Origin of the sequence: Vibrio sp. 03-59-1, assembly GCF_013114135.1 — a bacterium.
GTDB lineage: Bacteria > Pseudomonadota > Gammaproteobacteria > Enterobacterales > Vibrionaceae > Vibrio > Vibrio cortegadensis.
The window spans coordinates 1-115,343 of sequence record NZ_VTYA01000008.1 but is presented as its reverse complement, the minus strand read 5'-3'; the positions used below and the strand labels follow the sequence as shown (position 1 = coordinate 115,343).

At 41.7% G+C, this 115,343-nt stretch carries 103 protein-coding genes, 1 tRNA gene, 2 pseudogenes and 1 riboswitch (1 of these 107 running past the window's edge); of the genes and pseudogenes, 60 read left to right on the top strand and 46 right to left on the bottom strand.

Annotated elements, in window-relative coordinates; translation table 11 throughout:
* A protein-coding gene (lolE, locus tag F0249_RS10205) for a lipoprotein-releasing ABC transporter permease subunit LolE (RefSeq protein ID WP_136993727.1) crosses the window boundary here: on the top strand, positions 1 to 763 show its 3' portion. 482 nt of this gene lie to the left of the window's left edge; 763 of the gene's 1,245 nt are visible here — the last part of the coding sequence; its start codon lies beyond the left edge, outside the window; its stop codon occupies positions 761 to 763.
* A gap of 251 nt (positions 764 to 1,014) precedes the next feature.
* Here the strand turns inward: lolE and F0249_RS10200 are convergent, their stop codons facing one another.
* On the bottom strand, positions 1,015 to 1,524 hold the full coding sequence (locus F0249_RS10200) for a DUF2062 domain-containing protein (protein WP_017054278.1): 510 nt from the start codon (positions 1,522 to 1,524) through the stop codon (positions 1,015 to 1,017).
* Positions 1,525 to 1,543: 19 nt separating this feature from the next.
* A complete protein-coding gene (locus F0249_RS20405) occupies positions 1,544 to 1,720 on the bottom strand; it encodes a hypothetical protein (protein ID WP_367613436.1) in 177 nt (58 codons plus the stop codon).
* Here F0249_RS20405 and F0249_RS10195 point away from each other — a divergent pair.
* From F0249_RS10195 to kdsB, 5 genes are read left to right on the top strand one after another with little or no spacing between them, the layout of a single operon-like run.
* The gene (locus F0249_RS10195) at positions 1,638 to 3,779 is read left to right on the top strand and encodes a DNA internalization-related competence protein ComEC/Rec2 (RefSeq protein WP_367613434.1); all 2,142 of its coding nucleotides are present in this window, start codon (positions 1,638 to 1,640) and stop codon (positions 3,777 to 3,779) included. The two genes, F0249_RS20405 and F0249_RS10195, sit on opposite strands and share 83 nt — an antisense overlap.
* Before the next feature lie 31 nt (positions 3,780 to 3,810).
* A complete protein-coding gene (msbA, locus tag F0249_RS10190) occupies positions 3,811 to 5,559 on the top strand; it encodes a lipid A ABC transporter ATP-binding protein/permease MsbA (protein ID WP_171756592.1) in 1,749 nt (582 codons plus the stop codon).
* Positions 5,560 to 5,576: 17 nt separating this feature from the next.
* Positions 5,577 to 6,584: a tetraacyldisaccharide 4'-kinase gene (gene lpxK / locus F0249_RS10185; protein ID WP_171756644.1), complete on the top strand. Its 1,008-nt coding sequence runs from the start codon at positions 5,577 to 5,579 to the stop codon at positions 6,582 to 6,584.
* Positions 6,565 to 6,744, top strand: a complete 180-nt coding sequence (locus F0249_RS10180) for a Trm112 family protein (protein WP_017054282.1) — start codon at positions 6,565 to 6,567, stop codon at positions 6,742 to 6,744. Before lpxK ends, F0249_RS10180 begins: the two co-directional genes overlap by 20 nt.
* Positions 6,744 to 7,499, top strand: coding sequence for a 3-deoxy-manno-octulosonate cytidylyltransferase (gene kdsB, locus F0249_RS10175; RefSeq protein ID WP_171756591.1), 756 nt, complete (start codon positions 6,744 to 6,746; stop codon positions 7,497 to 7,499). The genes F0249_RS10180 and kdsB overlap by 1 nt, the downstream gene beginning before the upstream one ends.
* A gap of 190 nt (positions 7,500 to 7,689) precedes the next feature.
* Here kdsB and F0249_RS10170 read toward each other — a convergent pair whose 3' ends face one another.
* The 3 genes from F0249_RS10170 to F0249_RS10160 all read right to left on the bottom strand — a co-directional run bounded on the left by F0249_RS10170 (position 7,690) and on the right by F0249_RS10160 (position 12,598).
* A complete protein-coding gene (locus tag F0249_RS10170) occupies positions 7,690 to 9,237 on the bottom strand; it encodes a SpoVR family protein (protein WP_171756590.1) in 1,548 nt (515 codons plus the stop codon).
* 11 nt (positions 9,238 to 9,248) lie between these two features.
* Positions 9,249 to 10,520, bottom strand: coding sequence for a YeaH/YhbH family protein (locus F0249_RS10165; protein WP_017054285.1), 1,272 nt, complete (start codon positions 10,518 to 10,520; stop codon positions 9,249 to 9,251).
* Positions 10,521 to 10,663: 143 nt separating this feature from the next.
* Positions 10,664 to 12,598 (bottom strand): PrkA family serine protein kinase, encoded by a 1,935-nt coding sequence (locus tag F0249_RS10160; protein ID WP_017054286.1) that lies wholly within the window; start codon positions 12,596 to 12,598, stop codon positions 10,664 to 10,666.
* Positions 12,599 to 13,025: 427 nt separating this feature from the next.
* Between F0249_RS10160 and F0249_RS10155 the strand changes: the two genes are divergently transcribed.
* A complete protein-coding gene (locus F0249_RS10155; protein ID WP_171756643.1) occupies positions 13,026 to 13,775 on the top strand; it encodes a MipA/OmpV family protein in 750 nt (249 codons plus the stop codon).
* Positions 13,776 to 13,851: 76 nt separating this feature from the next.
* On the opposite strand, the gene F0249_RS10150 is transcribed toward F0249_RS10155, so the two are convergent.
* From F0249_RS10150 to F0249_RS10130, 5 genes are all read right to left on the bottom strand, one after another.
* A complete protein-coding gene (locus F0249_RS10150; protein WP_136993731.1) occupies positions 13,852 to 14,352 on the bottom strand; it encodes a YfbU family protein in 501 nt (166 codons plus the stop codon).
* 239 nt (positions 14,353 to 14,591) lie between these two features.
* Entirely contained in the window at positions 14,592 to 15,332 is a 741-nt protein-coding gene (pflA, locus tag F0249_RS10145) for a pyruvate formate lyase 1-activating protein (protein WP_017054289.1), read from the bottom strand.
* A 242-nt stretch (positions 15,333 to 15,574) separates the two neighbouring features.
* Positions 15,575 to 16,543, bottom strand: a complete 969-nt coding sequence (locus F0249_RS10140; RefSeq protein WP_253825304.1) for a lipid A deacylase LpxR family protein — start codon at positions 16,541 to 16,543, stop codon at positions 15,575 to 15,577.
* Positions 16,544 to 16,639: 96 nt separating this feature from the next.
* Positions 16,640 to 18,916 carry a formate C-acetyltransferase gene (pflB, locus tag F0249_RS10135; RefSeq protein ID WP_113797523.1) on the bottom strand — a complete coding sequence of 759 codons (2,277 nt, stop codon included), beginning with the start codon at positions 18,914 to 18,916 and terminating at the stop codon, positions 16,640 to 16,642.
* Between the two features lie 305 nt (positions 18,917 to 19,221).
* The gene (locus tag F0249_RS10130; RefSeq protein ID WP_171756589.1) at positions 19,222 to 20,760 is read right to left on the bottom strand and encodes a DUF3360 family protein; all 1,539 of its coding nucleotides are present in this window, start codon (positions 20,758 to 20,760) and stop codon (positions 19,222 to 19,224) included.
* A 454-nt stretch (positions 20,761 to 21,214) separates the two neighbouring features.
* Between F0249_RS10130 and F0249_RS10125 the strand changes: the two genes are divergently transcribed.
* From F0249_RS10125 to F0249_RS10105, 5 genes are all read left to right on the top strand, one after another.
* Positions 21,215 to 22,699 carry a flagellar sheath protein A gene (locus F0249_RS10125; RefSeq protein ID WP_171756588.1) on the top strand — a complete coding sequence of 495 codons (1,485 nt, stop codon included), beginning with the start codon at positions 21,215 to 21,217 and terminating at the stop codon, positions 22,697 to 22,699.
* A 245-nt stretch (positions 22,700 to 22,944) separates the two neighbouring features.
* Entirely contained in the window at positions 22,945 to 23,715 is a 771-nt protein-coding gene (locus F0249_RS10120; protein WP_113797517.1) for an ABC transporter ATP-binding protein, read from the top strand.
* A 102-nt stretch (positions 23,716 to 23,817) separates the two neighbouring features.
* Positions 23,818 to 24,594: an ABC transporter substrate-binding protein gene (locus F0249_RS10115; protein ID WP_017051925.1), complete on the top strand. Its 777-nt coding sequence runs from the start codon at positions 23,818 to 23,820 to the stop codon at positions 24,592 to 24,594.
* A gap of 180 nt (positions 24,595 to 24,774) precedes the next feature.
* Positions 24,775 to 25,515: an ABC transporter permease gene (locus tag F0249_RS10110; RefSeq protein ID WP_136993735.1), complete on the top strand. Its 741-nt coding sequence runs from the start codon at positions 24,775 to 24,777 to the stop codon at positions 25,513 to 25,515.
* Between the two features lie 2 nt (positions 25,516 to 25,517).
* Entirely contained in the window at positions 25,518 to 26,195 is a 678-nt protein-coding gene (locus tag F0249_RS10105) for an ABC transporter permease (RefSeq protein WP_113797514.1), read from the top strand.
* A gap of 103 nt (positions 26,196 to 26,298) precedes the next feature.
* Here the strand turns inward: F0249_RS10105 and xthA are convergent, their stop codons facing one another.
* A complete protein-coding gene (gene xthA / locus F0249_RS10100; protein ID WP_171756587.1) occupies positions 26,299 to 27,105 on the bottom strand; it encodes an exodeoxyribonuclease III in 807 nt (268 codons plus the stop codon).
* A 293-nt stretch (positions 27,106 to 27,398) separates the two neighbouring features.
* Here xthA and F0249_RS10095 point away from each other — a divergent pair, with 293 nt between their 5' ends.
* The gene (locus F0249_RS10095) at positions 27,399 to 29,516 is read left to right on the top strand and encodes a methyl-accepting chemotaxis protein (RefSeq protein WP_171756586.1); all 2,118 of its coding nucleotides are present in this window, start codon (positions 27,399 to 27,401) and stop codon (positions 29,514 to 29,516) included.
* 145 nt (positions 29,517 to 29,661) lie between these two features.
* On the opposite strand, the gene F0249_RS10090 is transcribed toward F0249_RS10095, so the two are convergent.
* The 5 genes from F0249_RS10090 to dinG all read right to left on the bottom strand — a co-directional run bounded on the left by F0249_RS10090 (position 29,662) and on the right by dinG (position 34,466).
* A complete protein-coding gene (locus F0249_RS10090) occupies positions 29,662 to 30,804 on the bottom strand; it encodes a cupin domain-containing protein (protein WP_171756585.1) in 1,143 nt (380 codons plus the stop codon).
* A 34-nt stretch (positions 30,805 to 30,838) separates the two neighbouring features.
* Positions 30,839 to 30,994 (bottom strand): pleiotropic regulatory protein RsmS, encoded by a 156-nt coding sequence (gene rsmS / locus F0249_RS10085; RefSeq protein ID WP_017051931.1) that lies wholly within the window; start codon positions 30,992 to 30,994, stop codon positions 30,839 to 30,841.
* 2 nt (positions 30,995 to 30,996) lie between these two features.
* Entirely contained in the window at positions 30,997 to 31,545 is a 549-nt protein-coding gene (locus F0249_RS10080) for a primosomal replication protein (RefSeq protein ID WP_017051932.1), read from the bottom strand.
* Complete coding sequence (locus F0249_RS10075) at positions 31,542 to 32,321, bottom strand: TSUP family transporter (RefSeq protein WP_017051933.1); 780 nt, start codon at positions 32,319 to 32,321, stop codon at positions 31,542 to 31,544. Before F0249_RS10075 ends, F0249_RS10080 begins: the two co-directional genes overlap by 4 nt.
* Positions 32,322 to 32,390: 69 nt before the next feature.
* A complete protein-coding gene (gene dinG / locus F0249_RS10070) occupies positions 32,391 to 34,466 on the bottom strand; it encodes an ATP-dependent DNA helicase DinG (protein WP_171756584.1) in 2,076 nt (691 codons plus the stop codon).
* Positions 34,467 to 34,975: 509 nt separating this feature from the next.
* Between dinG and F0249_RS10065 the strand changes: the two genes are divergently transcribed.
* Positions 34,976 to 35,989: a porin gene (locus F0249_RS10065; RefSeq protein WP_171756583.1), complete on the top strand. Its 1,014-nt coding sequence runs from the start codon at positions 34,976 to 34,978 to the stop codon at positions 35,987 to 35,989.
* Between the two features lie 106 nt (positions 35,990 to 36,095).
* Here F0249_RS10065 and F0249_RS10060 read toward each other — a convergent pair whose 3' ends face one another.
* Positions 36,096 to 36,788 (bottom strand): pseudouridine synthase, encoded by a 693-nt coding sequence (locus tag F0249_RS10060; RefSeq protein ID WP_216599579.1) that lies wholly within the window; start codon positions 36,786 to 36,788, stop codon positions 36,096 to 36,098.
* A gap of 368 nt (positions 36,789 to 37,156) precedes the next feature.
* On the opposite strand from F0249_RS10060, the gene F0249_RS10055 reads away from it, so the two are divergent.
* Positions 37,157 to 39,382, top strand: a complete 2,226-nt coding sequence (locus F0249_RS10055; protein ID WP_171756581.1) for an NADP-dependent isocitrate dehydrogenase — start codon at positions 37,157 to 37,159, stop codon at positions 39,380 to 39,382.
* Positions 39,383 to 39,533: 151 nt separating this feature from the next.
* On the opposite strand, the gene cspD is transcribed toward F0249_RS10055, so the two are convergent.
* Complete coding sequence (cspD, locus tag F0249_RS10050) at positions 39,534 to 39,749, bottom strand: cold shock domain-containing protein CspD (RefSeq protein ID WP_017051938.1); 216 nt, start codon at positions 39,747 to 39,749, stop codon at positions 39,534 to 39,536.
* 447 nt (positions 39,750 to 40,196) lie between these two features.
* On the opposite strand from cspD, the gene clpS reads away from it, so the two are divergent.
* Both clpS and clpA read left to right on the top strand, forming a co-directional pair.
* Entirely contained in the window at positions 40,197 to 40,517 is a 321-nt protein-coding gene (gene clpS / locus F0249_RS10045; RefSeq protein WP_113797675.1) for an ATP-dependent Clp protease adapter ClpS, read from the top strand.
* 44 nt (positions 40,518 to 40,561) lie between these two features.
* The gene (gene clpA, locus F0249_RS10040; RefSeq protein ID WP_171756580.1) at positions 40,562 to 42,829 is read left to right on the top strand and encodes an ATP-dependent Clp protease ATP-binding subunit ClpA; all 2,268 of its coding nucleotides are present in this window, start codon (positions 40,562 to 40,564) and stop codon (positions 42,827 to 42,829) included.
* A 162-nt stretch (positions 42,830 to 42,991) separates the two neighbouring features.
* On the opposite strand, the gene infA is transcribed toward clpA, so the two are convergent.
* The 3 genes from infA to aat all read right to left on the bottom strand — a co-directional run bounded on the left by infA (position 42,992) and on the right by aat (position 44,712).
* On the bottom strand, positions 42,992 to 43,210 hold the full coding sequence (infA, locus tag F0249_RS10035) for a translation initiation factor IF-1 (protein WP_001040192.1): 219 nt from the start codon (positions 43,208 to 43,210) through the stop codon (positions 42,992 to 42,994).
* 81 nt (positions 43,211 to 43,291) lie between these two features.
* Positions 43,292 to 43,990, bottom strand: a complete 699-nt coding sequence (locus tag F0249_RS10030) for an arginyltransferase (RefSeq protein ID WP_113797496.1) — start codon at positions 43,988 to 43,990, stop codon at positions 43,292 to 43,294.
* Entirely contained in the window at positions 43,990 to 44,712 is a 723-nt protein-coding gene (gene aat, locus F0249_RS10025; RefSeq protein ID WP_171756579.1) for a leucyl/phenylalanyl-tRNA--protein transferase, read from the bottom strand. Before aat ends, F0249_RS10030 begins: the two co-directional genes overlap by 1 nt.
* A 31-nt stretch (positions 44,713 to 44,743) precedes the next feature.
* Here aat and F0249_RS10020 point away from each other — a divergent pair, with 31 nt between their 5' ends.
* Together F0249_RS10020 and aroA are read left to right on the top strand one after the other, a co-directional pair.
* Positions 44,744 to 45,199: a glycine zipper 2TM domain-containing protein gene (locus F0249_RS10020; protein WP_017051943.1), complete on the top strand. Its 456-nt coding sequence runs from the start codon at positions 44,744 to 44,746 to the stop codon at positions 45,197 to 45,199.
* A gap of 151 nt (positions 45,200 to 45,350) precedes the next feature.
* The gene (gene aroA / locus F0249_RS10015) at positions 45,351 to 46,631 is read left to right on the top strand and encodes a 3-phosphoshikimate 1-carboxyvinyltransferase (RefSeq protein WP_171756641.1); all 1,281 of its coding nucleotides are present in this window, start codon (positions 45,351 to 45,353) and stop codon (positions 46,629 to 46,631) included.
* 51 nt (positions 46,632 to 46,682) lie between these two features.
* Here aroA and F0249_RS10010 read toward each other — a convergent pair whose 3' ends face one another.
* The gene (locus tag F0249_RS10010; protein WP_017051945.1) at positions 46,683 to 46,931 is read right to left on the bottom strand and encodes a YciN family protein; all 249 of its coding nucleotides are present in this window, start codon (positions 46,929 to 46,931) and stop codon (positions 46,683 to 46,685) included.
* Between the two features lie 515 nt (positions 46,932 to 47,446).
* On the opposite strand from F0249_RS10010, the gene topA reads away from it, so the two are divergent.
* From topA to F0249_RS09990, 4 genes are all read left to right on the top strand, one after another.
* Positions 47,447 to 50,083, top strand: coding sequence for a type I DNA topoisomerase (gene topA / locus F0249_RS10005; RefSeq protein WP_136993745.1), 2,637 nt, complete (start codon positions 47,447 to 47,449; stop codon positions 50,081 to 50,083).
* Between the two features lie 655 nt (positions 50,084 to 50,738).
* Positions 50,739 to 51,968 (top strand): glucose-1-phosphate adenylyltransferase, encoded by a 1,230-nt coding sequence (glgC, locus tag F0249_RS10000; RefSeq protein ID WP_084654806.1) that lies wholly within the window; start codon positions 50,739 to 50,741, stop codon positions 51,966 to 51,968.
* Entirely contained in the window at positions 51,958 to 53,415 is a 1,458-nt protein-coding gene (glgA, locus tag F0249_RS09995) for a glycogen synthase GlgA (RefSeq protein WP_171756578.1), read from the top strand. The genes glgC and glgA overlap by 11 nt, the downstream gene beginning before the upstream one ends.
* Before the next feature lie 216 nt (positions 53,416 to 53,631).
* Positions 53,632 to 54,432, top strand: a complete 801-nt coding sequence (locus F0249_RS09990; protein WP_017051950.1) for an alpha/beta fold hydrolase — start codon at positions 53,632 to 53,634, stop codon at positions 54,430 to 54,432.
* A 68-nt stretch (positions 54,433 to 54,500) separates the two neighbouring features.
* On the opposite strand, the gene F0249_RS09985 is transcribed toward F0249_RS09990, so the two are convergent.
* From F0249_RS09985 to torD, 5 genes and pseudogenes are all read right to left on the bottom strand, one after another.
* Positions 54,501 to 54,818, bottom strand: coding sequence for a DUF2007 domain-containing protein (locus tag F0249_RS09985; protein ID WP_171756577.1), 318 nt, complete (start codon positions 54,816 to 54,818; stop codon positions 54,501 to 54,503).
* Positions 54,815 to 55,560, bottom strand: a pseudogene (locus tag F0249_RS09980) (TVP38/TMEM64 family protein). Before F0249_RS09980 ends, F0249_RS09985 begins: the two are co-directional and overlap by 4 nt.
* Positions 55,561 to 55,673: 113 nt before the next feature.
* The gene (locus F0249_RS09975; protein ID WP_113797484.1) at positions 55,674 to 56,264 is read right to left on the bottom strand and encodes a TfoX/Sxy family DNA transformation protein; all 591 of its coding nucleotides are present in this window, start codon (positions 56,262 to 56,264) and stop codon (positions 55,674 to 55,676) included.
* Positions 56,265 to 56,377: 113 nt separating this feature from the next.
* Positions 56,378 to 56,459, bottom strand: a riboswitch (cyclic di-GMP riboswitch).
* A gap of 156 nt (positions 56,460 to 56,615) precedes the next feature.
* Positions 56,616 to 57,620 (bottom strand): HTH-type transcriptional repressor PurR, encoded by a 1,005-nt coding sequence (purR, locus tag F0249_RS09970; protein ID WP_017051954.1) that lies wholly within the window; start codon positions 57,618 to 57,620, stop codon positions 56,616 to 56,618.
* Between the two features lie 391 nt (positions 57,621 to 58,011).
* Positions 58,012 to 58,659, bottom strand: coding sequence for a molecular chaperone TorD (torD, locus tag F0249_RS09965; protein WP_171756575.1), 648 nt, complete (start codon positions 58,657 to 58,659; stop codon positions 58,012 to 58,014).
* Between the two features lie 236 nt (positions 58,660 to 58,895).
* Here torD and torR point away from each other — a divergent pair, with 236 nt between their 5' ends.
* Positions 58,896 to 59,609 carry a two-component system response regulator TorR gene (gene torR, locus F0249_RS09960; RefSeq protein ID WP_017051956.1) on the top strand — a complete coding sequence of 238 codons (714 nt, stop codon included), beginning with the start codon at positions 58,896 to 58,898 and terminating at the stop codon, positions 59,607 to 59,609.
* Between the two features lie 126 nt (positions 59,610 to 59,735).
* On the opposite strand, the gene elyC is transcribed toward torR, so the two are convergent.
* Positions 59,736 to 60,584, bottom strand: a complete 849-nt coding sequence (gene elyC / locus F0249_RS09955) for an envelope biogenesis factor ElyC (protein WP_017051957.1) — start codon at positions 60,582 to 60,584, stop codon at positions 59,736 to 59,738.
* 69 nt (positions 60,585 to 60,653) lie between these two features.
* On the opposite strand from elyC, the gene cmoM reads away from it, so the two are divergent.
* From cmoM to mukB, 4 genes are read left to right on the top strand one after another with little or no spacing between them, the layout of a single operon-like run.
* On the top strand, positions 60,654 to 61,436 hold the full coding sequence (gene cmoM, locus F0249_RS09950) for a tRNA uridine 5-oxyacetic acid(34) methyltransferase CmoM (RefSeq protein ID WP_171756574.1): 783 nt from the start codon (positions 60,654 to 60,656) through the stop codon (positions 61,434 to 61,436).
* Positions 61,437 to 61,462: 26 nt separating this feature from the next.
* A complete protein-coding gene (mukF, locus tag F0249_RS09945; protein ID WP_171756573.1) occupies positions 61,463 to 62,800 on the top strand; it encodes a chromosome partition protein MukF in 1,338 nt (445 codons plus the stop codon).
* On the top strand, positions 62,781 to 63,512 hold the full coding sequence (gene mukE / locus F0249_RS09940; protein WP_171756572.1) for a chromosome partition protein MukE: 732 nt from the start codon (positions 62,781 to 62,783) through the stop codon (positions 63,510 to 63,512). Before mukF ends, mukE begins: the two co-directional genes overlap by 20 nt.
* Entirely contained in the window at positions 63,509 to 67,984 is a 4,476-nt protein-coding gene (gene mukB / locus F0249_RS09935; RefSeq protein ID WP_171756571.1) for a chromosome partition protein MukB, read from the top strand. The genes mukE and mukB overlap by 4 nt, the downstream gene beginning before the upstream one ends.
* A 315-nt stretch (positions 67,985 to 68,299) precedes the next feature.
* Here mukB and F0249_RS09930 read toward each other — a convergent pair whose 3' ends face one another.
* The 6 genes from F0249_RS09930 to F0249_RS09905 all read right to left on the bottom strand — a co-directional run bounded on the left by F0249_RS09930 (position 68,300) and on the right by F0249_RS09905 (position 74,562).
* Positions 68,300 to 69,262 (bottom strand): alpha-L-glutamate ligase-like protein, encoded by a 963-nt coding sequence (locus tag F0249_RS09930; RefSeq protein WP_171756570.1) that lies wholly within the window; start codon positions 69,260 to 69,262, stop codon positions 68,300 to 68,302.
* Between the two features lie 3 nt (positions 69,263 to 69,265).
* Positions 69,266 to 70,774: an inactive transglutaminase family protein gene (locus F0249_RS09925; RefSeq protein WP_171756569.1), complete on the bottom strand. Its 1,509-nt coding sequence runs from the start codon at positions 70,772 to 70,774 to the stop codon at positions 69,266 to 69,268.
* 9 nt (positions 70,775 to 70,783) lie between these two features.
* Entirely contained in the window at positions 70,784 to 71,539 is a 756-nt protein-coding gene (locus tag F0249_RS09920; protein WP_171756568.1) for a RimK/LysX family protein, read from the bottom strand.
* A 173-nt stretch (positions 71,540 to 71,712) separates the two neighbouring features.
* A complete protein-coding gene (gene cmoB / locus F0249_RS09915; RefSeq protein WP_017051965.1) occupies positions 71,713 to 72,684 on the bottom strand; it encodes a tRNA 5-methoxyuridine(34)/uridine 5-oxyacetic acid(34) synthase CmoB in 972 nt (323 codons plus the stop codon).
* A gap of 91 nt (positions 72,685 to 72,775) precedes the next feature.
* On the bottom strand, positions 72,776 to 73,504 hold the full coding sequence (gene cmoA, locus F0249_RS09910) for a carboxy-S-adenosyl-L-methionine synthase CmoA (RefSeq protein WP_017051966.1): 729 nt from the start codon (positions 73,502 to 73,504) through the stop codon (positions 72,776 to 72,778).
* Between the two features lie 173 nt (positions 73,505 to 73,677).
* Positions 73,678 to 74,562 (bottom strand): DUF72 domain-containing protein, encoded by an 885-nt coding sequence (locus F0249_RS09905; RefSeq protein ID WP_171756567.1) that lies wholly within the window; start codon positions 74,560 to 74,562, stop codon positions 73,678 to 73,680.
* Positions 74,563 to 74,840: 278 nt separating this feature from the next.
* Here F0249_RS09905 and aspS point away from each other — a divergent pair, with 278 nt between their 5' ends.
* The 17 genes from aspS (at position 74,841) to F0249_RS09820 (ending at position 90,786) form a co-directional block, all read left to right on the top strand.
* Positions 74,841 to 76,619, top strand: a complete 1,779-nt coding sequence (gene aspS / locus F0249_RS09900) for an aspartate--tRNA ligase (protein WP_171756640.1) — start codon at positions 74,841 to 74,843, stop codon at positions 76,617 to 76,619.
* Between the two features lie 134 nt (positions 76,620 to 76,753).
* A complete protein-coding gene (gene ruvC / locus F0249_RS09895) occupies positions 76,754 to 77,275 on the top strand; it encodes a crossover junction endodeoxyribonuclease RuvC (protein WP_017051969.1) in 522 nt (173 codons plus the stop codon).
* Between the two features lie 149 nt (positions 77,276 to 77,424).
* Positions 77,425 to 78,042, top strand: coding sequence for a Holliday junction branch migration protein RuvA (gene ruvA, locus F0249_RS09890; RefSeq protein ID WP_171756566.1), 618 nt, complete (start codon positions 77,425 to 77,427; stop codon positions 78,040 to 78,042).
* A 63-nt stretch (positions 78,043 to 78,105) separates the two neighbouring features.
* A complete protein-coding gene (ruvB, locus tag F0249_RS09885; protein ID WP_017051971.1) occupies positions 78,106 to 79,113 on the top strand; it encodes a Holliday junction branch migration DNA helicase RuvB in 1,008 nt (335 codons plus the stop codon).
* Between the two features lie 574 nt (positions 79,114 to 79,687).
* Positions 79,688 to 81,274, top strand: a complete 1,587-nt coding sequence (cydA, locus tag F0249_RS09880) for a cytochrome ubiquinol oxidase subunit I (RefSeq protein WP_017051972.1) — start codon at positions 79,688 to 79,690, stop codon at positions 81,272 to 81,274.
* A 16-nt stretch (positions 81,275 to 81,290) separates the two neighbouring features.
* Positions 81,291 to 82,427 (top strand): cytochrome d ubiquinol oxidase subunit II, encoded by a 1,137-nt coding sequence (gene cydB / locus F0249_RS09875; RefSeq protein ID WP_171756565.1) that lies wholly within the window; start codon positions 81,291 to 81,293, stop codon positions 82,425 to 82,427.
* Positions 82,428 to 82,438: 11 nt separating this feature from the next.
* A complete protein-coding gene (cydX, locus tag F0249_RS09870; RefSeq protein WP_000270284.1) occupies positions 82,439 to 82,546 on the top strand; it encodes a cytochrome bd-I oxidase subunit CydX in 108 nt (35 codons plus the stop codon).
* Complete coding sequence (gene ybgE / locus F0249_RS09865; RefSeq protein ID WP_136993758.1) at positions 82,539 to 82,844, top strand: cyd operon protein YbgE; 306 nt, start codon at positions 82,539 to 82,541, stop codon at positions 82,842 to 82,844. Before cydX ends, ybgE begins: the two co-directional genes overlap by 8 nt.
* Positions 82,845 to 83,022: 178 nt before the next feature.
* Positions 83,023 to 83,433 carry a tol-pal system-associated acyl-CoA thioesterase gene (gene ybgC / locus F0249_RS09860; RefSeq protein WP_113797461.1) on the top strand — a complete coding sequence of 137 codons (411 nt, stop codon included), beginning with the start codon at positions 83,023 to 83,025 and terminating at the stop codon, positions 83,431 to 83,433.
* Positions 83,423 to 84,106, top strand: a complete 684-nt coding sequence (tolQ, locus tag F0249_RS09855; RefSeq protein WP_017051976.1) for a protein TolQ — start codon at positions 83,423 to 83,425, stop codon at positions 84,104 to 84,106. The genes ybgC and tolQ overlap by 11 nt, the downstream gene beginning before the upstream one ends.
* Before the next feature lie 3 nt (positions 84,107 to 84,109).
* The gene (locus F0249_RS09850; protein WP_171756564.1) at positions 84,110 to 84,553 is read left to right on the top strand and encodes an ExbD/TolR family protein; all 444 of its coding nucleotides are present in this window, start codon (positions 84,110 to 84,112) and stop codon (positions 84,551 to 84,553) included.
* A gap of 14 nt (positions 84,554 to 84,567) precedes the next feature.
* Positions 84,568 to 85,665: a cell envelope integrity protein TolA gene (tolA, locus tag F0249_RS09845; protein ID WP_171756563.1), complete on the top strand. Its 1,098-nt coding sequence runs from the start codon at positions 84,568 to 84,570 to the stop codon at positions 85,663 to 85,665.
* A gap of 12 nt (positions 85,666 to 85,677) precedes the next feature.
* On the top strand, positions 85,678 to 87,030 hold the full coding sequence (gene tolB, locus F0249_RS09840; protein WP_017051979.1) for a Tol-Pal system beta propeller repeat protein TolB: 1,353 nt from the start codon (positions 85,678 to 85,680) through the stop codon (positions 87,028 to 87,030).
* 32 nt (positions 87,031 to 87,062) lie between these two features.
* Complete coding sequence (gene pal, locus F0249_RS09835) at positions 87,063 to 87,602, top strand: peptidoglycan-associated lipoprotein Pal (RefSeq protein ID WP_136993761.1); 540 nt, start codon at positions 87,063 to 87,065, stop codon at positions 87,600 to 87,602.
* A gap of 15 nt (positions 87,603 to 87,617) precedes the next feature.
* Positions 87,618 to 88,406 (top strand): tol-pal system protein YbgF, encoded by a 789-nt coding sequence (gene ybgF, locus F0249_RS09830; RefSeq protein WP_171756562.1) that lies wholly within the window; start codon positions 87,618 to 87,620, stop codon positions 88,404 to 88,406.
* A gap of 123 nt (positions 88,407 to 88,529) precedes the next feature.
* Positions 88,530 to 89,591: a quinolinate synthase NadA gene (gene nadA, locus F0249_RS09825; RefSeq protein WP_017051982.1), complete on the top strand. Its 1,062-nt coding sequence runs from the start codon at positions 88,530 to 88,532 to the stop codon at positions 89,589 to 89,591.
* Positions 89,592 to 89,751: 160 nt separating this feature from the next.
* Complete coding sequence (locus F0249_RS09820; protein ID WP_171756561.1) at positions 89,752 to 90,786, top strand: potassium channel family protein; 1,035 nt, start codon at positions 89,752 to 89,754, stop codon at positions 90,784 to 90,786.
* Positions 90,787 to 90,895: 109 nt separating this feature from the next.
* Here F0249_RS09820 and F0249_RS09815 read toward each other — a convergent pair whose 3' ends face one another.
* On the bottom strand, positions 90,896 to 91,465 hold the full coding sequence (locus tag F0249_RS09815) for a UPF0149 family protein (protein ID WP_017051984.1): 570 nt from the start codon (positions 91,463 to 91,465) through the stop codon (positions 90,896 to 90,898).
* 136 nt (positions 91,466 to 91,601) lie between these two features.
* On the opposite strand from F0249_RS09815, the gene F0249_RS09810 reads away from it, so the two are divergent.
* From F0249_RS09810 to F0249_RS09795, 4 genes are all read left to right on the top strand, one after another.
* Positions 91,602 to 94,010: a hybrid sensor histidine kinase/response regulator gene (locus tag F0249_RS09810; RefSeq protein WP_171756560.1), complete on the top strand. Its 2,409-nt coding sequence runs from the start codon at positions 91,602 to 91,604 to the stop codon at positions 94,008 to 94,010.
* 245 nt (positions 94,011 to 94,255) lie between these two features.
* Positions 94,256 to 94,705, top strand: a complete 450-nt coding sequence (locus F0249_RS09805) for an L-alanine exporter AlaE (protein ID WP_171756559.1) — start codon at positions 94,256 to 94,258, stop codon at positions 94,703 to 94,705.
* 147 nt (positions 94,706 to 94,852) lie between these two features.
* Positions 94,853 to 94,940, top strand: a tRNA-Ser gene (locus F0249_RS09800).
* A gap of 329 nt (positions 94,941 to 95,269) precedes the next feature.
* The gene (locus F0249_RS09795; protein ID WP_171756558.1) at positions 95,270 to 96,508 is read left to right on the top strand and encodes a tyrosine-type recombinase/integrase; all 1,239 of its coding nucleotides are present in this window, start codon (positions 95,270 to 95,272) and stop codon (positions 96,506 to 96,508) included.
* Positions 96,509 to 96,575: 67 nt separating this feature from the next.
* Here the strand turns inward: F0249_RS09795 and F0249_RS09790 are convergent, their stop codons facing one another.
* Both F0249_RS09790 and F0249_RS09785 read right to left on the bottom strand, forming a co-directional pair.
* Positions 96,576 to 97,298: an NYN domain-containing protein gene (locus F0249_RS09790; RefSeq protein WP_253825303.1), complete on the bottom strand. Its 723-nt coding sequence runs from the start codon at positions 97,296 to 97,298 to the stop codon at positions 96,576 to 96,578.
* 69 nt (positions 97,299 to 97,367) lie between these two features.
* Positions 97,368 to 99,239 (bottom strand): hypothetical protein, encoded by a 1,872-nt coding sequence (locus F0249_RS09785; RefSeq protein WP_171756556.1) that lies wholly within the window; start codon positions 99,237 to 99,239, stop codon positions 97,368 to 97,370.
* Positions 99,240 to 99,636: 397 nt separating this feature from the next.
* Here F0249_RS09785 and F0249_RS09780 point away from each other — a divergent pair, with 397 nt between their 5' ends.
* The 5 genes from F0249_RS09780 to F0249_RS09760 all read left to right on the top strand — a co-directional run bounded on the left by F0249_RS09780 (position 99,637) and on the right by F0249_RS09760 (position 103,716).
* On the top strand, positions 99,637 to 100,716 hold the full coding sequence (locus F0249_RS09780; protein ID WP_171756555.1) for a hypothetical protein: 1,080 nt from the start codon (positions 99,637 to 99,639) through the stop codon (positions 100,714 to 100,716).
* Positions 100,717 to 100,824: 108 nt separating this feature from the next.
* Positions 100,825 to 101,082, top strand: a complete 258-nt coding sequence (locus F0249_RS09775; protein ID WP_171756554.1) for an AlpA family transcriptional regulator — start codon at positions 100,825 to 100,827, stop codon at positions 101,080 to 101,082.
* A 15-nt stretch (positions 101,083 to 101,097) separates the two neighbouring features.
* Entirely contained in the window at positions 101,098 to 102,567 is a 1,470-nt protein-coding gene (locus tag F0249_RS09770) for a YfjI family protein (RefSeq protein ID WP_253825302.1), read from the top strand.
* Positions 102,568 to 102,587: 20 nt separating this feature from the next.
* Entirely contained in the window at positions 102,588 to 102,824 is a 237-nt protein-coding gene (locus F0249_RS09765) for an AlpA family transcriptional regulator (protein WP_171756553.1), read from the top strand.
* A gap of 232 nt (positions 102,825 to 103,056) precedes the next feature.
* Positions 103,057 to 103,716, top strand: coding sequence for an inovirus Gp2 family protein (locus tag F0249_RS09760; protein WP_171756552.1), 660 nt, complete (start codon positions 103,057 to 103,059; stop codon positions 103,714 to 103,716).
* 104 nt (positions 103,717 to 103,820) lie between these two features.
* On the opposite strand, the gene F0249_RS09755 is transcribed toward F0249_RS09760, so the two are convergent.
* The 6 genes from F0249_RS09755 to radC form a co-directional block, all read right to left on the bottom strand.
* On the bottom strand, positions 103,821 to 103,985 hold the full coding sequence (locus F0249_RS09755) for a hypothetical protein (protein ID WP_171756551.1): 165 nt from the start codon (positions 103,983 to 103,985) through the stop codon (positions 103,821 to 103,823).
* A gap of 238 nt (positions 103,986 to 104,223) precedes the next feature.
* Entirely contained in the window at positions 104,224 to 104,508 is a 285-nt protein-coding gene (locus F0249_RS09750) for a hypothetical protein (protein ID WP_171756550.1), read from the bottom strand.
* 393 nt (positions 104,509 to 104,901) lie between these two features.
* Positions 104,902 to 105,666 carry a YafY family protein gene (locus tag F0249_RS09745; RefSeq protein ID WP_171756549.1) on the bottom strand — a complete coding sequence of 255 codons (765 nt, stop codon included), beginning with the start codon at positions 105,664 to 105,666 and terminating at the stop codon, positions 104,902 to 104,904.
* A gap of 571 nt (positions 105,667 to 106,237) precedes the next feature.
* Complete coding sequence (locus tag F0249_RS09740) at positions 106,238 to 106,675, bottom strand: DUF2787 family protein (protein ID WP_171756548.1); 438 nt, start codon at positions 106,673 to 106,675, stop codon at positions 106,238 to 106,240.
* A gap of 67 nt (positions 106,676 to 106,742) precedes the next feature.
* Positions 106,743 to 107,177: a DUF2787 family protein gene (locus tag F0249_RS09735; RefSeq protein WP_171756547.1), complete on the bottom strand. Its 435-nt coding sequence runs from the start codon at positions 107,175 to 107,177 to the stop codon at positions 106,743 to 106,745.
* A complete protein-coding gene (gene radC, locus F0249_RS09730) occupies positions 107,174 to 107,650 on the bottom strand; it encodes a DNA repair protein RadC (protein WP_171756546.1) in 477 nt (158 codons plus the stop codon). The genes F0249_RS09735 and radC overlap by 4 nt, the downstream gene beginning before the upstream one ends.
* Positions 107,651 to 108,049: 399 nt before the next feature.
* Here radC and F0249_RS09725 point away from each other — a divergent pair, with 399 nt between their 5' ends.
* Positions 108,050 to 108,253, top strand: coding sequence for an AlpA family transcriptional regulator (locus F0249_RS09725; RefSeq protein ID WP_171756545.1), 204 nt, complete (start codon positions 108,050 to 108,052; stop codon positions 108,251 to 108,253).
* Between the two features lie 308 nt (positions 108,254 to 108,561).
* Here the strand turns inward: F0249_RS09725 and F0249_RS09720 are convergent, their stop codons facing one another.
* Positions 108,562 to 109,425, bottom strand: coding sequence for a YafY family protein (locus F0249_RS09720; RefSeq protein WP_171756544.1), 864 nt, complete (start codon positions 109,423 to 109,425; stop codon positions 108,562 to 108,564).
* 292 nt (positions 109,426 to 109,717) lie between these two features.
* On the opposite strand from F0249_RS09720, the gene F0249_RS09715 reads away from it, so the two are divergent.
* Positions 109,718 to 110,335, top strand: coding sequence for a DUF533 domain-containing protein (locus F0249_RS09715; protein ID WP_171756543.1), 618 nt, complete (start codon positions 109,718 to 109,720; stop codon positions 110,333 to 110,335).
* Positions 110,336 to 110,343: 8 nt separating this feature from the next.
* On the top strand, positions 110,344 to 111,921 hold the full coding sequence (locus F0249_RS09710) for a hypothetical protein (protein ID WP_171756542.1): 1,578 nt from the start codon (positions 110,344 to 110,346) through the stop codon (positions 111,919 to 111,921).
* Positions 111,922 to 111,973: 52 nt separating this feature from the next.
* On the opposite strand, the gene F0249_RS09705 is transcribed toward F0249_RS09710, so the two are convergent.
* Positions 111,974 to 112,759, bottom strand: coding sequence for an ion transporter (locus F0249_RS09705; RefSeq protein WP_171756541.1), 786 nt, complete (start codon positions 112,757 to 112,759; stop codon positions 111,974 to 111,976).
* Between the two features lie 534 nt (positions 112,760 to 113,293).
* On the opposite strand from F0249_RS09705, the gene F0249_RS09700 reads away from it, so the two are divergent.
* Positions 113,294 to 113,458, top strand: coding sequence for a hypothetical protein (locus F0249_RS09700; RefSeq protein ID WP_171756540.1), 165 nt, complete (start codon positions 113,294 to 113,296; stop codon positions 113,456 to 113,458).
* An 81-nt stretch (positions 113,459 to 113,539) separates the two neighbouring features.
* Here the strand turns inward: F0249_RS09700 and F0249_RS09695 are convergent, their stop codons facing one another.
* Positions 113,540 to 114,046, bottom strand: coding sequence for a lecithin retinol acyltransferase family protein (locus F0249_RS09695; RefSeq protein ID WP_171756539.1), 507 nt, complete (start codon positions 114,044 to 114,046; stop codon positions 113,540 to 113,542).
* Positions 114,047 to 114,132: 86 nt separating this feature from the next.
* On the opposite strand from F0249_RS09695, the gene F0249_RS09690 reads away from it, so the two are divergent.
* Both F0249_RS09690 and F0249_RS09685 read left to right on the top strand, forming a co-directional pair.
* On the top strand, positions 114,133 to 114,522 hold the full coding sequence (locus F0249_RS09690) for a helix-turn-helix domain-containing protein (RefSeq protein WP_171756538.1): 390 nt from the start codon (positions 114,133 to 114,135) through the stop codon (positions 114,520 to 114,522).
* Positions 114,523 to 114,601: 79 nt separating this feature from the next.
* A pseudogene (locus tag F0249_RS09685) lies at positions 114,602 to 115,243 on the top strand (winged helix-turn-helix domain-containing protein); the annotation flags it as partial.
* Positions 115,244 to 115,343: the final 100 nt, after the last annotated feature.

Here is a 115,343-nt window from a genome sequence, read left to right as displayed (position 1 = left end):
GGTTGGAGATTACCTGACTTTGATGATCCCTACGGCTAACGGTTCGATAAAGGTGCAAGCGCCAAAACGTGTGCGAGTAAAAGTGACAGGATTACTTTCACTTAATGGTCAAATTGATCATAACTTAGCCTTAGTGCCACTTTCCGACGCACAGCAATATGCAAACCTTGGGAAGGGCGTAACGGGTGTGTCTTTAAAAGTCAGTGATGTACTTAATGCGGCTTCGATTGTGCGTCAAGTCGGCGGGTCTCTTGATGTCTACGTTTATCTACGCAGTTGGCAGCAGAAATATGGATTTCTTTATCGTGATATCCAGTTAGTGCGAACCATTATGTATTTAGTGATGGTATTAGTGATTGGTGTTGCCTGCTTTAATATTGTGTCTACATTGATGATGGCAGTTAAAGATCGAGCAGCAGAAATTGCCATTTTAAGGACAATGGGGGCAACAGATGGCTTGGTTAAACGAATTTTTGTTTGGCAGGGCGTCTTTTCCGGCGTTTTCGGTAGTCTGATAGGAAGCGTGGTTGGTGTGATTGTCGCGTTGAATTTAACGCCACTGATCAAAGGGCTAGAGTCACTTGTGGGGCATCAATTTTTGTCTGGTGATATCTACTTTGTGGATTTTTTGCCATCCCAGTTAGTTTTCCAAGACGTACTATTAGTGTCAGGTACTGCGATTGTGCTTAGTTTACTGGCAACTTGGTATCCAGCATCGCGAGCGAACAAGTTGAATCCTGCATCTGTATTAAGCGCGAAGTAAGCCTTGTATACCGAGCTCAATTATAATGCTCTTAATTGGTATGCCTTTACTTGTTATGCCTTTACTTTTTATGAACAAAGGCATTAGAAGCGAAAAGTCGTCGATCAAAAAAGGACCTAAATAGGTCCTTTTTCATTTCGGTTAGACAGTGACTTTCATGTCTATAAATAGATGTCTCGCATTTCTAACACTTAATTGGTTTTAAATACGATGTCAGCCTGAGTTGATACATGAATAGCTTTATAGTTGGCTTATCTTGCTTGGCGTTTGCGCCAACTTCTGACAACAGAATAGCGCCATAAACCGCGAATACCAAAGTAACCAGCCATAGCAGATAAGACTCCGCATACCATGCAGCCAAGTAAGAATGGGGGGCCAATAGTATGCATCTGTGCAATGATGAAGTCCCACGATAGCTCAAAATGAAACGCTTGTGGCGGGACGTGCATTAAAAATGCTCCGAGCTTGTAAGCGAAATAGAATAGAACTGGCATCGTTATTGGATTACTGATCCATACGAGAGCAACCGCGAGTGGAAGATTCACCCCACATAAAATCGCGAGCCCAGCCGACATGATCATTTGGCTTGGTAATGGTACAAACGCCATGAAAAGTCCTACAGCAAATGCACCAGCAGCAGAGCGTCGGTTCAAACACCACAAGTTTGGGTTATACAGAACGTTACCAAAAATTTTTAGCGCTTTCTGGCGTTTAATCACCTCATGATTTGGCATAAAACGCTTAATGAATTTTCTTGGCATAAGGGAAAATGACTCTCTTTCAATATAGTTGGATTCTATTTTCATTTTCGGCAACGGCAGTTTCAGCGGTTCTTTGGCCTGAGATACCCGCTTGGATCTGGCTTGTTCCGAGCATCATTGCCATCTTAAGCATACGCTTTAAGTATAGGCAGTGGTGGTTCGTTATCGGCATCTTATTAGGGGTAATATTAATCATACTCCATGGAAATGCCCTAAAGTTGCAGACAAATGTGCTTTTCCAAAGCAGCGAGAATATTACCATAAAAGGGAAAGTTGACAGCTCTTTTAAGCAAATAAGTTATGGTTATGAAGGTTCCTTTGTAGTCAGATCAATTAATGGTCAAACTTTAAACTATTTGCAGCGGCCTACTATCCGTATTCTGACACCCATTAAGCTTCAACTTGATGATGTCGCTAAGTTTCAGGTCACGATAAAGCCTATTTACGGCCAGTTGAATGAGGTTGGGTTTGATCAAGAGTCGTACTACGTGAGTCAGCGTTTAGTTGCAAAAGCCGTAGTTAAAGCAAACAGCGTTTATATGGTTCATTCACAGACATCGATGAGAAGTTGGCTGCTTCAACGGGTTGAAAGTCAAATCGAGCGTTTGCCTAACTTTTCTCTAATCATGGCTTTAGCATTTGGCGAACGAGACGATATCTCCAATGATTTATGGGAAAAATTAAAAAATAGCGGCTTAATTCATTTAGTGGCGATTTCAGGGCTTCATATCGGAATTGCTTATTCAATAGGGTACTTTGTCGGCAAAGTGTGCCGACTGTTTCAATCTCGGTGGTTGTGGCTCCCAGTATTTATGGCTATCAACTTTGCATATTGTTATGCGTGGCTCGCGGGTTTTACACTCCCGACTCAAAGAGCTTTTCTGATGTGTCTTATCCTGAGCTTATGTTTGTTGAGCCGAGTGCAGTTTTCCTCATGGCTGTTGTTACTCACAACTTTAGCGATTGTGCTTACAGTGAATCCATTTGCGGCATTGTCCAATAGTTTTTGGATGTCTTTTGGGGCAGTCATTGCTATCTATTTGGCGTTATCTAAGCGCCCTACCCAGAGCAATGTCATTATCACACTTATCTTTGCTCAGCTGTATTTATTGATATTTATGACACCCATAACCATTTTCTTCTTTGGCGGTATGAGTGTGAGCAGTGCGCTATATAACCTCTTTTTTGTACCTTGGTTTAGCTTGGTCGTTGTTCCGCTGTTGTTCGCTTGCTTGATGCTAACGGTTGTCGCGCCATCTTTCAGTGATGAAGCATGGTGGGCTGTTGATAAAGCATTAGAATTGATGATTTGGGCCATTCAATACGCAGATCTTACTTGGTTATCTGTTTCGCGAGAAGTGGCTCAATTGATACTGTATTTAACGCTAATGTTTACGTGTTCAACGCTATTTTCGGGTCGGGTTAACGTTCTATTATTGGCAGTATATCTATCATGGGTTAGCTTCAATGATGATGATTTACGCTGGCGGATGGACATTTTAGATGTGGGCCATGGGTTAGCGATTGTTATTGAAAAAGAGGGCAAAGTTATTCTTTACGATACTGGAAAGGCGTGGATAGGTGGCAGTATTGTTGAGTCTGTTGTTCACCCCGTTCTGACGTCTCGGGGCATTTCAGGTATTGATGGGTTAATACTCAGTCATTTAGATTCTGATCATGCTGGTGGTCGATATCAGGTTGACTCAAAGCTGTCTCCGTTATGGCGTCGAGCAAGCCAAAATATAGAGGGTTATCAGAGTTGTAAGAAGGGGGATCATTGGCAATGGCAGGGTTTGATGTTTGACGTTGTCTGGCCTCCAAAACAAGTGAGCCGATCATTCAACCCTCACTCCTGTGTGATTAGAATCTTAGATGAAAGAAGTGGCGTTAAAGTGTTACTCACTGGTGATGTGGATGCTGTGAGCGAATGGATATTGCGGCGTAAACCCGATCTACTTGCCAGTGATATTATGATTGTCCCACATCATGGCAGTATCACATCATCGACAATGGGCTTTTTGAATGCAATTAAACCTCAATTAGCGGTGGCATCCCTAGATAAAGGAAGTCGATGGAAAATGCCAGCCGATCAAGTACTAGCCAACTACCAAAAAATAGGGAGCGACTGGCTCGATACTGGACATTCAGGGCAAGTATCGCTGTTTTTTTATTCAAACGGATGGAAAGTCAGGAGTTTAAGAGGGGAAGGTAACCAAGCATGGTATAGGCAGATGCTGCGTAAGGGAGTAGAATAGAAGGAATATTCTCAGTAAATAAAGTATATCCATGTCTGAACTACAAGATGAAAACACTTGGCACACCTTTAAACGACTTTGGGCTTATATTCGTCAATATAAGACAGGGCTTGCTGCGGCCGTTGTCGCGCTTGTTATAAGTGCCGTTGCGGATACCTACATGATTTCACTGCTCAAACCTTTACTTGATGAAGGGTTTGGTAACGCTGAATCTGATTTCTTGAAAATATTACCTTTTATTATTTTCGCGATGATGTTTATTCGTGGCTTAAGTGGGTTTGTCTCAACATACTGTTTGAGTTGGGTTTCGGGCAATGTGGTCATGCTTATTCGCCGTAAGGTTTTTAATCATTTCATGCATATGCCAGTGAGCTTTTTTGATAAAGAATCAACAGGCGGTTTGCTTTCCAGAATTACTTACGATACTGAGCAAGTCGCTGGAGCCACGAGCCGTGCATTGGTGAGTATTGTTCGCGAAGGCGCGAGTATTATTGGTTTATTGGTTTTGATGTTTTGGAATAGCTGGCAGCTATCTTTAGTTCTGTTAGTCGTTGCTCCTATTGTTGCTTGGGGAATTGGATATGTCTCAAAACGTTTCCGCAGGATCTCAAAAAATATGCAAACAGCGATGGGTGAAGTGACATCTTCAGCAGAACAGATGCTAAAAGGCCATAAAGTTGTTTTGAGCTATGGTGGCCAAAATATAGAGAAAGAGCGTTTCGATGCGGTGAGTAATCAGATGCGCCAACAATCGATGAAGCTTGTTGCCGCCCAAGCCGTTGCCAACCCAGTTATTCAGATGATTGCTTCTATTGCTTTAGTGAGCGTACTGTTTCTTGCCAGTGTCGACTCGATTAAAGACGAACTCACGGCGGGTACCTTTACCGTTATCTTCTCGGCAATGTTTGGTTTGATGCGTCCGTTAAAAGCGTTGACCAACGTAACGTCAATGTTCCAACGCGGTATGGCTGCGTGCCAAACACTGTTTTCTTTGATGGATTTAGAAACTGAAAAAGATGACGGGAAATTGGTTGTCGATAAGCCTAAAGGGATTGTTGAAGTTAAGAATATTGACTTTACATACCAAGGAAACGAAAAACCGGCGTTATCAAATGTAAGCTTTGTTATCCCACAAGGGAAAACCGTAGCATTGGTCGGACGTTCTGGTTCTGGTAAAAGTACAATTGCGAATTTGTTTACCCGTTTTTATGATGTCGACTCTGGTTCAATCTGTTTGGACGATCACGATATTCGAGATTATAGCTTGAAGAATTTGCGTGAGCACTTTGCTTTGGTATCACAAAACGTACACCTGTTTAACGACACGATAGCTAATAATATTACCTATGCCGCTGATGTAGAGTATACACGCGAGCAGATAGAACATGCCGCTAAGCAAGCTCATGCAATGGAGTTTATTGATGGTATGGAACTTGGACTAGATACCATTATTGGTGAAAATGGTGCAAGTTTGTCTGGTGGGCAGCGACAACGTATTGCCATCGCCCGTGCATTGCTGCGTGATGCTCCGGTTCTTATTCTTGATGAAGCAACGTCGGCATTGGATACGGAATCTGAACGTGCGATTCAAGCGGCACTAGAAGAGTTACAGAAAAACAAAACCGTGTTGGTGATTGCTCACCGATTGTCGACGATTGAAAGCGCGGATGAAATTCTTGTCGTGGATGAAGGTGAAGTTATCGAACGTGGTTCGCACCATGATCTGATTAGCAAAGATGGTGCTTATGCACAATTACACCGCATCCAGTTTGGTGATTAACAGCAATGGCGCAAAATGTGATTGAAAAGGTATGGTTTGAAAATCATCCACTCAAATATCTGTTATGGCCTTTGCTATGGCCTCTGAGCCTTGTATTCAAAACGATTAGCTCAGCACGTCGGAAAGAATTTTCAGACGGTAAAAAGCAATCCTATAAAGCGCCTATCCCTGTTATTGTGGTTGGAAATATCACGGCTGGTGGGAATGGAAAAACACCAGTTGTCATTTGGTTGGTTGAGCAACTTCAACAGCTAGGTTATAAGCCTGGCGTCGTTTCTAGAGGTTATGGGGGGAAGGCTCCAAGCTACCCTTTAACTGTTGAAGGTTCAACCCCGGCAGAGCATAGTGGCGATGAGCCTCGATTGATCTACCGACGCACAGGCGCTCCTGTTGCCGTTGCGCCAATTCGGTCTGATGCTGTGAAAGCATTGTTACCGCTCGATGTGAATGTCATTGTCACCGATGATGGACTACAACACTATGCGTTGGAGCGAGATGTCGAGTTTGTGATTGTCGACGGTATGCGACGATTTGGTAATCAGCAGTTAATCCCATTAGGTCCGTTGCGTGAAGGTATTGAGCGGTTAGATGAGGTTGATTTTGTCGTTACGAATGGTGGCTCAGCTCAAGAAAGTGAAATGGCAATGACCTTAACACCTAGCTTGGCTGTTAATTTAGTTACTGGGCAAAAAATGCCAGTCAGTCAACTGAAGAAGTTAGTGGCGTTTGCCGGAATTGGTCATCCCCCTCGTTTTTTCGCCACTCTTAAAACTTTGGGTGCAGATCTATGTCACACCCAAGGTTTTGCTGATCACCAAGATTTTAAAATTTCAGAATTAGAAACCCTAGATAGAATGGGTTTGAACGTTATAATGACAGAAAAAGATGCTGTGAAATGTGATACTTTTGCGAAAGAAAACTGGTGGTACTTACCGGTTTCTGCGCAATTTAAAACTCATGATGAACAGCGTATTTTGAACAAAATAGAAGAGGTAATGGAACACTATGGATCATCGTCTGCTTGAGATCGTGGCTTGCCCTGTTTGTAAAGGTAAACTCACTTTTGATAAAGAAAACCAAGAATTGGTCTGTAAAGTTGACCGTTTGGCTTATCCGATTAAAGAAGGGATTCCGGTTCTATTAGAGCCTGAAGCTCGTACCATGTCTATGGATGAGGGGCGTTAATGTCGTTTACCGTTGTAATACCAGCTCGTTACCAATCATCTCGCTTACCGGGAAAACCGTTGGCTGATATTGGTGGGAAGCCGATGATTCAGTGGGTGTATGAGCAGTCAATCCAAGCTGGTGCAGAGCGCGTGATTATCGCGACGGATGATGCGCGAGTGGAAGCCGCGGTCAACCAGTTTGGTGGCGTGGTGTGCATGACCTCACCAGATCATGAGTCGGGCACTGAGCGTTTAGCGGAAGTTGTTCAACGAATGGCTATCCCTGATGATCACATTATTGTGAATGTGCAAGGTGATGAACCTCTGATCCCACCAAGTATTATTACTCAAGTTGCGAATAATCTGGCAAACAGCACGGCACCAATGGCAACCTTAGGTGTTGAAATCACTGAGGAAGCGGAAGTTTTTAATCCAAACGCAGTGAAAGTGGTAACGGATAAAGATGGCTACGCGCTATATTTTAGCCGAGCAACGATTCCATGGGATCGCGATAACTTTGCCGACAGCGAAAATCAGACGATCGCACAACCATTATTACGACATATTGGTATTTATGCGTACCGTGCAGGGTTTATTAAAACTTACATTAACTGGCAGCCTAGCGCACTAGAGAAAGTTGAGTGTTTAGAGCAATTACGTGTGCTTTGGTATGGAGAGAAAATCCATGTTGAAGTCGCAAAAGAAGCTCCAGCAGCGGGCGTTGATACCCCCGAAGATTTAGATGCAGTAAGAGCTATTATCGCAAACCGATAATTTTCGCTTCGTTCTTTTTGATTGAAAGATTTGAATAGCGAAAAAACCTCGGCAGTTATGATCAACTGTCGAGGTTTTTTGTTTCATTGCTTTAATAAGTTAATGGGGAAAATCCTTTACATTAAATTGCAACGAGCAGGCAAAAAAAAGAGCACAAACAGTGCTCGAAAATTGTAAGGAGAGGGTGGTTTTAGTTATTGTTATTATTGAACTCCGAACGAGGAGGGCAGGTCGCTAATATCTCTCGTCTACCCGTATCTTTCACTTCTTCTAGAATGACATCAAACCCCCATAATCGGTGAAGGTGCTTCAATACCTCTTCATACCCTTTATCAAGAGGAATACGTTGGTGAGGGACATGTTGAATCGTCATCGACCGATTACCGCGGACATCAACATTAAATACTTGCAGGTTAGGCTCTAAGTTGCTCAGGTTATATTGAGAAGCTAAGCGCTCCCTGATGGTTTTATAGCCGGACTCATCATGAATGGCGCTCACTTCAATGAAGTTTTTTCTATCGTCATCAAGTACTGCAAATAATTTAAAATCACGCATCAACTTGGGCGATAAGTACTGACTAATAAAGCTTTCATCTTTAAAGTTATGCATCGCAAAATGAACGGCATCGAGCCAATCACTTCCCGCCAAATCAGGGAACCATTCGCGATCTTCATCGGTTGGCTCTTCACATATACGGCGAATATCTCTGAACATTGCAAAACCAAGCGCATAAGGATTGATCCCACTGAAGTAGGGACTGTTGTAGGCTGGTTGTGCGACTACACTGGTGTGACTATGTAAGAATTCTAGAATGAATTTATCCGAGACTAACCCTTCATCATAGAGGTGATTCAAAATGGTGTAGTGCCAGAACGTTGCCCAACCTTCGTTCATCACTTGAGTCTGTTTTTGTGGATAAAAATATTGACTGATTTTACGTACTATTCGTACGCACTCCCTTTGCCATGGCTCTAAAAGCGGGGCATGTTTTTCGATAAAGTAGAGAATGTTCTCTTGAGGTTCAGTCGGAAAGCGTATTTTATTACTCTCTTCTTTTTCCTCGGTTTTAGGAACGGTTTTCCATAGTTCATTGACTTGAGATTGTAAGTACGCCTCACGTTCTTCTTGTCTCGCGGTCTCTTCCGCAATGGAAATTTTTTCTGGGCGTTTATATCGGTCAACGCCATAGTTCATTAATGCATGGCATGAGTCGAGCAGTGTTTCAACTTCAGAGACGCCATATTTTTGCTCACAATCCATAATGTAGTTTTTGGCAAAAAGAAGGTAATCGATGATTGAACTTGCGTCGGTCCATGTTTGAAATAGATAGTTTCCTTTGAAAAAAGAGTTATGCCCGTAGCAAGCGTGAGCCATAACCAGAGCTTGCATTGTTACCGTGTTCTCTTCCATCAAGTAAGCGATACATGGATCAGAGTTGATGACTATCTCATAGGCAAGCCCCATCTGGCCGTGCTTATAGTTTTGCTCGGTTTGGATAAACTTTTTACCAAATGACCAGTGGTTATAATTTATCGGCATCCCAATACTTGAGTATGCATCCATCATCTGCTCTGAAGTGATAACTTCGATTTGGTTTGGGTAGGTATCAAGTCGGTAGTGCTGAGCGACACGTTTAATTTCAACATGGTATTTTTCTAATAAATCGAAAGTCCAATCAGGGCCGTCAGGCAGTTGTTTGGTCTTTGTCGATGCTTGATTATCAGTTTTAGTCGTCATGGCTTACCTCCCTAAGCTGTCTCTTTGTGAAACAATTCCCTAAATACGGGGAAGATGTCATCGACGGTACGAATATTTTTCATCGCAAAGTTATCAAAACTCTGTTCCAATTTTTCATATTCATGCCATAACGTTTGATGTGAACGACGAGTGATTTCGATGTAAGAGTAATACTGACAAGTTGGAAGCAGTTTATTGACCAGTAACTCTTTACATCTAGGTGAATCATCAGCCCAGTTGTCCCCATCAGAAGCTTGAGCGGCATAAATGTTCCACTCCGCAGCAGGGTAGCGTTTTTCAACGATTTCATTCATCAGTTTTAGTGCACTAGACACTATGGTGCCGCCCGTTTCCTGAGAGTAGAAAAACTCATGCTCGTCTACCTCTTTGGCTTGAGTATGATGTCGGATAAAGACGACTTCGACATTCTCATAGGTGCGAGTCAAGAAGAGATAAAGCAGTACATAGAAGCGTTTCGCGATGTCTTTTGTAGCCTGATCCATTGAGCCCGATACATCCATTAAGCAAAACATAACCGCTTGGCTGGAGGGGATAGGACGGCGTTCATAGTTTTTAAAACGCAGATCGAAGGTGTCGATATAAGGAACACTTTCAATCCTTTTACGTAAATCGGCAATCTCCTGTTTTACTCGTAGTTCCTCAAAAGGTTGAGCGGGTTCTTGGTTATGAATGCGCTCCAACTCTTCTTCTAACTCATTGAGCATGCGACGTTTACCCGCAGTCATTGCGGTTCTACGAGCAAGGGACTGTTGTAGTGAGCGAACAATCGCAATGTTGGAAGGCACTCCGGCTGTTTTGAAACCTGAACGGTGCGTTTTCCATTCAGTGATTTTATTTACTTGGTTTTTTTCTAAATTCGGCAGTTCAAGATCTTCGAAAAGAATATCCAAGTATTCATCTTTGGATATTTGAAATACGAATTCATCTTGTCCTTCACCATCAGGGCTTGCGTCACCTTCGCCAGAGCCACCACCTTGACCGCCACCTTTAGGGCGCTCAATTTTGTCTCCCGTAATGAATTGATCATTACCAGGATGAACTCGTTCTCGGCTACCACCTTGCCCCTGATGAAAACTTGGCTCTTTAATATCTTTATGTGGAATAGAGATATCTTCACCAGTTTCAGTATTGGTAATAGAACGACGGTTAACCGCGTCAGCAACCGACTCTTTTATCTGCTCCTTATGGCGTTTTAAAAAGCGCTGTCTATTCACTGCGCTCTTGTTTTTGCCATTGAGCCTCCTATCAATAAATTGTGCCATGAGTTACCTCCTACAAACTTCACGCCACCTGACACGTTGCTACAGCTACAGTATTGCTTAACTGTAACAACGTGTGGCTTATCACTGCTATATCGTTGGTCTCTGAATAGACAGCTAATCAGGCTTGATTGGTTTCTTTTATATTAAGAGGACTTACGCACTCGTAAATACCACTCAGACAGCAATCGTACTTGTTTTTCTGTGTAGCCTTTCTCCATCATACGGGCCACAAAGTCGTCATGTTTCTTCTGATCATCAGATGAAGTTTTCGCATTAAATGAGATGACAGGTAGTAGCTCTTCTGTGTTAGAGAACATTTTCTTCTCAATGACGGTGCGGAGTTTTTCGTAACTCGTCCACACTGGATTTTTGCCGTTATTATTTGCCTTAGCACGTAAGACGAAATTAACGATTTCATTACGGAAATCTTTAGGGTTGCTGATACCCGCAGTTTTCTCGATTTTTTCGAGTTCACCATTGAGCGATGAACGATCAAATAGTTGTCCAGTTTCTGGATCTCGGTACTCTTGATCTTGGATCCAGAAATCAGCGTAGGTAACGTAACGGTCAAAAATATTCTGACCGTATTCAGAGTAAGATTCCAAATATGCGGTTTGAATTTCTTTACCAATGAACTCTACATAACGAGGTACTAGATACCCTTTTAAAAATTCAAGATAACGTTCTGCCTGCTCTTGAGGGAATTGCTCTCGCTCGATCTGTTGCTCAATGACATAGAACAAGTGCACGGGGTTAGCAGCCACTTCGGCTTGGTCAAAGTTAAATACACGAGATAGAATTTTGAATGCAAAACGAGTAGATAATCCAGACATGCCTTCGTCTACACCTGCATAGTCACGATATTCTTGATAACTTTTTGCTTTTGGATCGGTATCTTTAAGTGTCTCACCATCATAGACTCGCATTTTAGAGAATAGAGATGAGTTTTCTGGCACTTTTAAACGTGACAAAATACTGAACTGTGAAAGTAAATCTAAGGTACTTGGGGAACATGGTGCTTTGGATAGTTCACTGTGATCAAGCAGCTTTTGGTAAATCTTAACCTCTTCGGATACTCGTAAGCAGTATGGTACTTTTACGATATAAACCCGATCGAGGAAAGCTTCATTGTTTTTGTTGTTACGGAAAGTTTGCCACTCTGACTCATTGGAGTGCGCGAGGATCATGCCGTCAAATGGCAATGCTGATAATCCTTCAGTACCGTTGAAGTTACCTTCTTGAGTCGCCGTTAGAAGAGGGTGAAGCACTTTAATTGGAGCTTTGAACATCTCCACAAATTCCATCAAGCCTTGGTTGGCTTTACATAATGCGCCCGAGTAGCTATAAGCATCGGGGTCATCTTGAGAGAAGTGCTCAAGTTGACGAATATCAACCTTACCGACCAGTGAGGAAATGTCTTGGTTGTTTTCATCACCTGGCTCAGTTTTAGCGATGGCAACTTGATCTAGTATTGAAGGACGAACTTTCACAACGCTGAATTTAGTAATATCGCCACCAAATTCATGCAATCGTTTTGCGGCCCAAGGGGACATAACAGAACGAACATAGCGTTTCTCAATACCATATTCTTTTTTCAGTAAGTCACCATCTTCAGTGACGTCAAAAAGGCAGAAAGGGTGATCGTTTACAGGGCTGCGTTCACCATTTGCTGACAGCACATAAATAGGCATCTGTTGCATTAGCGCTTTAAGCTTTTCAGCTAGAGAGGATTTACCACCCCCAACAGGCCCTAAAAGGTACAGTATCTGTTTGCGTTCTTCTAAGCCTTGAGCAGCATGTTTAAGGTATGAAACGATCTGTTCAATGGCTTCCTCCATACCATAGAAGTCTTCAAAAGTTTTGTATCGTGAAATCACTCGGTTTGAAAAAATTCGGCTTAGTCTTGGATCTTGTGCGGTGTCAATGATCTCTGGTTCACCAATCGCGAGTAAAAGTCGCTCTGCCGCATTTGCGTAGGCGCTCTTATTGTCTTTACATAGACCGAGAAAATCTTGGATGGATAACTCTTCATCTTTCGCGGCTTCGTAGCGCGCCTGATAATGATCAAAAATACTCATAGTAAATTCCCCTCTCAATCTGTCACCCATGAATGACAGAAAAATGTACAGCTTCCTTACAACATAAAGCCTAGACCTAAACTTGGTATTTTGCTTAACAATTATGTATTTATTTGTAAAAAATGAGCAAAATACGCTTTGAATTCGTGGATTAAATAGGTTTAGATTTAGCTATATCTAATATGAATCATAATTTATATAATTAACGAGCTTTGCCAATCAACGAAAGCCGTGGTGGGGGGGGGGTTATGAAAAAAGCAATGCTAGGGTATTGGTGAAATTAATAAAATGACCACCAAAATAACAGGAGATTATAGATTTAACATAAAGCAGCTTGAATGATAGTACACCGTGCTATATCATGGCGACAAATATTAAATAGATAATGAACTAGTAAGGTTTTAACGTGAAAAAGTTGTCTACATTGATGCTAGCTAGTGCGCTTATTGCTGCGCCATCGTTAGCGTTTGCAAAAGCTGGATCGTGGTCACTTGGTGCGGCCGTCTCTTATTCTCCTGCGGTATATAAAGATACTCCTTCGAATGTAGTGGCGATTCCAATGATTGGCTATGAAGGTGAGCATCTTTTCCTACGTGGTTTTACGGGTGGTTACCGTCTGTTTCCTGCTGGCTCAACACAGAATGTTATTTTCCGTTTTGCATACGATGCTCGTTCATTAGATCCTTCAGATTCTGATGATGAAAATATTAAAAAATACATTGATGAACGTAAAGCCGCAGTGTTAGGTGGCGTGAGTTACCAACTAGTGACTTTAGCCGGCGTTTTTGAAGCGACTGCGGGTAGCGATATTGGCTCTACGCATAATGGTTTGTACGCTGAAGCGGCTTGGCGTTTACCGATTAACCGTGGCGTGTGGGGTATTACACCTTCAATTGGTTACGCTTATAACAGCGATAAGTTGAATAACCACTTATACGGTGTATCGTCTAGCGAAGTCGCGAAAGCAACGGCTGGTGGTGGTACGTTGACTGAATTTGATGCCGATTGGGATGGACAATACTTCGTGGGTCTTTCTGGTTACATGCACCTAACTCGAAGCATTCGTGTAACTGGTGGTATTCGTTACACTAACTTGGAAGGTGATATTGAAGGTAGCCCAATACTTGAAAGTGGGGTGAATACAACAGCTAATGTGGGCATAGCATACGTGTTCTAACTATCTGAACTGATTCAGAAAAGGGGTTGATGCATTACATCAACCCCTTTTTTATTTTAGCTGAGATAGCATGGGGTTAAGCATTAAAAATTTGGGTGAACTCAGCGGCAGATAAATGGTATTGACGAGGGCATTTACCCCAAGTTACTAGCATTCTGCGGTACTTCTCTAACATTGGCATTTGGCTGTTAAAGTGATGGTCGTTCTTTTCGAATTGAGGATAAAGTCCTTCAGATTCAGTAAGGAAGCGAACATAATGTACAACTTGCGCTTCGGTCGCAATATCAAAGCCTAAGAACTGTAGGCGGCGTTGATCGACATCTTTACGCTCAGCTTCAGAAAGCATTTTGTTTGACTCTTGCATCGCATGATACATTTCCATAATGGCAATCACTTCACGGCACTCTTCTTCCGTTAAGCAGCCAAACTCTTTATTCAGTTCGTTCATTTGCAAAGCGTATCCGCGCTCTACAATGGTCTGCAAACGTTGGTACTTTGCAGCGTTGTCTGGGTTCATTTGCGACATTAGGTAGTATTGATTTGAAAGGATCAAACGTTGAGCGTTTGTCATATCCATTGGAGCCTCACTAGATTTAATTTGATTTTATTGTTGAAACTAGATTAACAGTGTTTATTCATATTGAAACATGATCTCAACACCGATTTAATATCATTCGTCGATTTTTTCATCATAGTCGTTCTCTCTATTTTTAAGAATAAACGAAATTTTAAGAATAACCGAACGGGAAAAGGATGAAAAAAATACCAGCGTTTAAGCTGGTATTATCGTCAAATGTACAAGAGATACTATTGAGTTTAGTATTTTACATTATCATTATACTGGCTAAGGATGCTGACCATTTTATCCATCGTCTCTTTCGATGGTGGATTTGTCCCTTCCAGCGGATAATCGTAACCCAGCGCTTCCCATTTATGAGCGCCTAGCTTGTGATAAGGCAGTAACTCAACCTTTTCGATATTGTCCATATCTTTGATAAATTCGCCAAGCATGTGAGCTGACTCTTCGTCATCCGTATACCCTGGAACAATCACATAACGGATCCACGTTTTTTGACCAAGTTTGTGTAAGTAACGAGCAAAGTCGAGCGTTCGCTTATTTGATACACCAATAAAATCATGATGGATTTCATCTTTCATGTGTTTTAGATCTAGCATTACCAGATCGGTAGCGTCTAAAACTTCATCAACGACATCAGTGTGCTTACGAATATAGCCATTGGTATCAAGGCAGGTGTGGATACCTTCAGCTTGTGCCGCTCGGAAGAAATCACGAACGAATTCTGGCTGCAACATGGCTTCACCACCAGAACAAGTAATACCTCCACCAGAAGCTTTCATAAAGTGGCGGTAAGATTTCGCTTCTTTGATAATTTCTTCAACAGTGACTTCTCGGCCATCATTAACATCCCAAGTATCACGGTTATGACAATACATACAACGCATTAAACAGCCTTGTAAGAACACAATAAAACGGATTCCAGGGCCATCGACGGTGCCACATGACTCGAATGAGTGAATACGACCAGATGTTGACATAAGCTCATCTCAAATAGGTAATTTAATGACTATTTTATTACAAATAGTAAGGGATATATAGCCCTACTTCAGTGCTAGAGCTGTGTATTTGTAAGGAAATAGGTAAGAAATCATAGATACGAATTTGAGGTAAAATTTTGTTTGAGTGATAAGGAAAAAGAGTATAAAAAATCCACTGTGGAATACCATCAGTGGATTTTTAAAATAAGGCATATTAACTCTCTAGAGTACATTGCATAAGTTTAGAAGAAGCCAAAGAGCGTCAGTGCGCCTACCCCATAGGCTGACGTCTCATCTTCCTTGAAATCAGACGTTTTAGCTGAGAATGTGAAAGATGCGCCTAGCGTTTGATTATACCAAACAGCGCCTAAGCTTGCGGTGGCTTGAGTATTTTGTAAAGTCACTGGATAAACTTCATCAGGAACTGGCCCATCGATAGTGATGTCATTAAAACGGTAGCGGCCTTCTACGCCAGCGAACAGATAAGCACTACTTGAACCTTGCATGATCATACCGGGCAGAAACGAGTTTTCCATTGAAACCCTTGCGGAACCAATACTGCTATCTAAACCTGAGCCCCAACGCCACATCATCCCAGTTGCGATTTCACTACGGTAATTACCCGCCATCACTCTAGAGATGTTTTTTATCTCGTGTTGAGTACCGCCACTTGATCGGCTACGAAACAGGGCATTATGAGTTTCAAACTCAAAGTTGCCTAGCATTTGATCTTCGACTTGATAATCCCAGCCTTCAGGTTGAGTTGATCCTGTAATGCTGTGAATGAAATCTTGAGCGACATCGGCTAAAGAGTTTGGACCTGTGGAGCCAACCAAGAAGCCGTACCGATCAGCTCTATAGGCTGAAATATTAGCAATATCCGTTTGGAAAAAAAGTACACCAGCATAAGGGCGCTGATCGACTTGAGGCGTGGACTCTTCAATTTTCTTTGGAGTATAAATGGTTTGCCCAAGCGTAAAACCTACTTTATGGGCCGCACCACCAAAGGTTCCAAATGAGCTAGTGATAGGAGTCAGAACAGGCGAAAGGCTAACCTCATCGGAAAAATAAGAAAGGAATAGACCATTGGTATAGTCTTTATCAACACCAAAAATACCATCATTATCTAAGCTAAATGTAAACGTACCAGCATGAGAAAGTGTTGATGATAGTGAGAGCAGGGCGAGTAATAGAGGCTTCTTCAAGTTCATGTTAATTACGACTTAATATTAGTTGCTTGTATCGTACCTGAGAATAAAAAAAAACCCACTCCTAAGAGTGGGTTTTGATACCAAATCTATAATAAATTATAGAGATTCAGTGAAAGTACGTGCGATTACGTCTTGTTGTTGCTCAGTAGTCAGAGAGTTGAAACGTACAGCGTAACCCGATACACGGATAGTAAGCTGAGGGTAGTTCTCTGGGTGCTTAACTGCGTCTTCTAGAGTTTCGCGGTTAAGAACGTTCACGTTAAGGTGTTGACCACCTTCAATACCAGTTTCGTGGTGGAAGTAACCATCCATAAGACCAGCAAGGTTAGAACGTTGGCTATCTTCTTCTTTACCTAGTGCATTTGGCACGATAGAGAAAGTGTAAGAGATACCATCTTGAGCATCAGCAAACGGTAGTTTACCTACAGAAGTAAGTGAAGCTACAGCGCCTTTTTCGTCACGACCGTGCATTGGGTTTGCACCAGGAGCGAAAGGAGCACCAGCGCGACGACCATCTGGAGTGTTACCCGTTTTCTTACCGTACACAACGTTAGAAGTGATAGTAAGGATAGACTGAGTAGGGATCGCATTGCGGTACATAGTCAGTTTACGGATTTTGCCCATGAATGTAGAAACAAGTTCACATGCGATGTCATCTACGCGTGAATCGTTGTTACCAAATTTAGGGTAGTCACCTTCGATAGCGAAGTCAGTAGCAATACCATCTTCATCACGGATAGGAGAAACTTTAGCGAATTTGATTGCAGACAGTGAGTCAGCAGCAACTGACAGACCAGCAATACCACAAGCCATAGTACGACGAACGTCACGGTCATGAAGAGCCATTAGAGACGCTTCGTAGCTGTATTTGTCGTGCATGTAGTGAATGCTGTTTAGCGCAGTCACGTATTGCTTAGCTAGCCAATCCATGAAGTGATCTAGACGATCCATTACTTTATCGTAATCAAGAACTGCATCAGTCATTGGCGCTTCTTTAGGGCCGACTTGCATTTTCAGCTTCTCGTCCATGCCGCCATTGATTGAGTAAAGCATTGTCTTAGCAAGGTTTGCACGAGCACCGAAGAACTGCATTTGTTTACCAACAATCATTGGAGAAACACAACATGCAATTGCGTAGTCGTCAGAACCAAGGTCAGGACGCATTAGATCATCGTTTTCGTACTGGATAGAAGAAGTATCGATAGATACTTTTGCACAGAAACGTTTGAAGCCGTCAGGTAGTTGCTCAGACCAAAGAACAGTGATGTTTGGCTCTGGAGAAGGACCCATAGTGTATAGGCTGTTTAGGAAACGGAAGTTTGAACGCGTAACTAGAGTACGACCATCAACACCCATACCACCCATAGATTCTGTAGCCCAGATAGGGTCGCCAGAGAACAGCTCATCGTATTCAGGAGTACGTAGGAAACGAACCATACGTAGCTTCATTACGAAGTGGTCAATCATTTCTTGAGCTTGAACTTCAGTGATGATGCCAGCAGCGATATCACGTTCGATGTAGATGTCTAGGAAAGTCGAAGTACGACCTAGAGACATTGCAGCACCGTTTTGAGATTTAACAGCAGCTAGGTAGCCGAAGTAAGTCCATTGGATAGCTTCTTGAGCAGTTTGAGCTGGCTCAGAAATATCACAGCCGTATTTCGCAGCCATAACTTTAATTTGGCCTAGAGCGCGGTGTTGCTCAGCAATTTCTTCACGAAGTTGCATTGTAGCTGCTAGGTCTTCGCCATTTTCAAAACGCTCTTGTAGAGAAGCGAATTGAGCTAGCTTGTCTTTCATTAGGTAATCAATACCGTAAAGTGCAACACGACGGTAGTCACCGATGATACGACCACGGCCGTAAGCATCAGGAAGACCAGTCAAAACACCAGACTTACGACATTTTAGGATATCAGGAGTGTAAATATCGAAAACGCCAGCGTTGTGTGTTTTGCGGTATTCTGAGTAGATTTTTGAAACCATAGGGTCAAGAGTTTCGCCGTATGCTTTACAAGAACCTTCAACCATACGCACACCACCGTTAGGGATGATTGCACGTTTTAGCGGTTTTTCAGTTTGAAGACCAACAATAGTTTCTAGGTCTTTTTCAATGTAGCCTGCATCGTGAGCAGTGATGGTAGAGATAACAGAAGTATCAAAATCAACAGGAGCTTTTGTTGCGTTTTCCTGTTTGATACCTTCCATTACCGAAGCCCAAAGCTTGTTAGTTGCTTCAGTACCTTCAGAAACTAGGAAAGATTCGTCACCTTCATACGGTGCGTAGTTCTTCTGGATAAAATCGCGAACGTTAACTTCGTTTTGCCATTCACCTTCAACAAAACTTTCCCAAGCTTTAGCAAATTGCTCTGCCATGACATACCTACCTTTTTAGTAGTAAAAACACGTACCGATTCACTGTAGAGACAGTTATCCCAGAAACGGGAAAGGTACACTCTTATTAAATAACAATATCTATATTTACGTGAACTAGTCACATAACGATATATATTGTCACTATTCAACATATGGTGACTTACTAAGTTGAAATCAATAGTACACTAAAATTTTTTTGCAAACCTTAAACTAAATCAATAAATGCTAAAAAAATTTGAAACAGCTAAATAAAATTTGAGTGACGGGTTGCGTCACTCAAATTTACTTTACTGGTTCTTACTCAATTATAAGAAACCAGGGATGCCGTATTGACCTTCAAGCATACCAACTGCAAGCATGGCAATTAGACAGATAACAAGAACGCCACCAGGGATCACGATACGGTCAACAAAAGAAAGTTTTGCTGCACGAGTCTTATCACCAATTAGGCCATTGTTATCTAACAGCATTGTTAGAGCCCAAGCTAGAACAGGGTTCACTACTGCAGAAGCAAAGATACAAATACCAGCAGATTGTGAATCCTTAGTGTCCTTAACCATTTGCATGCCCGCTTCAAGTAGAGGTAAGAAAACACCTACTAGAAGAGCGATACGCATTACAGGTGGCCATACTGCTACATCCATTGGGAAACCAAGAATAGCAATAGTCATAACTAATAGACCAAGAATGATGGCACCGCCAGGAATTGGACGTTTTGCAATCGCAGCTGGGATCATGTAAGTACCCCAAGATGAAGTGATGTTACCACCACCAACCGCTGTACCAACGATTTGACGGATAGAACACATAGTCATCGTGTCATCAACGTCCATTAGAACTTTTTCAGTTTTACGTGGGTAGTTTAGCTCTTGGAAGATACGGTGACCTAGGAAGTCAGGAGACCACATCGCAACCGCTAGAATAGCAAACGGTAGAGAAGCAATGAAGTGCTCAAGGTTAGGAAGACCTAGCATCCAACCTTCACTTGTAGAGCCCCACCAGTAAACAGGGTTTAGATTTGGAAGACCCATTTGAGTTTCAAATTGAAGGTCGAAACCAGTACCGAAAATTAGTGCAACAATAAGACCTGTTACCGCACAAGCTGGAATCGCTAACCAACGTTTGTTGATACGAGCAAGGAAAGCATAAAGAACAATGTTAACCGCTAAAACAACAAGACCGACGTAGCCCATGCTGCCTTTTACGACTTCAGCTGACTCTAGGCCAGTTGCCCAATTTTGGATTTGTCCAATTTGGCTCATTGCACCGGTAAAACCGAGGAAAACTAAGAGACCACCAGCCACCCCTTCACCAGTCAAATTAACCAGTTTGGAGCCACCTTTAAAGTAACTAAGCAGAAGACCAAAGACACCCAGAAGGATTGCAAGAGCAAGAGGGTGAGCACCGGCAAGCGCGATTGTGCCGATTAATGGGATCATTGGACCGTGGTTACCCGCAAGGTTTGCTCGAGGGTTAATAAAGCCAGAAGCTAACACACAGAATAGAAGTGCAGGAATAAGCATTTCAACACGTGCCACTTCGATTGCAAACTCTTTACCAAGATTTACGTGGTCCCAAGCCGCAGTTAGGCCATCTGCCCAAGACATCATTACCGCAGAGTACATCGCGATGATACCGATAGTACCAGCAAGAGCAGGAACTAAATCTTCAAGTTCAAAGCGGAAGTCACGACCGGGTAAGTTTAAACCAAAACGACGTGGCTTCATGATTTGAAGTTCGTGGTCAAGATATTCAGAACGGCCTGCAAACTCAGACGCCGGACGGTGTAGCTCTTGATAGCTCTTCTCGTCCACTTCTGAGTGCTCTTTGTTTACGTCTGACATAGATTCCTCATATTTTTAAAAGTTAGTAATTCTATTTTGAATTCTATAAACCCGCGTCCTGCGGTAATTCCTTGTGCTAAGGCATATAATGTAACACGTCTATTATGTGCCTGTGCATAGCCAATGAAAATTTGTAAAGCCTTAAACCGCGCTTTATCTTTGTCGCGAGTCTACCAATCTTACCCTTTTGGGTGATTGATCTTGATCACTTTAAATTATGGATGTGAAAGAAAACAACAAAAAGTATCATCTATGGTTATTGCCGCGGATATTGCGTGTAATTTGATTACATAAAGTGAACAAAGCTAGATGTGCTGTTTGGTCTCACACTTGTGTGATGAACCGTTTACAAGCTCATGTTTTTACCATGCAAAATTGATTTCTGGCGCTAAACTTGCTTAAGATTCAGCAATGACTTTTAAATGGCGATCACTTGCCGCTTCAGGATAATAAAATGAAAAATAACAAAGTATTGCCGTTAGTGGCGTTAATATCTGGCTTATTAGTTGGTTGCGGCGGTGGAGGCGGCGGCGGTGGCGGTGCTCCCGCAGCCCCAACATATACTTGGCAGTTTGTTCATTTATACAGCGATGTAAAATCTTCTATTGGTGCAGGCTGCAGTATTTATTCTGATGATCAAACAACTGCAGGTAACGTGATTGCAGCGAGAATAGCGGATGAAGGCTTTAATGTGTTGTACCACAATGCTGATGGGTCTGTGATTACAGAAGAAACAATCACAGATATTCCTGCCACTGGGAAGGTTGTCATTGATAGTGGCCTCATACCGGATAATGGTTATGTTTCCCTTGAAGAAGTTGTAGGAGGGCTGGGCAATCGTAACGATGTGTATATGTTCACCGTCCAGAAAGATCTAATGACGAATTTAGTTCTTAATGTTAGGCAGCAAGCCAACCGCTCAAATAATTGTTATCAAGGTGAACAATTTAATTTAACACTGTCTGATAACGCTGCTGTTGCTGTGGCGCAAAGTAGTGTAGATACCAGCTACTACCAATCAAGCTATGTTAATTCTCTGGTAAGTGGCCGTGAGCTTTCAGCTAATATACCTGTTAAAGCACCTTTAGTTGGAACTAAGAGCGTGCTGGTTACTGCGTTTGACACATTGGCAAGTAACCCTCAAGAGTATGAAGAGTTAAAGCATTTTACTTTCGTTCCTTCTACATCTATTTATGATTCTACTAATCCACCGACAAATCTCCCGTCTGTCTCAATGCGAGATGTGGATGTTGATGGTCTGAATATTATCCCGAACGGTTTCTCAATTGATAACACTAGTAATGTAGAATTAGCATACGGAAATGATGTGTATCAATGGCAGCCTTTGTATAACAATGCCACAACGTTATCGTATTCAAGTAGCAACTTATCAGCGACTAGCTGGGGAGTGAAAGCAAATGGTATATCTACAAATGGATCGTGGAGCGTGAATACATTGAAACCATTCTCCGGGGTAGATTTGAATGTATCAATTCCGTCAGTAAGCGATTTTTCCTCAACTGCAGTAGATACCAGTTGTACAGCAGATTTCTGCGTCAGCTCTGCTGGTTTCACACCTAGTGATTTCGATTTACAAAGAACTCACGTAAGAGGTGTGACAAGTCTAAATTATGACTTTTACCAAACGATTTTTGCACCAGCAAACGCTAATCAAGCTTTGATGAAAAGCTCTGTTGTTACTTTTCAACAAGTTGCTTCTGATAGAATCGAGATTGGTGTAGCTAAGCTTGATTTAGAAAACGCAGACTCAGTTGCATGGTTCATGGAGAAGAGTATGAACTTACAAAGCATTGTTGATATTGACTTAGCTAACTATACGGATGTAAATGGCTCAGTTTCTTTACCTACGCCCGTAAAAAATCGGAATGTCTCAATGTTAAGCTTATCAGTTGTAGCGCTGGAAAATAGCGTCAATTAAATTGTAATGATGTAACATAATTGAAACTAATCAAAGCCCCTTGATAGGGGCTTTTTTACAGCTTCTATTCACCATAAAAAGATGAAAATACCATTTTGTGCATATTAATTTGGATAAAATGACTAGTTATTTGTTGTTTTATAAGTTAATAATTTGTTGCATGTTTTTTCGTTGAGTGCTAATTTGTATTGCAATTAAAGGTCGGAGTACCTTAGCAGTAATAATAAATTAGGGAGCAACAGCGCATGAATGAAGTACCAGCGCTTGATATAAAAGAACTGCACAAGACATTTGGTCAAAACGAAGTCTTAAAAGGCATCTCATTATCTGCACACAAAGGAGATGTGGTGTCTATCATCGGCTCTTCCGGTTCAGGCAAGAGTACCTTTCTACGCTGTGTCAATTTACTCGAAACCCCAACCGCGGGTGAAATTTGGGTGAACGGCGAACTTATTCAAATGAAAAACAACCGTGCAGGAGAGGCTGTTCCAGCCAATGAGAAACAGGTTCAACGTATCCGCTCTCGTTTGGCAATGGTATTTCAAGGTTTCAATTTATGGTCTCACATGACGGTATTGGAAAATATCATTGAAGCACCTGTTCATGTCCTCGGCGTTCCAAAAGCTCAAGCATTAGAAAATGCAGAACTTCTGCTGCAAAAAGTAGGGTTATACGAGCGAAAAGATTACTACCCTGGTCACTTATCTGGTGGGCAGCAACAGCGAGCAGCAATAGCAAGAGCCTTAGCGGTTGATCCTGAAGTGATGTTATTTGACGAACCTACCTCAGCACTTGACCCTGAATTGGTTGGTGAAGTATTAGGCGTTATGCGTGATTTGGCAGAGGAAGGCCGAACTATGCTAGTGGTGACTCACGAAATGGCTTTTGCTCGCGATGTATCTAATCACGTGATGTTTCTACACCAAGGCTTAGTTGAAGAGCAAGGTAACCCTGCGCAACTCTTTACTAATCCAGAATCTGAACGCTTACAACAGTTTATTTCGTCAATTTACTAACCTTTATTAACGTTCAATAAAGGTTAATTCGTGGCGATGAAAAGTAAAACACAACACAACGAAAGCAACATAAAATAAGTAACAATCCACAGGAGTATGGAAATGAAAAAGTGGTTATTAGTGGCAGCGATTGCTGCAACAGCAGCAACTGGAATGGCACAGGCTAAGGAATGGAAAACAGTACGTTTTGGTATTGAAGGTGCTTATCCTCCATTTAGTTGGACAGAAGCGGACGGCTCGCTTAAAGGCTTTGATGTTGACATGGCAAATGCGCTTTGTACTGAGATGAAAGTGAAATGTAAGATCGTCCCTCAAGATTGGGATGGTATTATTCCGTCACTTCTTGCTCGTAAGTACGATGCAATCATTGCGGCAATGTCGATTACTGAAGAGCGTAAGAAAAAAATTGATTTCACAGGCAAGTACGCACTAATCCCAAATAAATTCATTTCGAAAAAAGGTGCAAACTTAGACTTCTCTAAAGAAGGGCTAAAAGGTGTGAAAATTGGTGTTCAACGTGCAACAACTCATGATAAATACCTAACAGATAACTATGGCGATGCCGTTGAGATCGTTCGTTACGGTTCATTTGATGAAGCATATTTAGATCTCGCTAATGGTCGTATTGTGTCAGTACTTGGTGATGCATCAGCGCTAGAAGAGGGCGTATTGAACAAAGCTGGTGGTGAAGCTTATGAGTTTGTAGGTCCATCATTGACAGATCCTAAGTGGTTTGGTGAAGGTTTTGGTATCGCTCTACGCAAACAAGATAAAGCACTAACTAAAAAGCTAGATGCGGCTATTTTATCTTTGCGCGACAAAGGTATCTATCAAGATATCGCGGCTAAATACTTCAACTACGACGTATACGGTCAATAGTCTTCATGCGAGAGGCTGTTATCTAACATAACAGTCTCTTACCTACCGTTAGACACTTTCATTCCACAAGCGACTTACTCAATTATTACAGGTGGATACCTGTTGTGGTGATAACCATATTAACCTAGCCGTTTGTTGAATGATGGTATTCCTGACTAGTCGTTTTTGCTGGGAATTATTATGCTGGATTTACAAGGATACGAAGCCTCAATATTTAATGGGGCCATACTGACGATACAAGTGGCAATACTGTCACTGATTCTTGCCATGATACTAGGGATGTTAGGTGCACTTGCAAAACTGGCTCCTTATCGCTGGGCTAGAGCTATCGCGACTCTTTATACAACTGTTATTCGCGGGATCCCTGATTTAGTTTTAATGATGCTGATCTTCTTCGGTGGTCAGATCTTATTGAATAACAGTTTATATGCCATCAATGAGTGGCTGAATGAGTGGTTTACTTCAAGTGATCCAAGCCATGAGTGGGTAGATTATCTGCCAGATTATATCGATGTGAGTCCATTCATCGCGGGTGTTTTAACCATTGGCTTTATATTTGGCGCTTACATGGCAGAAACGTTCCGCGGAGCGATAATGGCAGTCGATCACGGCGAAATGGAAGCGGCAAAAGCGTATGGAATGAGCACCGCTTTGGCATTTAGACGTATCTTGCTTCCTCAAATGATCCGTCATGCGTTGCCTGGTTTTGGTAACAACTGGCTAGTTCTACTGAAAACAACGGCGCTGGTATCGATCATTGGCTTAGATGATATGGTTCGAGTTAGTTCATTGGCTGCCGGTTCAACCAAGATGCCATTTACCTTCTACATGTCTGTAGCATTGATCTTCTTATTCTTTACCAGCGTTTCGACAGGCTTGCTTAAAGTGGTCGAACGTAAATTTAGTATTCACGCGAGGTAATTATGGATTTTTCATTAGTGATTGAAAGCTTGCCCATATACCTTGATGGATTATGGACGACCGTTTGGATGGTGCTATGTGCCCTAATCATTGGATTGACGGTTGCGATTCCGCTGGCTGTTGCACGAAATAGTCATAATTATGCGTTCAGTGGACCCGCTTGGACATTTATTTATTTTTTCCGTGGTACGCCATTACTGGTTCAGTTGTATTTGATTTATTACGGAATGGATCAATTCTTTCCTGTAAAAGGGACACTTTGGGAGCATGCTTGGTTCTGTGCATTGATTGCATTTGTACTAAACACTTCCGCATATACAGCAGAAATCATCCGTGGTGCGATTAACGGCTTACCGAAAGGGGAAGTGGAAGCGGCAAAAGCTTATGGCATGAGCACGTGGAAAACTTACCGCAGAATCATATTGCCGAGTGCTCTAAGACGCGCATTGCCAGCATACAGTAATGAGGTGATCTTCATGCTTCATGGTTCAGCTGTAGCGGGTATTGTGACCATCATGGATCTCACTGGCGCAGCACGATTAGTCAACTCACGTTACTACGCACCATTTGAGTCATTTTTAACTGCTGGGCTATTTTATATGTGCTTAACGTTTATCATCATTGCTTGCTTTAAGTTTGCAGAGAAACGCTTCTTAGCTTATATGAGACCGTTAAGCTAGAGTTAAAAACTTGGTTATTCGAACAAACGAAAGAGGGAGGCCAAATTGCCTCCCTCTTTTTTATTGATCGTGTCTTTATTTGTATCAACTTGAGTTGTTTTGACTACTTAAAAGTAGACCAAATTGGTGCATGATCTGATGGCTTTTCAATTCCACGTAATTCATAGTCAATACCGGCATCGGTACATTGGCTTGCTAAACTTGGGGTTGCGAGAACCACATCAATACGTAGGCCACGGTTATCAACGAAACCTTTCGAACGATAGTCAAACCATGAGTACTGATCAGTGACTTCTGGGTGCAGTTTCCGGAACGTATCTTCAAAGCCCCAATCCATCAAGGTTTTCAGCCATTCACGTTCAATCGGCTGAAATGAGCATTTTCCTGTTTTTAGCCAGCGTTTTGCATTAGGAGCGCCAATCCCGATATCGGCATCAATTGGGCTGATGTTAATGTCACCCATAACGATGATTTGCTCATCATTACTGTGGTGGTCATTTAAGTAAGACATCAAATCTTTGTAAAACTGTTCTTTATACGGGAACTTTGTTTCGTGACTAACATTATCGCCTTGAGGGAAATAACCATTAAGTACCGTGACTTTCTCTCCATTCTCATCTTTAAAAGTGCCGATAATCATTCGTTTTTGATGTTCATCGTTATCGGTTGGGAAACCTTTCTGGATTGACAGCGGCTCTTGCTTACATAGCATTGCGACGCCGTAATGGGCTTTCTGGCCATGAAAGTAAACTTTGTAGCCCATCGCTTCAACATCCTCTATCGGAAAAGCTTCATCATGAACTTTAATTTCTTGTAGGCCGATGACATCAGGTTGATGCTTGTCAATGATAGCTTGAAGCTGATGTAGGCGAGCTCTTAGGCCATTGATATTAAAGCTGATTACTTTCATTGGGTATCCTTTAAATGAGATGGATTATCTTTCAAGAATGTTACCACTATCATAATAGAGAACAAGTAAAATAGGGAATAAGTAAAATAGAGAGTAAGCGCCAAGTTGACCCGTATACTTGGTGGAATGCGCCATGACAGAAGGTAACTAAGAGGTGTAAAAATCTTATGACAACACATTGTTAACATTTACTCTAACTTTCGATTGATATCTAAGATAATTATGGTGTAATTGATAACTAAGCTATTCACATGGTAGTGAAAAAGTTTTTGGCTTAAATATAAGGAAGTATCATGCGAACCCTATCTGTTCAGTGGAAGATAACCTTATTAGCAGGATGCTGCTTGTTGGTTACTTCTCTATCCCTTATCGGCTTTTCGGTCTATAACGCTGTCAACAATCAGAAAATCATTAAATCTCAAAGTTCAGAGTCTGTGATCAATAAATCTCAGCAACTTCTGGAGAACCGTGCTCAATTAAATGCGACAGAAGTACAGGCCTATTTAGTTGAAGCGGTGCATCGTGCTGAAATGCTCGCGTCTACTGCCTTGTTTCTAAAGCGTAATGCAGAAGATAACTTTACAGCGAGTGAGGAGCTTCGAACGGCACTCGACGAGATGGTTCGTCAATCGGTCTCGGAGTTTGACGCCATTCAGGGAGCTTATTTGGTCTTTAACCCCGACTCATTAGATGGTGAGGACTCTAACTACACCGATGCTGATTACGTTGGATCAAATGATATTGGCCGCTTTGCTCCATATTGGATCGTTTCAGAAAATGGGGAGAATATTTTAGCTAATGTCCTTAGTGAACAGACATTAAAAGAGCCAAGCAATAGTGAACGCTTTTTTTGCCCGATAGCAAGTGGTGAAACGTGCGTAACCACGCCACGGTTTGTTAAGAAAGATAACGGCCAATTTCTGACATCTTCTATTTCTGTTCCGATTAAAGTTGATGGTGAATCGATAGGTTTCATGGGGATTGATTTAAAGCTCGATGGTCTTGCCAATGTTGCAACCGCTTCAGATTCAAGCCTATTTAATGGAAGCGGGAAAGTCTCAATTATTAGCCTTGATGGAAGTGTCATCGCTTCAGATGATCGAACGATAAGTGTTGGATCTTTTTTTGAAAATGAAAACCTATCACGTGATGACGTAACCGATCTCCTGTTTAGTGAGGAAGTGCAAACGAAATGGAGCACTTCAGGTGAGCAACTGATCGTCTTCTCCCCAGTTAAAGTTGCCAACCAAACGTGGGGTGTGGTTTTTGAAATGCCACGGGATAGCGTATTAGCCGATGCGGATCTGCTTGACCAAGTGATCACAGAACAAGTGGAACAAGGTGTAAAAACGGAATTGTTTGCTGGCGCTCTTTTTGTGATTTTTGGATTGGTGGTGATTGCGCTGGCGTCGTTAAGCATTGTTAAGCCAATTAGGCTGATGGTGGCGAGGTTGCAAGATATCGCGTCGGGAGAAGGGGATCTGACTCAGAGGATCCCTGTATCAACAAAGGATGAAATAGGGCAATTAGCCGAAGGTTTCAATCTATTTTTAGATAAGCTTCAGAATACGATAAAGCAAGTGGTGCAGACAACCAGCCAAATTGTGGGTACGACCGATCAGGCGAAACTGGCCGCGACAGAAACTCGCGGAAGCAGTGACGCTCAATTTAGAGAGGTTGATCTTGTTGCAACTGCATCTGAAGAGATGACGCAAACCGCAAGTTTAGTGGTTCAAAATGCAGAAACAGCCCTGAAAGCCGCGCATCTGGCCAATGAGTCTGCAAGTAAAGGGCAGCAAGTGATCGAACTCTCCTCTTCTGAGATGGTTAAGTTGGTTGATCGAATGACAAGCGCTGTGCCTGTGGTAGAAGAGCTGGCTAAAAATAATAGTAACATTACAGAAATTCTCGCTGTGATCGAGGGAATATCAGAGCAGACTAACTTGCTTGCGCTTAATGCCGCTATTGAAGCCGCTAGAGCAGGTGAACAGGGAAGAGGCTTTGCTGTCGTTGCTGATGAAGTGCGTAATCTGGCGAGTAGAACACAAGCATCGGTAGGCGAAATTCGTGGTGTGATTCAAAAAGTCCAGCAGGGAACTGAAGATGTGGTTGAAGCGATTCAAGAAGGTAACTACTTAGCGAATGGTACTGCGCTTCATGTACAAGAAGCAGTGGCTGAGTTAAGTGCTATATTTGAATCTATCGCAGCAATTAGTGATATGAATAGCCAAATAGTTCGAGCAGCAGAAGAGCAGCAGTCTGTGTCTGGCGAAGTTAACCAAAATGTGTCTAATATTCGTGATTTAAGTGCGAGAATTTTAGAGCAAGCGGAAGCCTCGGAAAGAGTGGCAAATCAAATCAGTGACTTTTCTTCAACCCAGCAAACGCTGGTGGACCAGTTTAAAGTGTGAGCTTATTTTGATTCTTAAGAGCAATGATTGAACAAAAGGAGCTGAATTCAGCTCCTTTTTTAATGGTTTAAATATTGAGTATTCTCGTTAATACCAACGCGAGAATTACCTATAGCTGGTTAAGGTTACTCATAACTGCTGAGAATTACTCTTCGATGAACCAGTAACCTTTATTGATCAGTTCACAGATGAGCGCCACGTTCGCAGAGCTGATTTCTTGGCCGAGATTCTCTATTGCTAACCAATCTTGATCGCAAAGCAGCGTTATGATCGCTCTATCTTGCTCGGCAACTTTGATCACTTCGCCATTGATGTAAGCAATACCGCTGTCTTGCTCATGATATAACGCGCGTAAGCCTGCTACTCGGTTAATGACACCACCATTCATGATGTGCAGTTGTACTTCTTCTGCTGTCCATAATTGCTCTGGAGCGACAATATCAAGTTGATGGCGAGATTGGCTTAACATACAGCCCATAAAATCTTGAATGATCTCTGGGTTTTGCAAGCTAGAGTTCAACATAGTCGTTAAATGCTGCAAATCAGACGTTTGGATCTTTCCGTTTCCATCTTGCGTCGTCAGAGCGGGGTTATGCATATGCACATCGCCCATATCATGTGCTAATACGTAATCGGCAAAATTACTGATCAGCTCTTGTTCCTTTGGTGAACGGAAGCCGACAGAGTAGCTCATTGATGGCTCTAGTGCATAACCATCATGTGGGAAGCCTGGTGGAATATAGAGAATGTCGCCAGGTTCTAGAATGTCATCAATGATAGGCTCAAAGCCTTCAATTTGTCTCAGTGCAACGTGGCGGCTGGTCTCTTTGTATTGACCTTCGTCAAGTGCTCCAACACGCCAGTGACGCTGACCGCTCCCCTGAATGATAAAGACATCGTATTGGTCGATATGTGGGCCGACACCGCCATCTTTTACCGAGTAGCTGATCATTAAATCATCGAACAACCAATTAGGCATGCCTAGGAAAGGTTCGACTAACTGAGCCGCGCCAGAGTGCCAATGATTGGCTGCTTGTATAATGAAAGACCAATTGGTTTCGCCTAACGATTCGAATTTATCAGCGGAAAACGGGCCATGTTCGGCTACCCACTGGTCGTTTAAGTTGGAAACAAAGCGCGAATCAACCTCCTCTTCCATGGCTAACCCTGCAATCTCATCGGGGCTAATTGGGTCTTCAAAGTTTTTGAATCCCCCCTTGATGATGATTGGTTTTTTCTGCCAATATTCGGCAAGAAACTCATCGAGAGACACAGTCAGTTGGTACATTTTACAGCCTTGATTTAATGATATAGGGGGAGGGTTAAGCTTTCTTTAATTTGGCTTCACAGTCAGATTTGACAATTTTAAGCGCTTCAATAGCAACCTGAGGGTCGATGTCATTCTGTTCGAGTAAACAGATGAGGTCGACGGCCAATTTAACTTCTTCAGGTGCTTGTTCAAGTGTTTGTTGAGTCATAATTATTGATTCTTTTCACGAAACGTAATTTGTTTTTCAATTTTTAACATTGCTTCTTCACAGCGCTTTAAACGTTGCTCAGTCGCCAATAAGGTTTTTTGGGTTTGCTGTTGATAAAAAGAGGGGGCATTTTTCAATTCTTGCTCTTTTTCTATCACCATTTCTTTGAGGCGGCGAGTCCACTCTTGATGTTGTGCCAGCTCTTGATACAGCTCATTAATGGGCTTTCGATAATAGCTGCTGTGTTTGATCTCGCCTTTCCGAATTTTTTGAGTGGAAAGCTCACGCTGAATCGCGCCAATTTGAGCTAATAATAGCTCGGTAAGATATTCTGCGCGTGCTGGTGTTAATCGGTTGTGTTTCTTTTCTCTAACGATGCTCTCATAAGTACTTTTTGCTTCTTGTACACAGGGTACGATCAAGCGAGCTTTGCCATGAAATAGATGCTCATCAAATAGAGGGAGATGATGCTCACCTCTGCGACGATCAAGCTGCGCAGCCTGTTTGGATAAATCATCAAGAATAGTGGCTAATTGAGAGAAATTGTTCATAGATTCACGAACCACGCATTGTAAGCCAGCTTAACCGCTAATACGCTCACGACTGTGATGAACACAGGACGAATGAATTTAGCGCCGAATCGAATGGCAGAGTGAGCCCCCACGAATGCTCCGGCCATCAGACAAACACCCATGGTTAAGCCAAGTACCCAATCGATATGTCCAAGTATAGCGAAAGTGACCAGAGAGGTAATATTGCTGGTAAAGTTCATCGCTTTTGCAAGACCAGAAGCCAGCAAAATATTCAGTTTGTATAGCGCCATTGAACTCACCGTCCAAAAAGCACCTGTACCAGGCCCAGCGACTCCATCATAAAACCCCAGTGTTAAGCCTTGAAATACCTGTTTCTTTTTTAGTTTAGGGCATGGTGTCGGAGTGACATTCTGGCTGGCAGTCGGTGTTTTTTGGAAAATAGTATAGATAGCCGTAGCTAAAATAATCAGTGGCAGCACTTTCTCCAACCATTCTGTGCTGATCGCATCAACGACTAACGTACCAATAATGGCTCCAATAAGAGTTGAGATGAACGCATTCCGCCAGCATTCTGGTTTAAATAGTCGTTTTTTGTAATACGTTACCGCAGCCGTAAAAGAAGCAAACGTTGCGGCTAATTTATTTGTGCCTAATACAATATGAGGTGGTAAGCCAATGGATAGCAAAGCCGGAACGGTTAACATCCCGCCGCCACCAGCAACCGCATCGATAAATCCCGCAACGAAAGCCACAAGTGCTAAAACAACCAACATCGTCGGTTCAACAAATTCCATATAATTCCTAATGAGGCACTTTAATACTCACTAAACCTAATGGCTCATGTGCGTATATTGCTTGCCGTTCTAATATTTAATCGTTCTTTTAAAAGGTGGAAGCGAATCCAAAAGTGATTTGCCGTAGCGTTTGGTCACGATACGACGATCAAGGATGACGACTTTACCAGAATCTCTCTCTTTACGCAGCAAACGTCCTACAGATTGGATGAGCTTTTTACTCGCCTCAGGAACGGTAATTTGCATGAATGGGTTACCGCCTCGGGACTGAATATATTCAGAATGAGCTTGCTCAACAGGTGAGGTTGGTACACCAAATGGTATTTTAGTGATGATTAAGTTCTCAAGTAAATCTCCCGGCAGGTCTAATCCTTCAGAAAAGCTACCAGTGCCAAATAGAATGCTTGTTTTCTGACATTGAACGAGTGTTTTATGTTTTTTTAGAATTTCTCCACGTGAGCTATCACCTTGAATTTGCAGTGCCCAACCTCTTTTAACGAAATCTGTGGATAGAGCTTCTGCCACTTGATTCATCTGCCAGTAGGACGAAAACAAAATTAAGTTCGCTTTTTTATCCTCAATCAAATCAGGCAAAATTTCGATTAAGTGTTCGGTAAACTGAGGCGCTTGAGGTTCATATTTGACCGCTGGCACAATGAGTTCCGCCTGATTTTCATAATCAAAAGGCGAAGCTAATGCGAGGAACTGTGTTCCATTCTCTGCTTTTTCGCTGATCCCGGCTTGATGGCAGAAAAAGGTAAAAGAGTTGAGTGCTCTCATGGTCGCAGAGACTAAAACGGCACCAATACAACGACTCCAAATCTGTTGGTCGAGTTGCCAGCCGACTTCTAAAGGGGAAACATTGACGATAAAGTCGCCCTCTCTATCTGGGCTAAGTTCTAACCAGCGGGCGAGAGGAGCTCCTTTCTCTCGTTTTGGTTCAGCCATCAGATTCCACACTTGAGCTAAGTTTTCCATTCTTTGAACGTAGAAACCTAATTCAGCAAGAGCAGGTTCCGCAAGGCGAGAGGATATTTCACCATCTTTAACGCGCTCTGCGATAAGATCGGCAATCTTAGCAACCGCTACGCTTCCCTTCTTGCTGATCGTTTTTAGCTCTTTAGATTGATTTTCTAACCATTCAGGCAGTTCACCATGTTCAAATCGGTAGCGCTTATCTTCAAAATGCGATGCATCAAATTGCTGGCATAGTTGACTCAAGCTTGGAACCAGTTGCTGTACTGAGTCTTGCAGTTCATTTCTAAAGCGGCTGACTCGTTTCTCTTCTGCAAGAGCAGAGAACTTAGAGATAGATTGATTTAACTTCTCTAGCCAGCTTGCAGCACCTTTAAGGCTAGTGGCAGCGGATGAGTGGTCTCGTGCAACATGTGGAAGGTGATGAGCCTCATCGAAAATATAAATGGTATCTTCAGGTTCTGGGAGTATGACACCGCCACCTAAATCTGCATCAGCCATAACCAGACTGTGATTAGCGATGATGACGTCAGCTTTATCTAACTCAGAACGTGCTTTTTGAAAAGGACAGTCACGGTGTGAAGGCATGCTGTTATTGCAACTGTGCTTATCACTAACAATAAGTTGCCAGATGTCGTCTTTGAAAGATTTAGGCCATGAGTCTCGATCCCCATCCCATTTCCCTTGAGTCAGGCTTTTATGCATGGTTTGTAAAAGTTCGATATCTTTTTTTTGTGGTTTAGTCTCAAACATCGCCACCTGACCTTCATCTGCCCCACAAGCCGCAGCAAGCTTCTCTGCACAGCAGTAGCGTTGACGACCTTTCGCCAATATAAAAGAGAACTCGCGATCGGTGATCCTTCTATATAGAGGTAGGTCTTTATTCACGAGCTGTTCTTGCAGTGCAACCGTCGCTGTTGATATCACTATTTTCCGATTATTGACTACGGCAACAGGAATGGCCGCCATTAGATAGGCGAGCGATTTACCAATACCAGTCCCTGCTTCGGCAACAATAAGACGGTTTTTTTTATGGTATTGGCCACAAAGCGTTTTGGTTATTTCCGCAACGAGATAATTTTGAGCGCGGCGAGGGACAAAGTTTTCCAGTTGAAATTGGAGGTTTTGATAACTCTTGCGAATGGATTGTTGGATTTTACTAGTAGACATATTGTGACCTGCTTAACGGGAAATGGATGGTAGCACATCTTGCTAAGCTTTTCTTTTTTACCAAAATGGTCTGCTTTTTAGGCAAAGATGGATCTTGTTCACAAAAAAAAACTGAACCTTTAGGAAACTGACATTAATTCATATGGTGAAATATATAAAACCTTAAATTAGTGCTTTATGTGGTTTGATATTCTGTTTGGTTGTGTTTTTTAGTTGGTTTGTGGTCTTTAATTTCAAATTGTTGTTATTTTATTTATTTTGATTTTTTATGTTTTTGGTGAGATATTAGTCGAAAATGTGAATATAAATATGTAAGCTGTTGATTTTTAAAGGTTTGAGCGAGGTGTTAATATTTTTTTATGTTATTTGACACGCAGAATAATCTTTTGCAATCTAGACCTCGAAATTTAGAGGTGCTGATAAGTTTTCAACATAGAAAACGTCAGCGCTATCAAACTAAGGGAACCGGGCAAGGATTTCCCAAATTATAGAAAAGGCAGTGGATTATTATGAAAAAGACTCTAGTAGCTATAGCTATCGCAGCTGTATCAACTTCTGCATTCGCAGACGTAAGCAACCGTTCTGAAAACGCTAAACCAATGTTTGAATTCGATTCAATGCACAAAGAACAGTTTTCTGTTTCTGGTGCTGCTGGTATTGGTGGTTACTACGACACTAAAACTGATGCTATGTACGATGATTGGGCTACAGCACTAACAGTTTCAGTTTCTTACGAAAACAACCGTCTACGTGGCTATCTAGAAGTTGATCTAGAAATGAACTACACAACAGACAACAACGAAACTGATGCTGCTGGTTACGACATTGAATCTGGTCCAACTAGTGATGTAGATAAAGCTTGGGTTGGTTTCGAAACTGGTGCTGGTATTGTATCTTACGGTTGGGAAAACGACACAGCTCTTGATAAAGTAGATGGCGCTGGCGACTTCACTTACGAGTTTGGTTCTTCTGCTGCTGATGCATCTGATGCTCACAACGTATTCAAATTCCAAGGTTCAACAAGTGGCTTTGCTTACGGTATCTCTAGTTTTGACACTGATGATAGCCACAAAAAAGCTGATACTGGCGCGAATGGTTACTTAGGTTTTGAACACGAAATGTTCAATGTTTATGCTGGCTACGAAACTCGTAATAAGAAAAATGGCTACGATTACGATGTAGTTTCAGTTTCTGGTAACGTAACTCTAGGTCAATTCTCTATCGGTCTAAATACTTGGGTTAATGACAATGAAGAGAAAGCAAATGAAGATAAAGGTTTCTACACTTCAGCAGCTTACGCTCTTGATGATCAATTAACTTTAGCTGCAGGTTACAAATCTAACACAACAGAATCAGACAATGCTGGTACTGCAGATGTAGACACTGCTTACTTCAACGTTGCTGCTATGTACACAATGAATGATCGTGTAGACATGGGTATTGATATCCGTCGTGATACAGATGTTAAAGCTGGCAATGACGAAGAAACTTACGTATTTGCTGCTGCATTCTACAGCTTCTAATTATTACTTAATAAGTAATTGTTAATTGTTTTAAAAGCCAGTCTATGACTGGCTTTTTTCATTTTAGGAAAATTTTGTAGTAAGGAGCAGCGATTAAGTCAATACTTTACAGCTCTTTCCATTCCCCTGGCTTCAAATCACCCACATTCATATCACCCATCGAATAGCGTATCAGGCGCAGTGTCGGGAATCCGATATTGGCTGTCATGCGGCGCACCTGTCGGTTTCGGCCTTCAATGATAGTAATAGCTAGCCAAGTCGTTGGTATTGCCGCTCTAAAGCGCACTGGCGGTGTTCTGTCCCACACTGAAGGCTCTTGCATCACTTCAACTTGAGCGGGCAGTGTCATACCATCTTTTAGCTCTACACCTCTTCTCAATTTTTCTAAATCTTCCTCAAGCGGCGCACCTTCAACCTGGATCCAATAGGTTTTTGGCGATTTAGAGGATGGCTGAGTGAGTTGCGCTTGATAAATACCGTCGTTGGTCAATACCAGTAATCCTTCACTGTCACGGTCTAATCGACCAGCAGCATAGACATCTTTAACAGGGATGAAATCCGCAAGTGTCTTGCGTCCATCACCATCAGTAAACTGACTTAACGTATCAAATGGCTTATTAAATAAGATGACTTTTCTATCTTCAATTGCGATTCTAGGTTTCTTGTCTGCTCTATGAGATTTTGATGGTCGCTTTTTGAATGGCTTAGATGTTGCGCCATTTACTGCTTTATGTTTGAAATGAGAAGGTTTATCTGAAGTGCGATTATTATTATTTGCGCTTCTAGAACGAGAAGACATGTTAAGTACCTTGCAAAAATGTAAATGGACTGTATTCAAAAGTTTTCCCGAGAAGGGATTTGAGATATCATTTGCGCGCCTAAATGACACAACAACGAACAAGATAATAGACTATTCGTCATGTTTTGTTTAATTATAAGTGGTATACCAATCTACATATACGTTTATTGACTTGAATATCGAGTTATTAAGACTGGTACTGCCAATGCACTCACGGATTTGAACAAGCATTGCTCAGGCGGAGAATGCTTCGTTTAAAAAATATAAAGAGTGCAATTATGCGAGTAGGTTAGTGTTTCGCTAGCTTAGGAGCGCAATTCACATTGCTCTAATGTTACTAGAGCTTGTTAGAACTATAGGGAAATTTCATGCCTACAGAAAAACCAACCATTATCTATACCATCACAGATGAAGCACCGGCTTTGGCGACGTACTCTTTACTGCCAATCATTCAATCTTTTACGGCTTCATCAGGAATCAATGTAGATACCCGCGATATTTCATTGGCTGGGCGTATTATTGCTAACTTCCCAGAGCATTTAAAAGAAGACCAACGTATCTCTGATGCCCTTGCTGAGTTAGGTGAATTAGCGAAAACGCCAGAAGCGAATATCATTAAGCTTCCCAACGTATCCGCATCGGTACCACAGTTAAAAGCGGCGATTGCTGAACTTCAAGCGAAAGGTTACGCACTACCTAACTACCCTGAAGAGCCAAATACATACGATGAAAAGGCGATTCAAGCGACTTACGACAAGATTAAAGGCAGCGCAGTAAACCCAGTATTACGTGAAGGTAACTCGGATCGCCGAGCGCCACTTTCTGTTAAGAATTACGCGAAGAAAAACCCTCATTCAATGGGCGCGTGGTCTGCTGATTCTAAATCTCATGTTGCAAGCATGGATGATAAAGATTTCTTTGGTAGTGAAAAATCAGTCACTATCTCTGGTGAAACACAAGCTCGCATTGAATTTGTAGCCCAAGATGGAACGACTAAAGTACTTAAAGATGCACTAGCACTTCAAGATAAAGAGATCATTGATGCGTCGGTTTTGAATCAATCAGCTCTCGTTTCATTCTTTGAAAAAGAGATTGAAGACGCGAAAAAACAAGATGTTTTACTTTCGCTGCACATGAAAGCAACCATGATGAAAGTGTCAGACCCGGTCATTTTTGGTCATGCTGTTAAAGTGTACTACAAGGAAGTGTTTGCTAAATATGGCGACCTATTTGAAGAGTTAGGCGTTGATGTTAATAATGGCTTAGGGGATGTTTACTCAAAAATCGCATCATTGCCACAAGCTCAAAAAGAAGAGGTTGAAGCGGCAATTCTCGCGGTTTACGAGACTCAACCAGCACTGGCAATGGTTGACTCAGACCGAGGCATCACAAACTTGCACGTACCAAGCGATATCATCGTTGATGCTTCAATGCCTGCAATGCTTCGCTCTTCTGGTCAAATGTGGGGCCCAGACGGCAAACAAAAAGATACTAAAGCACTGATCCCAGATCGCTGCTATGCAGGTGTTTACCAATCGGTTATCGATTTCTGTAAAGAGAATGGGGCATTTGATCCAACCACCATGGGTAGTGTTCCAAATGTTGGCTTGATGGCTCAAAAAGCGGAAGAGTATGGCTCGCATGATAAAACATTCATCTTAGATGCTGCTGGTACCGTTCGCGTTGTTGATGCTGAAGGTTCTGTTTTGATCGAACAAATCGTCGAACAGGGTGATATCTTCCGTATGTGCCAAGTGAAAGATGCGCCAATTCAAGATTGGGTGAAACTTGCGGTTACTCGTGCCAAAGCATCGAATGTGCCTGCAATTTTCTGGTTAGATTCACAACGCGCACACGATGCAGAGTTGATTAAGAAAGTTGAAACTTATCTAGCTGATTACGATTTGTCAGGCTTAGAGATTAAAATTCTATCTCCTGTAGAATCAACAGAGTATTCGCTGGTTAGAATCCTAGAGGGTTTAGATACGATCTCTGTTACAGGTAACGTATTGCGTGACTACCTAACCGATCTGTTCCCAATTTTGGAACTGGGTACTTCTGCGAAGATGTTATCCATTGTTCCATTAATGAACGGCGGCGGCCTGTTTGAAACAGGGGCGGGCGGTTCTGCGCCTAAGCACGTACAACAAGTTGAAAAAGAGAACCACCTACGTTGGGATTCTTTAGGTGAGTTCTTAGCTCTAGCGGCTTCTCTGGAACATTTAAGTGTTGTTTCGGGTAATGCCAAAGCTCAGGTTCTAGCGGATGCTTTAGATAAAGCGACAGGTGACTTTTTAGATAATAATAAATCACCATCTCGTAAAGTGGGTGAGCTTGATAACCGTGGTAGCCACTATTATCTTGCGACATACTGGGCTCAAGCACTAGCAGATCAGAGTGTCGACGCTGATCTTGCTGCTGAGTTTGCGCCTATTGCTAAGCAGTTAGCAGACAACGAGAGTGCAATTGTGGCTGAATTGAATGATGCGCAAGGTGTTGTCGGTGACCTTGGTGGTTACTACTTCATTGATGATGCGAAAACATCAGCGTTAATGCGCCCGAGCTCGACGCTGAATAGCATTATTGAAGACTAGTGTTATTGAAGAAAAGCGCTATTGAACGTTAATCGTTGCTAATGCGTTGTCCAGTAAAAAACCCGCTAATGAATAGCGGGTTTTTTTATGTAACCATTTAGCTGTCGAGTAAGCATTGTTGAGATGGGTTGCTTACATTACGTATTTTTGGCTATTTTGTTGCTTCAATGGGCATGACGGAGCTGGCGTGTGAGCCTTTTGGCCCTTTTTCAACTTCGTACGCGACTTGTTGCCCGGCCTTTAAAGTGCGGTAACCATCCATTTGAATAGTGGAGTAATGTGCGAAAATATCCCCTTCTTCATCCTCCGGACTAATAAAACCAAACCCTTTAGCGTTGTTAAACCATTTTACTGTACCTGTAGCCATGCTATACGTCCTTAATGCATTTTATTACTGATATTGTTGTGGTGTAGATGAGTGTTTCTTTTCCCTAACACTCAATGAATTACCAACTGGTAAAAAATTGACCACTACGCACCAATGTAGCCAATGATTTCATCTAGTCAATAGTTCGATAGTATAAATAACAACATATTGGTAATTAAATCACCTTGCAATTAACTTGGCTGTAACTTTTTTGCAAACTGATATACTGTTAAGGCGAGATGGAAAATTTTTACTTGCTGTCTTTTTAATCAACAAGATACCGAATTAGTAGCAATCGCAATCTTTTATTTGCAGCGTTACCAATGGTGCATTAGTCTTTAGATGTGAAATGTTTTTTATAAGGATGTTTTGCAGTGTGCAAGTTCAAAGATTTATACGTCATTTTGTGAAATGATAAGTTTAGAAGTCCTACAAACATTGATGGCCATGAGTAAAAATTTTGAATGGGTAACTCCAGACTCAAACCTACTGGAGAAAGAGCGGACACAGATAAAACCGCCGGCAATGTATAACGTTATATTAAACAACGATGATTACACCCCTATGGATTTTGTCATCGAGATCCTAGAACGTTTTTTTTCATTGGATATTGATAAAGCAACACAAGTTATGCTTAAGGTTCATTATGATGGAAAAGCAGTTTGCGGTACATTCAGTGCTGAGATTGCTGAAACAAAAGTAGCCCAAGTAACGATGTACTCAAAAGAAAATGAGCATCCGCTACTATGTACAATGGAGCAAGCGTAGTCGGCTTGCTTGAGCAACCAAAGTTGTTCCTATAGGAGGTACATATGCTGAATAAAGAATTAGAGTCGAGTCTCAACGGTGCATTTGCTCGCGCGCGCGACAAACGGCACGAATTTATGACTGTTGAACACCTCCTACTTGCGTTATTAGAAAATGATGCAGCTAAGGATGCGTTGCTTGCCTGCCAAGCAGAATTAGACGCCCTTCGTCAAGAGCTCGATATTTTTATCGATCAAACCACCCCGCTTATCCCAGAAAATGACGAATCGCGTGAAACGCAGCCAACACTTAGCTTTCAGCGAGTGCTGCAGCGTGCTGTGTTCCATGTTCAATCGTCTGGTCGCAGTGAAGTCACAGGGGCAAATGTACTCGTTGCCATTTTTAGTGAACAAGAGTCCCATGCCGCGTACCTGCTTAAAAAGAATGATATTAGCCGTTTAGATATTGTGAATTTCATCTCTCATGGTATTAGCAAAGCCGCGGATTCCCATGAAGACTCTGCTTCTGAGTCATTTGGAAGTGAGGGAGCTGAAGAGGCGAATTCGGATGAACGCTTAGAAAGTTTCGCGACCAATCTCAATGAAGTGGCGAAAAAAGGCCAAATCGACCCGCTTATCGGACGTGATAAAGAGTTAGAAAGAACCATTCAAGTATTGTGTCGTCGCCGTAAAAATAACCCTCTATTAGTCGGCGAAGCTGGTGTCGGCAAAACGGCAATCGCGGAAGGCTTAGCGTGGCGCATTGTTGAAGGGCAAGTTCCTGAAGTCATTCAAGACAGCATTATCTACTCGTTAGACATTGGGTCACTTTTGGCAGGCACTAAATACCGTGGTGATTTCGAAAAACGCTTCAAAGGTATTTTGAAGCAGCTAGAAAAAGAAGATGATGCGATCTTATTCATTGATGAAATCCACACAATCATTGGTGCAGGTGCCGCGTCGGGTGGGCAAGTGGATGCTGCAAACTTGATCAAACCGCTATTGAGTAGTGGTAAGTTACGCTGTATTGGTTCAACTACCTACCAGGAGTACAGCACTGTTTTTGAAAAAGAACGCGCACTTTCACGTCGTTTCCAAAAGATTGATGTGGTTGAACCTTCGATCGATGACACGACTAAAATTCTTATCGGGTTGAAGCCTAAATATGAAGCGCACCACGATGTTCGTTATACCAATAAGGCATTGCGAGCAGCGGTAGAACTTTCTGCCAAATACATTAATGAACGTCATCTGCCAGATAAAGCGATTGATGTGATCGATGAAGCAGGGGCTCGTAGTCGCTTGGCTCCCGTTAGCCGTCGTAAGAAAACCGTAAGCGTTGCCGATATCGAGTCGATGGTAGCAAAAATGGCTCGTATCCCCGAAAAATCGGTCTCTTCTTCTGATAAAGATATTTTGCAGAAGCTCGATGACAAAATGAAAATGCTGGTGTTTGGACAAGATCCTGCGATCGATGTGCTTAGCGAGGCGATTAAATTGACTCGTGCTGGCTTAGGCGCTGATAACAAACCTGTCGGTTCATTCCTGTTTGCAGGCCCTACAGGGGTGGGTAAAACGGAAGTGACAGTGCAATTATCTAAATTGATGGGTATTGAGCTGTTGCGATTTGATATGTCTGAGTACGGTGAACGCCATTCAGTCAGTCGTTTGATTGGTGCTCCTCCTGGTTATGTTGGGTATGACCAAGGCGGGCTATTAACGGACGCGGTGATTAAGCATCCACATGCTGTCGTATTGCTTGATGAGATTGAAAAAGCGCACCCAGATATCTTTAACTTGCTTTTACAAGTGATGGATAACGGTACATTGACGGATAACAATGGCCGAAAAGCTGATTTCCGAAACGTGATATTGGTGATGACAACCAATGCTGGTGTTGCAGAAACTGAGAAAAAATCAATGGGGCTTATTCAGCAAGATCATAGCCCTGATGCGATGGCCGAAATTAAGAAAGTATTTACGCCAGAGTTCCGTAACCGCTTAGATAACATCATTTGGTTCAATAGTCTTGATGAGAGTGTGATCCATCAAGTGGTGGATAAATTCATCGTTGAACTTCAAGTTCAGTTAGATGCGCGTGGCGTGTCGCTTGAAGTTTCAGAGGATGCTCGCCACTGGTTAGCTCATAAAGGCTATGACAAAACGATGGGGGCAAGACCAATGGGGCGTGTGATTCAAGAGCGTCTGAAAAAGCCTCTTGCGAATGAGTTGCTCTTTGGGTCATTAGTTGATGGCGGTACGGTGAAAGTGACGCTTGAAGATGAAGAGCTTAAGTTCAAGTACATTGGAACAAAAGAGAAAGCAATTCATTGATGAAGGTGACGTTTAGCGGCTTAAAAATTAAAGACTAACGCTGAACGTTTATTGTATCAAAAAATAAAATACCCACTAGACATAGTGGGTATTTTTTTAATCGTAAAACATAAAAAACAGAGCAATTAGGCTCTGTTTTTTATTGCAGTCGTAAATTAGATATTAACGAGCGCGGAAGACGATGCGGCCTTTGGATAGGTCGTATGGAGTCATCTCTACAGTTACTTTGTCACCAGTAAGAATACGGATGTAGTTCTTACGCATTTTACCTGAGATATGAGCTGTAACTACGTGACCATTTTCTAGTTCAACACGAAACATTGTGTTTGGTAGAGTATCAAGTACAGTGCCTTGCATCTCAATTACGTCTTCTTTAGCCATTTAATCCTCTTTAGAAACTTGGCATCCTTTAGCGGCTAAGTGTCGCCACTAAAATCTAGATATGTAAACTTGTCGCGTATTCTACCCTTGCCATCGCTGATTTACTAGCCTTTGATGAGGTTGAAAGCGTACTTTATAGTTCATCGCTGAACAATCGTCGATTTGATAACCTAAATATAGCCATTGTTTGTTAAGTTTTTGGCAATATTGAATTTGGTATAGCACTGCTAACGTCCCAATGGAAAGATCAACATCAGGATCGAAAAAGGTGTAGAAAGCACTGGCGCAATTATTTAAGTCATCAGTGACCGCAATCGCTACCAGCGTTTCTTGATCGTAGATGTGTAAAAATCGACAATTTAGCCACTTCGCTTGAGAAAACTGGAAAAACTCTTTCTGCTTTGGTGGGTACATAGTGCCATGCTTGTGGCGAGCATTAATGTAACGGCTATAAAGTTCAAACCACTGCTCATCCATGCTGCTTTTGAGCTCCCATCGAAGGTGGTTCGCTTTGTTTAACACTCTTTTCTGACTTTTTGATGGTTTGAAATTAGGAATGTCGACACGTAAAGCTGTGCATGCTTGGCACTTGTCGCAATGAGGCCTGTATATCGTATCGCCACTGCGACGAAAGCCATTCGCAAGTAAAATTTCATAGCTTGCCGCGGTTTGCATTTCATTATCAAGTGCAACCGCTACGCGTTCTTGTCTATCGGCTAAATAGCTACACGGGTGATTATCGGTCAATCCAATTTTTATTTGTTGCAAATCTGAACTCATTATTCATTTCCCTCAATAGGCCAAGTTAACCACTGAGTTTTAAAGCAATTCATTGAAACGGGCTTGTCTCTATAGGATAGCAGTCTCTGTAAGAAATCGTCTCGTTCAATCTCAACTGCGCCTAGAGAAGCTAAGTGAGGGTTCATGACCTGACAGTCGATTAATTGGCCGGAGTACGTTGAAAAATGGTCACAAAAATACCACAGAGCGATTTTAGAGGCGTTGGGCTCAATACTGAACATTGACTCGCCACAGAATATTTTCCCTCTCAATATCCCATATAACCCGCCAATGAGCTCATCACCCTGCCATACTTCGACCGAGTGACAATGCCCTTGCTCTGCTAAAGTTATATAGGCAGCTCTCATCTCTTCGTTTAGCCATGTCTCTTCTGCAGGTCGCAGCTGGGCACACAACTGAATCACTTGAGAGGTAGCTCGATTGATGCTGATGCTATAGCGATGTTTTTTTTGAAACTTTTTTACACTTTTCGATGGTTTGAAGGTCTTAGGGTTAAAGACGGCTCGCGGTGAGGGGCTCCACCAAAGAATAGGTTCTCCGGGACCATACCAAGGAAAGATACCGTTACTATAAGCAGTTAGAATGCGTTGTGGATGTAAATCACCTCCGAATGCGAGCAAGCCGTTAGGTTCTTCTAGGGCTTCGTACGGGGAAGGAAACCGATTATTGTCGCTTTCTAACTCAGTGAGATATAGGGTCATAAATACTTAATGTGAAAGATGGAGAAATAAAATGAAACGTTGGTTATTAATCTTACTTGTTTTACCCATGTTCGCCAATGCAGGATACCAACGAAATCAAGCACGTCCAGTAAACTCTGTCGTGTATGGAAAAGTTGATTCCGTTCGATATATCACTGAACAGCAGATTGTACAGTCGCAGGCTAACGGATGGGAGACATTGTTAGGCGGTGTCGTTGGTGGGCTGATTGGCAACCAGTTCGGTGGTGGATCAGGAAAAGAGGTCGCGACAGCGGTTGGGGCAATAGCTGGGGCTGGTGTCGCACGAAATCGAGCAACTAGCCAATATAAAATTGAATATAAGCTGGTGGAGATTTTAATTAAGACTGATTCTGGAAAGCTTGTCGATGTGATCCAAGATGTTGATAGCACTATGCTGCTCAATCGTGGTGATTCTGTTCGTATTCTCTATTTTGATGATGGGGTGCGTGTCGATTTGGTTTACTGATGCTGCCATTGAATGACTAAATATCCTTTAATTTGAATTAGATTAGCTCTGGAGTTCAGGATTAATTTTAGATAGTCTGACTAGACGAACAATTTTACATAGTTGGTTGCTGAATATGACAGCGAGTACAACTCAAGGACAGATTATCTCAATGGAAAGCCTAACGTTACAACCCATACAAAAAGTGAATGGTGAAGTGAATTTACCAGGCTCGAAAAGTGTTTCGAATCGAGCTCTGCTATTGGCTGCTCTCGCGACAGGAACAACACGTTTAACGAACTTGCTCGATAGCGATGATATTAGACATATGCTTAATGCCCTTACATTGCTGGGTGTGAAGTATCAATTATCGAATGATAAGACCGTATGTGAAGTTGAAGGGTTAGGGAAAGCGTTTGATAGCTCTCAATCGGTAGAGCTATTTTTAGGCAATGCAGGTACCGCGATGCGACCTCTTGCGGCAGCGCTTTGTCTTGGCAGTGGTGAGTACATACTTACTGGTGAACCAAGGATGAAAGAGCGCCCAATTGGCCATCTAGTGAATGCTTTGCGCGAAGCCGGAGCTCAGATTGAATATTTAGAGAATGAAAATTACCCACCGTTGAAGATTACAGCGCAAGGACTCAAGTCGGGCACTGTTTCTATTGATGGATCTATTTCAAGCCAGTTTTTAACCGCTTTTCTAATGTCTGCGCCTCTAGCTGATGGAGAAGTGCGGATTAAGATTATTGGCGATTTAGTATCCAAACCGTATATCGATATCACTCTTCATATCATGGCGCAATTTGGTGTTAAGGTGGAAAATCTTAACTACCAAGAATTTGTGATTCCAGCGGGTCAATCTTATCATTCTCCAGGTGATTTTTTAGTTGAAGGAGATGCTTCTTCTGCCTCATATTTTCTTGCGGCAGCCGCGATTAAAGGTGGTGAAATAAAAGTCACAGGCATTGGGAAAAATAGCATTCAAGGCGATATTCAATTTGCGGATGCGCTTGAAAAAATGGGCGCGGAAATTGAGTGGGGCGACGATTATGTTATTGCTCGTCGCGGTGAACTGAAAGGCGTAGATCTTGACTACAATCATATTCCAGATGCGGCGATGACCATTGCAACAACTGCGCTATTTGCTAAGGGCACTACAGCCATTAGAAATGTCTATAATTGGCGAGTAAAAGAGACTGATCGTCTATCGGCAATGGCGACAGAATTACGCAAAGTAGGTGCAGAGGTGGAAGAGGGTGAGGATTACATCATTGTTAAGCCATGCTCGGAAATTCAACATGCTGCAATTGATACCTACGACGATCATCGTATGGCAATGTGTTTCTCTCTCGTTGCGTTGAGCAATACCCCGGTGACGATTAATGATCCGAAATGTACGTCAAAAACGTTTCCAGATTATTTCGAACAGCTGCAACGTTTGAGTCAATAAGTGTTCAACTAGGCCCTTGAAGTTAAGGGCCTTAATTCGCAATATGTTGATTTATTTTTCTAAAGTGAACTCTTTAGATAAGTTTATGGCAAGGTATTTAAACATATTAAAAACGGCAGTTGTGTTCTGGGTTGGAAGCCCATTGTCATCTAAAAAATATTCACCTTTAAATACTAAAACTTCTTCTTTTTCTTCTACTGAATCAGCGCGCATTCCTTCGATGTAATCATCGTGTTCTTGAATGATTTGATTGGCAATGAGTAGAAGGTCAAATGAAGAAATAGATTTTTTAGTGGTCATGATTTTTGTCCAATTAAATAGCCAGTACCGAGTAAACAGAGAGTTATTGAGAAACGAACGCCTGTACTTACAGGGCAAATTGAATCGACAGTGTATGTACCTTGTGGTGAATTTCAATAGTTTTGCTAACTTAACTGATGCCGACAACAAAAAGATCGTGGTTATTCTGTGATTTATGGCAAAAAACGCTTAAGTCCGTTAGGTATTAGCAATATCACATGTTTACTATATGCCGCGTTTGCTTGGGGTCATTGATTTAAAGGATAATAGTTATTGTTCATCTTTTAGTGTAAATGAATTAGTAAGTGTCATAGTCGATGATTTGTCGAGCAATCAGAGTCAAATTTAAAAAAACAGGTTGATCTTCTTGTAATCTCGCTCAATAGTAAAAAAAGAAGCAATAATTTCGAACATCATGCGAAATCGCGAAAGATGCTAATTAAGATGCAATAGTTGTTATCTGATTCAGCTCTCTTTTTCCAATCGCGTCGTGATTAAGGACGTTAGAGTCAATTATGGGTAAATCGCTCGTTATAGTGGAATCGCCAGCCAAGGCAAAAACCATTAATAAATATCTTGGTAAAGATTTCATCGTGAAGTCTAGTGTGGGTCACGTACGTGATCTTCCTACTGCCGGTCAAAGTACGGGTAAAAAAGCCGCTGCTATTTCTACCAAAGGAATGAGCGTCGAAGAAAAAGCTCGTATCAAGAAAGAGAAAGATCGCAAAGCACTTATCAAGAAAATGGGTATTAACCCTTATCAAGATTGGGAAGCCAATTATCAAATTTTGCCGGGCAAAGAAAAGGTCGTGGCGGAATTACAGAAACTAGCAGAAGACGCTGATTTCGTATATCTCGCAACCGATTTGGACCGCGAAGGAGAAGCTATCGCATGGCACCTTCGTGAGATCATCGGCGGCGATGAAGAGCGATACAAACGCGTTGTGTTTAACGAAATTACCAAAAACGCAATCCAACAGGCATTTGAAACGCCTGGTGAACTCAATATGGATGGCGTTAATGCTCAACAAGCGCGTCGTTTCATGGACCGCGTTGTTGGTTTCATGGTTTCACCGCTGTTATGGAAAAAAGTGGCGCGTGGTTTGTCTGCGGGCCGTGTTCAGTCTGTGGCAGTTAAACTTCTGGTGGAGCGTGAACGTGAAATCAATGCGTTTATTCCAGAAGAGTTTTGGGATATCCACGCAGATACGCACACTAAGGATTCTACTGATTTCCGCTTGATGGTCGCTCAAAAAGCAGGTGTTGCATTTAAACCTGTCAATGAAGCTGAAGCGAATAGTGCGTTGTCTGTGCTGCAAAAATCGCAGTATGAAGTGTGTAAACGTGAAGACCGTCCAACGAAGAGTAAACCTTCTGCTCCTTATATTACATCGACGCTGCAACAAGCGGCGAGTACACGCTTAGGCTATGGCGTGAAGAAGACGATGATGTTAGCTCAACGCTTGTATGAAGCGGGTTATATCACCTATATGCGTACTGACTCAACGAACTTGAGTTCAGAGGCTGTAGAAGCGGCCCGTGAATTCATCGGCAGTGAGTATGGACCTAATTACCTTCCTGAGAAGCCCTTAGTTTATGGCAGCAAAGAAGGGGCTCAAGAGGCGCATGAAGCGATTCGTCCTTCCAGTGTTGAAGTGAAAACAGATGACCTAAACGGTGTTGATGCTGATGCACATAAGCTATATTCACTGATTTGGAATCAATTCGTTGCGTGTCAGATGACACCAGCGCAATACGATTCAACAACCGTGAGTGTGAAAGCCGACGAGTACACATTGAAAGCGAAAGGCCGTATTCTAAAATTTGATGGTTGGACACGTGTTCAGCGTCCAATGGGTAAAAATGAAGATACCATCCTTCCTGCGGTTCAAATTGGCGATAAGCTGAGCCTTGTTAAACTGGATCCTAAACAGCACTTTACTAAGCCACCAGCTCGATTTACTGAAGCTGCATTAGTTAAAGAGCTCGAAAAACGTGGTATTGGCCGTCCATCTACTTACGCTTCTATTATCTCGACGATTCAAGATCGTGGGTACGTAAAAGTTGAACAGCGCCGTTTCTATGCTGAAAAAATGGGTGAAATTGTTACTGATCGATTAGACGGCAGTTTCAATGACCTGATGAACTATGATTTTACCGCGCGCATGGAACAGAAATTGGACCAAGTCGCTGAAGGTGAAACGAGCTGGAAAGGTGTGCTAGATAACTTCTTTACTGATTTTACCGGTGATTTAGAAACCGCTGATCTCGATGAAGATGCTGGTGGTATGAAGCCTAACCACATTGTAGAGACCGATATTAAGTGTCCTACATGTGAACGTCCTATGGGTATTCGCACCGCTTCTACTGGTGTGTTCCTTGGCTGTTCTGGCTATGCACTGCCACCGAAAGAGCGCTGTAAAACGACCATCAACTTAGGCGATGAAGATGGCGTAGTAAACGTGCTGGAAGAAGACGTTGAAACCGCGGCATTGCGAGCTAAAAAACGTTGTCCAATTTGTGAAACGGCAATGGACGCGTACTTAATTGATGAAACGCGCAAAATGCATGTTTGTGGTAATAACCCGAACTGTGAAGGCTACATTGTTGAGCATGGCGAATTCAAAGTGAAAGGCTATGACGGACCGCTTGTTGAGTGTGACAAGTGTGGTTCTGATATGGTTCTTAAAAATGGTCGTTTCGGCAAATATATGGATTGTACGAGTGAAGAGTGTAAAAACACGCGTAAAATCTTGAAAAATGGTGAAGTCGCGCCACCGAAAGAAGATCCAGTTCATTTACCTGAACTTCCTTGCAGCAATTCGGATGCTTACTTTGTATTACGCGATGGTGCTTCAGGTCTGTTTATGGCTGCGAGTAATTTTCCTAAATCGCGTGAAACAAGAGCACCTTTAGTCGAAGAGCTGGTTCGCTTTAAAGATCGAATTTCACCAAAATTCCAATACTTGGCGTCTGCTCCTGTTGCTGATCCAGATGGATTACCAACGGTGGTCCGTTTTAGTCGTAAATCGAAAGAGAACTACGTTCGTTCGGAAATTGATGGAAAGCCATCAGGATGGACAGCACTTTATATCGATGGAAAATGGGAAATTACGGATAAACGTAAGAAGCCCAAAAAAGAGACTAAATAAATTTAAAAGCAGCTTTCGAGCTGCTTTTTTTATACAAGTAATAAATCAATCCGATATCTATATTTGTCAAATTTGTTAATAAATCAACACTGACCTTTTCTCTCTTTGATATTTGAATTCGTTTTATTGATTCATTTAATTAGTGTGGTGTTTTGTAAATATAAGCAAAATCGCCGAAATAATATCCAGCCATGAAATAATAAAATATGCCGAAGTCAATAAAACAGGCAGTTTGAGCTCAAGATCTAACTATGCAATTCATTCGTGAAGTGATTGTAAATTCATATAACTGTCACCTGAGATTATTATACTGCTCAAGGTGAACAAATTGCGTGTGTGGTTTATGTTGAGTACATGTTGATTTATTGTTTGGTCTTGGCGGTGTAATGTGACCGAACCTACGACTTGCGCACACAAAATGTATAGTGTCGAAGAATAGGATTTTTTAAATTGGTATTCTCTTCTAAAAAAGATAAGTTATAAGAAACAAAGTGCAATAAATATAGCACTCAACCTGCGCGAGGCTTAATAAATAAGTACACCATACTGGGATCTTAATTGGTGTATTGATGCGCATAAAGTATACAGAATCGATGTTTGCTTCCCCCGAAGTATTTCTTCACAAGTAAATATCGAGCATTCTTATAAGCTATATATGGAGAATAAAATGGCTGGTGTATTGGGTATGATTCTTGCTGGCGGTGAAGGTTCTCGTTTAAGGCCTTTAACCGAATCTCGTAGTAAGCCTGCAGTTCCGTTCGGTGGAAGTTATCGCTTAATAGATTTCGCATTGAACAATTTTGTTAATGCAGATCTGATGAAAATTTACGTGTTAACTCAATTTAAATCTCAATCGTTATTTCACCACATGAAAAAGGGCTGGAATATTAGTGGGATCACGGATCGGTTTATAGATCCGATTCCTGCTCAAATGAGAACAGGTAAGCGTTGGTATGAAGGCACAGCAGATGCTATCTACCAAAATTTACGTTTTATGGAATTAGAAGAGCCAGAACACGTTTGCATTTTTGGTTCTGATCATATTTATAAAATGGATATTAAGCAGATGCTTGATTTCCATCAGAAGAAAGAAGCGTCTCTAACGGTTTCAGCTCTTCGCATGCCTGTTGCCGAAGCAAGTGAATTTGGTGTTATTGAAGTGGATGAAGAGGGACGCATGATAGGTTTCGAAGAGAAGCCAAGCAACCCTAAATCGATTCCGGGTGACCCTGAATTCGCACTTGTATCAATGGGTAACTATGTATTTGAAGCTCAGAATCTGTTTGCTGAATTGAACGCCGATGCTGAGAAAGAAGATTCTAGCCATGATTTTGGCAAAGACATTATTCCTAATATGTACCCACGTGGTGATGTATTTGTTTATGACTTTAGTACAAATAAGATCACTGGCGAAAAAGAGGAAGTGTATTGGCGCGATGTAGGTACGATTGATGCATACTGGCAGGCTCATATGGATCTTCTTGCTGAAGATGCTCCTTTCTCACTTTATAACCGCAAGTGGCCCCTACATACTTACTACCCACCACTACCGCCAGCAACTTTCACTGATTCAGTGAATGGTCGAGTACAGATTATTGATAGCTTGGTATGTAACGGTAGTTTTGTTCGTGGTTCGCGTATTGAGAAATCAGTACTTGGATTTAGAAGTAATATCGCTTCGACGTGTGACATTAGCGAAAGTATTCTACTTGGTGATGTGAAGATCGGTGAAGGGTGTGTATTACGTCGAGTTATTGTCGATAAAGATGTCGATATTGCACCTGACACACAGATTGGCGTAAACCTCCAAGAAGATAAAAAGCATTATCATGTATCGGATGAAGGCATTGTTGTTATCCCTAAAGGAGCGCGCATTGGCTACTAAAACTCTTTCTATTCTGTTTGTTGCATCAGAGGTCGAAGGGTTAATTAAAAGCGGTGGCTTGGCAGATGTTGCCAAGGCACTGCCTTTAGCGTTAAAAAACCTAGAGCAAGATGTACGAATCACACTTCCAGCGTACAGAAAAATTCCAGGTGTTACAGAAGCAAAAGTTCTATTAGATACACAACTTGAGCATTGGCCTCATACGCCATATATGGTGCGAGAGTTAACATTAGAAGGTACGTCGGTGTACGCCATTGACTGTCCACAGTTTTTTGACCGTGCTGAAATGTACGCAGAAAATAACCAAGCGTATGCTGACAATGGTGAACGTTTTGCTTTCTTTAGTGCTGCTTGTCTCGATATGCTGCCGAAGTTATCGTTTCAACCAAATATCGTTCATGCTAATGATTGGCATACTGGGTTTGTCCCATACTTTTTGAAACACCGTTATGCGAAAGAGGAATTTTACGCTCAAATGAAGAGTGTCATTTCGGTGCATAACGCGGTATTCAAAGGTGTGTTCAGTTACGATGAGCTGCAAAGTAGCGTACACGAATTTCATGCTCGGTATGCCCCAGATGCTGCCGTAAGTGAAACTCATATCACCATGCTTAAAGCCGGTGTACTGAATGCAGACAAGATCAATGCAGTAAGCCCTAGCTACGCGAAAGAGTTACTCACTGAGTTAGGTAGCCACGGTATGGCTGCTGAATTTCAGCAGCGTAGTGATGATCTGTATGGGATACTAAATGGTTGTGACTACGGGGCATGGAACCCGGAAAAGGACACTTTAATCCCAAAACAGTATAAAGCCTCTCATCAGAGTATGGTGCGCGGCAAGAAAGTGTGTAAGCAACAACTCCAATCTGAAGTGGGGTTACCAGAGAAATCGGTCGCAGTTTACGGCATGGTTTGCCGGTTAACTCATCAGAAAGGCGTGCACTACTTATTACCAATTCTGTCTGAATTTTTGAAAAATGATCTACAGGTTGTGGTGGTTGGAACAGGGGATCCTGTCCTAGCAGAACAACTGAAAGAGATCATGTCATTGCATTCCGATAAGTTTGCTTTTGTAGAAGCTTACGACAACACATTGGCTCATTTAGTTGAGGCGGGCTCTGACTTCTTCTTAATGCCATCTGAATTTGAGCCTTGTGGCCTCAATCAGATATACAGTATGGCTTATGGAACGCTGCCGATTGTTCGTTCAGTTGGTGGGTTGAAAGATAGCGTTGTTGACTATGATAGCTCTCCATTTGACGCAACAGGATTTAGTTTCAGTGAGCCAAGCTCGAATGCATTGCTGCTTGTGATGCTACGATCTCTGCTGGTTTATACACAACAGCCTGCGGAAATTAAACGTGTTCAGTTACAAGCCATGAAACAAGAGTTCTCTTGGAGTGAAGCGGCGAAAACCTATCTCGCTATGTATCGAGACGCTCTATAAATAAAGGTGAAGGCGTGATGGCGTCTTCACTTTATTTCTATAATGTGGTGTTTATCGATAGTAATATCATTAAATTAGCTTATAAGACCGCTAATCTCACACTTTTTTACCCTAATAGCTAATATCTGACATTAGCTAAACTCCAATCCGCTTGATCTGTGTTAATCTTCCATTCCACTTTTAAATCCCATTGATATATAGCGAACCTCCTAATTTATGACTGAGTCTCTTTTATTCCATAAAACTTATACTCATCCCACAAGTGAAGAATGGGTGGTGTTTGTGCATGGTGCGGGCGGAAGTTCATCCATTTGGTTTAAACAAATCAAAGCGTATAAAGCTCATTTTAATCTTTTACTGATTGATTTGAGAGGACACGGAAAATCGAATCAACTTCTGAAAGAGCTGATCAGTAATCGGTATACTTTTAAAACGGTGACTATGGACATCCTTAGAGTATTAGATCACCTTAAGATCCGTTCAGCACATTTTGTTGGCATGTCGCTAGGGACGATTATTGTTCGAAATATCGCGGAACTTGCCACCCATCGTGTTCGTTCTATGGTGTTGGGTGGTGCCGTTACTCGTCTTAATACTCGATCGCAAGTACTGGTGAAGCTCGGTAACATGAGCAAACACATTATCCCTTACATGTGGCTGTATAGCCTTTTCGCTTACATTGTTATGCCGCAGCGAAATCAGAAAGAGTCGCGCAACCTCTTTATCCGAGAAGCTAAGAAATTATGCCAGAAAGAATTTAAACGCTGGTTTATGTTGACCTCTGAAGTTAACCCTTTGATGCGCTATTTTAAAGACAGTGAATTACCCATCCCTACACTTTATTTAATGGGTGAGAAAGACTACATGTTTATCCAACCGGTAAAAGAGATGATTGCAGTGCATGAGTCGAGCGAGTTGTGTGAGATTCCCGATTGTGGGCATGTATGTAATGTCGAGCGACCTGAGGAGTTTAATAAGCACTCTATAGAGTTTATTCAAAAACAAATTAACGAGTAGATTCTCGGGGAAGAGTGCTACTCGTTAACGGTGCGAGTTATATTTATAGAGCTATCATTGCTTAGTAGTTAAATATCGCGGCTATGACTACAACTCCAGCAAACTCCAAATTGCGGTTCATTCTCATTATTACAGTGCTGACAGTGCCATGAATGTTGTTGGTGACTACTGCATTGTTGCTGGTAGTCATCAATAATGGCTTTCGCTTTTAGTGCTTGTTCAGGGTTGTGTAACCAAATATAAGCATCTGTATCATCATTTAGTGGTAACTCGCCACGAAGACCAAACAACCCCTCACCTCGAACTTCACAGTCGATGCGTTCGCTCTTCAACCATTCACACACGATATGCGCTTCAGTTGGTGTGCTCGCAATAAATGCTTTCATGATTCATTCTCTGCATGAGTTGTCGGTTTAAATTTTGCCATTAACCATTTTGCGATAATAGGAAATAGACCGAGTAGTGCAAATGACGCCAATACGGAGGGTGAAACAATGCCAGAAAGCGAGTCTATTTCTGCAAGCTGTGTGCCTGCATTTAGGTAGACCATGGTACCAGCGAGCATACCTAATTGACTAGTTAGGTAGAATTTTAAGGTGGTGATTGGAGTTAGGCCCATCAATAGATTAATTAAGAAAAATGGGAAAACAGGGATCAAGCGTAATGAGAAGAGATAAAACGCCCCATCTTTTTCAACACCATTATTAATCGCCTCTAGTTTGTCTCCAAACTTACTTTGCACCCAATCTCTTAATAGGAAGCGACTGCTCAAAAACGCTAACGTTGCTCCAATTGTGCTAGCAAAAGAGACCAAGAACAGGCTAAACCAGAATCCAAAAAGAGCAGCGCCTAAAAGTGTGACGACAGCGGCTCCCGGAATTGAAAACGCGGTGATCAATACGTAAGCAAGGAAGTAAATCAGGCCAGCAACGACGAAGTTGTTTTGGATATATTCGTTGAGTACGGCTTGTTGGGCTTTTGCGTTTTCAAGGGTTAGGTATTGACCAAAGTTAACGCCTAAAAAAAGAACAACAGCGACTAAAAGGATACCAATGATTAGTTTTTTACCCATGGAAGAAGCTCCTTGCAAACGTTTATGGGAACAAGTTTATGGAAACAATATGACAAATGTTTTATCGACTTACAAAGATAAGACAGGGAAGCGAGGAGAAATATTTCATATAAATCAAAGAATATAAAAAAACCGCAGCAGAAACGCGGCGGTTTTTTTGATGTGTCGACTAGTTTAGGTCGCTGATTAACTCATTTCGCCTTTCTTGCGGAACGACTGACCAATGAGTGCCATTTATTGCGCCCTCAAGAGCCCATAACAGCTCAACGCTGACAGATGATGAGTGAGTTTGTCTAATTGCTTGGAAAGCGGTTAGAGAGCCTTTGCGGTGCAATTCTTCAACTGTTGCGATACCCGCTTTTTTAAGCATGCGCTCAGTAGCAAGTCTGAGATTAGGTAAATCTTTTAATCGATTTGGCTTAGCCGATGATTGCTGGCTTTTTTCTTGCTGTGCGAATTCTAATGAAGCAACTGCAGTTTTTAAGATTTGCTCAGGTGTATCCCAGCAATTTTCAGGCAAAGCAAAATACTTAGTAACAACAGGGAAACCACGTTTTTTGTAAATGTATGGCTGATAACCTTGTTCTTGGAATTGCTTGGTTGAATCTTTATCAGCACGAATATGTAGTTGATCATTAACTACTAGTGCGAACATTGTGTCATTGGCAAAAATGCCAAATCCACCAAACATTGAGCGGGACTTGATAGCGCCAAGTTGCTCAAATAACTTCATAGAGTCTTTTAATACTGGTTTATCCATGCTGTATAGTCTCGGTGTAAAGGATTACGCCACCAAATTTCAGGTCCGAGATAATAGCTAAGTGATGCAAATGTACTGTCAACGAAACGTTAAACTTTGTTTGCATACTTGCCATCGGTAACCCCGCTACCTACCAAATGGTTTAGGCCGGAGGCTTTGCGTCCTATTTTTTCAAATAGTTTGCCCTGTGCGTGACACTCATAGCATATAGGAAAATATTGAATAGGTATCACATTTTAGGTTTTAAAATGAGATGTTGGTTCAATAATTCATGGGCTTGATGTGGGTTGAGTTGCATTTTAGGTGTTGTGAATGCGCACTGATTAATACGCATTCATTTGAGTATTTTAGTTAAGTAAGTTTTTTTACCGTATCTCGAACTACGATTTCAGGGTGCATTTCAAAGATGCGTTTATCGTGCTCTTTGTCTTTGATTCGTTCCAATAAAATCTCAAATGCAGTTTTACCAACACGTCTTTTTGGTTGGTGGACTGTAGTTAGTGGTGGAGAGAAATATTCTGCTAATTCAATGTTGTCGTAACCAATAACAGAGATGTCGTCAGGGATTCTAATCCCTTTCTGCTGCAAGCGGCTCATCAACCCTAAAGCCATTGTGTCATTGAAACAGAAGACAGCCGTTGGGCGATTTTCCATATTAACAATTTTATCAGCAGCAAGTACTGCAGTATCACATTCAAAATTGCCTTCGATGATCCAATCTTCATTCACATCAATATCGGCACCCTTGAGAGCTCGTCGATAGCCTAAAATTCGCTCTTTACATGCAACCTTATCGAAATGACCACTTAAGCATGCAATATCGGTATGACCGTTATCAAGCAAGTACTTAGTCGCAAGGTAAGCGCCTTCTTCAGAATTATCGATGATCTTATCGGCTTGCGAACTTTCAGGGCCCCAGTCCATGATCACTTTAGGGATATCAGAGTGACGATCTAACATCTCTTTTAGCTCTTCAGTTAAATCTGAACACATGACTAACATGCCATCAACACGCTTTTCGGCAAGCATGCGGATATAATCACGCTGCTTTTCGTAAATTCCACCAGTATTACAAAGAATCAGCGTGTAGCCCTGTCGATAACAGTAACTCTCAACGCCATCAATTACTTCTGAAAAGAATAAATTGGTAGATTGAGTCACGAGCATACCAATGGTGCGTGTGGTATTACATTTTAAACTTCTCGCAACGGCACTTGGAGCATAGTTTAATTCGTCTACCGCTTTCATTACCTTTTCTTGAGTCGTTTCAGCAACAAATCGAGTTTTGTTGATGACGTGAGAAACGGTAGTTGTGGATACGCCTGCTAAGCGTGCGACATCTTTTATTGTAGCCATGGTGTTATCCTGTCGAGGTGCTACTTAATACAGTGGTTAACTCATATAATAGTCAACCAAGTAGCGTAAATACTATCTCTTAATAGCAATTGCCGATTCACGTTACTTCACATCGTGAATCATCGAGAGATAGCAAGGTATTAAGAAACACAAAAACCGCCTTATATCAGCGGTTTGCATTTGTAATCATATTTTATCGTTTGCGGTCACAATTTTAGACCGCAAACGCTTCACTGGCAATGGATATTGGACCAGTTTAGTGGGTGTTGTCACATTTAATTATAAGAGGGTCAATACAAAACTACCAAGTGAAGTGAACCTAGTCTCACTTGATAGTTTAAAATGTGATAAATAACCACGAATTACCGATGGGAATTATAAATTTGAGAGGTTATTCGCCTGTTAGGTATTGGCAATCTAATTGGCAGAAGGCGACTAATACTTGAGCTACGCTTGCATAAAAACCAAACTCATCATATTGATCGCATTTAGCACTAAACTGTGGGATCCAAGAAAGGATATGAGTTTGAATGAAAGATTCTTGCTCAATTAATGCATCATCAAGGTGTTTCTCTTGCTCAAGCTCATTTGAACGAATAATTAAATTACCTAAAAAGTCGAGTTCAATGGCAATGTGGTCTGCTGGTTCATTCAATGATTCACTCACTGCAATGCCGTGCTTTGACATTAATGCTGCCATCTCTTGAGCCGGAACATCATTCAATAAACCTTGCTTTCCAATGTACATAGAAGCGTATGGAAGAGCGGCGTTCTTATCTGATTTTAAAAATAGATCACAATAGTCAGCGGAAAGCTCTAATTGAGCGTCTTCACGGTTTTGTAAGCGATTAAGGGCGTCAACTAACTTGTCTATTGAAGGTTTAAGTGTTTCGTTTTCACCTAAGCCAGTCAGAAAAGTGCGAATCTCTTGAGAGTGATAGCTGTCTAACTCTTGTTGAGTTAACTCTTTTGCGAAAAGGCTAGATAGCCACCAGTAAATCTCTGCACGCTTTTCATTGAATGCTTTTGTTTCGATCATCGTTATTGCTCCGAGTATTATTCTCACTATAGTCTAACCAATAAAAATGAATAACAGTAACTACATTAAATAAGAAAAGTGACGGAATATGACTAAATATTAACGCGTGAGCTATGCTTGTCTTGAATCAAGAAAAAATGATCTTTCCTGATTTTAAACCATCTATTGCTAGAAATATTACTATTTATGAATAGAATAGTAAGCATAGACGAAATAACTAAAAGAAAAGGGTGTAGATGAGCTATCACGTATTGGTCGTTGAAGACGATGTAGTAACCCGTAGTAAACTTGTTGGTTACTTCCAGAATGAAGGGTATGCCGTAAGCGAAGCAGAAAATGGCGCTCAAATGAGAGAAGTACTACAGAGCAATCTTGTAGATTTGATTATGTTAGATATCAATCTACCTGGAGAAGATGGCTTAATGCTAACTCGTGAATTACGCAGCCAATCGGATATAGGCATTATTTTAGTTACTGGACGCACGGATAGCATCGATAAAATTGTAGGCCTTGAAATGGGGGCTGATGATTACGTGACTAAACCCTTTGAACTTAGAGAGCTTTTGGTTCGAGTTAAAAATTTATTATGGCGAATTTCGGCAGCGCGTAACGCATCTAGCGTGGCGGTGGCTGAGTGCGAAAATGAAAACTTAGTTCGTTTTGGTGAATGGACGTTTGACATACAACGCCGTGCATTAAGCAAAAATGGCGAGCCTGTAAAACTGACGAAAGCAGAATACGAACTGTTAGTTGCGCTGTCCTCATACCCTAACCAAGTATTGAGCCGTGAGCGTATCCTGAATATGATCAGCCACCGCGTTGATGCTCCAAACGATCGAACTATTGATGTTCTTATTCGTCGTATGCGCGCTAAAATGGAATTTGACCCAAAGAACCCACAAATTTTTGTAACAGTTCACGGTGAAGGTTATATGTTCGCTGGCGACTGATATTACTCACAGTAACAGATTCATATAAAAGAGCCGAAGGTATTCCCTTCGGCTTTTTTGTTAAGATATATTTTGGAATAAGACGTTGGCATAACGCTTTGAAGATTGATGTAAGGTTTATCGTATCTAGAGTGATTGAACGGGTTTCGGTTCCATCTCTTTATAGTCACCGTCGATCAAATCTCGAGCTTTTTGCCAAAGTTGTCCCATCGTTTCATGCCAATAGCGCTCTGTTTGTTCCAAGTATTTGGCTTTAGGGGCGTATTTTTCCCAAGGTTGGTTAATGTTGTCATAAGCAAGGTAATTAGTTGGGGCTGGAAAAGGGGTGATACCTGCTTGATTAAATTCATACAAGGCGCGCTTCATATGGCTTGCAGACGTCACTAAAACCATTTTCTTCATCCGAACAAAAGCCGCCGCTTGTCTTGCTTCTTCCCACGTATCTTTTGCTGTTTCTAACAGAATGATATCGGGTTTAGCGACACCTAATGCCAGCGCGACTTTTGCCATCATCCGGGCATTGCTAAATTCAGACCCACCGGCATAACCAGAAAGAATCAATTTCGAGCCAGGGTATAGGCGCATAATTCGAATGCCTTCATTAAGACGCATTAACGCGGTGCGGCTTAATTCTGATGTCGGAGGTATGTCGCTATCCACGACATGGCCACTCCCTAGTACCATGACATAATCAATGGACTCATCAACAGGAAGAAACCCGCTGAATTCTCTCTCCATAGGCATTAATAGACGTGTAGAAACTGGTTGGAAGGATATAAGGAAAATACCACATAGCGAAAATAGGATAATCAGAGATCCTGTCTTCCTACGGGCGGTAAACATAATTAACAATAACCCCAAAAAACCTAGGATTAGCATTGCCGGTAGCGGCATTAACAACGATGAAACTACTTTTTTCAGTTCAAACATACATAAATAGCCCGAAAAAACATCACTTGATAATAAAAAAGGCATAAGCTTCTTTATTCCTGCATTCCATGTGACAGAATAGCAGCACGATTTACTATGATAACCTAACCTGCCGTGACTGAAGATCGCAATTTCGACGATATTGCCCACAAATTTGCAAAAAACATTTATGGTTCTGACAAAGGCGATATTCGTCAGAGCATTTTGTGGGAAGACTTAGAGCTCGCATTATCAACCTTTGATGAGCAACAGAGACCACTTAGCATTCTTGATGCTGGTGGCGGTCTTGCTCAAATGTCGCAAAAGATTGCTGAACTCGGACATCAAGTCACATTATGTGATCTATCTTCTGAAATGCTGCAACTTGCTAAGGTTGATATTGCAAAAAACGGTTTGCTTGAGCAGTATCGGCTGATTCATTCTCCGATACAGGCAATCGGCAGTCATCTTGATGACAAAGTCGATGTTGCTATGTTCCATGCTGTAATGGAGTGGTTGGCCGATCCGAAAACAGCGTTAGATATCGTTCTCAATCAGGTTAAGCCTGGTGGAGTGGCCTCTATCATGTTTTATAATCACCACGGTCTGGTTTTTAAGAATGTGATTTGTGGCAATATCCCTCACGTGCTTGACGGTATGCCACATAGGAAAAGATTTAAATTACAGCCACAAAAAGGGTTGAAGCCAGAAGAGGTGTATCAATGGATAGAAGATGCTGGCTTTGATATTTGTGGTAAGTCAGGTATTCGCTCATTTAGTGACTATATCGGAAATATGGAATATATGGGCGATTACCAATTTGAAGATGTGTTAGCACTAGAAAAACAGTTGTGCAGACAAGAGCCATACCTTTCATTAGGCCGTTACATTCATGTGTGGGCTAGAAAAAATGTATGAGCTAGCAAGCAAAAACAGGACTAACAATGAGTGAGATGACTCAAACTGCAGAAGATCAATCAATTGATGAATTGGTTGGCTGGGTAAAGCAGCATGACTTCTCATTGAATCTTTCCCCTGAGCGATTGGCATTTCTGATTGCTATCGCGGTACTAAGTAATGAAAGATTTGATGAAGAGTTAGGTGAGGGTGAATTGCACGATGCATTTACCATTGTCACTCGAATGTTTGAAGAAACAGGTGATGCATCCGCTTTTCGCGCAAACAATGCAATCAATGAAATGGTTAAACAGAAATTAATTAGCCGTTTCACAAGTGAAATAAATGATGGTGCGAGTATTTATCGTTTATCGCCACTTGCTATCGGGATTTCTGATTATTACCTACGTCATCGTCAGTTTTCAAAGCTAAAACTATCGATCCAGCTGTCAATGGTAGCAGGGGAGATGGCAAGAGCGATTGAAGCGGCACAAAAAGGTGGTACTCCGGGTCATTGGAAAAAAAATGTTTATGGGGTCTTGAAGTATTCTGTTGGTGAAATATTTGATCAAATAGATTTAAACCAACGAGTGATGGATGAGCAGCAACAGTCGGTCAAACAAAAGATTGCCGATTTGTTGAATAACGATTGGCGAGAAGCGATCAATAACTGTGAATCATTACTGTCCGAGACATCCGATACATTAAAAGAGCTGCAAGACACATTGCAAGCCGCTGGTGATGAGCTACAGACTCAAATTCTAGACATTCAAGAAATCGTTTATGGCGATGATGAATTAGAGTTTGTCGGCGAAATTTTGTTTGGCTTACAGATGAAGCTAGACAGAATAACCAGTTGGGGACAGCAAGCTATCGATCTCTGGATTGGCTACGACAGGCATGTCCATAAATTCATCCGTACCGCTATCGATATGGATAAAAACCGCGCGTTTAGTCAGCGTTTACGTCAATCTGTTACAGATTACTTTGATGCCCCTTGGTTTCTTACACATGCGGATGCGGAGCGTTTAAGCGATCTTCGAGATGAAGCGCTGGTCTTGCGTGACGATGAAGTGATGGGACAAGTGCCACTTGAAGTGGAATACGAAGAATTTAAACAAGTAAATGATGAACTCTCTGAGCGAATTGGTTCAATGTTGCAAATTCATAAGCAGCAAGGGACACCAATTGATTTGGGAATTGTATTACGCGATTACCTGACTGCTCATCCAAGAACTCATCATTTCGATTTAGCTCGAATTGTGGTCGACCAAGCCGTTCGCTTGGGTTATTCCGAATCTGATTATCAGGCAATTCAACCTGATTGGCAGGCGATCAACGATTTTGGCGCAAAGGTACAAGCAAATGTCATCAACAAATACTGACGATTACATGCCAGAAAATCTGGTTAAAGCCATCTCCAATCCACTATTTCCGGCTTTAGATAGCGTATTACGCTCAGGTCGACATATCTCTAGTGAAGATCTCGATAATCACGCGCTATTGTGTGATTTTGAGATGGAATTGGCGCACTTCTATCAGCGTTACAACACGGAATTAGTGAAAGCACCTGAAGGCTTTTTCTATTTACGTCCTCGCTCTACCTCTCTTATTGGTCGTAGCGTACTTTCAGAGCTCGACATGCTGGTGGGAAAAGTACTTTGCTTCTTATACCTCAGCCCAGAACGTTTAGCGCATGAAGGGATCTTCACTAACCAAGAGTTATACGAAGAGCTCCTCTCTCTGGCTGATGAAAAAAAATTAATGAAGCTGGCAACAAACCGCGCTTCTGGCTCTGATTTAGACAAAGAAAAACTGTTCGATAAAGTTCGTACGTCGCTACGCCGTTTACGTCGAATCGGCATGATCATCGCGATAGGTGAGACGGGTAAATTCCGTATTAGTGAAGCCGTATTCCGCTTCGGCGCCGATGTGCGTATTGGTGATGATGTTCGAGAAGCTCAATTGCGTCTGATCCGAGATGGCGAAGCGGTTGTTCATACTCAAGAGCCAAGCCAAGGCAGTCTGCTAAATATTGAAGAGAACAGCGAACAAGATAATGAACAAGAGCAAATAGAATTAGAGGGTGAAGTATGATTGAAAGAGGCAAGTATCAATCGCTGACCATGATCAACTGGAACGGTTTCTTTGCTCGTACTTTTGATATTGATGGATTGGTAACCACGCTTTCAGGTGGTAATGGTGCAGGTAAATCGACGACTATGGCGGCGTTTATCACAGCATTAATTCCAGACCAAAGCTTACTGCACTTCCGAAATACAACTGAAGCGGGTAGCTCGCAGTCATCTCGTGATAAAGGCTTGTACGGAAAATTACAACCAGGTGCATGTTATGCCGCGCTTGATGTGGTGAACTCCCGTAATCAACGCCTATTGTTTGCAGTAAAACTTCAGCAAGTAGCTGGACGCGATAAAAAAGTTGATATCAAACCATTCATGATCCAAGGCTTACCAAGCCATGTGAAACCTACGGATGTACTGATTGAAAGCGTATCAGACAACCACGCACGAGTGTGTCAGCTGAATGATGTAAAAGCTGCCGTTGCTCAACATGAAGGTGCGCACTTTAAAGCATTTTCGTCGGTGGTCGAGTATCACTCGCAAATGTTTGAATTCGGTGTTGTACCTAAGAAATTGCGAAATAGTGGTGATCGTTCGAAATTTTACCGCCTGATCGAAGCCTCGCTTTATGGTGGTATTTCGAGTGCGATTACTCGTTCTTTACGTGATTACCTTCTGCCGCAAAATGGTGGTGTGAAAAAAGCGTTCCAAGATATGGAATCGGCGCTGCGTGAAAACCGCATGACGCTTGAAGCGATTAAAACTACTCAAACAGATCGTGATTTATTCAAACACTTAATCACTGAGTCCACGAACTATGTGGCTGCGGATTATATGCGTCATGCAAATGACCGCCGCAATAAGCTTGATAAAACGATGACTTTGCGCGGTGAGCTATTTGGATCACGTACGACTCTGGTTGAACAGAATCAATTACTGACAAGAATTCAAGAAGAGCTTGAGATCTTAGTTGATCAAGAATCTGCTCTTGAACAAGATCACCAAGCTGCTTCTGATCATCTGCAATTGGTTCAAAACGCACTTCGCCAACAAGAAAAAATTGCTCGTTACCAAGATGATTTGGAAGAGCTAAGTGAGCGTCTTGAAGAGCAGATGATGGTGGTGGAAGAGGCGCAAGAGCGTGTTCTAACGGCTGAAGAGCAATCGACGATTTCTGAAGAAGAAGTGGATAGCCTGAAAAGTCAGTTAGCAGACTACCAACAAGCATTAGATGTTCAACAAACCCGCGCGTTGCAATACCAGCAAGCGGTACAAGCACTGAATAAAGCGCAGCAACTGTTAAGTGATGACTCTATTACCGCAGAGAGTGCGCAGGCATTGCTTGCGGAATGCAAGACGAAAGAAGCGGCGAATACCACTGCTTTGCTCGCGTTAAAACATAAACTGGATATGTCATCGGCTGCGGCTCAACAGTTCGAACAAGCATTTAGCTTAGTGAAACAGATTGTTGGTAACATTGAGCGTTGCGATGCTTCTACTCAAGCTAAAGAGACTATTTCAAAAGGTCGTGATGCAAACCATATTGTTCAAAACGAACAACAGTGGCGTGCTCAACATCGTGATTTAGAGCGCAGCATTAGCCAACAGCGTCAAGCTCAACAGCTCGTCAGTGATTACCAAAAGCAACATAATGTGGTGTTATCTGACGAATTGGCATTAGAAGAAGAACGCGAACGTCATATCGCACAAGTTGAGTCTTTAGAGTTTTCTCATGAAGAGCTGCGAGATGCACGTAATGAGCAGCGTCGCGTAGAGCAAGATCAGCAAGCTGAAATTAAAAAACTAGAGGTAATTGCACCTTCATGGATTGCGGCTAATGATGTGCTGGAATCGTTGAAAGAGCAAAGCGGAGCGGATTTATACGACAGCCAAGCGGTTATGTCGCAAATGCAACTCGTGCTGGAAGATGAAAAAGCGCAATCGCTAGCGAAAGATAAACTCGCTGAGCGCAGAAATCAGCTTGAGCAAGAGATCGAACGTCTTGCGTCTCCAGGTGGTTCAAATGATCCTCGCTTAAAAGGGTTAGCTGACACATTAGGTGGTGTGCTTCTTTCTGAAATTTACGATGACATTACCATTGGTGACGCTCCATATTTCAGTGCGATGTATGGCCCTGCTCGTCACGCTATTGTGGTGTCAGATCTTGACGGCATCAAAGAGAAATTGGTTGAGCTAGACGATTGCCCTGAAGATTTATACATTCTTGAAGGTGACGTTGATGCGTTTGACGACAGCTCATTCAATGCTGATGAATTAGAGGGTGCTGTTTGCGTTCAACTTAATGATCGACAAATGCGCTACTCTCGTTTGCCAGAGATCCCACTGTTTGGTCGTGCCGCTCGTGAACAGCGTTTAGAGCTATTACGTGAACAGCGTGAAGAAGTGGTTGAGCAACATGCGAAAGCGGCATTTGATTCACAAAAACTTCAGCGTCTATATCAAGCGTTCAATGGTTTTGTCGCGCAACATATTCAAATTGCATTTGAAGCCGATCCTGAGCAAGCATTACAAGTTTTACGTGATAAGCGTAATCAAGTGATGAGAGTGCTTGCTGAACTGGATGCAAAAGAGCAGCAACAACGTAGTCAATTGACGTTAAGTAAAGCAGCAATTAAATCGCTAGATAAGTTGGCTCCTACGATCCGCTTTGTTGAAGATGATTCATTAGTTGAGCGTTTTGAAGAGATTGAAATCAAACTTAACCAATTAAGTGAAGCCAAAGCATTCATCGCGAACCACGGAAAATCCATTGCGCAGCTAGAGACGATCGCTAATGCACTAGAGGCGGATCCTGAGCAGTTTGATGCGCTTGAAGCTGATTACGCTCAAGCAGATAAAGAGCTACAGCAGCTAAAAACTCAAATGTTTGCGTTGGCCGATCTTGTTGAACGTCGACACTACTTCAGCTATGCCGATTCGGTTGACTTGCTCAATAAGAGCAGTGAATTGAGTGAGCAGTTAAAAGCGAAGTTAGTGGAAGCAGAGCGCGCGAGGATCCGTGGACGTGAGGCACTGAAGCAAGCTCAAGAGCAGATGAACCAATACAATCAGGTTCTTGCATCGTTGAAGAGTTCGCATCAAGCTAAACTTGAAACCGTTCAAGAGTTCAAACAAGAGCTTCAAGAGTTTGGCGTTAATGCTGACGAAGGTGCAGAAGAGCGAGCTCAGCGTCGTCGTGATGAGCTACATGAACGTTTGCATACGTCTCGTAGTCGTAAGAGCGAATACGAACGTACCATTACGTCAACTGAACTGGAAATGAAAGGCTTAGCAAAACGCCTGAAGAAGGTTCAGAAAGAGTACATCGAGTTGCGAACGTTTGTTGTCGCGGCAAAAGCGGGTTGGTGTTCAGTGCTACGCCTTGCTCGTGAAAATGATGTCGAGCGTCGTTTACATCGTCGTGAGTTAGCTTATTTGTCTGCGGGCGAGCTTCGTTCAATGTCTGATAAATCACTAGGTGCTTTACGTTTAGCTGTGGCAGACAATGATGATCTTCGTGATGCGCTTCGTTTGTCTGAAGATAATTCGAAGCCGGAACGTAAAGTGCTATTTTACATTGCCGTCTATCAGCATCTTCGTGAACGTATTCGTCAAGATATTATCCGCACCGACGACCCAGTAGAAGCCATTGAAGAGATGGAAGTTGAACTAGGGCGTCTAACGGAAGAGCTGACTCAACGTGAAAACCGCCTTGCTATTAGCTCTGAGTCGGTTGCGAGTATCATCCAGAAAACGATTCAACGTGAGCAGAACCGAATTCGTATGCTGAACCAAGGTTTGTCTAACATCTACTTCGGTCAAGTGAAGGGTGTTCGATTAAACGTTAAGATCCGTGAAAGTCATGAAGTTCTACTTTCTGGGTTAGCGTCTCAGCAAGATCAACACAAAGATCTATTTGAGAGCACGCGCTTTACCTTCTCGGAAGCGATGGCGAAACTGTTCCAGCGTGTGAACCCGCACATTGATATGGGGCAGCGTTCACCGCAGATCCTTGGTGAAGAGTTGCTTGATTATCGTAACTACCTTGAGTTAAGTGTTGAAGTTAACCGTGGTTCTGATGGCTGGTTACAAGCTGAATCTGGCGCGTTATCGACGGGTGAGGCTATTGGTACTGGTCAATCAATTCTGTTGATGGTTGTGCAGAGCTGGGAAGAAGAGTCACGCCGCTTACGTAGTAAAGATATTGTTCCTTGTCGTCTATTGTTCTTGGATGAAGCAGCACGTCTTGATAGTAAGTCAATTAATACACTGTTTGAACTGTGTGATCGTTTGGATATGCAGTTATTGATTGCAGCACCTGAGAACATCAGCCCAGAGCAGGGCACAACGTACAAGTTGGTTCGTAAGGTATTCAAAGATCATGAGCATGTACATGTTGTAGGGTTACGAGGCTTTGCAAGCTTAGAAAAAGAGGCTTCAAGCGGAGATGTTCAAGATGAATTACCGGAATTAGTCGGCGAAATCTAATTTATCTTGAAAGAACCTAGTTCTCTATAAACAGCTCTAAAATATAGCCCTTACGTTATCGTGGGGGCTTTTTTATTGATGGTAGCTAGCTTGGTCAAACTAGGTCTGAAAGTAGAGCAGGATCAAAAAAGCTCAGCATAGAATGGCTGAGCTTTTTAGCTTTTTGTCGACTATTAAGTGTTTGTCGAATACTAGCTTTTTGTCGAGTATTAACTATTCACTGAGTATTAATTATTCGCTGAGTTTTAATTATTTGGCGATAACCAACACCGTTCATAAAAAATAGGCAAGCACGGTAGGAGACTCATTTCTTTATTAAATCCCAGTACCGAATTGCTTCGCGGCATAGGCGACACGTTCTGCTGGCTTAGGGTATTCAGCGGGTGTTCCTAAATTCTCAATGTGGTGCAATCTTGGCAGCAGGCCAGATCCATTCGCAATTTGGATAGCTAACCCCGGACGCGCATTCAGTTCCAATACCATCGGGCCCTCTTCTTGGTCTAGAACCATGTCAGTGCCCATGTAACCAAGCCCTGTCATCTCCCAAGCACTGGATGCCAGAGTAAGGAGTTTTTCCCAATGAGGAACAACCAGTTCGTTTAAGCGTTTACCTGTGTCAGGGTGTAACTCGATAGGTTGGTCGAACTGCACCGCACGTACCGCTTTACCTGTTGCGATATCAAGCCCGACACCAACCGCGCCTTGGTGTAGGTTCGCCTTTCCGTCAGAAGCCGATGTTGATAGACGCATCATTGCCATCACAGGATAACCTTTAAAGACAATAATCCGTACATCCGGCACTCCCTCATAGCTGAAGCCATCGAAGCAACTATCAAACTTGATCAGGTTCTCCACTACCGCCACATCGTTCTTTCCACCAAGAGAAAAAAGACCGGCAAGAGCGTTACTGATATGGCGTTCTACATCTTCTTTATTAATGGTCGCGCCAGAAGGCTTCGTGTAAACCCCATCTTTGTGAGACGTGATCACTAGGATACCTTTACCACCACTGCCTTGTGCGGGTTTGATAACAAATCCGGGCCAATCGAGAACCATTTTATGGATCTTTTTGACTTCAGCTTGATGGCCAATCACACCAATCAGTTTTGGAACCGTTGCACCTGCTTGTTCTGCAATGATTTTCGTTTTTAGCTTGTCATCAACCAATGGGTATTTTGAACGATCATTATAGCGACCAATATAGCTATGGTTGCGTTTGTTCATTCCCATTATGCCTTTATCTTTTAGCTTAAAGGGTGAGGTGAATTGTTCCCACATAACTCAGTCCTCCGCTAAAGGTTTAAAGCGACGAAGTTCGGTTAATCGGTAGCCTGTGTAGTTACCTAGTAATAGGATCACTGCAAGGATAACCAATTGAAGCCCAATAAAGTTAAACGTTAAGTGCTGGATAAATCCGTTGGTCATGCCTAAGTAAACTAATACTGCGGTGAAAAGCGAGCCGCCACCTTGGAGCATTACCTCTTTAGCGCCTTCCTCTTCCCAAAGGATCGACATGCGTTCGATTGTCCAAGAGAGGATGATCATCGGGAAGAAGGTAATGGAGAGTCCTTCTGTCAGACCAATCTTGAAAGCAACCACGGTGAACACCGAGATGATCAAGATAACCGTAATGATGACGGCGGATATTCGAGCCACGAGTAATAAATTCAGCTTGGATAAATAACTTCGAATGATCAACCCTGTTCCCACAATCAACAAGAAGCCGACAATACCGGTGACTAATTGAGTTTGTACGAAGGCAACCGCGATAAGCACTGGCATGAAGGTTCCTGATGTTTTCAGTCCAATGATGACACGTAAGAACACAACAATTAGCGCACCGATTGGAATCAGCATGATGGTCTTAAACATCGCTTGCTCTTCAAGGGGTAAACTATGAATGGAGAAGTTGAGCAGTTGGTCGGCTACGACTTTGTTTTCTGTTGCCTGCGAAGATGAAACCTCTTGTGCGATCATTGAGAAATGCACGCTGCTGCTGCTTCCTCCAATCACGTCGAGTAGAGAGACATTCGACTCATCCCAGATAAGCAGATTCGCTTGATTCGTTTCAATCCCGCTTTCTGGCGAAAAAAGTACCCAATCTTTTCCGTTCCAAACTTGCACCATACGTTGAATATTTTGGCGACGACGACCATCTTCAAGTTCGATAACACCTACTGATTTATTGTCTACACCGGCGTAAGACAGCAGCTTAGTTGCTGCTTTTACTTTGTCCATTGTGTTTAGAATCAATGCTGCATTTTGACTATCGGGATCATTAAGGATTTTTATCAGTTCACGAGCAAAAGTGACGTTATCTGCCGAGCGTTGTGTAGCTCGTTCAATCACTGCAATGGCTGCTGCCTCTTCCGGCCCGTTAAAGGTTGGTTTGACAAGGCTTCCCTCTTGTGGAGGAATAACGTCAACTTGAGCTTGGTCATCAACTAAAAATTCGGTTTTGTAATAGATGGTTTGAGCATCTTTAGCTTGTCGAATTGACCACTCAGCCCTACGTCCAGTATCAGTATTCAAATAAGAGACACCGTAACCTGGCGATGAGGCTGATTCACTGATTAGCGTAAAACCTGATTGAGTGTGCGGTGCCGCAAGTGATACTTTGGCGGCTTTACCCTCGGCTGTAAACTCGATTCTGGCTTCTATATTCCAAACTTGGCTGGTTTCACCCGGAGTCCACGGCACGCCATAAGTTTGATGACGGAACATACTCAATGCAACCCCGCCAATAATTAAGAGCGCAATTGAGATATAGAAAGGAATTCTTGACGTCATAAAGTGTTCCTATTTTTCAGTCTTATTATCTGTATGAAGATATTTTTTGCTGACATCCACTAACGCGATATCTTTTATAAACTCTCTTCCAAGTAATACAGGATTGCTCATTTGAGAGCGATCTGCCAATGTAAATTGCGCTTTTTCATGGATTTTTCCGACTTTCACCCATAATTCAATAGCGGCACGTCGTTCTGTTTCGTTGGTAGTGGATTGACGAATTTTTACGTAGCGAATAATAGGCGCTTCAATCCAGTGTTTATCTGCTTGGTTTTCTGATGTTTCTGAACCGTCTGCAAGATGGAATTTCACCCATTTTTTGCCGTTGCGTTCAAATTCTTGAATATCAATGGCATTAAGCGAAGAGGTCGCGGCTCCAGTATCAATACGAGCATCAAATGATTGCTTCATTGACTCGATGGTAACTTTTTCTATTGCACCTAAAATGATGCTGCTTTGATGAGTGGTATTGCTTGTCTGTTCGACTGGGCTTTCTGTCGCAGGTTCATCGACGGAATTGGTGATGGGAGTCGCTTGTATTGCAACATCAAGCTTATCATTCAATTGTTGGACATCAGTCTCAAGGCTTTCAATATAGTCAGCTTGGTTGCTTATCTGCAATTCAAGATTGGTCAACTTGTTGGAAAGATTCGTCTCTGATTGTTGGATCGTATTCACCAGTATTTGATGATTTTTATCTGCACTGGTGAGAGAGCAACCAGAAAGTAAACTGACGATGACGATAGGAGCATATCGCTTAAACATGTACGACCTTAATATTGAACTTTAAGTTATTGTTATCGTAAGTTTAACCTATCCGCAAGAATGCGTGAAGCTTCCTTATGTTAATGTGAAGTCATGCTCGGCTTATTGAGTAAAAACAGTGTCAAAAATGGTCTTTTTTAACACTGTTTTTGATTTTGGATACTTTGGCGTGACTATGGTTTCTTGGCAACCAAAATAGCACGTCTTGGTGCGGGGTGGCCTTCGACCGTTTTAGTCGAGTCATTCGGGTCAAGATAATCAGGAAGTGAGTTGTGTGTCATCCATGTTGTTGAGCGCTGCTCGCCCACTGTCGTAACATTCTCATCGACGATTTTTACATCAACAAATCCGGTTTGTTCCAACCACACTTTGAGTGCTTTAGCTGAAGGGAAAAAGTACACATTGCGCATTTGTGCGTAGCGGTCTACTGGTACTAGAACCGCATTTTCATCGCCAGCAATAACCAAGGTTTCAAGCACAAGTTCGCCACCAGAAACAAGCTGATCTCTCAGTTGAATCAAGTGATCTAACGGTGAACGGCGGTGGTAAAGTACGCCCATGCTGAATACCGTATCGAAGGCTTCTAATTTAGGTAACTGTTCGATGCCTAAAGGCAGAAGGTGAGCGCGTTGATCGTCGCCCATCAATTTACGAATCGCTTCAAACTGGATCAAGAATAGATGTGAAGGATCAATACCCACACATAGGCGAGCTTGTTCACCGAGCATGCGCCACATATGGTAACCGTTACCACAGCCGACATCTAAAATAGAGCGATCTTTCAACGGTGAGATATGAGGTAATACTCGATCCCATTTCCAATCTGAGCGCCACTCTGTATCGATGTGAATGTCGTGAGCGGTATAAGGACCTTTACGCCAAGGGTGAAATGTTTTCAGCAAGCTTTCTAGTTTTTTACGTTCACCATCCGCAATCGGTTGTGCATTCGAAATGGTGACAGACTCTTTTAGCTCAATCGTATCAGGTTTATCTGATGGAATTTTGTTCAGCGCTTTAACCCAACGCTCAAAATCTCCATGATCTGCATTACCCCAATCTGTTAACTGTTGAGGTAAAACATTTAGCCAAGGTTGAAGGCGAGTATCTTGTGCTATCAATTGATAGAAATTAGCAAAATTGAACATGAGTTATCTTAATCGTTATATAAATGAGAGAGGCACTCTGTATAAAGTGCCGCTAAATAGTGAAGCCCACAGCTAGAGCGTGGTTAAAGTGCTATTTGATGGCAAACATAGAGCCGAAATTGAAACATTGAAACCAAACTTCGTAGCTTGAAAATCCAATGTCTTTAAAGCGATCTTTATGAATTTGGATAGAATCTGGTCGCATCACATTCTCAATGGCGCTACGTTTTTGACTCACTTCAAGTTCGCTATACCCATTGGCACGTTTGAAATCATGGTGCAAATCGATTAATAGCTCGTTTGAGGTTTCGTTTTCGAATACGTATTTTTCGGAGACGATGAGTATTCCGCCTGGGCGTAACCCTGCGTAAATCTTTTTAAGCAGCGCAGAGCGATCTTCAGGAGAGAGAAACTGTAGCGTGAAATTAAGCACGACAACGGAAGCATCTTCGATTTCAATTTCACGTATATCCGCTTCCAATACCGTTACAGGAGTATCAGAACGGTAAGCGTTAACATGTAATTTGCAGCGCTCAACCATTGCTGATGAATTATCAATGGCTAGAATTTGGCACCCTTCCTGCTGAATATGGCGACGCATAGAGAGCGTCGCTGCACCGAGAGAACAACCTAGATCGTAAACCTTTGAATGAGGCTTAGCGAAACGTTCCGCAAGCATGCCAATAGCAGAGATAATATTGCTGTAGCCGGGAACCGATCGTTGGATCATATCTGGGAAAACTTCAGCTACTCTTTCATCAAAAGTAAAATCGCCAATCTTATCGATAGGAGCTGAAAAGATAGTGTCTTTAGTGTTCATGCTCATTTCTCAATGCAAGAGTTGGTGTGTGGAATACATGCGCCAACGTTACAAATTAGTATTGCGAATACAGTCAATATTCAGAGTCGGCGAATATTGACTGTAAAAAGGGGGCATATTTTATGAAAAATTGCTCACTTTGTCATTAATAATGAGGAAGTAGATTTACACACTCAAAACATATCGATTTGTGGGCTGTTCACGCTATTCGGAAAAGTGGGGAGGGGTGGCAGGGTATGCCGTTGTTGAAGGGTTATGTCCTGCTGTAACAGATCATAAAGTTTGAGCGCTAATTCAGGCGCTTGAACGTTATCTGGTGTATGAATCATTAAATAGGGTTGCTTTCCTTGTTGGATCCAAGTGGAGAGCTTCGCAAGCCAAGGTTGGAAAAAAGCCACATTAGCTTCAATATCTGGGTGTCCAATGAAGCGGATCATGGGATTGGTGCTTGTTGCAATGGCATGGGCGGGGACTTTTGGCTTATTTCTGTGTGCTTCTCTTACCGCTTCAGTTGTCGGTGGAGCTGCAAACACAGGACGGCTGTCCATAATGATCCGGTTGATGTTGTTTTCAACTAACCACTGGTTAAACTGTTTTTCGTCATCGTTCTTATTGAAGAAGCCCAAATGGCGGACCTCAATGCCTAATTTTATTTCTGGCGGAAAGCCTTGGCAGAACTTCTGTAAAATAGGTAGATCCGCAGGAGAGAAGGCCGCAGGCAGTTGGATGGTCCATTGACCAATTTTAGACCAGAGCGGCTGCATCACAATTAAGAAATCTTTCAAGCTTTGCTGGCTATGACGCAGCATCTGCTGGTGGGTGATCTCTTTTGGAAGCTTAAATGTGAAGCGAAATTCATCAGGTGTACTGGCTTGCCAGTTTTGAATTGTCGCCATTGACGGGGTCGCATAAAAAGTGGTGTTACCCTCGACGGTATGAAAGACCTGAGAATATTTTGCGAGCCTTTCTGCTGGCTTAGTGCCATTTCCATAGAAGCTTGCTTGCCACTGAGAGTGCGACCACATGGTTAATCCAAGTCGAATGGGTAATTGAGTCATCATCTCTCTGTGAAGTAAGTGGCCGATATTGAACTGTACGAAACTTTTGATCGTTTGGAAACGGTAACGATATAATCCGATGAAAAGTTACACTTTTGATGTTTATTTAGCCGCTTGTTGGGGCGAAATGCATCAAAGCATGATAAAACACAACAAATTGTATTCTGGAAGGTCGATTTTAAGTGATTTTCAGCGTATAAATGACACTTTGCTCTGTCGGAAGTCCATTTTCTGGCAGCCTAGAATTAGACATTATTAAAGAGATTGGGAAATTCATTATGCGTACCCATTACTGTGGTGACCTGAACAAGTCCCTTGCAGGACAAACTGTAGAACTTTGCGGCTGGGTTAACCGTCGCCGTGATTTAGGCGGTCTTATCTTCATTGATATGCGAGATCGTGAAGGTGTCGTTCAGGTAGTTATTGACCCAGATATGAAAGATGTATTTGAGGTAGCTAGCCAACTGCGTAATGAGTTCTGTATCAAATTTACAGGTGAAGTTCGTGTTCGCCCTGACAGCCAAGTCAATAAAGATATGGCAACAGGTGAAGTGGAATTATTAGCAAGCGGTCTTGAAATCATCAACCGTTCAGAAGCGCTACCACTAGACTTCAACCAAACGAACTCAGAAGAGCAGCGTCTTAAGTACCGTTACATCGATTTGCGTCGCCCAGAGATGAGCGATCGCATTAAACTACGTGCTCGTGCTTCTAGCTTTGTGCGCCGTTTCTTAGATGAGAACCTATTCTTAGATATTGAAACGCCAGTACTTACTAAAGCAACACCAGAAGGTGCTCGTGACTACCTAGTCCCTAGCCGCGTTCATAAAGGTAGCTTTTACGCGCTTCCACAATCTCCACAGTTGTTCAAACAACTGCTGATGATGTCTGGATTTGACCGTTACTACCAAATCGTAAAATGTTTCCGTGATGAAGATTTACGTGCTGATCGTCAGCCTGAATTTACTCAAATCGATATCGAAACATCATTCATGTCTTCTCAAGAAGTTCGTGATGTAACAGAGCGTCTTGTACACGACATGTGGAAAGAGCTTTTAGATGTCGAGCTAGGTCAATTCCCGGTTATGCCATTCTCTGAAGCGATTCGTCGTTTTGGTTCTGACAAGCCTGATCTACGTAACCCACTAGAACTTGTTGATGTTGCCGATCTTGTAAAAGATGTGGAATTCCAAGTATTTGCTGGCCCTGCGAATGATGAAAATGGTCGTGTTGCGGTAATTCGTGTTCCTGGCGGTGCTAAACTGTCTCGTAAGCAAATTGACGAGTACGGTAAATTTGTCGGTATCTACGGCGCGAAAGGCTTAGCATGGATGAAAGTCAACGATCGTGCAGCAGGCTTTGAAGGTGTTCAATCTCCAGTTGCTAAGTTCCTAAGCGAAGATATCGTGAATGGTATCCTTGAGCGTACTGAAGCTGAAACAGGTGATATCATCCTATTTGGTGCAGATAAAGCGGGTATCGTTGCAGAAGCAATGGGCGCTTTACGTATCAAACTTGGTGACGATCTTGAGCTGACAGATAAGAAAGCGTGGGCACCACTTTGGGTTATCGATTTCCCAATGTTTGAAGAAGATGGTGAAGGTAACTTGCATGCAATGCACCACCCATTCACATCTCCTCTAGGTATGACAGCGGAAGAGCTTCAAGCTAATCCGGCTGCTGCGAATTCTGATGCTTACGATATGGTTATCAATGGCTACGAAGTTGGTGGTGGTTCTGTTCGTATTCACAACTCAGACATGCAAACAGCAGTATTTAATATCTTAGGTATTGAAGCGAAAGAGCAACAAGAGAAATTTGGTTTCCTACTTGAAGCTCTAAAATACGGCACGCCGCCGCATGCTGGTCTTGCTTTTGGTCTTGACCGCCTTGCAATGCTACTTTGTGGTACTGAAAACATTCGTGACGTAATTGCATTCCCTAAAACAACAGCCGCTTCTTGTTTGTTGACTGATGCTCCTAGTCTTGCTAACCCAGCATCACTAGAAGAGTTAGCCATTGCGGTTAATTTAGCGAAAGAGAAAGAAGCCGAGTAATCAATCTCGAGTGGACTCTTGTTCGTTAAGTTTTAACAATGAATGCCCGTTTTTACGGGCATTTTTATATCTATGCCAATCTGAATTTATGGATATAAAACTGTGATGAATTTTGATTGGAACGGTAAGAATTTATGTCAATTATTTTAGGAATCGATCCGGGTTCTCGCATTACAGGTTACGGGGTGATCAAACAAAATGGTCGCCACTTACACTATTTAGGTAGTGGTTGTATCCGAATGTCTGAAAAAGAGCTACCAGGGCGACTCAAACAAATATACGCCGGAGTGACTGAGATCATCACTCAATTTCAACCGGATGTGTTTGCCATTGAACAAGTCTTTATGTCGAAGAATGCCGATTCAGCTCTCAAGCTAGGTCAAGCCCGTGGTAGTGCGATTGTTGCCGCAGTGAACGCCGATTTACCTGTATATGAATATGCTGCGAGATTAATTAAGCAAGCGGTTACCGGCTCTGGTGGGGCAGATAAAGCGCAAGTTCAGCATATGGTCATGACGATGTTAAAACTCCCCGCGAAACCTCAAGCGGATGCTGCTGATGGGTTAGGGGTGGCAATTTGTCATGCGAATACCAATAAAACATTGATTGCATTAGCTGGGAAAGCGACAGGAGCAAAAAGAGGGCGTTATAGATAGTGATTTTTATTGTGACGATCTTTTAATCAATATAAACATTTAACGACTATTTAGCTCAAATTCCTACAGTGAACAACAATAAAGAACTGGATATGTATCCAGTTCTTTTATATTCTTATTTGCGTATTTTATCCTTAAGAGAATGAATTGTGATTGGACGTCTTCGTGGAACCCTCATTGAAAAGCAGCCTCCTGAACTATTGATTGAAGTCAGCGGAATTGGTTATGAAGTTCAAATGCCAATGAGCTGTTTTTATGAATTACCAAATATAGGTGATGAGGCCATTATTTATACCCACTTTGTGGTTCGTGAAGATGCACAGTTACTTTATGGATTTAACACCGTTAAAGAGCGCGCTTTGTTCCGAGAAGTTATAAAAGCGAATGGTGTTGGACCAAAATTAGGCTTGGGTATCTTGTCAGGTATGACCGCGAGCCAATTTGTCTCAAGTGTTGAACGAGAAGACATTTCTACATTAGTGAAATTACCGGGTGTAGGTAAGAAAACCGCTGAACGTTTAGTGGTAGAAATGAAGGATCGTCTAAAGGGGTGGGGAGAAGGTGATTTGTTCACTCCTGCAACAGATGCGGCACCAAGTGATAATGGTACGATTACGAACCCTAACAGTACCAAAGATGAAGCAGTAAGTGCGTTGCTTGCTTTGGGTTACAAGCCTGTTCAAGCATCTAAGATAGTTTCACAAGTAGCGAAACCTGACATGAGCAGTGAAGCTTTGATTAGAGAAGCGCTAAGAGCAATGGTGTAAAGTGAGAGCCACCGCTTTCGAATTTAACTATTTAAACAAATCACTATAAAAGTAGAGTAATTGATGATTGAAGCTGATCGTTTAATCGCCCCTGATAATCCAGTCTTTAAAGATGAAGATGTTATTGACCGTGCGATACGTCCGAAGAAACTGGCTGACTACCGAGGTCAGGATCATGTCCGCGATCAGATGGAAATTTTCATTAAAGCCGCACAAATGCGTGAAGAGCCTCTTGACCACCTGTTGATCTTTGGGCCTCCAGGGCTTGGTAAAACTACGCTTGCTAATATTGTCGCGAATGAGATGGAAGTGAATATTCGCACCACTTCTGGACCTGTTTTGGAAAAAGCAGGGGATCTGGCTGCTTTGTTGACCAACCTAGAAGAGAATGACGTCTTATTTATTGATGAAATTCACCGTCTGAGCCCTATTGTTGAAGAGATCCTCTACCCTGCAATGGAAGATTACCAGCTCGACATCATGATTGGTGAAGGCCCAGCAGCACGCTCCATTAAAATCGATCTGCCACCCTTTACTCTGATAGGGGCAACCACGAGAGCGGGGTCATTAACGTCACCGCTGAGAGACCGATTTGGTATTGTTCAACGTCTTGAGTATTACAATGTCAAAGATCTACAACATATTGTGCAGCGCAGTGCGGATTGCTTAGGTTTGTCGATGGATTCAGAGGGTGCACTCGAAGTGGCTCGTCGTGCCCGAGGTACACCACGTATTGCCAACCGATTGTTACGCCGAGTTCGTGATTATGCTGAAGTAAAAGGCAATGGACACATTTGTTCAGATATAGCGGATAAAGCGCTCGACATGCTTGATGTCGATAATCAAGGTTTCGATTACATGGACAGAAAATTGTTGCTGGCCATCATGGAAAAATTTTCAGGCGGCCCGGTAGGGTTAGATAATTTAGCCGCAGCAATAGGTGAAGAGAAAGATACGATTGAAGATGTGCTAGAGCCTTATTTGATTCAGCAAGGCTATCTTCAACGAACACCTCGCGGTCGAATTGCGACTGATAGAGCGTATTTACACTTTGGGATCGATAAACAGTAAAACAACTAAGATGGTTAGACCTTTAGTCTAGAGCAATCACAAGTAAACCATCATAGCAGTACCGCTAGAAGAGCCGACTTTAAGAATAAGTCGGCTTTTTTGATATTTGTAGAACTGAAACTACCTATCGCATAATGCAATCTATGATTCCATTTTTGGTAAGTTGATTAATGCTTAGTATCGAAAGAGCGGAATATGTGGATTTTGTGTGTTTTTATTTGGGTGTTCTGTTAATAAAACAATCACTATTCATGACTTTTATCACGGACTGTAACCTTAGAGGTTAATGTTCGGTTGATCTAAATCAAGTTGTGTAAAAAGCAATCAAATTGCTTGGTGTTTAATTGACTTAAATCAAAGCAAGAATTGGTTATAAACCTTTTGAAACAATCTGATTTTAGCAGTAATATTAGCTCTAGCTATATTAGCTATCGCTTAACAAATAACTAACCATTGGAGTACATTTTCGCAACAATAATTTCTTTATTAATAACAGTTTGTGGGGTGATTTAACATTTCACGCTGATGTTGCAGAATGTCTAACGTGTCACTCAGCCGACACAAAGGAGTTACCATGATTGACGTTGTTGATCTCTCGCGATTGCAGTTTGCATTCACGGCGATGTATCACTTCTTATTCGTTCCATTGACTTTAGGTATGGCATTTTTGCTTGCCATCATGGAGTCTCTATATGTAATGACCGATAAGCAAATCTATAAGGACATGACAAAGTTCTGGGGTAAGCTATTCGGGATTAACTTTGCACTTGGTGTGGCAACAGGCCTTACCATGGAATTCCAGTTCGGAACCAACTGGTCTTACTATTCTCATTACGTAGGTGATATTTTTGGTGCTCCGCTTGCCATTGAAGCCTTAGTTGCCTTTTTCCTTGAATCTACTTTTGTGGGTCTCTTCTTCTTCGGTTGGGATAGGTTATCTAAACGACAACATTTGGCCGTAACTTGGTTAGTTGCGTTAGGTTCAAACTTCTCTGCACTATGGATCTTGATTGCGAACGGCTGGATGCAAAACCCTGTCGGCGCAGAATTTAACTTCGAAACCATGCGTATGGAAATGGTCAGCTTTGCTGAAGTCGTTTTCAACCCTGTAGCGCAAGTTAAATTTGTTCATACGGTTGCCTCTGGTTATACCGCAGGTTCAATGTTCGTACTTGGTATCAGTTCTTACTACCTATTAAAAGGCAGAGATGTTGCCTTTGCTCGTCGCTCATTCGCGATTGCCGCCTCTTTCGGTATGGCCGCTATTTTATCGGTAATGGTTCTAGGCGATGAGTCTGGTTATGAACTAGGTGAAGTGCAGAAAGTGAAGCTTGCGGCGATTGAAGCCGAGTGGCATACCGAAGAAGCACCAGCAGCATTTACTGTGTTTGGTTTACCTAACCAAGAAGAGATGCATACTGATTTCGCCATTAAGATCCCTTACGTAATGGGTATTATTGCAACTCGCTCTTTTGATACTCAAGTGACAGGCTTACGTGATTTACGTGAAGAGCACGTAGAGCGCATCCGCACAGGTATGTATGCTTACGAATTGCTTGAAAAGCTGCGTGCTGGTGACAAGACAGATGCTAACAAAGCGGCATTTGACGAAGTTAAGAATGATCTTGGCTACGGACTTCTACTTAAACGCTATACCGACAATGTTGTCGATGCGACTGAAGATCAGATTCAAGCTGCTGCGGACGATTCAATTCCGACGGTTTGGCCTCTATTCTTCTCCTTCCGAATCATGGTTGCATGTGGTGTTGCGATGCTTCTGATTTTTGGCTTTGCGTTTATTCAAACCTGTCGTCAAAAAATTGGTCAGAAGAAGTGGTTATTAAAAGCGGCATTGTACGGCATGCCACTACCTTGGATTGCAATCGAAGCCGGTTGGTTTGTTGCTGAATTCGGTCGTCAACCATGGGCTGTTGGTGAAATCTTACCTGTGAATGTGGCGGTTTCTGCTCTGACAATGGGTCAGCTATGGTCATCACTGTTTGCCATTCTAGCGCTTTATACGGTGTTCCTAATTGCAGAAGTTTTCCTTATGGTGAAATTTGCACGTAAAGGACCAAGTAGTCTAAAAACAGGTCGTTATCACTTTGAACAAGACGAAAACTCTGTTGAAGACAAAGTTAGTCGCCAAGTAGAAGTATAAGTGAGGAAGCACAATTATGTTTGATTACGAAATCTTACGACTTATTTGGTGGATACTAATTGGTGTATTACTGGTTGGTTTCGCCGTAACGGATGGCTTTGACTTAGGTGTGGGTGCCTTGGTTACAGTAATCGGTAAAAACGATACAGAGCGTCGAGTGATGATTAATACTATCGCTCCACACTGGGATGGTAACCAAGTTTGGTTAATTACTGCTGGTGGTGCTTTATTTGCAGCTTGGCCATTAGTGTACGCAACATCATTCTCTGGCTTCTATTTTGCAATGATTGTCGCATTAGCAGCTCTATGGCTACGCCCACTTGGTTTGGATTACCGCTCTAAAATTGAAGATCCTAGATGGCGTAAAGCTTGGGATGGTGCAATTTGTGCGAGTGGCGTGATCCCACCAGTTATTTTTGGTGTCGCTTTTGGTAACTTGTTGCAAGGCGTACCTTTCCAACTGAGTGACTTCATGATGCCAACTTATCATGGTTCATTCTTTGGTTTATTGAATCCGTTTGCTTTACTTTGCGGTGTTATTAGCTTGTCTATGTTCTTGCTGCAAGGCGCGACATGGTTACAGATGAAAACCGTTGATGAAGTACATACGCGTTCACGTACTATTGCTCAGGTAATGGGTCTTGTGATTGCAGTTGCATTTGTAGCAGCAGGTTTTTGGATTCAAAACATTGATGGTTATGTGATTGTTAGTGCGCTAGATCATGCCGCTCCGTCTAACCCAATCAACAAAGAAGTGGTTAGAGAAGCGGGTGCTTGGATGGCGAACTTTGAAAAATACCCATTAATGTGGATTGCACCAGCGCTTGGCGTAGTCATGCCGCTAATTGCAGTCATCGCGTCTCGCTTTGAGAAAGGTGCCATTGCCTTTATCGCATCAAGCTTAACGAATGCTGGCGTTGTATTCACGGCTGGTTTAGCAATGTTCCCATTTGTTATGCCATCAAGCCTAGTTCCAAGCCACAGCTTAACGATGTGGGATGCGACTTCAAGTGAACTGACATTAAACCTGATGACAGGTGTTGCGTTCGTGATGGTGCCAATCATTTTGGCATACACAACTTGGACTTATTACAAAATGTTTGGTCGTCTTGATAAGAAATTTATCGAAGACAACAGTACATCGGCTTATTAAGGAGCATTACTATGTGGTATTTCGCATGGATCCTAGGTGTGTTACTGGCATGTGCCTTTGGGATCATCAATGCTCTTTGGTTAGAGCACTCAGAAATGATGGATAAAGACAGTGAGTAATCTCACAGAGCAAGTGACCCGCTTACATGCGCCCATGAATAAAACTGTGCTAAGAGCATTAGCATTGATTTTGGGCTTCATGCATGTAGGTTTGGTTATGTGGGATCCTGATACATACGGGCAAAGCATTGGTGGCTTTAACGCAATCATTAGTCCGTTACTCATATGGGCAATATGCTCAAGTATGATTTTTGGGATTGGTTTTAAACCAAGAGCTTGGTATTGGCAGCTATTGTTTAGCCCTTACTTCTCTCTATCCATATTGCTCTATTTAACAGTAATTCGTTTGGCATCGTGATATTACATGCTGGAACAATGAGTTGAATGTTTTTTATTCGAATAGAGGCTATCTTAATCAGATGGCCTCTATTTTTTTATACTCAATTCAAAAAAAGCTGTGACTTTTATACTAATCAGTAATTGATGGGTTATAGTATTTGCTTACTTAAGCTAACGATGGTTTTAATTTAATCAATATGGCAGAAACATTTAACTGGCCAGTGACGATTTACTATGAAGACACCGACGCTGGTGGTGTGGTTTATCATTCAAACTATCTGAAATTCTTTGAACGCGCACGAACTGAGATGCTGCGAGCAAAAGGAATTAGTCAGCAAGTATTATTGGAACAAAACATCGGCTTTGTAGTCCGACATATCGATATAGACTTCTTACAAGGAGCCAAGTTAGATGACAAGCTTACCGTTGTCTCTTATCTAACTGAAATGAAACGAGCTTCATTGATCTTCTGTCAAGAGATCGTCAATCCTGATGGCGACATATTGTGTAAAGCCATAGTTAAGGTAGCATGTATCGATAATATGAAAATGAAACCCAAGGCGATGCCTAAATCAATTATTTTGGAGTTTACCGACAGTGAATGCTGATATTTCTATTCTCGATCTCTTTTTGCAAGCTAGCATCCTAGTTAAGATCGTAATGTTAATTTTAATGGGAATGTCTGTCGCTTCCTGGGCGATGATCATTAAACGTAGCAAAGTACTTGCTGCTGCCGCGAAAAATACCGAAACCTTTGAAGATAAATTTTGGTCGGGTGCGGACTTATCCCAGCTATATCAAGACGTAAAAAAGCGTAAGGATGATATTACGGGGACGGAAGAGATTTTTTATTCAGGTTTTACCGAGTTTGCTCGGTTACGTAAGAGTAATGCAGCCTCTCCTGACTTTATTATGGAAGGGACAGGCCGAGCCATGCGCGTCTCTGTTGCACGTGAAGTTGATGAGCTTGAAACTAATTTACCTTTTCTTGCTACGGTAGGTTCGATTAGTCCTTACATTGGTCTGTTTGGAACCGTTTGGGGGATCATGCATGCCTTTATCGCCCTTGGTGAAGTTAAACAGGCAACTCTTGCGATGGTTGCTCCGGGTATTGCAGAAGCTCTAGTTGCAACCGCAATGGGCTTATTTGCCGCTATCCCTGCGGTAATGGCTTACAATCGCTTAAGTAACAAAGTCAGTAAGTTAGAACATAACTACGCGACATTCTCTGAAGAGTTTCATAGCATTCTTCACCGTCAAGCAATGGCGGGAAGGGAGTAATCGATGGCGGGTTATCAACGCAAAAAGCGTAAAATGACTGCTGAGATTAATGTTGTTCCTTATATTGATGTCATGTTAGTCCTGCTCATCATTTTTATGGTGACATCCCCTTTTGTTACACAAGGGGTTGATGTAGAGCTACCAACTGCCTCAAGTGCGAAATCAGCACCTGAGTTATTAGGTGATAAAGCGTCAAGTTTCATTATTGTCGAAATAGACAAAGAGGGTAATTTGGGCTTAAGCGTTAATAATGAAGATGTGCAGCGAGGCTTGTCATTAACGGACGTTATTGTACGAGTGAAAGCTGAATTGTCGATAAACCCAGATTCACCGGTTGCTGTTGGTGGGGACGCCGCGACGCCATACTCTGACGTTGTATTAGTCCTTGATGAATTAAGCCAAGCGGGTGTGCCTAAAGTTGGGTTATTAACGGACATAAAGGGATAAATTTCCGTATTAGCATGAAAGAAAACAATAAAAAAAATAACAGTCGAGGTAGCTACGGCGGACCAGTTGCCATTTCTTTAGGCTTACATGCCATATTGGTTGTGGGTCTGCTGTGGGGAACAGATTTTACCATGTCGAAACCTGAAGTTTCAGGACAGATGGTTCAGGCTGTGGTTATCGATCCGCAACTCGTGCGTAAGCAAGCTCGTGAAATTAGAAAGCAACGCGAAAGTGCGGCTAACAAAGAACAAGATAGACTTGAAAAATTAAGACGCGAAAGCGAACGCCTAGAGAAAAATCGAAAAGCAGAAGAAGAGTCGATACGTAAACTCAAAGAACAACAAGCTCGTGAAGCTAAAGCGACACGCGCAGCGGAGAAAAAACGCAAAGCGCAAGAAGAGCGCGTTAAGAAAGAGCAGCAGAAGGCAAAAAAAGCGGAGGAAGCTCGTAAGCTGAAAGAGATAGAACTCAAGAAAGCAGAGCAAAAACGCGTAGCGAAACAAGCCGCGATTGCACAGGCTGAGAAAGAACGAGTAGCAAAAGAGGCCGCCATTGCCAGAGCGGAAAAACAACGTATAGAGAAAGAGAAAGCCGCAGAAGCTGCGAAAGAAAAAGCGCGACGAGCAAAAGAAGCAGCAAAAAAAGCGGAAGCGGATCGTATTGCAAAAGAGAAAGCGGCAAAGAAAGCAGCAGACTTGGCTAAGAAAGAGCAAGCTCGATTAAAGCAGTTGGAAAAAGAACGCAAGCAGCAAGAAGAGGCGATGAACAATATCTTTTCTGGCCTTGAAAATGAAGCGTCACAAAATAATTCTGCAAAGCAGCAGTTCATCACTTCTGAAACGGATCGTTACGGTGCAATTTACACTCAATTGATCCAACAAAATTTGTTACTAGAAGACAGCTATAAAGGAAAGTCTTGTAAAGTCAACTTAAGACTAATCCCAACGGGTGCTGATGCTATGTTGAGTAATTTGTCGATTATTGGTGGTGATACTAGGTTATGCGCAGCAACTAAAAGAGCCGTAGCTCAAGTTCGTTCTTTTCCATTGCCAAAAGATTTGAGTGTAGTGGAAAAGCTTAAAAATATTAATTTAACCGTAGTACCAGAGTAAAAGGAATAACTTGTGTTTAAACGACTGATCATTGGGTGCCTGTTGGTTATTTCGAGTAGTGTTCAACTTGCGAATGCCGCTCTAGAATTGGTGATTACGGACGGAATAAATTCTGCGCGACCAATTGCGATCGTTCCTTTTAAATGGGACGGTACGAAACCATTACCACACGATGTATCTGCCATTGTGGCTTCAGATTTACAACGTAGTGGTAAATTTAGTCCGATAAAAATCAGCAAAATGCCTCAAACTCCCTACAACGAGGGTGAAGTCGATTTTGATGCTTGGACGAGTTTAGGCGTTGATTCACTGCTTACCGGTTCTGTTACTCAAAATGCAGAGGGCAAATTTGTCATCAATTACCAATTAGTTGATGTGGTTCGTGGGCAGTTAACTCAAGGACAAAGCAAAGCTCTGAGTAATGATGGACAGCTTGTATTGTCAAAAGACCATGTCCTATTTAGCAAAAGAGCGGTCATTGATGGTAAGAGAATGCGTGAATATGCTCACCGTATTTCTGATTTAGTTTATGAAGAGTTAACGGGTGAGAGAGGCGCATTTCTAACTCGTATCTCTTACGTCGTCGTGAATGATAAAGATAAATACCCCTACCAATTACGGGTAGCCGATTACGATGGTTACGATGAAAAACTTGTGTTGCGTTCTAAGCAGCCGTTAATGTCTCCCGCTTGGTCTCCTGATGGTCGACAGCTTGCGTATGTAAGTTTTCAAAATGGACAAGCTGAAGTTTTCATCATGGACATTTATACCGGAAAGACGGAAAAAGTAACGTCATACCCTCGACACAATGGTGCGCCAAAATTTTCACCTGATGGCAAGACATTGGCTATTGTCTTATCTAAAACGGGCAGCTTGCAAGTTTATACGTTGGATTTAGCAACACGTAAATTGACTCAAATAACGAGCGGTAGATCAAATAATACAGAACCGTTTTGGCATCCTGATGGAAAATCCTTAGTTTTCACATCGGATCGGGGTGGTAAACCTCAGATTTATAGAGTAAATTTGGCAAATGGTTCGACTAACCGTTTGACTTGGCAAGGTAGCCAGAATTTAGGCGGCCAAATAACGCCAGATGGACGATTCCTCATTATGGTGAATCGCAGTAATTCTGGTTTCAATTTGGCAAAACAAGATTTGGAGACTGGTGCCGTTCAAGTGTTAACCAAAACACTCTTGGATGAATCACCAAGTATTGCCCCAAATGGCGGAATGGTCATTTATAGCTCCATTTATAACAAGACCAATGTATTATCCATGGTTTCTATAGATGGTCGATTCAAAGCTAGATTACCGGCAACAAATGGACGTGTAAGAGCGCCCTCATGGTCCCCGTTTTTGTAGCGACTCAGTTTGATAAAGTAAGGAAATAAAAAATGCAACTAAACAAAGTTCTTAAAGGGTTACTTATTGCTCTTCCTGTATTAGCAGTAACAGCATGTAGCTCAAGCGATGATGCAACTTCAACATCTGGCACTGAGACTAACCAATCTACAGCGGGTTCTTCAAATGGTGTGGATACAACAGTTGTTTCTCCAATCGGTGAGAACGCAGCACTTTCTGAGCAAGAGCTAAAAGAACAAGCTCTTCGTGAAACTCAAACTATCTACTTTGCATTTGATAACTCAACAATTGCTGGTGATTACGAAGATATGTTAGCTGCTCATGCCGCTTACTTAAGCAAAAACGCATCACTACAAGTGACTATTGAAGGTCATGCTGATGAGCGTGGTACTCCTGAGTACAACATCGCACTTGGTGAACGCCGTGCCGCAGCTGTTGGTAAATACCTTCAAGCTCTAGGTGTTCAAGCTGACCAAATTAGTATTGTAAGCTACGGTGAAGAGAAGCCACTTCTTCTTGGCCAGTCTGCTGACGTATACGCTAAGAACCGCCGCGCAGTTCTAGTATACTAATCGAGGAATTGCCTCATGTTCAGTAACACTAAGCGTGCTGTTACGCTTACGTTACTGGCAAGTGCAGCGAACTTTGCGTTCGCTGCACCAGCTCCAGTATCTGACCTAAACAGTACCTCTTCGAATTCTGCTACGTCTTCTAGTATTTCTGCGTCAAATTCATCTGAAACTGATATCCAACGTTTGGAACGCTTGCTGAAAAATCGCAATCGAGTTCAACTGCAAATGCAACAACAAATGGATGGAATGTTACTTGAGATCAGTGAATTAAGAGGCGAACTAGAACGAAACAGCTACGATATGAAACAGATGTTAGAACGCCAGCGCGAACTATTCATTGAGTTAGATCGTATCCGTAGTGAAGTGAAAAATAGCTCTGTCCAAGCACCGAAAGTGGATGCTAAAGACAGCGCCGTAACAGGTGGAACTTTCAGCTCTGATGTTGATGAGCAAACCGCTTACCAGAATGCGGTTGACTTGATCCTAAAGCAACGAGACTACACAGGTGCCATTACTGCATTTAAGCAGTTCCAAGTCGATTTCCCTGACTCTGCCTTTGCTTCTAATGCACATTATTGGTTAGGCCAATTGTACTTTGCGAAGAAGCAAGATAAAGACGCAGTGAAAAGTTTTGCAGCCGTGGTTTCTTACAAAGAGTCAAGTAAGCGAGCGGATGCATTAGTTAAGTTGGGAGATATTTCAGCGAGAAATAATAACTCCGATCAAGCGAAAAAGTACTATCAGCAAGTCATTAGTGAATATCCTGGAAGTGCTTCAGCTAAAGTGGCTGCTACGCATTTATAGGTTTGCTACCCATATACAAAACAAGGTTGCTGAGGCAGCCTTTTTTGTTTTTGAATCCTTTTTGATTCAAAACCTAGTCAAGGTTATACTATTTGGATTATTGGAAGTTGCTAGAGCAAAACAATGAGCCATATACTGGACACCATCGACACTGTATACCCTTTCCCTCCGAAACCGATGCCGCTTACTCTTGAAGAGAAGCAGTTGCATATTTCGAGAATTAAAACGCTTCTCAAAGAAAAAGACGCGGTTTTAATTGCCCATTATTATACCGATCCTGAAATTCAGGCACTAGCGGAAGAAACTGGCGGTTTTGTCGGTGATTCTCTTGAAATGGCCAAGTTCGGAAATCGTCATTCGGCAAGTACATTGATCATTGCTGGTGTTCGTTTTATGGGTGAGTCTGCAAAAATATTGACCCCAGAAAAACGAATCCTCATGCCAACCTTAGAAGCAGAATGCTCACTAGACTTAGGTTGCCCAGCAGACAAGTTTACAGAATTCTGTGACGCTCACCCCGATCATATCGTTGTTGTCTATGCGAATACTTCTGCTGCTGTGAAAGCGAGAGCGGACTGGGTAGTTACATCAAGCATCGCATTAGAAATTGTTGAGCATTTAGACGCGGAAGATAAACCAATTATTTGGGGGCCTGATCGTCACTTAGGCTCTTACATCGCGAATCAAACCGGCGCCGACATGCTGTTATGGCAAGGTGAGTGTGTGGTTCACGACGAGTTTTCTGCTAAAGCATTGAAGGATATGAAAGCGGTCTACCCTGAAGCTGCCATTCTTGTTCACCCTGAATCTCCAGCTAGCGTGGTTGAGCTTGCAGATGCTGTGGGTTCTACAAGCCAACTGATAAAGGCGGCGAAAGAGCTTCCTCAACAAAAAATGATCGTGGCGACGGATAAAGGTATCTTTTTCAAGATGCAGCAACTTGTGCCAGAGAAAGAGCTAATTGAAGCGCCAACTGCAGGTGCAGGTGCAACATGTCGTAGCTGTGCTCATTGTCCGTGGATGGCAATGAATGGATTGAAAGCGATTGAGCAGGCATTGACAGAAGGCGGTGAGCAGCATGAGATCTTCGTAAGTGAAGAACTTAGAGTGAAATCGTTGATTCCATTAAATCGTATGCTGGATTTTGCAGAACAGCTTAATTTAAAAGTGAAGGGCAACGCATAGCGCGGACGCTTTTTATACTATATTTATATAAAGCCAGCTTTAATGCTGGCTTTTTTGTGGGCGAGAAAACGTGATCTTGAAAATCTTATATAACATTGATTAATCAAAAGGTTTAACGCATGATGAACGTTAATAGTTGTATTAATAAGGTAGGCTGTAGATGATGATTTGGTTGCAGTTCAAACGTTGGGCTCATGCTAACCTGTTTGAACTCAATGGACGAAACTTGTTGATTGCCTTTGCCGTTTATCTAAGCGTGAGCTGGTGTTTGTTAAGAGTGACAGGAGAGAGCGCATTAACCGCTTCTTTTACTGACTTCATTTATTATTTAGCCGTGACGGCTTCAACGGTTGGCTATGGTGATATGTCACCGCAAACCAATGCTGGAAAGTGGGCTGTGATGCTGTTTGTTATTCCAGGTGGCTTAACATTATTTGCGGCATTACTTGGGCAATTTGCTAGCGTTGGTATTGAGTATTGGCGCGCTGGTCTATTAGGGAAAAGAAAAATGAATGTTGAAAACCATATTTTATTGCTGGGCTGGAATGGGCAGCGAACCATTCACTTAATAAGAATGCTTCAACATGAAGAGACAGGACGCAGACCCATCGTACTATGCAGTCGCTCAGATATCGAAAATCCGTTACCAGGTGAGATTGGGTTTGTAAAAGTAACGAGCTACACAGATAGCCAAGAGATGGAGAATGCGCAGATAGCAGAAGCAAGCTGTATCTTAATTGACAACCCTGAAGATGATATTACGCTTTCAGCTGCACTGTACTGCTCAAACATCAACCCTACCGCGCATTTACTTGTCTACTTCAAAGACGAAGCATTAAGCCGCTTATTGCACCAACATTGCCCTAATTCGGAATGTATTCCTGCGATCGACACTGAAATGTTAGCAAAAGCGGCCGTTGATCCGGGTTCAAGTGCACTGCATCAAGAGTTATTAAGTTCAACAAGAGGAATGACACAGTACTCAACTATCTTTCCTATGGACAAAGATGAAACACTGATTGAGCCTATTTTTCATATGTTCAAATCCGAGCATCAGGCAACACTGATTGCAATAGATGCAGGCGAGGGGATTGAACTTAACCCTGAGTTAAAAACGGTAGTTAAACCTGGGACGAAGATTTTTTATATTGCTGATGAAAGGCTTGAGCACTTTGATTGGAATAAGCTCAATTAGATATAAATGAAAGCTTCTGTCGATGAATAATAAACAAAGGCCAATTAATACTGGCCTTTGTTTATTCTAATAACGGTATGTTTACTTTAATGAGATCGTTTTATCGAGCTTATTGATTCTCAGCTAATGCAACGCCTTTTTGGGTTAGACCGCATAGCATAATTGGCATCGCATTAAATATCTCTTCAAACTGCTCAAGTCCTTCAATGCCTTGTTCTTTTAAGGCCGTGATTGATGTCTCTGGATCGTAAAGCATACTTAAAGAGAGCAGCACTCCACCGAGTAAGGCGTTATCTTCGCTCTCTTCTGGCATTAATGTCTCCCAGTCATCACGACTAAGTTGCCAGCCTTGAAGGACGCCTTCACAAAAATCTCGTGTGGCTTCATTCACAATCTCTTCTTCATCCAGCTGGCAAATGGTAGGCCAAACCCATTCACCTTCAAGAAGTGCAGGGCGGAAGCTATTCCACAGTTCAATGACTCTTTCAACGTAAGCTTCTAGCTGCTCACCATCAGAAAAAGGAGCGGTTTCTTCCCCCCCCCATAGAAACGAAAGCCATTCGTGCGGTGTTAAGACGTTCGGAGCGGCTGCCATTGCCGTCACGAATCCATATGTTTTCGCTTCATTAATTAATTTATCTTCGAGTTCTGGTAAAGACAGAATTTCTTGTAATGTCAAAATAGAATACCGTATCAGTTAAGAGGGTGTAGAATGAAGTGGCTATCTTACCAAGCAATAGCAAAGGGAAAAAGACTTGATGTGCTGAGTTAATCACTATAAATTTTAATGAATAATTGAAAAGTATCGAAGAAATATGGATATACGTTCGTCACTTAAGAAAAAAAGCATCATAGCACTGGGTCTTTACCTTTGCTTTTTCATTGCAATTATTGGCAGCGTAACCTACTGGGTGGTAGAGCCGCCAGTAAGGGATAAACTTGTCCGCAATTTAGACTTGCGCTCAGAATTACTTTCCGCACAAATCAATGAACCACTCAATAGCTCTTTAGGGGTTCTATTCTCAATAGTCGGCATTGTGCAAACTGATCAAACCCAAGAAAAGCTCGACGAGGTTTTTCGGTCCATCTTTTTATTAAGCGATAACATTGTAGTGAGTGGTGGCATTTGGCCGCAGCCTTACAGCATTGATCGCAACACCCCTTATTCAAGCTTGTTTTACAACAGAAACAATACTGGTGAGATCGATCAGATAGTCTCTTGGAATAACCCAGAAGCGGCAGGTTATCATAAGGAGTCATGGTACACCGAAGTGGCTGGACGACCAGAAAAAACTATCTCGTGGTCTGATGTATATATCGATCCCTATACACACATACAAATGATCACCGCGTCTACGCCTTACTACTTAAACGGGCAATTTGCAGGCGTCGCAACCGTTGATTTGTCTTTGGCTGGTTTGATTGATTTTGTCAAAAAGCATGCTGAACAGTACGATCTTGGCGTGGTGTTGCGTGATAATTATGGAAAAGTATTAACCGAACACAATTTTCAGGTTGTCGATAATATATACATCAGTCGCTATACATTCGGTGCTTTTGATTGGCAAATTGAAGTGGTTAACTCTAAACGATTAGTGTCCGATGAAGTATTCGAGCAAGTGATGAATATCGAATTAGGTATAGTGCCATTACTGCTTATTTGTGTCATGGCTGGCTATTATCTTCTTAATCGGTATTTAATTAATCCAATAACCGTCATCGCCAGAAAAGTGGACGAATCGAAGCAGGGTGGGATCATTGAAATTGCTTACTCGAGCAGGGATGAAATACGGCACTTGGTTGACGCTTTTAATGAGAAAACGGTTTATTTAGAAGAAGAGAAAATCAAAGCCCAAGCATCGACTGAAGCTAAATCCCTGTTTTTGGCAACCTTATCTCATGAAATCCGTACGCCAATGAATGGGGTGCTAGGAACGGCTCAAATTCTACTTAAAACTGAGCTTACAGAGGCTCAAGAAAAATATTTAAGAACTCTTTATGACTCTGGTGAACACATGATGACGCTACTCAATGAGATTTTAGATTTTTCTAAAATTGAACAAGGTCATCTTGAACTAGATCGAAGCGGATTCCCAATCGACTCAATTGTCGGCAGCATTAATAGTGTCTATCACACATTATGCACTGAAAAAGGGCTTCAATTTAAAGTGTACTCTGAGATTCCTGCTGGACGTTGGTATTACTCGGATAAAGCGCGCTTACGGCAAATATTATTTAATCTTCTTAATAACGCGGTGAAGTTTACGTCTCGTGGTTTTGTTGAGGTGTATTTAAAAGAGTACGAAGAAGATGGAAGCGAGTTTTTATCTATAAGGGTTAAAGATACAGGGATCGGAATCTCGAAGGAGGCGCAGAAACGAATCTTTAATCCATTCGAACAAGCTGAATCAAGTACTACACGTCGTTTTGGTGGTACAGGGCTTGGTCTTACGATTGTTAAACGGATCGCGGAACTTATGGGCGGAGGAGTATCGGTTGTTAGTGAGGAAGAAATAGGTACTAGCTTTGAAGTGAAAGTGAAGATTGCCGCATGTAAACCAGGCTCAAGACAAACCCAGCTACAACGGAAGTTAGATTACTCAGGGTTGCGGGTATTGATTGTTGAAGATAATCGTACTAATACCATCATTATTGAAACCTTCATGAAGAATAAAGGGTTTGAATGTGTATGTGTTGGAAACGGAGAAGAAGCTCTTCAAATCGTTGCGGAGCAGAAGTTTGATTTAATTTTGATGGATAATCATATGCCAGTGATGGATGGTGTTGAGTCGATCTCTGGTATTCGATCACTTAGCCCCCCTACGAGCACGGTTCTGATCTTTGGATGTACAGCTGACGTATTTCGTGAAACTCGTGAGAGGATGCTAGGGGTTGGCGCTGATTATATTATTGCAAAACCGATAGATGAACGTGAACTGGATGACGCGTTGTATCGTTACGCTAGAAAATTATATCAGTATCAAACTGAGTCAACAGCCGTCAAAAATGTAGAAGAACTTCTTGTTCAGTTCTTTATTGAGCTTGAAAATTTGAATATTTCTCAAGCAAGCGCGACATTGGATCAGCTTAAACATTTATGCTCAAGGTCAATATCTCCCGCTCTTGCCATTTTGCTTCAAAACATAGAGTCATCATTGCAACTTAATGCCGTACCGAAGCAAAGTGATCTCGACCAGTTAACCTTACTTCTTATAAATAACTAAAATGTAATTTACTTACTGATAATACTCGTTATTTGACTAGTTATTGAGCAGTTGTCCAAAAAGCAGTGTTATAAGCTGCTTTTTTAATCTTAATTAGTTATTAATTTACCCTCCCGTTATTACTTTGATATTTATCACTTTAAAATATGTGTTTTAATAGCGCAAATAACTGGCTGGTAATTTAAAGCTGGTTTTATATTGCGGTTTAATTGTGATTTAGTAGTGATAAGTGTTGGGGTGTGGTAATGAAGGCTAATGGAGCATTCTGTTTTCGTAATGCGGCAGCAGATACGTTTGCAATGGTTGTATTTTGTTTTATTTCGGGAATGATTGTCGAAGTGTTCATCTCAGGAATGAGCTTTGAACAATCTTTGGCATCTCGTGTTCTATCTATTCCCGTAAATATCGCGATTGCTTGGCCTTATGGAGTATTTCGAGATTGGTTTATACGCAGTGGTTATAAAGTATCAACATCAAAACTAATGAAGAATGTTTCTGATCTATTAGCATATGTCCTTTTCCAGTCACCAGTATATGCAGGCATTCTGCTTGCAGTTGGGGCATCGACCGATCAAATTATTACAGCAGTTTCAAGTAATGCCGTCATCTCTTGTGGTATGGGGGTGCTATATGGCTACTTTTTAGATATGTGCCGTAAGTGGTTTAAAGTTCCTGGCTATTACCAAACGGCTTAACTTGCTTACTTTGGTTTTATTTTGATCTAATTAGCTACTTAATGAACAAACAAACGTGTAATCTGACTTTTTTCGCCAATTTCACTTGACCGAAATGAGTTAAATCATTAAATTAGCGCCTCGTTGACCAAGCAGTTAACGAAATACGGTGAGTTGTCCGAGTGGCTGAAGGAGCACGCCTGGAAAGTGTGTGTACGGCAACGTACCGAGAGTTCGAATCTCTCACTCACCGCCACATTCTTGAAGAAAGACGTCCTAGGACGTCTTTTTTTATGCCTGTAATATAGTTAAATCAATAGGTTACAGTCCGATAGTGTCTTATAAAGTCCAAGAACATCCGCTAGTTTGGGGTATGACAAAGTGTATGATTTAATCAACCTCGGATTGGGAGATATACACTAAATCGGGCTCAAGCGTCATACATTTGGTCATTGAAAAATACACTGATTTCCCTCCCTTTTAGATAGAATAGCTCAATAAAAACATGCGGTTACTGATTTTGATGTATGACGCGAAAATCGCATCTTTTTGAGCCCTCTCGATTATCATACACAGGGTGGGAATATGTCACATTTACTGCATAAGCTGACAGCTAAAGAAGTGAAGGAAGCGAAGGGTAGGGAGAAGCCTTATCGTATTAACGATGGTGGTGGACTCTATCTGTTGATTAAGCCAAACAAGCTCAAATACTGGGAGTTTCGTTATAAGAACCGAATTACCGGGAAAACGACGATGTTGGGCTTGGGTAGCTTGGATGTGTTAACTCTAAAGCAAGCCAGAGATAAGGCCCACGATATGCGCGTACTTATCAATGACGGTATCGATCCTAAGCAGGACAGATTAGACAAAAGAACTAAAAAGAAGCAAGAGTTAGCGAATACCTTTTTTGTAGTGGCACAAGGTTGGGTTAAAACAAAAAATAAGCTGAAGCCAAAAACGGTTCATGACAATTGGAGAAAACTGGAGTTGTACGCATTCCCCAGATTTGGCGATATGCCAGTATCTAGTTTGACGCCATTGGTTGTTCAAGATTCTCTTCGGCCTCTAGCCAACAAAGGTAAGCTAGAAACGGTTAAACGGACAATCCAACTAGTTAATGAGGTGATGAACTTTGCTATTAACAGCGGGTTGTTACAACATAACGTGCTTGCGGGGGTAGGTAAGACGTTTGAGTCACCTGATGCAAAGCATATGGCCGCGCTTAAGCCTCATGAAATTACAGAGCTACTTCAAACCGTTGCGACGGCTAATATGCAGTTGGCGACGAAGTGTTTGATTGAATGGCAACTTCATACCATGACCAGACCAAGTGAAGCTGCAGGTGCTCGCTGGGATGAAATTGATTTTGAAAATAATCTTTGGATTATCCCTGAAACTAGGATGAAGATGAAACGTGAACATCGTATCCCCTTAACCCCTCAGACAACTGCCATTTTAGAGCGTATACGTCTACTTAGTGGGCATAGAGTACATATCTTCCCTTCTATGCGCTTTCCTAAGCGTTCAATTGATGCAGAGACAATCAATAAGGCGTTGGGGCGTATTGGTTTTAAAGACCGTACGACAGCGCATGGGATGCGTTCTTTAGCGAGTACCACTTTGAATGAGCAGGGTTTTGATCCGGATATCATCGAAGCCGCTCTCGCCCACCAGGATCGTAATGCTATCCGTGCTGCCTATAACCGCACTGATTACTTAGAACGCAGGCGTAAAATGATGGAGTGGTGGAGTAACTATATTGGGGAAGCTGCAGTGGGGTCGTTGTCTGTAGCTGGATCGGTTCATTTAAGGGCTATCGGTTGAGTCCATGTGAATGGCAGTTTAGGACTTAGCGACAAAGCCCTAAACTGTTTTATTTTCATTTCACCAACTACACGCATATTTCAGTAATACGATTTTCACCAGTAGGAAAACTTTCTAATTTGACGTAACCTTTTTTCTCCATATTGTTGATTAACCTCATGAAAGTTCTGAATTCCGTATTATTCACTTGAAAGCTTGGATCTAGTGCTTTCATTCTGTCATTGGCAATGGAGACGTTGCTTGGTAGTTTGCTTTGGTTCATATTCCTGACGGCGCTAATAAAAAGCTTATCAAGGTTACCCACTGAAGAGATATCTTTTTTAGGTAGAAAGTCCTCAACGAACAATAAGTTGTCGAACGACTTAGCGATGATCGCTCTATCTTTGTCAGATTTTTTGCAGACTAACCACACTTCTCTACCAAATTTTCTCAGTTTATCTGCAATTACAGTAAAATCGGAATCCGTTGTCATAAAGCAGTATCTATCAACTCTCGGATTATCAAGATGTAGACTTTCGAAGGCATCCAAGCTAAGTAGTAAGTCAGCTCTGTTCTTCTCTTTACCAATTTTTGGTGTGTCAATGATATTGAAATTATGCTCTAAGATTTGCGCTTTCAGTGATTTCTTCGCTGTTGCTTGGTTTCCATAAGCCGACTTAATTGTGAATATACAGTTGTATTCATCGTCAGCGCTGAGGAAAGAATTCATTACTTCTTCAAGCTGAAATTCGCTAGCAGCGATGTTTTCCATATCAATGTAAACAGCGATATTAAAGTTTTTCTTTTTCATCAAGTTGTGTCCCGGAAATAGATTCATAAAAGGGTGAACGAGGCAGCGATTTAACCGCTGCCTTGACTGTCAGTGCTTTTTCAGCTCGTAACAGAGCCTGAATCCAGTTTTCATGCCTTTGTATTTTCCGGTTGAATCTTGAGGGCCATGTGCCCGCAACACATAAGTGTCCATATAGAACGAAGTGAGGCTAGCTGAACGGATCTGGACTCCTTCTAGCAGCCACTCACAAAAGAAGTGTGAATCAATAAACTGCAATCCGTTCTCTTCGATACAGTGAAGAGGTTTTGAGAAGCGGAGGTGTAAGTTGTCAAAGTCATTTTGATCCATGTAGGGTGGGTGAGAATCATATTCGTCACCTGTAGTGCTGATGAATGTCATGTCACTGTCTTGGCCACGTTTTGGTTCTGACCAGTTTTCTCCTCTCAATGACTTGTATTCTGAGTAGCTAAGAATACGAAGAGGAACCCCCGTTTGTTTCTCCAACCAGTTAATGTAGGCTAGGACGTCAAAAAATGTACATGATGCTGGCAGAGTTATATCACTCTCGCTATTGACTGGGGCAAGTGAATCACCTTGACGGTTTTTGCTGTATTCTGCGTTTTCTTTTAGGAAGTTGATCAGGTCACCAATCGTTATGAGTTCGGAGACCATCATTTCTTTTTCATCGATGGATACTTGTTTGAAGCCATCTAGACGAACGTTAGAACTTCTATGCTCTGGGTGATAAATCCCTTTATATTGATAGTACTCACGTAATATGGTCTGATTGCCGGGGTAGTTGGACACCGTGCCACCATTAAGATAGTAGTGCTTTTCTGAGTTATGTCCATCAAGTTCTCTATTACCTTCATATTCGAAGTAGTACCAACGCTCAAAGCGGTAATCCTCTATGAAGCTTGGAATATCAGCTCGTTTCAAATTGTTCCCAAATAGCTGATGGTTGAACACTTTGCCACGTTGATTTTTTATGACAAAATCATAGTTACCGCGATCATCTGACAAGAAAATCAAATTCTCATTGTAAGGCAGAACATTGACCCAGCCGGCGTTACCTTCGCCTATGCGTTTAGTTAGTAACAGTTGCAGGTATTTGTCCGAATTTAAATCTCTTTCAACATTTTCAGTTGGAACTGTATTTGGGGCATAAAGCTTTATGTATTCTGACGGTGAAGGAATATCTGTTAAAGAGTTTCCGAGAAGATGGTAAATACTACTAGACCCGTTTCGGTTTTTTAGAAGGATGAGATCTAAAATCTTCACAGAGACCTGTTGGTATCGTTTTTCCCTTTTCTTTGGTTCTGTCTCTTTGTTGTTTAGAAAATCCAAGAAGTTAGGGAGGCCCGTTTGATCCAATAAACGCACTGTAATTTCTGTTGTTACATCGAGTTTAAGCAAATACTGTTGACGGTCAGATAGGTGAGAAATATCAAAATTATCGTCTATTGCTCGCTTGATATGATAATTGCCTAATATAATATCAGACCAGTCACTATCTTCATTGAGAGCGTCGTATAAGTCTTGACTGTGCCAACTAATTGGACCAGAAAAGTCAAAATCATGCCCGGTGAACAGCTTCTTAGGAGTGGGACCTTCAAAGAAGAATAGTCGTTCAGAAATCTGCTGGTGGCTGAAAGGGGAATACAAATTGTAATCACCGTCTTTCGTGTGCTTGAGAAGATTTTTGCGTTTTCTAAGGTTATGTTCGGCCATAAACGGAAGTAGGCTTCCATTGTACTCTTTCTCGTAAGCGGCAAATCCACCAGCTATTCCAAGACGTTTAGTAATGGCGTTTAGTTTTGTTGTATGAGTGATTTTTTCACGGTCACGCGATGTTCTTTTCGCAGAGATTTTGAGTTCTGCTGGAGACAGTCCTGTTAAGGGAACAATATGGAATTTCTCTAACGGGATGTATGTAGTTGGGATTGAGTTATTAGTCATTCTAAAACCTTTAAAAATAAGCAAGCCCCATCACAGTTTAGTGACGGCGTACTTCCGGCTATAAGGTCCGAGAATGATGGTTTGATCGTGAGTGGTATTGTCTATTTCTTCAACGATGTGAGTGCTCTGTTTTGTAAGAAGTACATTACAAACCGCAGGTAAGCCTCAGCCCTTTACATATAACCTAAATTGAAATATTGACTAAGTCAATAGATTATTCGTGTCAATCTCCATCACTTATTCGTTTTCTAAGTTTCTCTTCGGAACTTTCGCGGCTAGTCTAGTTAGTGCATTTTATGACTTACAAAACATTAAGTTGCTGCTATTTCTGCTACTAATAGCAACTTATAGCGACAAGTGGAGTAGTTAGGTGAGGCTATCGAACAAAAAGTTTTACATGTTGGGTGATATAGACACCGATAGAGCCATCGCTGATAAACTAAAAAAATGCCATGAATTGGGCATTTCTGTTTTCGTGAAGGTACCTGATGGCTGCAATGTATGGGCTATTGATCCTAAACTTGATCAACTTACCGAAGCCGATGTAGTTCTGAGTGACAGTGCTTTATTTAAGAAATCGCAGCTAAATAGGTACTTTTTCGGGGGCCAAGAGTTTGATCCACTCGGGTTTCCACGAATAAATACTTCTGAGTTGTATGCATCGACCAAACTTGATGATATTGAGCTTTTGGAACTAAATCCTGATGATGTAAAGAAGCTTGCGGCTTCTCACGAAGTTTCGGTTAATACGTTTAAAGGAGTATTTCTGTTTGATGGCGAAGACGATGTGAACCTATGCAGGTCAGTACCTGTATCGAAGTACGTTTTTGAAGTTGATGAGTCTCATAATGTGGCTCTTAAAAACAAACTTTCCGTTGTTAAGTTTACTGATGTAAAACTGAAGTATGCGGTATGTAAGCAAGCAGCTAGTATCGAACCTAAGTTCAACGTCCCTTTGGATTATATAGAGATTCAGAATGTTGTCGCTCAGGAAGGCTACATCTTGGAAGCCGATGTTTCGAAATTGCTTTTCAATCAAGTTGATTACGAAAAGAGCATTTACCATCTAGAGCCGGAATATCACGTCTCATCATCTTTTTTGGAGTTGTCAAAAGTTGGGTTTAAAATTTACGTTAAAAATGACCCTACTTTATCTGGCGGTGTTACCAGCTTTATAGGAAGGCAGTGTCATAGCTTCCATACTAAGCCACTTCGTGAAGCGGGAGCTTTTTTGATAAGCCCAAAGCCGACTGGGCGTGCCAAAAACAAAGGTTGTCAATTTCCTTACTTGAAAGAAATATTTGATACCTATTGGCAAGGTGCAGGAGATTTGACTGGGAAAGAAGTAAAACAGCGCATTGTACAAGTTACGAACGCCATAAAAATGCTTGGTATAAGCGATCACAATATCAAAGGAGCAGAAATGATAATACGACCTGATCAATATAAAAAATACCGAGGAGTTTCACCTCAATGAAATCAGGGCTTGTGGGCGTTTTTCCCCTTTTAATGGTCTATTTCTCCTAAGACATTCGGTCAACTGTGTAGTTTACTTCTCCCATCAAATCAATTTGGGAGAAGCAATATGCAAAACCATCACGCACCACATTCAAATCAAATCCTTCGCTTGAAAGAAATAGCGTTGATGACTGGCCTGTCACGGTCAACTATCTATGACAAACAAAACCCTAAATCACCAAGGTTTGATCCCACATTTCCGTCAAAAATTCAGTTGGGGGCAAGAGCTGTAGGGTGGAAGCTTGAAGACATAATTTCTTGGGTCAACCAGATGAAACATCAATCTACAGTTCATGTTGAATTTTCGTATAAAGATAATGGTTAACTCGAAGGATTATATATGAGACAGCAACGCCAAATGTACTTTCCAGTAAATTGTGGAATTACTCCGAATGTCGCTAAATCAGATTTGATAGCTAAAGCGTTTAACGAAGCAGCGGATATTACTCAGGCACCGTCACCTATGGTGTACTTGACCACGATCAGTGCTGTATCTGTAGCATTGCAGGGATTGATAAATGTAGAACTGCCAACGGGAAAAATTGCTCCAGTCTCTTTGATGTCACTTAGCATTGCAGAGTCTGGGGAGAGGAAATCGTCTGTAGAAAATTTACTTACGAAAGGGATTAAGTTATTCCATAGAGAAAATATGGAGCATTACCAAAGCCAATTAAAGGAGTACGCGATTAGATCAAGACTTCATGACAAGAAAAAGACCCAGATAGAGAAATCTATCGATTTAGATGAGGCATATGATGAACTAGTGAATGCTTTGATAGAGCACGACTCTAGTAAGCCGGAGAAACCCGTACTTGATTCTCTGATCTTCGAGGACAGTACCATAGAGGCTCTGCTCAGTGATTTAAGCGAACATATTCCCAATGCTTATCTTGGTTCTAGTGAAGGAGGAGTGTTGCTGAATAGTCGAATCATGTCTCAGACAGCAAATCTTAACTCTATTTGGAGTGGTGATGAAATAACGGTAAATAGAAAATCAGCTGGCTCCTTCACGGTAGGTGGTGCCCGATTGACAATGAATATCATGACACAATGGAGTGCTTTAGATCGGTTCATGAATAAAACGAAAGGAGACGTTCGAGGAAATGGTTTTTTGTCTCGATTCCTTGTTTGCGCACCGGAATCTAATTGTGGTTTTAGGCAATCCTACGGTATTGAATATTCTGAGGGTAACTTGAATCTGTTTAACGAAAGGCTCCACCAGCTGTTGTCACAGTCCGCTGCCTTATCAGGCTATACGAACAAGAGAACGGTTAGTTTTTCCAATGAAGCAAAAAAAGCTTGGTTTGATATAGCTAATCATATTGAACTAGAGATGGGGCCAGATGGCGCATTTGAGCATGCAAAGGATCACGCGTCAAAGTTGCCTGAAAATATCGCTAGGTTGGCAGCCCTAGTTCATAGTTTCGATAATTTATCAGAAGAAGAAATATCTTTAGATACGTTATTGGAAGCAATTGACTTAGTTGCTTATTTCTCAAAGGAGTTCATGAAGGTTTTTTCTGCGCCACCAAAATACGTAGTAGATGCTGATAATCTATATTTTTGGTTTTGTAATCAGTCCTTGTGTGGGGTTCGATATATAAAGAGGAATGATCTACTTCAATATGGGCCTAATGGGACGAGAAAGAAAAAGGATCTGGATTTGGCATTGGATGAATTAAAGAGAACAAACAATTTTAAAGAGGTAGTAATACATAGAACTAGAGTTATTGATTTATACCCACAAGATGCATTTGATTCCGAGCAACTTAAACATGACCTATTAATATTAATCGACGAAGTTCTTTAATGAATAAGTTAGGTGAGAAAATGAAGTTACTACGAATAGCCCAAGTTGCAGAGTTGACAGGGCTTAGTAAAACAACAATCTACCACTATATGAGTAAAGGACACTTTCCGCAGTGTATTAAAGTCGGCCTTAGAGCTTCCCGATGGTTAGAAAGTGATGTAGCGGCTTGGATTGAGGCCAAAAGAAGAGAAAGATTGGAATTGAATATTTATAACCTTGAGACTTCACATCAAGTAATTAATGAGATTTTTAACTAAACAAACTGCTTTAAAAACAACATAATTAATAATTAGATTTAGATTTAGATTTAGATTTATATATCCGTGTAAATGTTTTATCAGAGCTTATTTAATATTTAGGTGTTAATTAATTCAGGCAATCCCTCTTTGTTTTTATTCTTATCCTCACAACTGTCCTAAGGTTAATGGTTGGTAGGGTAGTATATGTTTATATTTATTTAACTCTAGCCATTACTTATTGGGGACTGATATGTATTCGACTAAACGTTTAACCATTTTAAATAAACCTACATTTGATGGGTTAGATGTTATTGCCAAATATGATTTATGTTCTGAATATTTAAATGGAATTAGAAGTGTACTTAATAAAGCTATGGAGGAGTATTCGAGAGTAGTGGTACTTCGCTTCGATCTGCATTTACCTAAGGGGATAGATTGCCCTGACTATCCTTTGGAGTATGACTCTTCAGTGATTACACGTTTCATTGAGTCTTTTAAAGCACAACTGCAAGCTGATGGAGCTAAGAAAAAAAGAGAAGGTAAGCGTTACTACAGATGTACTGTTCGCTATGTTTGGGCTAAAGAAATCAGTCAATCTGTAAATCCTCATTATCATGTGGCTCTGGTTCTAAACAGAGATGCCTATTTTGGTTTTGGTAGATACGGCGAATTGAATAACAACCTTGCAGGCAAAATTTACCGAGCTTGGGCTAGTGCTCTGGCACTTTCTCCAGAAAGTTCAATGTCTCTTATACATATTCCTGAAAACCCTGTTTATAGCTTAGACAAGAACGCACAGGACTACCCCGAACAATGTAATACGGTATTTCATAGGTTAAGCTATTTAGCGAAATTTGAAACTAAGCGCTATGGCAACAATGGCAAGAACTTTGCAACTAGCCGACGGTAGGTAATCAAATTGAAGTGTGGGTGTTTTATTTGGGTTATTAACAGCGCAATAGTTAGCTAGGGGAGTAAACGCTCCCCTGTTAAGATGATTGTCAGGCTTTATTTTTACTTCAAAAAAGGTCCTTTAGTTGGATCGTGATTTTCTTCATCTTCAACCACTTGCCTTGCGTCAGTCTCGCTCATACCTTGTTCGACTAGTTTTTTAATTTTATGTTCCTTTTCCTTTGCGTATTGTTCTTCTTGTTCTTCTAAACGAAAATCATGGGTCATAGCACAGAGTCCTTTAACAATTTTTCGGATCAATATGCTACCAATGAGGGTACCCTACATATGATGAGGCCGGTCTAATTTTCGAAAAAAAGCCTTTTTCTTTAATAATATATATCTCAAGAGCCGCTAGCTTGGGATTGTTGATAGGCGAGTAGATTAAAGCGGGAGCCGACCCCACGAGGCATCTAAATGTGAATATGACCAAAAAAATAGGGAGCGCGAAACTCCCTACAGTTTACTACAAACCAAACGCATTTAACGTTTGTTTGTATTCATGGTCGATTTGCTGCTTGACTAGTTCACGACGCGCTTCAATTGGTGCACGGTCAGAAATAGCCTGAGCTTTTGTTTCAAGGCTCTCCAATTGATTCGCTTTCCATTGTTTTAGAACTTGCTCGATTTGGACTGGTGTAAGCTCCTGCTTGATGGTTTCGATACTTAAGCTTTCGATAGCAGTGTTAGCGAACGTATTCATTGATAATACAGTTGTTGCTATCGTGATAGTTTTAATCATTGTTTTCATGTTGGTTTCCTCATTGAGTTATAAGTGGTTTGGTTTAATTTGTTTAGGGCGAATTAACGGCGTAGGACTTGATGTGTGGTGTTTGTAGGTGGTTATTGATATCTGACGAGTATTGCGCGGTTACCAAGCTTAGAAGGCCATACTGAGAGGGCGGCCGTCCCTCTCGACTTGAGTTCCTTGGGTAAGCGAAGACAAGGCGCTACTTTGCATACATCATGTTTTCTGCCTTTGTGTATCAATCAGGTTGGAGATTTAGCTGATGATCCACACATGGTGTAATTCAAGTAGTGCTATGGCTCTGCGAGTTGAAAGGGAGTAAGTGGCCCCATAAGTTCGCAGATGTTGAAACAACGCTAGGTTAATGCATGATGTGGCATTACCTGCCGGATCGATTTACTGATTAATTAAAATGTCTTCTGGTTCAGCATGTAGACTGGTTTGATGACGGATTTGATAATCAGAAAGTTGAAAGCTTGAGGGGTAATCAAAATGAAAGGTGAGTACTTTAACCGTTTTGATTTGATTCAGTGGAAGGTTGTCGTATTCGCTATTGGTGTGCTGGTAAACAAGGTGAAAAGTGTCAGATGACAGCACTAAGCCGAGGGGCTTGATACTCTCAATGACGTGTTCGTTTATAAAAGTAACGGATATCAGGCGTTGGTAAGTCAATGCCAAGGATAACGGTTCAAAGGTACTGGTTAGCTCAGTAATTTCAGAGTAAGAGCTGCGATCAATATTGGTATTCACCTTCTTGGATTGACCATTTGGTTGCTGTACCCCTGGGTAGCTGTGCTGGTGGTTCAGTATTAGTTGAAATGCAGATTCCACTGCATAGTGTAGAGGAGTGGGTAGAACGTCAGTCACCAGAGCCTTTGCTAGCTGTAACACAATAGACTCTCTTGGGCCTAGTACGATCTGGCTGATTAGTTCTCGACTGTACCCATAGGGTTTATTTCTAGTGTCTTTGTCTACATCGAGATATTGAACAACGACATCAAGATTGCGTTGTATCGTTCGAATGTCGCGCTCAATTCCTGCATGGGATAATTCGAGTTGTAGCTGCTGAGCCGTAACCTTTCGGCCCTTTGGGATGCGATGATACAGCTCGAAAGCCAAAGACAACTGTTCCGTTGTGGTAGGTTTATTGGTTATTGTCATGGCGAGAGTCAGATACTTGTTATGCTCTAGTGATTAATGAGAACTCACCATCGTATAGAGCGATGTGGCAATACCTGCCTTATCGAATAGAAAATTCAGCCTCTGGTATGCCAGGGGCATTTATGCCGCTTTTATTGGCGTTGAGCCGGTTTGGTGGTCTCCTTTGTTAATCATTCGCGAGTCACCTGAATGATATAGATTTGAAATTACTTTCAATCGAATACTTCTCGATACGTTGAAGAACTGTGGTTGAAACATGATCATTGAGATTTTTTACTCAACTTACCTATATCTATGAGAGAAGTGAGTCATCATTGTTCTTGGCCCTAGCACTTTCGAGTACTAGGGTCAGGTGGGTAGAGAGATGGGTAAAAAAGGCTTGGGTCTCTATAAAGCAAATGGAGTACGTAGTACGACATCCTTATTTCTTTTTTCTCTTCTCTTTTGACTTAGTTTGTAACTACCAAGAATGGATGAGTAATGAGTTCATCATTCATGCAATGAGATTTAAAGTACAGGTGCAGCAGTAGCAACACCTGTATCTACCCTTGAGGATGTATCAAGCTTGGTATCAACTACTTACTTCAATCTGATCATAAGACTCCATATCTAAGTACGACAGAAAGTTACTCTCCCATATCTTGTAGAAATCATTGACCCCATAAGCATCGATAGCCTGCCAACCGACGCCTGTGAAGAAAGCCATGTTGTTGCCAATATCGAAATCAACACTTCTTTCTAGTTCAGGGTAGTAATTTCCCATGTACGCAAAATCTGTGATGTAGAGAATAGACCAACGCTCAGCACTATCTTTTTGCAAGGCTATCTCTACAGGGTGATAACCACCAGATTCTGCACTGTAGGACGTATTACTAAAGTTCAGCGTGAAGTGGTCGAATGATTGGTTAGGTTGAGTGTTGATGTGCTTAAGCAGAACTGTTTGAAGGTTAACTGATATGGGTAGTGAACATTTGCTGAATAAAGCTTTTACAGGTGTATTGATAGACATAATGAATTCCTCAATGGATAGATGTTGATTACTAGGTAGATATCGTTGAACTGGAGGGAAGAAGCGATTACTGAAATTGACTGACGACAGTTAGAGTCTGTGTATCGAACTGTGACGTCTTTAGGTGATTGGTGAATGCCTTGAGCCAACTAACAAAGAGCGACTGCACCTCAGGCCGATTGAGCTCGCATCGTTGGATGTCAGGTTGGTAGAACCATTGATGCTTGAAGTTGAAATACAAAGCCACATCAACACTCTCAGCTTCTGGTGTGGGGTAATCAAAAGAAGCGATGAATCGCACTTCCCAAGGCTCATTAGTGTTAGCTCGTTCAAGCTGTACCTCTATGGGCTGTATCCCGCTTCGGTTGCGATAGAAGCTTGCGACCTTGAGATTAAGCGCGACTCGTTTTGTTTCGGTGGGAATGTCATATTGTTCAATCAATAGCTCGACAAGCTGGTGGAATAAGTCGAGTTTGAAGTTACGTTTGATATTGCGATTCATAGCCAGCCTCTCTCAGCAAAGGACACACAAGTTTCACCAATAACGAAGTGGTCGAGTACTCGCACATCAACTAGTGCTAAAGCATCTTTTAATCGATTGGTAATGCGTTTGTCAGCTTGTGATGGCTCGGCAACGCCTGAAGGGTGGTTATGGGCGAACATAACCGCAGCGGCATTGTGTTCTAGTGCGAGCTTAACAACTTCTCTAGGGTAGATACTGGCTGCATCAATCGTCCCAAAGAACAACTCATTAAATTTGATAAGCCGATGTTGGTTATCGAGCAGCATGACGGCAAAAACTTCACGCTCATAGTTTCCTAACTTGTACTTTAGGTAGTCTTTGGTTGCGGTTGGATTACAGAACGCATCTCCTCTCAGGTATTTCTCCGCGATGATTTCAGCGGCTTTCTCTAGTACTTGGTGGGCTGATACTGGCCCATGAAATGAATATTGCTTATTAGTTGATTCGTGCATAAATGAATTCCTTCTAATGGGTATACGCACGAGGATGATATGTACCTGAGATTTGTTTGAATCGACTCAATAATTCGTTGAGGCGATATGTGGACGTGTATGGACTTGCTCGGACTTTTACTCGCAGACTGTCTTTATCTATGAATGGTCGAGGTATGAGTATTTCATTATTGAATGTCAGCACTGTAAGGAAGGTAATGATGATTCAGCTAAAGTTTGGAAATTACCCAGTGTACCCATCAAATCCACCATTCATCTTATTCAATAATTACAGCTAGTCAGTAATCGGAGCGGACGCTCTGTTTTCTTGTGTTCGCGGTATATGGACGTCCTTGGACTCCCTCATACCCTTAGCCGGGTCTTTAGCGCTGTAAAGAGCTTTAAAACAAGGACAAAATAATGAAGTTCATGAGATTACCTGAGGTAAAAGAAAAGACTGGTTTAAGTAAGTCAGCAATCTACAAAAAGATTAAAGAGGGAGAGTTTCCAGTGAGTGTGCCAATTGGTTCACGAACCGTCGCATGGCTTGAAAGTGATATCAACGAGTGGGTGGAATGGCGGGTGCAAGTTCGCGATAGTGTGGCGAAAGGCTATTTCAGTTAGCATTCAACTGTAATTAATTGTTCTATGAGGTTATTTCATGAGCAGTGTGACTGGCTTATATTAGGCGGTGCTTATTATTCAGCAAGATGCTGTTTTCCATAAGCAGAGTTGGGATTTATCTAACGAGTTAGTAGAACTAATATTCTGATTACCTTCGGTTAGTTCTGAAAGATAAGTCGCCGTATTCATAACTAAATCACTAGAATTAAGGAGATTAAATGAGTTATTGGAAATAAAGGTTTGATATCAGAGAACTAGATTTCCAGCTTTATTCTTTAATTTGCGAGAATTTTATATACCTCATCAACCTATGTGATCATTAGAATCCGAAGGCTTTTGGGATCCGTCACTGTAAGTTGGTAACGTTTAGGTGACTTTTGTAATTTACGGTTATCTAAGCAAATATCTAACCTCTTCACAAAGTACTTAGCGAGCGCTTTACGACAAGTCACTATAAATGGACTGTTATGCATGCCGTAGTCATCTTGAATGATTTGCTGCTGTTCTGAGCTTAAGTATGGATTAGCTATGACTTCAAAAGTTATTTCATTCATCCAATCATGATCCAAATGCTTAGATATATCAGATTTATCAATAAGTTCAGGTTCATTACGGAAGCGGCTTAGGACAAAATCTCTGAATGCCTTTCTTTCCTCGCAGTAGGCTCGGACATGCCATCGAAACCCATCAAAAACAATAGTATGTGGAACTATATTTCTCCCTCTTATTGTTGGCTGAGATAGAGAAACGTAATCGACATCAACGCGTCGCTGCTCTCGAGCTGCTTGAAGAAGTCGTTGGATTATAATGGGGTCTATTTTTCTTTCAGGAACAGATACAACAATAGATTCCGCGTTCCCGAGAGACTTTATATTCAACCCATCAAGATTATTATCATATCGATGGAGCAGAGATAGATACTCGTCGGGAGTTCCTTTGGTGTAAGTGGGTTTGAATGCAGCTGTTGGCCGATAGCCTTTTATGCTTCTGTCATGAATTAAAGGAGGCACTTCGAAGAGTGATTGATAATGATTTATGTCCCTTGAAGCTTGTTGTCTTTTGATCTTGAAAGAATTACATAGGTGATTTGTTGTTAGTCTTCCCTCCCATAATGCAACGACTTCAATCAGTTTGAACCGTAGTCGTGTATCCCAGCTTAACTCATTTTCCATTACTTAATGCCTGATTATGCTACATGTTGATGTATACAGAATATACATTATTTTTTATATGTATATATTTATAAAAAATAGCCAACGTTGAATGGCATTGGGAATTGTGAAAAATGGCACGCAGCTAGAAAATGGTGTCGAAACACTATTTATAGTGATGATTGACCTTAAAAACACAAAGATATGTAAATACTTGATGATAGTAACATTTTGCAACATAAGCTTATATTATCATACGCTACTTGTGGCATTTCTTTGCTTTAAATTATTGATACATAAGAGGTAAATTGACATGAGTTTTTGGAAGATTTTAGGTGGCGCGTGTGCAGGTGTAGCTGCAGTGGTAGCTTTGCCTGTTGCAGGCCCAATTGGAGCAGTAACAGCTGTGGGAGCTGCGGTAGCAGCTGGTGTTGGAGCTACAGCTGGTGGTGTGGCCGAATACTACGATGATTCTGAGTCAGAAGCTGAAGAAAGGGGTGAGCGCCGCGGGGAGCAATCTGCTAAAGCTAAGTATGAACAGCGTACTAGAGATTTGGAAGAGAAACTGACGAAAGCATTCGATAAATTAGAGGGAAATACTAGTTATTTTAATGCGTTAATTGCGATGGAGTCCGTTGCAATGGCTTGCGCGAACTGTGATGGTGAGATCGATGATTCAGAACGAGCACAAATTGAGCTGTTTATTAAAGGAGTATCAGGTATGGAGCTCCCTAAAGATATACAAGCTAAGATCGAAGATATTTATAGTAACCCACCTACTCCAGCTGAAGCTTTTGAGCTAGCAAATAAGTCGGGTGTGGAAGCATCTGTCTTTAATGAGATTATTGAAGTCGTGATGATTGCTGACGGTGTGGAGCATAAAAACGAAAAAGCATTTTTAGATGCTTGGAATGTAGCGAAAGCAGCTTAGGAGAAGTTATGAGTAGATTAGATGAGTTTCGAAAGTTACAAAAAAATAGAGCAAAATTAGATAAGACAACTCTCAGAGAGGCTTCGGAACCTAAGCTTGTTGAAAGTATGCTTAACTCAGAAGTAGATGAGTTAAGGCTAAGTTCGCTGGACTATTCAAGCGATCTAATCTACTCAATTGATTTAGATGAAGAAGAAGCAAAACAACTACTAGTCGATCTGAAAAATCAGTTCAATTCAGATAGATTGGAAACTCTTCTATCTACGGTAAAAAATGATATCACTCAATCTATTGCCGTCCCTTTTGGATTGGGGAAAGTTGTGACTGCGTATGACAAAGTTGGTGGGAATGTCACAACAGTCCATAATGCTCAGCAAGGTATTTATGCCAAAGAAAGTGATGAGTACAACAGAAGTGATTATACCGTGGCAAAAAATAGTCAAGGTGAAAGCTTCGAAAGAGGTGGAAAGCAATCTGTAGGTTCCCAGTTTACCAAGCGCCAAATGGATGGCAGTGGGAATATTACAGATGCATATACTGGTGAAAAAGTAAGAGCAGAGCAGACTAGTCCTGATCATATCGTTTCCAATAGTGAGTTTCACAAGGGTGGTGGCTTTATGCTGTCGAGTGAAGCTAAGGCTGACTTTGGTACAGATGAAAGAAATTTAGCGTCAACACAAAGGAACATAAATCAGTCGCTTAAAGATCATGACAAGATGGAGTGGAAAGACTGGAAGCAATCCGGTCGGGAAGAAACAAACGAAACAGCTTTTAATGTTGATAGTGAGAAATTAAAAGAAGCATATGAGCGAGGGCATCAAACAGCGGAAGAGCATAAGCCTACGACAACTCAACAAGTCGGGTATTTTGCTAAGAATACTGCTAAGACAGGGGTGAGCGAGGGTGCTAAAATGGGTGCACAGCAGGGATTTGGCATACTTCTGGTTGAACTTCTTACCCAAGCCATGGAAGAAATCAAAGATGTATTCAATAATGGAAGAGAACTTGATTCTTGGATACAAGATATAAAAATGAGGCTAAAAAGAATCGGAAGCAAGGTTGCCGATAAATGGAAAGACGCACTGGATGGGTTCGTTTCTGGTGGACTGTCTGGATTTATATCTAATTTTATTACTGTTATGATCAATAGACTTGTTACTACTTGCACTAGAATGATTCGGCTGATTAGGGAAGGGGTATTCTCTCTCTTTAAGGCGGCTAAAACAGTTCTAGTTAGACCTGAAGGAACTTCTTTTAGAGAAGCATCACATGAAGCGAGCAAGCTTATCATGTCCGGTGTTATTGTTGCGGGAGGTGTTTTATTGGAAGAAGCTGTCGATAATATAGTTTCAACTATTCCTCTTCTAGCTCCTATTGCAACTACCGTTACAATGATCACTGTTGGCTCTATTACAGGTATAGCTATGGCTATGTCTGCTTACATTATTGACAGATTGGACTTATTGCGAGTTATAGAAATTGAGCAGCATAATTATATAATCAAACATTTAGATGATGGCATCTCTGAGAGCTTAGAACGCTCAGAGGAAATAGCCGGAAAAATGGATGAATACCTTTTAGTTTAATCGATTTTATTATTCATAACCCACCATGTTGTGGGTTATGGATGAGTGTGTATTATTTGCTTTTTATTTCTTTTTGTATATCGGTCATGATTTTTTTTAGATCTTCATTTTGATATTTTAGTTTCATAATTTCTTCTTTTAATTCTTCATTATTGTCACTGACTAACTCGTCAACAAACACTGCGTTAGCAAGAGAGACTGCAATAAACCCACCAATAACTAACACAATAATGGTAAATGAATTTAGTGCCGCATGTAGATATGGTTGTGCTTCTTTGTCTATTGAGTTCGGTAGTTCTCCCCAGTTTTCTACAGTAAATATTTCAAACACGGTATTTAGTGAAGTTAATGGTGTGCCAAAATATTCGGGTACAGTATTGGAAAAGAGGCTAAAACCAATCAAAGAGAAAAATGAAAGTAGAGTGAACAATAAGATCAATATAGCCTTGGAGCTTCTTATTGCTCTAGTGAGACCTTGAATAACTTGAGAGCCATTCGGTATTATTCTGAATATTCTAACGATTGAAATTAGTCTGAATACCCTAAGGTATATTACGCTGTCTAAATCAGAAAATGGTATTAGCGAGGCGCTAACAATCAGTAGTATAAAATCAAATTTGTGAGAGTCATTGCTGATGTATTTTTTCCATGATAACAAGTGAACCTTGTAAATAAACTCCATAGAAAAATACAAAAATAAAAATAAATCGATGTAGCTAGGTGCATATTGCGGGTATAGGTGCTGTGTAAAATAGATAGCTAGTGAGGTTAGAACCACATAAGCGGAGAATTTATCTATTTTTTCAAAGCTTGAAATATTAACTGATGATACTTCCATTATTATCGTCGCACTGCCTTTTCTGTTATATTGTAAAGCGAATCTATCAGATTACTTCAATTAGTAGCATAACTATAAACTTGGCTAGCTTAGTAGACAATAATTAATTGCGGCAAACGAATGCCAAGTAAACATTTTCGGCTTAAACCATGTGTCAGTGAAAGCTAATGCCTTGGTTCCATACTGGTAAGACCCCAGAACTCTACACACTTTCAAGTTTCTGAAAGTCCATCTAAAGGATTTTTCAGTTGAATAGAGGGGAAGTCCCTTGTGGAAATTTGTGACAGTTATAGGCTTCCTTTTGGGAGCCTATTTATGCCGACATCGTTCTGATATTAGCACTGCTCTGGCTTTCTCCGTCGAGGAAAAAACGATGATTCCGGTGTATTTAGTCTGCTTGGTAGTGATTAGTCGAACTTTTAATAATTGTCTGATTTGATAAGTAAAATGTGAAGTATCTACCTGATTGTAGATCCTATATCCTTGTAAAGTTGCGGATTATTTGAAATTTAATTTATATAAGGGTAATTGGAAATGAAACTGTATACCGTTGAAGGTGATTTAACCGCAGATAAAAGTAGTGATGCGTATCCGATGATGACACTGTGCGATAATTGTGTTGAAAAATATACAGTTGTTACCACGGAGGGTAGTTCTGAAGGGCCTTGTGAAGGGTTTGAATGCGAGGAAGATGAATAAACTAAGTCAGTTAGTGTTAATGATTATAGTCCAGTTCGAGAGTGTTGAGCTGGGCTTGATGCAACAGCTCAACACACTTCCCTAAACGACACTATCGTATTTACGAGCGGCGTTGACAGTCATACACCCGATAAGCCCACCAGCTAATATATACCATAATGAGTTCTTTGACTGATTACTGTGAGCCAAAAGTAACCCTGCCACAACACCAAGCCCAGCACCCTGTAGCTGCTCGCTTGAAGGCTTTCCATGCAGCACGCTAGAAGCCAGGTGCTCACAGTTGTTTGCTAACAACCCATATTTTTTAGCTTTCTTGATCAACAGCTCTGCTTGATAAAACAGTTCATTTTTCTGTTCTTCACTTAAATGGCTTAAGACTACTTTCACTGGTTTGCCATTTGCGTATTCTTCTAAGGCACAAATTTCTACATTGCCATCTGGAGAGTTGTGAAGCACTCGCCCTTTACCCATATAAATTCCGGCATGTTCCACGAGCAGCTTAGAACGATAAAGTAGATCACCAATACTGAGTTTATTCTTCATAATTTTTCCGTTTTGATTTAAAGTATGTGTATACAAAAATAACATTGAAATACGTAAGGCGTATATCAATGCATTTAATCTATACCTATGCACTTGATTGATCAAGTGTAAATTTGTTATTGGTGGTGAAAATGCAAGATAAAATGGTTTCGTACTCATCAATTCTGGGTGTGGTCGTCGCGAATAAGCGCAAAGAGTTAGGTATTGACCAGTGCGTGTTAGCTGAAAAAATGGGTCTTTCACAAGCGAGTTACAGCCGTTTAGAGTCGGGAAAGTCAACATTCTCTGTTGACCAGATGTTTGAATGCGCCAAAGCTCTTGGTATTGCTCCAGAAGAACTTTTCAATTCGGTTGTGAATACAGTGAACAATCTTAAGGAAAGCGAACAGGTGTCTGTTCAAGCTCAACCGAGAGGTAACGCAACAAAAGCTAAATCAGATAGCGCGAGTAATGTAGGAAAAGTTGTTGCAGGTGCCGCTTTAGCGGCGTTGATAATTGGATTGGCTGGTAAGTCCAAATAAACGTAACGAATATCAATGTAACTGATTGTATATTAGGGTATATTGCCGAAACTAAAAGTCAAAATGGTTAGGGTTTGTAGTGCTTCCAAGTTATCAAGATTTAATGAAGCCAGTATTAGAGGCTACGAAGAGTGCAGAAGTTAAGCTTAGCAACGTCATAGACTTGCTAGCTGAGCAATTCAATCTATCAGAAGAAGAAAGAACGGAGCTTCTTCCTAGCGGACGACAAGCTGCATTCACCAACCGAGTTGGATGGGCCAAAACTTATTTAGCCAAAGCTGGGCTTTTGGATTCAACAAGGCGTGGTCATTTCGTGATAACAGACTTGGGAAAAGAAGCTCTAAACAGTGGCGAAGAGATCAATAACCAATACCTTAAACGTTTTGATGACTTCAATGCGTTCACCAAGCAAAAGAATGGTGGTTCAGACAAAACTGAAGACACGAATGTGTCTGATGATGAAGCGACGCCAGATGAAGTGCTAAGGGCTGCTTACAAACAGATTAACGACGCGTTAGCTTCAGACATCTTGTCTCGAACACGTAAAGTGTCCCCAGCCTTCTTTGAGCAGCTACTAATTGATCTGCTATTAGCTATGGGTTATGGCGGGAGCGATGAGGGTATGGCTCATACCCTTGGAAAAAGTGGTGATAACGGTGTTGATGGCGTGATTAATCAAGACCCACTTGGTGTTGATCAGGTTTACATCCAGGCCAAGCGTTGATATGACCCCCTTTGTCAAATATAAGCGTAGAAGTTTCTGCTCCCACATTTCAGAGCCTTTTGTTTATTTTGGGATAGTGTTAACGCATAGATGAAGC

Coding starts and splice junctions, on each gene's coding strand:
- F0249_RS10200 (WP_017054278.1), bottom strand. CDS start 1,524: ATGCCAAGAAAATTCATTAAGCGTTTTATGCCAAATCATGAGGTGATT.
- F0249_RS20405 (WP_367613436.1), bottom strand. CDS start 1,720: ATGATTAATATTACCCCTAATAAGATGCCGATAACGAACCACCACTGC.
- msbA (WP_171756592.1), top strand. CDS start 3,811: ATGTCTGAACTACAAGATGAAAACACTTGGCACACCTTTAAACGACTT.
- F0249_RS10180 (WP_017054282.1), top strand. CDS start 6,565: ATGGATCATCGTCTGCTTGAGATCGTGGCTTGCCCTGTTTGTAAAGGT.
- kdsB (WP_171756591.1), top strand. CDS start 6,744: ATGTCGTTTACCGTTGTAATACCAGCTCGTTACCAATCATCTCGCTTA.
- F0249_RS10170 (WP_171756590.1), bottom strand. CDS start 9,237: ATGACGACTAAAACTGATAATCAAGCATCGACAAAGACCAAACAACTG.
- F0249_RS10165 (WP_017054285.1), bottom strand. CDS start 10,520: ATGGCACAATTTATTGATAGGAGGCTCAATGGCAAAAACAAGAGCGCA.
- F0249_RS10160 (WP_017054286.1), bottom strand. CDS start 12,598: ATGAGTATTTTTGATCATTATCAGGCGCGCTACGAAGCCGCGAAAGAT.
- F0249_RS10155 (WP_171756643.1), top strand. CDS start 13,026: ATGCTAGCTAGTGCGCTTATTGCTGCGCCATCGTTAGCGTTTGCAAAA.
- F0249_RS10150 (WP_136993731.1), bottom strand. CDS start 14,352: ATGGATATGACAAACGCTCAACGTTTGATCCTTTCAAATCAATACTAC.
- pflA (WP_017054289.1), bottom strand. CDS start 15,332: ATGTCAACATCTGGTCGTATTCACTCATTCGAGTCATGTGGCACCGTC.
- F0249_RS10140 (WP_253825304.1), bottom strand. CDS start 16,543: ATGAACTTGAAGAAGCCTCTATTACTCGCCCTGCTCTCACTATCATCA.
- pflB (WP_113797523.1), bottom strand. CDS start 18,916: ATGGCAGAGCAATTTGCTAAAGCTTGGGAAAGTTTTGTTGAAGGTGAA.
- F0249_RS10130 (WP_171756589.1), bottom strand. CDS start 20,760: ATGTCAGACGTAAACAAAGAGCACTCAGAAGTGGACGAGAAGAGCTAT.
- F0249_RS10125 (WP_171756588.1), top strand. CDS start 21,215: ATGAAAAATAACAAAGTATTGCCGTTAGTGGCGTTAATATCTGGCTTA.
- F0249_RS10120 (WP_113797517.1), top strand. CDS start 22,945: ATGAATGAAGTACCAGCGCTTGATATAAAAGAACTGCACAAGACATTT.
- F0249_RS10115 (WP_017051925.1), top strand. CDS start 23,818: ATGAAAAAGTGGTTATTAGTGGCAGCGATTGCTGCAACAGCAGCAACT.
- F0249_RS10110 (WP_136993735.1), top strand. CDS start 24,775: ATGCTGGATTTACAAGGATACGAAGCCTCAATATTTAATGGGGCCATA.
- F0249_RS10105 (WP_113797514.1), top strand. CDS start 25,518: ATGGATTTTTCATTAGTGATTGAAAGCTTGCCCATATACCTTGATGGA.
- xthA (WP_171756587.1), bottom strand. CDS start 27,105: ATGAAAGTAATCAGCTTTAATATCAATGGCCTAAGAGCTCGCCTACAT.
- F0249_RS10095 (WP_171756586.1), top strand. CDS start 27,399: ATGCGAACCCTATCTGTTCAGTGGAAGATAACCTTATTAGCAGGATGC.
- F0249_RS10090 (WP_171756585.1), bottom strand. CDS start 30,804: ATGTACCAACTGACTGTGTCTCTCGATGAGTTTCTTGCCGAATATTGG.
- rsmS (WP_017051931.1), bottom strand. CDS start 30,994: ATGACTCAACAAACACTTGAACAAGCACCTGAAGAAGTTAAATTGGCC.
- F0249_RS10080 (WP_017051932.1), bottom strand. CDS start 31,545: ATGAACAATTTCTCTCAATTAGCCACTATTCTTGATGATTTATCCAAA.
- F0249_RS10075 (WP_017051933.1), bottom strand. CDS start 32,321: ATGGAATTTGTTGAACCGACGATGTTGGTTGTTTTAGCACTTGTGGCT.
- dinG (WP_171756584.1), bottom strand. CDS start 34,466: ATGTCTACTAGTAAAATCCAACAATCCATTCGCAAGAGTTATCAAAAC.
- F0249_RS10065 (WP_171756583.1), top strand. CDS start 34,976: ATGAAAAAGACTCTAGTAGCTATAGCTATCGCAGCTGTATCAACTTCT.
- F0249_RS10060 (WP_216599579.1), bottom strand. CDS start 36,788: ATGTCTTCTCGTTCTAGAAGCGCAAATAATAATAATCGCACTTCAGAT.
- F0249_RS10055 (WP_171756581.1), top strand. CDS start 37,157: ATGCCTACAGAAAAACCAACCATTATCTATACCATCACAGATGAAGCA.
- cspD (WP_017051938.1), bottom strand. CDS start 39,749: ATGGCTACAGGTACAGTAAAATGGTTTAACAACGCTAAAGGGTTTGGT.
- clpS (WP_113797675.1), top strand. CDS start 40,197: ATGAGTAAAAATTTTGAATGGGTAACTCCAGACTCAAACCTACTGGAG.
- clpA (WP_171756580.1), top strand. CDS start 40,562: ATGCTGAATAAAGAATTAGAGTCGAGTCTCAACGGTGCATTTGCTCGC.
- infA (WP_001040192.1), bottom strand. CDS start 43,210: ATGGCTAAAGAAGACGTAATTGAGATGCAAGGCACTGTACTTGATACT.
- F0249_RS10030 (WP_113797496.1), bottom strand. CDS start 43,990: ATGAGTTCAGATTTGCAACAAATAAAAATTGGATTGACCGATAATCAC.
- aat (WP_171756579.1), bottom strand. CDS start 44,712: ATGACCCTATATCTCACTGAGTTAGAAAGCGACAATAATCGGTTTCCT.
- F0249_RS10020 (WP_017051943.1), top strand. CDS start 44,744: ATGAAACGTTGGTTATTAATCTTACTTGTTTTACCCATGTTCGCCAAT.
- aroA (WP_171756641.1), top strand. CDS start 45,351: ATGGAAAGCCTAACGTTACAACCCATACAAAAAGTGAATGGTGAAGTG.
- F0249_RS10010 (WP_017051945.1), bottom strand. CDS start 46,931: ATGACCACTAAAAAATCTATTTCTTCATTTGACCTTCTACTCATTGCC.
- topA (WP_136993745.1), top strand. CDS start 47,447: ATGGGTAAATCGCTCGTTATAGTGGAATCGCCAGCCAAGGCAAAAACC.
- glgC (WP_084654806.1), top strand. CDS start 50,739: ATGGAGAATAAAATGGCTGGTGTATTGGGTATGATTCTTGCTGGCGGT.
- F0249_RS09990 (WP_017051950.1), top strand. CDS start 53,632: ATGACTGAGTCTCTTTTATTCCATAAAACTTATACTCATCCCACAAGT.
- F0249_RS09985 (WP_171756577.1), bottom strand. CDS start 54,818: ATGAAAGCATTTATTGCGAGCACACCAACTGAAGCGCATATCGTGTGT.
- F0249_RS09975 (WP_113797484.1), bottom strand. CDS start 56,264: ATGGATAAACCAGTATTAAAAGACTCTATGAAGTTATTTGAGCAACTT.
- purR (WP_017051954.1), bottom strand. CDS start 57,620: ATGGCTACAATAAAAGATGTCGCACGCTTAGCAGGCGTATCCACAACT.
- torD (WP_171756575.1), bottom strand. CDS start 58,659: ATGATCGAAACAAAAGCATTCAATGAAAAGCGTGCAGAGATTTACTGG.
- torR (WP_017051956.1), top strand. CDS start 58,896: ATGAGCTATCACGTATTGGTCGTTGAAGACGATGTAGTAACCCGTAGT.
- elyC (WP_017051957.1), bottom strand. CDS start 60,584: ATGCCTTTTTTATTATCAAGTGATGTTTTTTCGGGCTATTTATGTATG.
- mukF (WP_171756573.1), top strand. CDS start 61,463: ATGAGTGAGATGACTCAAACTGCAGAAGATCAATCAATTGATGAATTG.
- mukE (WP_171756572.1), top strand. CDS start 62,781: ATGTCATCAACAAATACTGACGATTACATGCCAGAAAATCTGGTTAAA.
- mukB (WP_171756571.1), top strand. CDS start 63,509: ATGATTGAAAGAGGCAAGTATCAATCGCTGACCATGATCAACTGGAAC.
- F0249_RS09930 (WP_171756570.1), bottom strand. CDS start 69,262: ATGTGGGAACAATTCACCTCACCCTTTAAGCTAAAAGATAAAGGCATA.
- F0249_RS09925 (WP_171756569.1), bottom strand. CDS start 70,774: ATGACGTCAAGAATTCCTTTCTATATCTCAATTGCGCTCTTAATTATT.
- F0249_RS09920 (WP_171756568.1), bottom strand. CDS start 71,539: ATGTTTAAGCGATATGCTCCTATCGTCATCGTCAGTTTACTTTCTGGT.
- cmoB (WP_017051965.1), bottom strand. CDS start 72,684: ATGTTCAATTTTGCTAATTTCTATCAATTGATAGCACAAGATACTCGC.
- cmoA (WP_017051966.1), bottom strand. CDS start 73,504: ATGAACACTAAAGACACTATCTTTTCAGCTCCTATCGATAAGATTGGC.
- F0249_RS09905 (WP_171756567.1), bottom strand. CDS start 74,562: ATGACTCAATTACCCATTCGACTTGGATTAACCATGTGGTCGCACTCT.
- aspS (WP_171756640.1), top strand. CDS start 74,841: ATGCGTACCCATTACTGTGGTGACCTGAACAAGTCCCTTGCAGGACAA.
- ruvC (WP_017051969.1), top strand. CDS start 76,754: ATGTCAATTATTTTAGGAATCGATCCGGGTTCTCGCATTACAGGTTAC.
- ruvB (WP_017051971.1), top strand. CDS start 78,106: ATGATTGAAGCTGATCGTTTAATCGCCCCTGATAATCCAGTCTTTAAA.
- cydA (WP_017051972.1), top strand. CDS start 79,688: ATGATTGACGTTGTTGATCTCTCGCGATTGCAGTTTGCATTCACGGCG.
- cydB (WP_171756565.1), top strand. CDS start 81,291: ATGTTTGATTACGAAATCTTACGACTTATTTGGTGGATACTAATTGGT.
- cydX (WP_000270284.1), top strand. CDS start 82,439: ATGTGGTATTTCGCATGGATCCTAGGTGTGTTACTGGCATGTGCCTTT.
- ybgC (WP_113797461.1), top strand. CDS start 83,023: ATGGCAGAAACATTTAACTGGCCAGTGACGATTTACTATGAAGACACC.
- F0249_RS09850 (WP_171756564.1), top strand. CDS start 84,110: ATGGCGGGTTATCAACGCAAAAAGCGTAAAATGACTGCTGAGATTAAT.
- tolA (WP_171756563.1), top strand. CDS start 84,568: ATGAAAGAAAACAATAAAAAAAATAACAGTCGAGGTAGCTACGGCGGA.
- pal (WP_136993761.1), top strand. CDS start 87,063: ATGCAACTAAACAAAGTTCTTAAAGGGTTACTTATTGCTCTTCCTGTA.
- ybgF (WP_171756562.1), top strand. CDS start 87,618: ATGTTCAGTAACACTAAGCGTGCTGTTACGCTTACGTTACTGGCAAGT.
- nadA (WP_017051982.1), top strand. CDS start 88,530: ATGAGCCATATACTGGACACCATCGACACTGTATACCCTTTCCCTCCG.
- F0249_RS09820 (WP_171756561.1), top strand. CDS start 89,752: ATGATGATTTGGTTGCAGTTCAAACGTTGGGCTCATGCTAACCTGTTT.
- F0249_RS09810 (WP_171756560.1), top strand. CDS start 91,602: ATGGATATACGTTCGTCACTTAAGAAAAAAAGCATCATAGCACTGGGT.
- F0249_RS09805 (WP_171756559.1), top strand. CDS start 94,256: ATGAAGGCTAATGGAGCATTCTGTTTTCGTAATGCGGCAGCAGATACG.
- F0249_RS09795 (WP_171756558.1), top strand. CDS start 95,270: ATGTCACATTTACTGCATAAGCTGACAGCTAAAGAAGTGAAGGAAGCG.
- F0249_RS09790 (WP_253825303.1), bottom strand. CDS start 97,298: ATGAAAAAGAAAAACTTTAATATCGCTGTTTACATTGATATGGAAAAC.
- F0249_RS09785 (WP_171756556.1), bottom strand. CDS start 99,239: ATGACTAATAACTCAATCCCAACTACATACATCCCGTTAGAGAAATTC.
- F0249_RS09780 (WP_171756555.1), top strand. CDS start 99,637: ATGTTGGGTGATATAGACACCGATAGAGCCATCGCTGATAAACTAAAA.
- F0249_RS09775 (WP_171756554.1), top strand. CDS start 100,825: ATGCAAAACCATCACGCACCACATTCAAATCAAATCCTTCGCTTGAAA.
- F0249_RS09770 (WP_253825302.1), top strand. CDS start 101,098: ATGAGACAGCAACGCCAAATGTACTTTCCAGTAAATTGTGGAATTACT.
- F0249_RS09765 (WP_171756553.1), top strand. CDS start 102,588: ATGAAGTTACTACGAATAGCCCAAGTTGCAGAGTTGACAGGGCTTAGT.
- F0249_RS09760 (WP_171756552.1), top strand. CDS start 103,057: ATGTATTCGACTAAACGTTTAACCATTTTAAATAAACCTACATTTGAT.
- F0249_RS09755 (WP_171756551.1), bottom strand. CDS start 103,985: ATGACCCATGATTTTCGTTTAGAAGAACAAGAAGAACAATACGCAAAG.
- F0249_RS09750 (WP_171756550.1), bottom strand. CDS start 104,508: ATGAAAACAATGATTAAAACTATCACGATAGCAACAACTGTATTATCA.
- F0249_RS09745 (WP_171756549.1), bottom strand. CDS start 105,666: ATGACAATAACCAATAAACCTACCACAACGGAACAGTTGTCTTTGGCT.
- F0249_RS09740 (WP_171756548.1), bottom strand. CDS start 106,675: ATGTCTATCAATACACCTGTAAAAGCTTTATTCAGCAAATGTTCACTA.
- F0249_RS09735 (WP_171756547.1), bottom strand. CDS start 107,177: ATGAATCGCAATATCAAACGTAACTTCAAACTCGACTTATTCCACCAG.
- radC (WP_171756546.1), bottom strand. CDS start 107,650: ATGCACGAATCAACTAATAAGCAATATTCATTTCATGGGCCAGTATCA.
- F0249_RS09725 (WP_171756545.1), top strand. CDS start 108,050: ATGAAGTTCATGAGATTACCTGAGGTAAAAGAAAAGACTGGTTTAAGT.
- F0249_RS09720 (WP_171756544.1), bottom strand. CDS start 109,425: ATGGAAAATGAGTTAAGCTGGGATACACGACTACGGTTCAAACTGATT.
- F0249_RS09715 (WP_171756543.1), top strand. CDS start 109,718: ATGAGTTTTTGGAAGATTTTAGGTGGCGCGTGTGCAGGTGTAGCTGCA.
- F0249_RS09710 (WP_171756542.1), top strand. CDS start 110,344: ATGAGTAGATTAGATGAGTTTCGAAAGTTACAAAAAAATAGAGCAAAA.
- F0249_RS09705 (WP_171756541.1), bottom strand. CDS start 112,759: ATGGAAGTATCATCAGTTAATATTTCAAGCTTTGAAAAAATAGATAAA.
- F0249_RS09700 (WP_171756540.1), top strand. CDS start 113,294: ATGAAACTGTATACCGTTGAAGGTGATTTAACCGCAGATAAAAGTAGT.
- F0249_RS09695 (WP_171756539.1), bottom strand. CDS start 114,046: ATGTTATTTTTGTATACACATACTTTAAATCAAAACGGAAAAATTATG.
- F0249_RS09690 (WP_171756538.1), top strand. CDS start 114,133: ATGCAAGATAAAATGGTTTCGTACTCATCAATTCTGGGTGTGGTCGTC.